The following is a 104,177-nucleotide window of genomic DNA, read 5'->3' on the forward strand; positions in this document are numbered from 1 at the left end:
CCAGAGCAATACGCTGAGCTTGACCAACAGAAAGCCCCGCAGAGCGATCATTGATCTGGTAATCCAAACCATGCTGCTCAACAAACTCTTGTGCATAAGCGGCTTGTAGTGCCTGAATGACTTGTTGATCGGCAATATTTTGTTTACCGAGCGTCACGTTATCTCGAATTGTGCCGTGCAGCAGCAGTGGATTTTGACCTACCCAACTGATGGTTTGTCGCCACTGCGCATGATCCAGTTCGCGCAGCTCAATGCCGTTAATGGTTAAGCTGCCTTGATAGGGCATAAAGCCCAAAATGGTATTGATTAAGCTGGTTTTGCCTGCGCCACTTGGTCCAACGAGCGCGGTGATTTTACCACTGTGCAAAGTGAATGACAGTGGACCTGCTAGGCGTTGGCCTTGTGGGCTGAGGACGACAAGATCATTCGCGATGATTTCAATTGGTTGGTCATCGGCCAGTGTTTGTTCGCCGCTGTGCAATGTATCCGCTTCGGTTTGTAGAAAGTCGACGATTGATTCCGCCGCACCCACCGCTAACTGTTTGGCGTGGTAGTAAGTGCCAAGGTCACGCAGTGGTTGGTAAAACTCGGGGGCGAGGATCAAAATAAACAGCCCAGCAAACAGTGTGACACCAGCACCGTAGTAGCCGAAGTTGAGTTCACCAATGTAACTAAAGCCAAAATAAACCGCGGTTAGCGCAATGGAGATCGAGGTGAAAAACTCTAATACCGCGGAAGAGAGAAACGCAATACGCAATACATCCATAGTACGATGACGGAATACTTCAGAAGCGCCGCGCATTTGATCGGTTTCCGCTGCTGCGCGATCGAAAAGGCGAATGGTCGTCAGCGCTTGTAAGCGATCATAAAAATGACCGGACAAGCGCTGTAGTGCTTTAAAGTTTTTCCGGCTGGCATCGGCAGCTTTAATACCGACTAGTGCCATAAACAGTGGTACCAGTGGTGCTGTGATAAGAAAAATCAGCCCGGCAGCCCAGTTCACAGGAAAGACCACGGCGAGAACCACAAAAGGCACCATCACGGATAGAGACATCTGCGGTAGGTAGCGAGCAAAGAAGTCGTGCATGTTTTCGACTTGCTCAAGCATCAAGGTTGCCCATGAGCCGGCAGGTTTACCTTTGATGTACGCTGGCCCTAAATCGCGAAGTTTATTGAGAATGAGTTCACGAATATAGCGACGGATCTCCTCCCCACTGCGGTATCCCGCCATTTCGCGTCCCCAAGAGCAAAGGGCGCGCAGCGTAATGAGTACGACTAAACCGATAAATTGTGGGATGAGCAGGTGTTTATCCACTTGTTCAATAATCAGTTGATGGAGAATCGATGCGAGGAGTGCGGCTTGCGCCACCAGAAATAGGCTTGATAAAACACCTAACCCAACAGCTATTGCAAGCCAGCGCTTAGCCAGTTTGCTTTGCTGCTTGAGCCAGAGATTCAAGCTACGCTGTTTTTTCTTGTCCATTTGAAAAGGCTTAATGAGAATAATAATTGTAATAGGCCGCCAGTATACAAAGAAAAGCCCGACGGTTATACCCGTCGGGCTTTGCAAAAATAAAAACTGGTGTTACGTGTAGAGTCGGTTATTTACCCTGGCTATCCAGATAACGCTCAGCATCCAATGCTGCCATACAGCCTGTTCCGGCTGAAGTAATGGCTTGGCGATAGTTGTGATCCATCACGTCACCCGCGGCAAACACACCTTCAATGCTGGTTTGTGTTGCATTACCTTCAAGGCCAGATTTTACGACAATGTAGCCGTTTTTCATTTCAAGCTGTCCTTCGAAGATTTGCGAGTTAGGCTGGTGGCCGATTGCAATGAATACACCCATTACATTCAAGTTTTCAGTCTGGTCTGATTGGGTATCTTTCAAGCGAACGCCTGTAACACCCATTTCATCTCCCAGCACTTCATCCAAAGTACGATGAGTGTGCAGAACGATGTTACCATTCGCTACTTTATCCATCAGACGATCGATCAGAATTTTTTCACTACGGAAGCTGTCACGACGGTGAATCAGGTGCACTTCTGCCGCGATATTAGATAGGTAAAGTGCCTCTTCAACCGCAGTATTACCACCACCAACAACGGCGACTTTCTGGTTGCGATAGAAGAAACCATCACAGGTTGCACAAGCAGAAACACCGCGTCCTTTAAACGCTTCTTCTGATTCTAAGCCGAGATACTTGGCTGATGCGCCTGTTGAGATGATCAACGCATCACAAGTGTACTCTTGGCTATCACCTGTCAGACGGAATGGGCGAGAAGAGAGATCAACCGCGTTGATATGGTCAAAGACGATTTCAGTATCGAAACGTTCAGCGTGTTCTTTCATGCGATCCATAAGCCCAGGACCGGTTAAGCCTTCCGCATCACCTGGCCAGTTTTCCACTTCCGTGGTGGTGGTGAGCTGGCCGCCTTGCTGCATGCCTGTGACGAGCACAGGTTTTAGGTTAGCGCGCGCTGCGTAAACTGCGGCTGTGTAACCTGCAGGGCCAGAGCCAAGGATCAGAAGTTTGCTGTGTTTCACGTTACTCATGAAGTACTCCGATAAGGAAGAAAGGGAGTTTGCTCATTGCTTGACCTAGGTGTAAGACGCAAGCGAATGAGAAGAATTAGCTTCGATTGTAGGGAATATAAGAGGTGAATAAAAGTGGTTCTCTGAGCATAAATCGTAATTGTTTATTCCCTTCCTACTCAGCCTGCAATGATGCGCGCTATTGGGAAGCTTCATCATGAGATAAAGATTTTATGCTAACTGATTGGTCATATTCCTTATTTTTAAGTGTGACAGTGAAAGCTTCTGATTTTCTAATTTTACGACTATCGCCATTGGTGTAATAAACCATCACCCGACCATTAATTAGATTGTTATTTTTAAATATTCACATAATCAGTTTATTGAGTTGAGAATTGTTGTTTTTGCCAAATAATCGATTAACCTTAAATGTAAATAAAATGTGAAAATTATTGTGGTATGACTAACCCATTAAGGAGTCGATAATGTTACGTTCTCATCCCAATACCCTACATATCACTCAGCTGAGCCATTCGGCAACCCACCAACTTGCCCCTTCCTTTGCTGAGTTACCACACACAAATCATGCGGATGGGCAGTATCGTTTACGTCGATACTCAGTAATCCGTTTTATTGATGGACAAGTAGTGGAAGTCGATAAACATGATTTCATGCAAACGGATCAGATTAATCACTTCCAAGGCAATGTCGTGCGTCGCTTTGAGGCACTTCAACCGAGTACATTAAAAAGTGAAGGCCTGCGTGAGTTGTGCTCCCTGTTTATTGAAGCCAACATGTTACCGAACGGGCAAGAGATAGAAATTCACCAAATGCGGATCGCCGCAGTGTTTGATGAAACCTTGGTTGCTCCAGAAGGGGTACATCAAGATGGTTTTGACCATATTGCGATTGTCGGGATTGACCGCCACAACATAGTGGGTGGCGAAATCATGCTCTATTTAAGCAGCCACGAAGCGCCGTTTTTCCGCAAAGTGTTAGAAAATGGTGAAGTTGCTATGCTGGCGGATGGTCAGTTATGGCACAACGCGTGTCCAATTCGTGTGGTGAATCATGATCAAGAAGGGCATATGGATGTGTTTGTACTGACGGCTAAGGATGGTCGCCATGCGCTTCACTCCTGAGTTGGTTCGTGAACAGTTTCCTGCGTTAAGCCAAAAAGTGAATGATAAGCCAGTGGTGTTTTTTGATGGGCCGGGTGGCTCGCAAGTGCCGCAATCGGTGCTGGATGCTATGGTGGCTTATCTTGGGCGTTACAATGCCAACTTGGGTGGACATTACTTTTCAAGCCACAAAACGGTCGAATTGGTACAAAGCGCGCGTGAACATGTGCAGGCGTTACTGAATGCCCCATCTCCCGAGTCGATTGTTTTTGGGCCGAACATGACTTCGCTGACTTTTCAGTTTAGCCGAGCGATCAGCCGCGACTGGCAACCCGGCGATGAAGTGATTGTCACAGCTTTGGATCACTACTCTAACGTGTCCAGTTGGCAGCAAGCAGCTCATGACAAAGGGGCTACTGTTCACCAAGCACGAGTGAATACGGCAGATTGCACATTAGATCAAGCGCATCTGCTTTCGCTTATTAATTCACGCACCCGTTTAGTAGCAGTGACTTACGCCTCTAACACAACGGGTTCATTGGTTGATTTGTCAGCTATTGTGGAAGCCGCGCATCAGGTTGGCGCTATGGTGTATGTGGATGCCGTGCACTATCTGCCACACCATCTGCCGGATGTTCAGGCGCTAGGCTGCGATTTTCTCGCTTGTTCCGCTTATAAGTTTTTTGGGCCACATGTAGGCATAGTGTATGTCGCACCACGCTGGCAAAACGTGATTATGCCGTACAAGGTTGAACCCGCTACCAACCAAGGCCCAGGACGATTTGAAACGGGAACACTGAATTTTGAAGGGCTCGCTGGCGTCATTGCCGCCGTGCAATATTTAGCGCAGTGGGGTGATCCGAAGGAAACCTTGCGAGAGCGCTTAGTCGCAAGTTACCAGCAATACCAACAGCACGAGCAGCAGCTCAGTGAGTATTTCTTACAAAAATTGGCAAAATTACCTGATATTCAATTGCATGGTTTCCACCATGCTTCCGCAGAGCTGCGTACACCGACGTTTGCTCTGACGATTAAAGATTGCACTCCACAGCGAATCGCACAAATGCTTGGTGAGCTAAACCTCTGTGTTTGGAATGGTCATTTCTATGCGCTTGGTTTGGTGCGTCAACTGGGACTTGAAGAAAGTGGAGGTGTGCTACGTATCGGTTTGATGCATTACAATACAACGGCGGAAATTGATCGGTTATTTGATGTACTGAGTGATCATTTACCAGCCTTGCTAGACAAGTGAACTTGTTGATTCGGTTGAGTGTGATGCGGGATTTATTCGCGATTAAACTATTCTTACAACCTCGCATCACACTCGAATTGCATATACTACTTTAGTGGTGCATATTCCTGTTTTAGCAAAAGGTGAAATGCCTCTGAAAATAGAGGCTTGAAGATCATTAGTCGGTGACAAAACAGCGTACGGCGATTATTTTTGGAAGCAACCTCTCTTTATTGACCTAATATAATTAAGAGAGCGCGTTTTAGTGAATGAGTTTGACGCTGGAGTAAGCTGTGAAAGTGGTGCCAAGAGTACTGTTAGGTTTAGTGTTGATTACAATTGTCACCATATTGCTTTACTGGCAGTTTGGCTCAGCTAAACGTGTGCTAGTTTCACCACAACGATTTACGTATTTTGCCACTAATGATCAGATCTCCGGTGGGGCATCAACCAGCGCACTACTGATTGAAGGTGGCGAAGCCCAAGTTCGTTGTGAATTGCTCGCGAGTAATTATCCATGGCCGTATTGCGGCATCTCTGTACACATCAATCCAGACCCGACACTTGGATTAGATCTGAGTGATATTCACACCATACGGCTGAATGTCGATTTGCAAGGCCCAACCGATAAACCTGCAGCCATGCGTTTCTATTTACGCAATTTCAATCCGATCTATTCCAAAATAGATGATGAATACACTCATAAATACAATGGGCTGGAATTCGTACCAGGAGTGGGTAAGGGCAGCATTGATATTCCAATTCGTAGCTTGCAGGTAATGACGTGGTGGCTGGTGGATAACAAAATCTCCATCGGCAACTCTGCACCTGAGTTTACCAATATCAATAAAATTGAATTCGCCACAGGCTCAGGCAGTCAACTGGGAGAATATCAGTTGACCATACGTCAAGTAGAGTTGATTGGTGATTATGTTTCGGGAGAGAAACTCTTTCTTGCCATGTTGATCATGTGGGCGGCCGCTGGGGCTTGGTTGTCTGCATTGGAAATTCGCCGTAATCGTCGTGAAGTCATACGGGCACGTATGCGTCAGGCACATTTGCAGCGTTTGAACCACTCATTGCATGAGCAGAATATGAAATATGTTGAGATGGCACACCGTGATGCTTTGACAGGGGCAATTAACCGTCATGGCATCCGAGATTGGTTGCAGGAACAAGCGCGTTTAGTCCGTTGGCAACTCAATCAGTTCAGTGTGCTGTTTATCGATATTGATTACTTCAAGCAGGTCAATGATGTTTATGGGCACGGTATTGGTGATGATCTATTGCGTGAGTTTGTACTAGTGATCAGCCGTGAAATCCGTGAGGGTGACAGATTGGTCCGCTGGGGAGGCGAAGAATTCGTCGTATTTTGTGCGCAGACGGGTATTGATCAAGCGGTTGACCTGGCTGATCGCCTACGCACACGTGTGGAAAACCATAGCTGGCTACATGGTGGTGAGCTCACATGCAGCATTGGCATTGCACAAATGGAAAATGAAAGAGTCACGGAAACGGTTTCACGTGCTGATGAAGCGTTATACCGAGCCAAACGACTTGGGCGAAACCGTATCGAAGTTCATTATGGGCTGAAAACGCAAGCAAAAACTCAGTAAAACAACGAGTTAATACTGAGCAGGAGTCTCACTGTCGCTCGGTTCTACTTCTTCAGTGCTCTCTACAATTATCGGCTCTTTGGGGCCGAGAAATTTAGGCTGAGTGTCGAACACAAACAGATCAAAAACCGCATAGGCACGGGCAAAGACTTCACGTAAACGCACCTTAAAACCCGAATGACTGCTTGGTCCTGGCACTGCCAAACAAGAAGCCTGAATATCCTGATAGTGCGCGATAAACAGGGCGCGCTCACAATGAAAACGCTGAGTAATGATCAAGAAGTTATCCGTATCAAAAATCTGCTTGGCTCGTACAATCGAATCTAAAGTACGAAATCCAGCATAATCGAGAGAAATATTCTCAGCTGGAATACCCGCGCGCAGTAAATCGCGTTTCATCGTCCACGGCTCATTGTACGAACGGTGGGCATTGTCCCCACTGAGCAGAAAATTGCGCACTTTTCCTTGCTGGTACAACACAATTGCCGCATCAATCCGGTTGGTATAGTACTCGTTTAGGGTCTTGCCTATGTACTTACTGGTACCAAGAACAACGGCGACTTGGAATGGCGGTGTGTTTTGAGTGTCGCTGATAATGTTGTTTTGCGTTTGCCAAGTCACCCAGCGATCAATCGCCAGCAGACTGGAAACTACAGCAATCACGGTTAAGAGTAAGATTTGGCCAAGTTTGCGCCAAGGAAAACAACTCAATCGAGCTGCCACAAAGGCGACTGAGCGTAGAATTAAATTTGATGGTTTCTTTGTGCCCATAGGCCTATCACAACAAAACAGCTTACGATAACGGTCAGCATCATGCCGGAATCCAGTTGCGCGAGTGTCCGAGCAAGGTAAGGGCTAGCTTTGATGATGATTAAACCGTATCCAAACGCGTTAATAAAGATAAACGCGAGAGTCCGAACCAGAAAATGTTGATTCCGTAATGCTCTACGCAAAAAGGCGTTGATTTCACCACCGAGCATGACCAAAGCACAAGCAATCAACGCGATTGAAATTTCGCTGAGGTAGGGTAATAGCGCTTGCCCGGCAGGAGCAAGAAAAGTAAATATCTGCATGTCATCAAAAAGCCCCTGATAGCAGGGGCTTCTCCGCAAAATTAAAACGCAGTGCGTTTGTAACGACGGTAAACAGGTTGCCAGAAGTGTTGTTCAATCGACGCTTCAAGTGCTTCGTCGGTGATCTCCGGAGCTACACCTTGTTCAATCGCTTTTTTCGCAACAGCAAAGGCAATCTTCTTCGATACTGAATGAATTGATTCCAATGGTGGTAGCAACGGACCATGACCATTGATGGCCAACGGCGAGCAACTTGCCAGAGCACGGCTAGATTCCATCAACATTTCATCGGTAACACGGCGCGCATTAGCTGCTAAAACACCTAAGCCAATCCCCGGGAAAATGTAGCTGTTGTTACATTGTACAATCGGGTAAGTTTTGCCATCGTGCAGTACAGGATCAAATGGGCTGCCTGTTGCAACTAAGGCTTCACCATTAGTCCAACGAATGATATCACTAGGCAGTGCTTCTACACGGCTTGTTGGGTTCGAAAGCGGGAACACGATTGGTCGAGGGCAGTGCTGATGCATCTCTTTGATGATCTCTTCACTAAATAGCCCTGGTGCACCTGAAACACCGACCAGCACTGTTGGTTTCGCATTGCGAATCACATCATGTAGTGAGTAACCGTTGTTCTCGGTTGTCCAATCCTGTGTGTTGACCTTTTTCTGAACCAAACGCTGTTGGAAATCAAGCAAGTTTGGCATGCCTTCTTCCAGCAGACCCCAGCGGTCAACCATGTAAACTTGTGAACGAGCTTGTTCATCGCTGATGCCTTCAGACACCATTTGCGCGATGATCGCCTCTGCAATACCACAGCCGGCAGATCCTGCGCCCAAGAAAGTGATACGTTGCTCAGAGAGCTGGCTACCTGCCGCTTTACATGCAGCAAGCAGTGAACCCACAGTCACTGCTGCTGTGCCTTGAATATCATCATTAAAACAGCACACGCGGTTTTTATAGCGCTCAAGCAGCGGCATCGCGTTCTTTTGTGCAAAGTCTTCAAACTGGATCAACGCGTCTGGCCAACGGCGTTGAACCGCTTGCATAAACTCTTCAACAAAGTTGTCGTAATCAGGCCCAGTGATACGAGGATGACGCCAGCCCATGTACATAGGATCAGCAAGACGTTGTGGGTTGTTGGTACCCACATCCAACACAACAGGCAGAGTATACGCTGGGCTAATGCCGCCACAGGCGGTGTAGAGCGAGAGCTTACCAATTGGAATGCCCATACCACCGATGCCTTGGTCACCAAGTCCCAGAATACGCTCACCATCTGTCACAACAATCACTTTGACGTTGTGGTTTGCAGCATTGTTGAGCAGGTCATCAATGCGATCTCGATTGGCATAAGAAATAAACAAACCACGACCTCGGCGATAGATGTTAGAGAAGTTCTCACAAGCCGCGCCAACGGTTGGGGTATAGATGATCGGCATCATCTCGGAAATATGGTTTTGCACCAAACGATAAAATAGGGTTTCGTTAGTGTCTTGAATGTTGCGCAGATAAATGTGCTTGTCCATATCGCTTTCAAAGCCACGATACTGTTGGTAAGCGCGCACAACTTGTTCCTGAATCGTTTCAGTTGCTTCGGGCAGTAAACCCTCAAGGTTAAAAGAAGCACGCTCTTCTGCACTGAAGGCGCTGCCTTTGTTAAGCAGAGGTGTACTAAGAAGAGCAGGGCCTGCGTAGGAGATATACAGCGGACGTTTATCGTTATTCATGTTCGGCCTATTGATTGGTAGGGTAGAAGTGAAACGCGAAAATGATACCGATTTGCTGGCTGGATTGTAAATAGACAAACGGATTCCATACGTTGATTATCCTGCTTCTGTGCGCAAGCCCAGTGTTTAAAACATTAAAGGGAATTTAGCTTGGGTGATTTATATGCAACTTGTCTGTTTTGCCTTCACCGGATTTCTGGAATGGAGGCTCGCTGAGGAGGTATTTACTTAAAGTAAAACGTCAAGCTTGAACATTTACGCAGGCCATTTTGTTTGAATAAGAAAATATTAATCAACAACACACATATCATTTTAAAAATGTAGGTGCAGTGTTATCAGTTTGGTTTTTATATAGCCAATGAAACCGATTGCGAGACATAACAGACTATTTTTTTATATCGTATTGCTATATACCCAAGGTTAGTCAATAGTTGCTTCACTGTGTTACCAATCGTGTCGGGGGACAGAATGGAAAAAACAAGGATTAGCGCAGTATTTGATTACACGACTTTTCTTGGTGCGTCGTGTACGAAAAAATGGACCTTCGCTGAAGCAATAAGCTCCTTTGCACCTGTTTTTGGGATTGCGTGGTTAGATGCAATCAAAGAGCAGCAAAGCCCACAAGAACGACTATGGGATGTCGCGCTAAAAAAGCTTTCAACTCGACGTAGCGATGAATCAAACTTGATCACCTTAGTCAAACTCGCTAAGCAGGAAGGGATTGATGAGTTGACGCTGGTGATGCCTTACGCACTGGACGAGCAGCAGTTAACAGCGATCCAAGTAAAGAGCGCTGCACAAATTGAGTCAACCAATCAAGAGGAATTTTTGATCAGGCTTTGATGAAATGAATCTAGTGCAGTGGGTGGAAAATAGAACAACATTAATAAAATTAAGGGGCTTTGGCCCCTTAATTCTTATCAGTCAATTTCCTACTTGTAGCGAAACTTGCTACAGTCAGTTTATTGATCAATCAGTCCGTATTCTTTATCCAGAATATCGATAATTTTTTGCTTTGGCTGGTTGCTAAGATGGATAGGCTGACCAGTAATTTTCTCCGCAATACCTAGGTAGGTACGAGAGATATCGAGTAAAGCTTCTAATGGCAAAGCATTATCGCGCGCTAATGCTTCACGTTCTGGCATACGATCTTTGTTAAGTAGAATGTCAGGGTCTGGGAAGTAGTTCAGCAAAAACTGGCGGAAGCTTCTTTCGAGTTTTCAACAATTTTACCTTGCTGGTACTGTTCCGCATCCCAAATACGAGATGAGTCAGGTGTACCTACTTCGTCCATGTAGATCAACTTTTGTTGCCCTTGGTTGTCGTTTACGTAACCAAACTCAAACTTGGTATCGACAAAAATTTGCCCCACACCTTTTAAAGCCTCACTGATCACGGCAAAACCTTGTTTAAGCAAAGTTTCGTAGTGGTCAATATCTTGCGGTTGATTGAAGTTAAATGCAGCGTAGTTAGCTTCGATATCTTGGCGAGAGATATTAACGTCATCAGCTTCCGGTACTCCGGGAATACCACGCAGAATTCCTTTGGTAGAAGGTGTCATCAGTAATTCAGGCAGTTGGCTGTCTTTCTCTAAGCCTTCCGGTAGGGTGATGCCACAAAACTCACGCTCACCTTTGGAATAGGCACGCCACATAGAACCAGTAATGTATTGTCGGCAGATTGCTTCAATTTTAATTGGACGAGCTTTTTGAACAATCCACACGAAAGGATGGGGAATATCCAAAATATGACTATCCGCCAAACCATGTTGTTGGAAGAGTTTGAACCAGTGATTAGAAATGGCATTGAGTGCCGCCCCTTTTCCCGGCACGCCATGTACTCCACCTTCAGCATGCCAAATGCAATCAAATGCGGAAATACGGTCACTGATGACCATGATGGCGAGTGGCGCATCTTCAGCAACCGAGTAACCTTTTTCTTTAATCAGGCGTCGGCTGTCTTGTTCGGTTAACCAATAAACTGAGCGAACTTTTCCGCTATGAACTGGTTGGTGAGTGCGAATGGGGAGGTCGTCATTGACGGCAAGGACTTGATCTGCAAGGCTCATTGAGACATTCCTATCTGAATTCAAACATCATATTGCGATTTTCTTCGGGAGAAAATCGCGTTCTGAGCGCATGATACCAGAACTATTTTCTGCTGCCAGACAAAAAGCAAACGTTTGCCTAAATTTATTTTCCAGATTTTAAATAGCGCTCAATGAAGTGAATAAGCCGGCTGCTTAATGAAAAATACTTCACAACAGTGTTGTTGAGCAAAGAGAGCCAGTTGCTTCTGAGTGACCAGATCTATTTCACTGGAGGCCACGATGGCACTCGCCGTATGGCAAGCAATGGCTTTTGCTACAATCTCTGCTTCTGAATGAGCCTTTGATGCCTTGAGGTGTACCACTTTGCCACAATCGATTTGATATGCAGTCAGCTGAGTTCCGTTTGGTCTTGGGCATTGTGCTGTATAGAGAATCCATTGCGGGCGCTGAGATAAATGAGCGAGTCGCTGCATTAAGTTGGCATCACTACCTAAGCCATTCTTTGAACGTAGAGTATTCAGTGTACGTGATGGTTGTAGTCCGAAATGTTTGAATTCAGTGCGTAACATAATACTGTCTCTCCATACATGCTGTATGTAAATACAGTATTATTGGTTGGCTGAGTTTGCAACTTTTTTTTGAATAAAAAAAGTACAGAATTTCTGATTTTTTTGCTCTTGTTTTTATTAATGTTTTGATTTTATAGGCTTATTTCATGTTGTGGATGATTGGGTAAATAAATGAGAGTTTGCCTCTTTTGTGAGCAATGACACGTAAGTGATGGAACGCTTACATAGGGGTGTACAGGGAAGTGGAGTTCTTGGAAACAGAAAAAGCGCCATAAAGCGCTTTTTCAAATAGTAAGGGAATGTGGCTTATTGAGCGGTTTGTTGTTTTTCTCGGAATGCCATCTCAGCTAAATTAAATTGTCGTACATCCATACGAGCAAATTCATTACAGGTCTCACATGAATGATGGGCTTTGCCATCCACATATTCATGTCTTGTCAGTAGTTTTGGTTGTTTACACCAATCACAAATGCCTTCTACGCTAAACATTGTCTTCTCTCCCACCTAAATCAGGCGCAAATTTCGCGCGGATTATTGCATGGGTTCATAAGAAAAGTTAACTCTCTGTCATTGTGGTTGAGAAGGATATCGATTGCGCAAACTCTTATTCTCCAAGTGTTAGGGAGTGGTTTTTAAGAGTTATGCTTGTTTTTGTAACGACTTGTTAACAGACTCAATCACGATTTTTACCGCTGAATTGAGTCGCTTCATTTCTTCATCGCTGCCATGCATATCAGGATGGTATATTTTGGATAATTGCTTATAGCGCAGCTTAATGGTTTTCACATCAGGTTGTTGATTTTGATGAAAACCCATCATGGCAAATGCCATCGCAATTTTATGCCCACTGAGATCGTTGGTTTGGTTTTGCTGTAGGCGTTTGCACTCTTGAAATAGATGATCAAGTTGTTGCTTCTGTCTTTTGATGATGAACTGCTGCTCTTTGATTTTGCCCTCATGATCAACATTTGCCGAAGGGACTGCCGCATGACGGTATTTACGCCATAGTATTCGTACCATGATCATCGTCAGCAATAGCAAAAGAGCGGCTAAGCTCGGAAGTAGCCAATCGGTGCTAATGGCTTGATTTTCATTTGATATTGGAAGAGTCGAAGGAACGCTGAGATCTTGGTCTATCACCTTATCTAACTGATCAATGCTGTTCAGTTGTTTCTCACGTAGCTGATTAAATTTTTGTTCCAACAAGCGAACGTAACCTTGCTCCGATTCGCTGTCATGATTGGCATTGACTCGGTACCAAAGCTCTGCCAAATCCAGCGAAGCAATTGGCGTTGGATGCTGCTCATACCATTTGGCTAAAGTTGTGCTGGCTTGAGTATTACCAGTAAGAGCCAGCTTGGTTAGCCAGTATTGGGTTTGCAACGGATCTTTTTCAATTCCTTGGCCTGTCATGAAAGCACTCGCGACTTGTGCCATCGCGGCTGGATAATCTTGTTCTGCCGCTTGCAAGAACCAATAAAAAGCTTCGTTAAGGTTTTGTGGAGTTGAAGTAGCAGCCTGATAGGCGAGGGCGAGTTGGTATTGAGCCTGTGGGTTTTGTTCTTTGGCGAGTTTGATAAGCTCTGCCATATCATCGGCTGCTGCAAGTGGAAATGAAAACAGCAAAAATAGCCATAGACTCCGCAAACGCATGGTATTTCTTTCCCTGAAAAAGATAAAAAGCCCAGTTCACACCGGGCTATCGTTTTGCTACTGGATGTTGCAGGATGATAACTGCCTCATCTAATAGTTTCGTTATATCACACTCTATTTGAGTGGCAGAATTTGAATTTCAACGCGGCGGTTACAAGCGCGTCCTTCTGCGGTGCTATTTGAGCATAGAGGGAAACGTTCACCATTACCACGAGCAATTGCACGACCTGCTGCAACTCCTTGCGAAAGAAGGAAAGCACGTACAGATTCAGCACGTTTCTCAGAGAGCACTTGGTTTGTTGTATCACTGCCTGTGCTGTCGGTATGGCCTTCAATCACTAGGCTAGTGTCAGGGTACGCCACCAGAATACGAGCAACACCACGTAAAGTTTTGTGGATATAAGAATCGAGTTGATAGGAGCTGCTGGTAAAACCAATACCGTTTTCCATACGTAACATGAGTTGGTTCTCACCCACTCGCACGACTTGTACACCTGAATCGAGTAGTGCTTTACGTAATTCGGCTTCTTGCTGATCAAAGTAATAACCAATACCGCCGCCAACGGCAGCACCACCCGCAGCACCAATTAAAGCGTGTTTGCGACGCTCTTTGGCATCATCACCCGTAGCAAGGCCAACTGCCGCACCTGCCAACGCGCCAAGTAAGGCACCTTTGGTAGTTGAGTTAGTTTCCATCTCTCCGGTGGTTGCATTTTGGCGCTGAGTAGCTTGACAGCCTGACAAAGCCACCACGGCGGCTAACAACAAAGTTGCTTTATTCAACACATTCTCTCCGTTTATTGAATGATATGTCGCGCAATAAACGAGAAATCGCGTTCAACGTCAATCTGTGGATTGCGCTTTTGACCAATCTCTTACAAATCGCTATTTGAGTAACTTAGGTGCCTGTGCACCATGAATAGGGCGATTGACCGATACACGACGACCTTTTTTAAGGCCAGTCTCGTAGTCTTCTGTCAGGTTTTTCATCGCTTCTCTAAGCTGCTGCTTGAAGGTTTCGCGGTCGATATTTTCGAATTCTTTATCAATATAGTTATTGATTTTGTTCATCGAGTCTTCGTCTGGCGTGATGATCGGAAGCTTTTCTAATGCGCCTTCAATCCAACCAGAGAGAAAAGAGTTCACACGGCGGGTGACTTCCAAGGAAGACGTGCCAGTGCCTGCAAAGCTATTGCGAAACTGCCCTGTTTGCTCGTTCATCTCACGATAGATGATGTCAAAAGCAAACGCGGCGAAGATGGCGCGATCGGCCTCACCGATAAACTCAACGCGTTTTAAACCTTTGTGATTGATGAGCACGGCTTCAACCCCAAATCGGGTGTTGATGCCACGAATCACCCGCAAGATGCCAGAGGAAATTGCAGCAGGGAGCAAATGGGAGGATTGGGTTTTCCCCATCTTGATGAACTCGATATCGTCTTTATCGAGGCCATATTTCAACATCAGGTTGTGCGCCATTTTTATCGCATTTGCGGCTTCATTGACGTTAGCAGAATTACCTAACTCAAGGCATTTAGCGATTTTTTTTAGGGCTTTTTGTTTATCCATTGGCAAGCAAAGCAGATTTGGTACGACTTAATGAAAGTCCGACATTCTATCGTTTTTACCTGCGAAGGAAAAGGGAAGCGGCCATCTCTTGAGAGATGACCGCTATGACGTTTTACTAGAGGCCACCGTGACATGGGTTATCGCCTCGAATTCTCTAGGCTAGGAGATTAGATGCCCAGTTGGTCAAGTAAATCAGCTGCTTCATTAGTGGGTGCGGAAGTAGCAGGAGTATGAGCTTTTTTCTGCTGTTGTTGAGTCGCTTCTAAAATGTCATCCGGGCTTTCATCTTCGCGAACATCAAACTCTTCAAGTTGAATAAACTCGGTTTTGTCCATCGCTAATTCAAGATAAAAAATGTTGTTATTGGCGGTAGAGAAGGTGACACGGCGCGCCTGTGGGCGATCCAGGTTCGTATCTACAGATAAGATTACCTGTTTATTTAGCGACAACATTTTTGGTTGGTTCTGGGTGATGTTGGTTTGCAGCTCTTTGCGTACTTTGTTAGTGAAATCGCCGACTAGCTGGTTCATCAATTCACCTAAAACGTCGCCAACTTCATCAGAAGTATGCAGTACAGCCAGCTCATCTTCAGGCATACCCATATTGCGCATGTAGTTGGTGTAAACTTCAAGCGCTGCTTTTGCGGTAAAATTGATCACCACCAAGCCAGTAAATCCGCCATCGAACAACACAAAACAGCCGAAATCTGGTTTTAATGATGTTTTATTGATTTTCTGCACCATCGCGGAATAGTTGATTGGCGAGTTAGTGGCGGAAGTGAGAACCGTAGAAACCGATTGGCACAGCATGAGTAGAATATCTTCAGTTGTTACTATTTGATTTTTTTTCATCGTTTTTTCCATACAGTTCTAAATAAATGAAATAACAGAATGGGTCAGCAATACACAAAGTTAAAAAATTCTGTTTCACCGCATTCTGGCACTCAGATTCTGATTTGATCACCATTTTAAATGTTGTAAAGTGACCGAATTCAAAGATTACTCTTTAAAATCCAACAATAACCCAAAGCTGATTGGATCAGCGTAGTAGGGGCAGGAAGCAAATGTTACCAAGACTTCATCACCAATCCGACGTTGATCCGGTGGTTTTAACTTTTTTACACGAGTTAAAAACCGCAGGGTTTATTGGCGATATTGAAACTCAATATTCCAGCCGTCTTGCTGTGGCAACCGACAACAGCGTTTATCAACAATTGCCCCAAGCCGTTGTGCATCCTAAATCCACAGCGGATGTGTTCTTATAGGAAAGATTAGTTCAAAACCTGAATTTGAGAGAGTGACTTTTTCACCTCGTGGCGGCGGTACTGGCACAAATGGTCAATCGCTCACCAAAGGGGTAGTGGTTGATCTCTCTCGACATATGAACCGCATCTTAGAAATTAATCCACAAGAAGGTTGGGTGCGTGTTCAAGCTGGGGTGATCAAAGATCAACTCAATGATGCCGTTCGTCCGGATGGTTTTTTCTTTTCTCCGGATCTCTCGACCAGTAATCGTGCAACCTTGGGCGGGATGATCAATACCGATGCCTCAGGGCAAGGTTCTCTGCAATATGGCAAAACCTCTGATCACGTGCTTTCTCTACAAGCAGTATTAGCTGATGGTTCATTGCTTGAATCCGATCTCTCACAAGGATTGCCTGAAGAACACAGTTTCGCGGCGCAAGCCATGCAAGTCACCGAACAGGTTTGCCGAACCAAACGTGCGCAAATTGTGGCTAAATTCCCGCCGTTAAACCGTTTTTTGACGGGATACGATTTAAAAAATGCGTTGAATGAAGTTGAAGATCGCTTCGATATCACTCGTGTATTGTGTGGTGCAGAAGGCTCTCTGGCTTTCATTACTGAGGCCAAACTCAATTTAACACCAATCCCCAAAGCGCGAACCTTGGTTAACGTTAAATACGACAGTTTTGATTCCGCACTGCGCAATGCGCCTTTGATGGTGGAAGCGAAAGCATTGTCGGTCGAAACCGTCGATTCTAAAGTCCTCAATTTAGCCAAAGAAGATATTATTTGGCACAGCGTGAAGGATTTATTGACGGATGTGCCGGGCAAAGAGATGCAAGGCATCAATATGGTCGAATACGCAGGCCAAGATATCGAGCAGATTAATGAGCAAGTCACTCAATTGACGGCTCGTCTTGATGAGATGATTGCCAACCAGCAAGCGGGGATTATCGGCTACCAAGTGTGCAGTGACTTGGCGAGCATCAACCGTATTTACAACATGCGTAAAAAAGCGGTGGGCTTGCTCGGTGCGGCGAAAGGCCGTGCTAAACCGGTTGCTTTTACCGAAGATACTTGTGTCCCACCGGAAAACTTGGCTGATTTTATTGTCGAATTTCGCGCGCTACTCGATTCAAAAAATCTGGCTTACGGCATGTTTGGGCATGTGGATGCGGGTGTATTGCATGTTCGCCCAGCGCTTGACCTGTGTGACCCAAAACAAGAACTGTTGATGCGTGAAATTTCCGATCAAGTGGTCAAGCTGGTGGCTAAATATGGCGGATTGATGTGGGGTGAGCACGGCAAAGGCTATCGTTCGGAATACGGCCCAGAATTTTTTGGTGAGGAGCTGTTCACCGAACTGCGTCGTGTGAAAGCGGCGTTTGACCCGCACAACAAAATGAATCCGGGTAAAATTTGTACTCCGCTGGATACGCCATTTGAGCTGGTGAAAGTCTCCGACACCAAACGCGGTTTTTACGATCGCCAAATCGATGTCAAAGTACGCGACAGCTTTAAGCAAGCAATGGAATGTAACGGTAACGGTTTGTGTTTTAACTACGAAACCAGTTCTCCCATGTGTCCATCAATGAAGGTGACGGCAGATCGTCGACACTCACCAAAAGGGCGTGCTGGGTTGGTGCGTGAATGGTTACGCCAACTGACCGAGCAGGGTATTGATATCCTCGATCTTGAGAAAGCCACTCTAGAATCCTCGCCAACGATTAAGTCGATGCTTGACCGTGTTCGTCACGCTTTTACCAAAGATAAACAGTATGATTTTTCTCATGAAGTTTATGAGGCGATGAATGGTTGTTTGGCCTGTAAAGCGTGTGCAAGCCAGTGCCCAATCAAAGTCGATGTACCGAGTTTCCGTTCGCGCTTTTTGAATATTTATCACAGTCGCTACCCGCGTCCGGTGAAAGATTATTTAGTGGCGAACATCGAATCTTTATTACCTGTGATGGCGAAAGCGCCGCAACTGGTTAATAGCGTTTTAGCGCAATCTACTGTGCAAAAGTTAACGGCAAAAACCGTGGGTTATGTGGATGCACCGCTCCTGTCAGTGCCGACACTGGCGCAGCGTTTGCGCCGTCACCCTGTTGTGTTGTTTGATATGCAGCGTTTAGCTTCGTTGTCTCAAGAAGAACGTGACCAACATGTGTTGATAGTACAAGACCCATTTACCAGTTACTACGATGCGGATGTGGTGGAAGATTTCGTTGCGCTGCTGCTTAAGTTGGGTAAAAAGCCGGTATTGTTACCGTTTAAGCCCAATGGCAAAGCTCAGCACATTAAAGGATTTTTGCGCCAGTTTCGTTCTACAGCAGCCAGCACTGCCGCATTTCTCACTCAAGTAGCGGATCTTAAGATTCCTCTAGTGGGCGTTGACCCAGCGTTGGTGCTCTGTTATCGCGATGAATATGTCGAAATCCTAGGGCAAGAGCGAGGTGAGTTTTCTGTGTTGACTGTACATGAATGGCTAAAGCCGCGTTTGACGCAGTTTTCGAGCCAGACTTCGGATGGGCAACCGTGGTACTTATTAGCGCACTGTACTGAGAAAACTAAGCTACCAAATGCGGAGAAAGAGTGGGTGGAAATCTTCCGCCACTTTGGTACGCAGCTGAATGCGGTGGCGGTAGGGTGCTGTGGTATGGCGGGTACCTTTGGTCATGAGGTGGATAAATTAACCATGTCTCGCGATATTTACGATTTGAGTTGGCAACCCGCATTAGCGTCGCTACCGAAAGAGCGCTGTTTGGTGACGGGGTATTCATGTCGCAGCCAAGTAAAGCGATTTGAGAGCCTTAAGCCTAAGCATCCGCTGCAAGCTTTGCTACAGTTGCTTTAATTAACAAGCCCAGTTTATCTGGGCTTGTTTCATAATCTATCGAGTAATCAATATGAGAAATCTTGAATTGAAAGTGCCGCCAGTGGCTGTGTTTTTGGTTGCATTAACCCTTGTTCATCTCGCTGCACGTTGGTTTAGCACACTTTCTCTTTCACTGCCTTTCCCGAGTTTAATGATGGTATTGTGTTTTTGTAGTTCAGGTTTCTTTGGACTGGCTGGCGTTATGGAATTTCGTCGTCATAAAACCACGGTAAATCCGTTAGCGCCTGATTTGGCGGTGACAGTGGTGGACAGTGGCGTTTTCGCTTTGAGCCGCAATCCAATGTACCTTGCACTGTTACTGTTGTTATTTGGCTTAGCTTATTGGCAGGAAAATGCATTGAGTTTGGTTATGGTGGGTGGTTTTATGATTTATATGAATCAATACCAAATCGAGCCCGAGGAACGCATTTTAGAAGCTAAGTTTGGTGAGGTCTATTTGCAGTATAAACAGTGTGTTAGACGTTGGTTTTAAACGATAACTTAAGGTGCTGCTCACAAACTGATGATAAATAACGCTTTCAATTCGTTGAAATAATATATCTTGAGCAAGCTATATTATTAGATGATTGGAAGGACTCAGTTGTGAAAAAGGCTTATACCTTGTTGGCGTGTTCTGTCGCGTCAGTATTTTTCCCTACAATGCTCTTTGCTGAATCTACAGCAAACATTTCACCACGCATTATTAATGGTTCCGATGCAACTTTAGGTGAGTGGCCCTCGATTGTGGCTTTAGTTAAAAGTGGCCAAAATGCATTTGATGGTCAGTTTTGTGGTGGCAGTTTCTTAGGCGGTCGTTATGTGTTGACTGCTGCTCACTGTGTTGAATTTATGGATCCGGCCAAGTTGGATGCGGTCATTGGAATCAATAATTTGAACAATGAAGGTAGCGAAGGGATCCGTGTCCCAGTTCGTCGTATTTATGTTCATGAAGACTACTTCAATAGCAATTTGGTAAATGATATTGCGATTCTGGAACTGGATCGTGAAGTCTCTTCTCCTGCTATAACCATAGCTGATGCGACAACTCGAACTTCTACTGCTGCGGGTTCTCGTATGAGCGTTGCAGGCTGGGGAACAACTACGCCATCTGGTAGCTCAGTGTATCCCTCAGTATTGCAGAAAGTGGATGTTAATTTACAAGACCAAAGCACTTGTTACATGGCAATGAGCGGTTTAAATCCCTCTGGTATCTCTTTCAATCCCAATTCAACTAATTTCTGTGCAGGAACAGCAAATAATGAAGATTCCTGTCGTGGTGATTCTGGTGGCCCAATTATTGTTGCGGATACTGGAGTGCAATTAGGTATTGTCAGTTGGGGTTCAGCGGTATGCGCAACGAGTGGTACTTATGGTGTTTATACCAATATCAGTCACTTCACTAACTGGATTACTCAAAAAACCAATGGTTTTAGCTATGAGCAATACGTTGATGAAAAACAGATACCCTTAGCGCCATTTACGCGCACCTTCACCTACAATAACTTTGGCAACAATCAGATGACGTATTCAGGAGTTAGGATTATCAATAATCCGTACGACCCAAGTCATCTTGTGTCAGTGGTAGCGAATAGCTGTGAAAGTCAAACGCTCAATCCTAATGAAAGTTGTGAGATTACTTTCCAATTCTCTCCACAAGCCTACCAAACGTATCAATACGAAATTGATGTTGATTTTTCGGAAAATGGTGTGAGCAGAACTGCCGATACGACGGTTAAGTTTAAAACGATGAGAAGTGCAAGTTCGGAGGTGATTAATGCACTTTCTACATTGCCTAAAACTGATGTTTTAAGCAGTGAGCAAGGTTGGAGTGTGGTTGGAAATGAGCTTCGTTCTGGTGTTATCGGCGACTCACATCGATCTGAACTGGTGATTAAAGGTATTCCTCGCGGGATAATTTCCTTCAACTATCGAATGTCATCGGAAAGTACCGACATGTTAGAAGTTTATCTGAATGGAGAATTCAGAGGCCGAGCTTCTGGTTACTCAGCTAGTACGGTGCGACTATCATTATTAAATACGGATAATATTGTTGAATTCCGTTATGTGAAGAATGGCAGTGTTTCATCAGGTGAAGATGCGGCGTTTATCTCTAATCTTCGTTATTCTTCTAGCATATTGGCGGAGAGCACATCAACAACAACTAGCTCTTCTGGCGGTGGCTCCATTGGCTGGTTTGGTTTGTTGCTATTCGCCCCGTTGTGGATGAGAAGAAAAGCTTCTTGATTATTAATTGCGAATATAAAGATAACCCGCTGTGTGCGGGTTATTTTTTGGGCGTTGGATCAGGTGTTTAACGAACTATGCCGCTTGCTCAATTTGGCTGAGAAAAGCCTCTTTGCGCTCATTGAAACGATTTACGAGATCATCAATTTCCGCTTGATCGTATGGTTTTAAACCACTGGCAACCATGCGCTTAAGCCCTTTTCCAACCACTTGCCCTTCTTCTTTGAAAGCGAAGTTGAGTGTTACTAGGCCACGTTTACCATCGACATCAAAGGTCGCACCGGTAAATTCTACTTCCGGATGAGTGAGATCAAGGCGGGTAAATTCCACTTCCATTGACTCATAAATCACTAATGGGCGCTGACAGTTGATCATCATCTGCTGTTCTTCCATCAATGGCACCATGATGTGCGGGAAGTTCATTCCAGAAAACTGCACATAGCTAGTGACCACGTGCTCAATAAAGGCAGGGTTACGGTTAACTTGGCCTTCATGCGACATATGTAGGTATTCTTTGCCATTCGCATCCACTACCGCACTTTCAAGTTCACACTTGTTTTCAATATGCAAAGCAACGCCATCGCTCACCATACCTGAGAAGTCAAAACGCATCTTCTGGCTAATGCCTTCTTTTTGCAGCAGTACGGCAAAAAGCAAATCGCCTGGTACGCAGAAACGCTTGCTGTCTTCGTCATGGATTGGGTTGAAATCGCCTGCCACCAGTTTGGCAAAGTGGCTAGCCTGTTGGCGAGTAAATTGAAATTGGTGTTGTTGGGTTGAATGGTATGCCGTCAGAAACATGGTTATCGCTATCTAAACTAAACTGCGGGCATTATAGGACAGAATCTCGCAATCATTGGTCTATCCAGTGGATATTTGAAGTTGCCACTTCAAGTCGTTTTAGTCATAAGAGCCCCGAAGGGCTCTTTAAATGGTGATTAGCCTGACACTTAATGCTGACTTGGCAGTAGCTGTTCTGGCATCAAACGGTTGTGTACTGCGAGTAGTAGTAGGGCATTGGCTTTTTCGATATCAGGCGCAAAATAGCGGTCTTTATCGTAAAACGGCACTTTTTCACGCAGTATTTGCCTTGCTTCCTCAATGCGTGGTGAGGATTTCAGTGGTGCACGAAAATCCAGCCCTTGTGCCGCAGCGAGGTATTCCACTGCCAAGATGCCACGAGTATTTTCACCCATGTCACGCAGTCTACGCGCTGCAAAAGTCGCCATCGAAACGTGATCTTCTTGGTTGGCTGAAGTCGGTAAACTGTCCACCGAAGCAGGGTGTGCCAGAGTTTTGTTCTCACTGGCCAAAGCGGCAGAAGTCACTTGCGCAATCATAAAGCCAGAGTTGACCCCACCATTGTCGACCAAAAAGGGCGGTAATTTACTCAGTGCGCTGTCAATCAGTAGTGCCATACGCCGCTCGGAGAGGCTGCCGATTTCAGCAATTGCCAGTGCCAAGTTATCCGCTGCCATGGCGACAGGTTCAGCATGGAAATTGCCACCAGAGATGATATCGCCATCATCGGCAAACACGAGAGGGTTATCAGAAACCGAGTTGGCTTCCACTTCCAACACCTCAGCTGCATTTCGAATTTGCTGCAAGCAAGCGCCCATCACTTGCGGTTGGCAGCGCAGAGAGTATGGGTCTTGTACCTTTTCACAATTGCTGTGTGATTGGCCGATTTCACTGTTGATATCCAGCAGATGACGATACGCATTCGCCGCATCCATTTGGGTGCGATGCCCACGAACGCGGTGGATACGCGGATCAAATGGGCGACGGCTGCCAAGCGCGGCTTCGACCGACATAGCACCGCAAACGGTGGCTGAGGCAAACAGATCTTCCGCGACAAACAGTCCTTCCAAAGCAAAAGCCGTTGAGGCTTGAGTGCCATTGAGTAGCGCTAGCCCTTCTTTTGGCGCGAGGGTGATTGGCTCTAGCCCTGCAATTTTCATCGCTTCCAGACCGGAGATGATCTTGCCGTTGTAACGTGCTTGGCCTTCGCCGAGCAACACAGTGCTCATGTGGGCGAGTGGCGCGAGATCGCCCGATGCACCGACCGAGCCTTTTTTCGGTACGCAAGGATAAATCTGGTTATTCACTAGCTCGATCAAAGCTTGGATGACTTCAAGGCGGATACCGGAATAGCCACGCGCCAAGCTGTTGATTTTGAGTAACATCATCAGACGAACCGTTTCATCCGACATCAGCTCGCCGATGCCCGCTGCATGAGAAAGCACGATGCTCTTTTGCAGCGTTTCCAAATCTTGCGGGGCAATTTTGGTGTTGGCGAGCAAGCCAAATCCGGTATTGATACCGTAAACGGTACGTCCTTCGCTGATCACTTGTTCCACCACTTGGGCGCTTTCGGCAATCGCAGGAATCGCTTCCGGATCGAGGGATAACACCACGGGTGAGCGGCTCACTTGACGCAACTGTTTTAAGCTGAGTTGGCCGGGTTTAATCATCAGGTGCAACATGGTTTCTTTCCTCACTTGAGTTTGGCCAGCTCGGCGTTGAGCATAGGTAAGTCGAGTTTTTGTTGTTCTGCACAGCGTTTGGCGATGTCATAGCCTGCATCAGCATGGCGCATTACGCCTGTGGCTGGGTCATTGTGCAGTACACGAGCGATACGTTCGGCGGCATCATCACTGCCATCACAGCAAATCACCATACCGGAATGCTGTGAGAACCCCATACCTACGCCACCACCGTGGTGCAGAGAAACCCAAGTTGCTCCGCCTGCGGTGTTGAGTAGGGCATTGAGCAGTGGCCAATCAGAGACGGCATCTGAACCATCGAGCATGCCTTCAGTTTCGCGGTTCGGGCTAGCGACTGAGCCTGAATCCAAGTGATCACGACCAATCACGATCGGTGCTTTAAGTTCGCCATTTTTCACCATTTCATTAAATGCCAAGCCTAAGCGAGCGCGATCTTTTAAACCCACCCAGCAAATACGAGCAGGTAAACCTTGGAAGTGGATTCGCTCACGAGCCATATCTAGCCAGTTGTGCAGATGTGGGTTGTCAGGGATCAGCTCTTTGACTTTTTGATCAGTTTTGTAAATGTCTTCCGGATCGCCAGAGAGTGCCGCCCAGCGGAAGGGGCCAATCCCTTCACAGAACAGGGGGCGAATATACGCAGGCACAAAACCGGGGAAATCGAACGCATTGGCGACACCTTCTTCCAGCGCCATTTGGCGAATGTTATTGCCATAGTCTAGCGTAGCAGCGCCGCGAGCTTGCAAATCAAGCATGGCGCGGACTTGGATCGCCATCGAGGCTTTGGCGGCTTTGACGACTTCAGCTTCATTTTGCTGACGCATTTGCGCGGCTTTTTCCATGCTCCAACTCAGTGGCAAATAGCCATTGAGTGGATCGTGTGCCGAGGTTTGGTCAGTCACTACATCGGGAGTGATGTTGCGTTTGACTAATTCGGGGAAGACGTCGGCGGCATTACCCAGTAAGCCTACAGAAATTGGGCGATCGGTATCGGCGATCATTGCTAGCGCTTCATCAAGCGTGTTTGCTTTTTTGTCGACATAACCCGTGCGCAGACGATAGTCGATGCGCGATTCATCACATTCCACCGCAATCATCGAGAATCCTGCCATAGTCGCCGCCAGAGGTTGCGCACCACCCATGCCGCCCAATCCACCAGTCAAAACCCAAACGGCCTTTGGCATCGCCATTGAAATGTTTTTTCGCAACCGCGACAAACGTTTCGTAAGTGCCTTGCACTATGCCTTGCGAGCCAATGTAAATCCAAGATCCTGCAGTCATCTGGCCGTACATCATCAAGCCTTGTTTATCGAGCTCGTTGAAATGTTCCCAGTTTGCCCAGTGAGGTACTAAGTTGGAGTTGGCAATCAACACACGTGGAGCATTTTTGTGGGTTGGGAAAACCCCAACCGGTTTGCCCGATTGCACCAGTAAAGTCTGGTCATCTTCGAGGCGCTCCAGCACTTCGACGATTTTATCAAAGCACTCCCAGTTACGGGCCGCGCGGCCAATACCACCATACACCACCAGTGCATGAGGATGTTCAGCCACATCGGGGTCGAGGTTATTCATCAGCATGCGAAGTGGGGCTTCAGTGAGCCAAGATTTTGCGCGCAACTGCGTGCCACGAGGGGCGCGAATGGTGCGCTGAGTGTCCAGTCTTTTTCCTTGTGCAGATGACTGTGTCATGTTGAGACTCCTTTTGATTCACGAGTGACTGATGGATTGCACTTGTTCGGCCATCGCGTTAGCAATGTCCCAACACAAACGAGCGGCTAAGCGCGCCGTATGTTGATCGATATCGAAACTCGGGTTGTACTCGGCGATATCGGCAATCATCAGTTTGTTTTTGTAATGAAGAATTCGGTCGAAATAGGGGGCAAGCGCTTCTATGCTCACACCACGCGCGGCAGGCGCACTCACACCGGGCGCACTGGCTGCCGGAAACACGTCCAGATCAATGGTGAGATAGAGGTAATCACAATCATCAATAAAGTGTTGTAATTGAGTAAGGTGATAGTTGAGTGATAAAGGCGAAAAGGCTTTATCTTCAACATACCAAACCCCTAGCTTATCTGCGCGTTCAAACAGCGCGGGCGTGTTGCTGGCGCGGCTCACTCCTAGGCAAGCGTAATGAAAATCCCAACCTTGCTGCTGGCAAAAATGGTGAATTTGATTAAACGGCGTGCCTGAGCTTGGGCGCACCGGAACTAACTCTGATTCAAACGCACGTAAGTCAAAATGCGCATCAAAATTGATGATGCCGATCCGAGGTTGCTTTACGCCTGTTGCCAAGAAATGTTGTGCTAAACCCTGAAAGGTTGCCCAAGCAATCTCGTGTCCGCCACCGAGCACGATGGCTCGCGCGTGAGGCAAAGCCTGTTGAATCACTTGCGCGCAATTTTGTTGAGCTTGCTCTAATCCATCACCTTCACAGCGAATGTTGCCCAAATCGTAAATGGAGGTTGGATGGTGCCACGCGAGATTAGCCAGCGCTTGCTTGATCAGGTTGGGCGCGTGTTTGGCTCCTGTGCGGCCTTTGTTGCGTTCCACGCCCGCATCACACTCAAAACCGATCAGCGCTACCCCTTGAGGCTGATTGGCTAGCTCGTCCACTTGAATTGGAGAAGCGATATGGTGCACACGACGCCCAGCTTGACCGTCTTCGGCATCATGGCGGCCTTGCCATTGGTAAGTGTACTCTGTGGTGAGGTTAGGATTCATAGCTCAGCTCTCCATTAACCATGCGTGCATGCAGGCGAGAAATACCGACTTGATAGCTCAGCTCGGCAGGGTGCTCGATATTCCAAATCGCTAAATCGGCATCGTAACCTTCAGCGATTTGTCCGCGGCTTGTGACGTAACCCAAGGCTTGCGCTGCATGGCAAGTAACACCGCGTAGCGTCTCTTCCGGTGTTAGGCCAAACAGGGTACAGCCCATATTCATCATTAATAACAGATCGGCAAACGGTGACGTACCGGGGTTCAAATCGGTGGATATTGCCATAGGTACGCGGTGTTGGCGTAGCCATTCAATTGGCGGCTTTTGGGTTTCGCGCAAAAAGTAGAATGCGCCGGGAAGTAAGGTCGCAACCGTGCTCGATTGCGCCAATGCTTTCACGCCCGCTTCATCAAGATATTCGATATGGTCAACCGAGAGTCCCCCCATGCGAGCGGTGAGTGCGCTGCCGCCTAAGTTAGAAAGTTGCTCGGTATGACCTTTGATTTGCAAACCATGCTCTTGTGCGGCATGGAACACGCGTTCAGTTTGCGCCACGTTAAAGCCAATTGATTCACAAAACACATCCACGCTGGTCGCCAGTTGTTCCTGTGCGACAAGAGGAATGATCTCTTGGCAAATATGCTCAATATAGTCATCACTATGACCTTGAAATTCAGGAGGCAGTGCGTGTGCCGCGAGTAATGTGGTGGTGATTTTTACGCGGCGATGCTGCTCCAGCGCTTTGGCGGCGCGCAGCATTTTAAGTTCATCCTTGAGTGTTAGACCGTAGCCGGATTTCACTTCAACGGATGTCACACCGCTACGCAGTAGGCCATCCAAACGCGGTAGCGCCAGTTCGATCAACTCTTCTTCACTGGCTTGACGGGTCGCGTTAACGGTAGAAAGAATGCCTCCGCCTTGAGCGGCGATGGCTTGGTAGGGCACGCCTTGTAAACGCAGTTCAAATTCATGGGCACGACTGCCTGCATAAACCAAGTGGGTGTGGCAATCAATTAATCCCGGTGTGACTAATTTACCTGCACACGAGAGAGGAAGTGCATCGCTGGGTAGGTCAATATCTTGCCCTATGTGTTGAATCCTACCCTGATTAATCACCACGGTTTGTGGTTCAGTAACTTGATAACCTAGCGACCCCGGTTGCATGGTTACTAAACGCGCTTCGGTTAACACACAATTCATCGCTTTCCATCCAGATATCGACATGTCAAATGTATATACAAATAAATAGTGGAAAGCGTGAAAGTTCGCAACTTGAATGTTGCGAAAATGTGATCATGTGGGATTATTGGTTAAAGAGGACTTTCGAGCTGAGTTTATAACGCGAACCCGGATGATAGAGCAGGGCTGAGCTAACCAGTTTGTCACCACTCCAAGTACGGCGATTGAGTAGCAAACAAGGTTCATTTGCAGCAAGCGCAAGGGCTTGTTTGACATGCGCATCTGCAACGATGGCTTCTACGGTATGCTCAATCGCGCTCAGTGGACAGTTTTGCGACAAATATTGATTAGGCGTAATTTGCGTAAAGTCTTGATCTAAATAGTGTGGTGCAGAACGGCTATTCACCCAACGCACTTCCAGTTGCATTGGGATGTCGTTAGCGTAGTGAATGATTTCACTGTAAAACACTGGGCTACCCACCATCACACCGAGCTTGATAGCAACAGCTTCATCCGCATTCAGCGCACGCTGTTCAACCACTTTGTTGTGATACTGCTTACCGCGACTGAGGATTTCATCAGCGATGTTGCGAATATCCAGCAAAGGCGATTCGGCTTTCTCTTCTGCAGCGCAAACAAAGGTGCCCAAGCGTGGACGGCGCTGTAATCTGCCTTCACTGACCAGATCGCGCAGCGCTTTGTTGACTGTCATACGGCTGACACCGAATTGCTCCGTTAACTCTAATTCGGTTGGGGTACGATAGCCGACAGGCCAACGACCCGACTCGATGTTATCGAGCATAAATTGTTTGATTTGCAGATAGCGTGGTGACAAGTTTCAACTCTTTCAAAAAATCATTTGCATAGACAAATCATTTCTTTGAAATCGGTGTTTTGCAACTTTTTGTGTTTAAGTTGCCACATTGCGCAGATTTTTTAGAGAAAGAGATGCTCACAAGCGGTAGCGATAGCTTATGTGCAGCGCAATATCAGTGCTGTTATCTGTGCTAAACACATTTTCAGTCATCGCAATCTCTAAAGCGCTGGATGGCATAACATAGCGATAGCCCAGCAGATATTCGGTTGCGAGTTTTTCGAGCTCCTTGGGACTTTCAACGGTGCCTTGATAGACATGAAAAGAGCTAAACAAATGGTGCTTGGTGTTAATTTGATATTCATAACCTACCGCAGTGGTGAGGGAGGTATTTTTCATGGGCAAGGTTCCAGTGCCCTTGTCATGATGAGTGACCCCGACCATGCCATAAATTCGATGTGAATCCTGTTGGTAGGTGTAGTTTAGTTGCAGTGCCTGTTCAAAACGGCTTAAACGCAGCAGCCCATGCTGGTTGTAGTACAAACTGCCGCCAATCGAGAAGCCATGATGTTCTGAGGCGATCAATTGATACTGGGTGTAAACAGAGAATGCGCTGCTTAAGGTCGAGCCCGAAAAGTCATCCCACGCAATACCATATTGTGGAATAGCAATGTGAAAACGGTGCTTATCCACTTTATCACGTCCGTTTTGATCTAAGCCGAACAAATTGTGAAAGCCCATAGTGAGTGAGTCGAGTTGGTTATCCCAAGCTTGACTATGCCGATAACTCAGTTCGGTTTGCCACTGTTCAGTGATCTGCCACTTTAAACCAAGACTTAACTGGTTTTGGTAGAAGTCCCCTTCATAGCCAGGACTGTCACTCCAGACGCTGGCGGCTGAAAATCCACCGAACAGCTCTTGACTATCCATGGGGAGTGAAAAGCCATCGCGAAGCTGCGGAGTGAGCGAGTGACTGGCAAGTGGTGCCTGAGCATAGTTGAGTAACGGCCCGTAACGGTATTCATTGGCCATACTGGGAATTGAAAATAGAGCACAAATAAGTGTAAGCAGTGGGAGAAATCGCATTGTCTAACTCACAGTTTGATTGCACTTGAGTTAAGTTTAGCGGATTTTTTTGTGACGGGAATTGGGCTTTTAGCTCAATCTAAGATCTTGGAAAGTAGCAAAAAGAGTAACGCCAGCTCGAAGGCTGGCGTTGCTAAGTTTAGTCACGCTTCCACAGCATATGACAAAACTTCTGATCCGGGTCACGGCTGATCAACATGCGGGCGAATACATCGTCCAGCACATCGTTCTCTTCGTTAACCAGACCAATACGAACCTCGGCGTAGATTTCCTTATCGACTTCAAAGCCCACCTGATCATCCCAGTCATCGCCGACATCAACCAGTTCAGCAGCGCCACGATCATCAAACTGTGCAGTGAACAGAATCACATCCACAGGTTCGAGGTTATCCGGCGCCATTTCCAAGAAAATGTCGTATGCGGTATCAATAGTGTCGTCGATAGAAATTAACTCAGCCATAGGATTACGCTCGGTTCATGAATTTGCGTTCAGCAGTATTGATAACGATACGATCGCCCGTTGCAATGTACTCTGGAACTTGAACCACTAATCCAGTTGGCATACGCGCTGGTTTCGTACGAGAAGACGCTGAAGCACCTTTGATTGATGGGTCAGTTTCTTCAATCACCATTTCAACTGAAGATGGCAGTTCAATGGCAACTGCTTCACCGTCAACCAATACTACGCTCATGCCTTGAATTTCTTCAGTGATGAACAGCAGTTCGTCTTCAATTTCATCTTTCTTGAAGTTGTATGGGGTGTAGTCGTCATTGTTCATGAAGACATACTCATCGCCATCAATGTAAGAGAAAGAGATCGGGCGTTTGTTCATTTCTACTGTATCGAGAACGTCATCAGACTTGTAACGCTCATCTACGCGTGCGCCAGTATTGAGGTCAGTACAACGCAGTTTGTAGATTTTTGAACCGCCGCGGCCACCAGGAGTGGTCACTTCGATGTCTTTGATCAGCAGAGTTTTACCGTTAGAAACGATGGCAAAACCTTTTTTCAGTTCACTTGCCTTTGGCATGAAATATATCCTTCGTGTAAAAAGTGGCAGCATTATAACTAAAGGAAGGGGGGAAAAGGAATATCTCTCCCTTGCGACTTGAAGTTGAAGATGTGTTGACCGATCAAAGGTTCAGCAAGTGATGCTTTGCTAAGCAATGAAACAGTGAACTATTGATTGATTGGCGCGCATCGTGGAACATAAGGCCTCTGCAAATCAAGTGAGTACGTGAACGGTATGACTCTGCCGGTGATTGATCCTAAACAGCCTTTTCAACCTGAATATCAAAGCGCGATTGCCGATTTGGTACGCTTTTGGCGTGCAGGGGCTGGGCAGGCACTGCACAGTATTTATCTTTACGGCAGCGTGGCGCGTAAAACGGCGCAGCCCAATCGTTCTAATTTGGATGTTGTGGTCGTAACTCATGGGGCTTTTGAAGAAAACCGTGCCACATTAATCAATACGATTCGCTGGCGTTTTCAGAAAAGCTATCCGTGGATCACCGATGTATCGATCAAAATGGCGACTGTTGAAGAGATCGCGACCTTAGAGGCGATTTTCTCTTGGGGCTTTATGCTGCGTCACTGCTGTGTTTGTGTGTATGGTGACAATTTGGCTGAGTGTTTTGGTCATTACGAACCGAGTTGGGAAATCGCCAAACATTGGAATATGGATGTGGGTGATTGGTTAACTTACTACCGAGATAAAATTGCCAAAGCCTCTAGTGAGCAAGAGCAGATTTCGGCTCAGCAGATGGTGGCAAAAAAACTGCTGCGCGCCAGCTACTCACTCATTATGTACCGAGATAAACAGTGGTTTGATGATCCGATTGAGTGTGGAACCCGCTTCTTGCGTTACCACCCGGAAAAGCAACTTGAAATTGAACGCCTTGGCTTGTTGCTAAAACAGCGTGCGATTCCCAAACGTTCCGTAATTGGACTACTGGATAGCTTTGGCCCATGGTTAGTGGCGCAATATAAGAAAACCGAGTTTCGTATCGGGTAGTCTCTTCAGTGCTATCAATAAATCTCCGTTTCACTCCCCCAGATATTTAATAACAAAGAAATTAGTGTGCTAACTTTTTAGATATGAGCCTGACGAGAGGCCGGTGAGCATGCTGAGTTTTGATAAACGTTTACGAGCGATAAAAAAGGTCGAGTTAACCAAGGTTTCTCAATACCTTGTTTCGGCAATGCATTCGATTCGAGAGGGGATGGTGTGGTTGATCCCTTGTCTGATGATCTCTTCATTCATTCTATTTATTGCCAGTATGGGAGAGTTATTCAGCGGATGGCGACCTGAATGGGTAGTCATGCTCTATCGCGCAAACCAACTGATTGCCGAAACCTTCCCTTACTTGATGACGGCCACCATTTCCTATCTGTTAGCGATGCATTGGCATTTACCACGCCCACCTATTGCGTTGCTCAGCATTGTGTTTTTGGTTGTCTCCTCCGCAGCCGTGAGTGCGGATCATAATTTGCCTACCTTTCAGATTGTTACGGCACTGGTGACCCCAATTTATGCGATTCCTCTTATCGCTTGGCTGACGCGTTACCCCGTATTGCATCTGACACAGTCCAACAGTGCGGGAACGATTGTGCGTGAATCACTCAATCTCGTTATGCCAGCAGCGTTGACTGCAATTGTTGTGGTGTGTGTGAACTTAACTCTGTTTGGCCCCGTTACGCGGCAAATTTTTAGCAGCCTCATCCACTTTGATTACGCCAATGACCCTTATGCATTCGGCTTAACTTTCGCCAGCCTTAACTCGCTGCTCTGGTTTTTTGGTATTCACGGTTATTACGCTTTATTGCCGTTGGTGGAGTTACTGCAGGAAGCCAGTCGGTTATCAGAAGCTTATCTATTGATAGGAGAAAGCGCTCCGTACCCGATGAATTTATCCTTTATGGGGACGTTTGTGTTTATTGGTGGTAGTGGGGCGACGTTCTCTTTAGCGGTGGCGATTCTCTTGTTTGGTAAGCAGAAAACGATTCGATTACTGGCTATCGCCAGTATTCCTATCGGCATCATCAACGTTAATGAGATTTTTCTATTCGGCTTACCGCTGATTCTAAACCCCAGATTGTTTTTGCCTTTCTTACTTACCCCTATGGTGAATGTCGTGGTGTCACTTTGGGCAGTGAATTCAGGTTGGGTCGCTTATCCCATGGTTTCTGTGCCGTTTAATAGCCCCATTTTTCTGAATGCTTGGATAGCAACCAATGGTGACTGGCATGCTTTATGGCTACAACTGCTGAACATCTGCTTAGGTTGTATCTTATATTTACCATCCGTATTGAGGATGAATGAACAATATGGCCACCAGACCATACGCATTCCTTCGTTGGACACCATGTATACCCGCCGTGAAGAAGAAGCTATTCATCTTCAAGATGATCCGATTGCATTGGCACACAAACGAGAGCGTGAACAACTCAAGGTTGAACAACAACTGCAAATGATGAGCAGTAAGGAGTTCTGTCTAGAATATCAACCCCAAGTTTGTCACCGTTCAGGACGTGTTATCGGGTGTGAAGCTTTGATTCGGGCTAAGGATTTGCAAGGCAACACCCTATATCCGGGTTCCTTTTTACCCTCGTTGGCGAAAGCTGGATTGATGAAAGAACTGGATTTATGGGTTGTAAAGCGAGTGGTGTATGACTTGCTCAAATTGCATGACCAAGGGTTTCGAATTCCGGTGAGCATCAATCTCACGGCTGATACGTTAATGGATGAACATATGATGTCCCAGATTGATGAAATTATCCGTCCTGTAGCGGGGCTCATTCATGTTGAATTGACCGAAGAGAGTTTGTTAGCGGACGAGCAGCGACTGACTTTTGTGTTCAATCAACTGCATCAGCTCGGTGTGAAAATTTATATTGATGATTTTGGCACTGGGTATTCTTCGCTCAGCTATTTGCACCGCTTCGATGTAGATGGGATCAAGATTGATCGCTCTTTTGTTTTGGCATTAGCGAATGAGAAAGGGCGCAAAGTGTTTGTGAATTTGCAGACGGTAGCGCAGTCCTTAGATTTAGAAACCATAGTCGAAGGGGTTGAAACCCAAGCACAACTTGATGCGATGGGGGATAACTATCCTTTTGCAGTACAAGGTTGGTTTTACAGTAAATCGCTCACTCGCCAGAAGTTAGTCGAGTTTGTGCAGGGCAGGAACGATCTCAAAACAGTCCAAGTTGTGGAGCAATAAGTTCATCAAACTGTTTGCCAATAAAAGGCAAAATGGCGTCCGCCACGGGTTTGAGTTGCTTATCAATGTAGTGCTGATAATCAATGGCGCTTTTTGAATACTCTTTAGGTTCTGGGCCATTCACTGTGATCAAATATTCTATACTGCCGCGATATTGATATTGCAAAGGTCGCCCTAGTTTTGCGTTGATCTCGTCGGCCATTCTGGCCGCGCGAACTTGTGGCGGTACATTCTTTTGATACTCGTGTAAGCGGCGACGCAGGCGTTTTTGATACACCAATTGTTCATCAAGCTGGCCTGCGAGGGTTTGCTCAACCGTCGTTCGAATATAGGCATCCGGATCCTGCCCGTGGAAAATCAGTTGATAAAGCTGATTCTGAAAACGTTGGGCAAGCGGTGTCCAGTCAGTGCGTGCACTTTCCAAGCCTTTAAAAATGATCTGCTCTTTATCGCCATCGCCTTTTAAACCCGCATAACGTTTTTTCGAACCAGTTTCCGCACCGCGAATGGTGGGCATAAGGAAGCGGCGATAGTGCGTTTCGTATTCGAGTTCAAGAATCGAAGTAAGGGCATATTCTTGCTTTAAATGCTCCGTCCACCATTGGTTGATTTCACTCACCAGAGCATTACCAATTGCATCAGCTTCCGGTTGAGTGTACTGACCACCCAGCGCAACGAAGGTCGAGTCAGTGTCGCCATAAATCACCTGATAGCCGCGTGCTTCAATCAACTGTTTGGTTTGGATCATGATCTCATGGCCGCGCATAGTGATGCTTGAGGCCAGTCGAGTATCAAAGAAGCGACAACCAGAAGAACCCAGCACACCATAAAACGAGTTCATGATGATTTTAATCGCTTGTGAAAACGCCTTTTCCTGATTGCGTTTCGCTTCATCCCGCGCCGCCCATAGCTTTTCAATCATATCGGGCAGAAAATGCCGGCTGCGATGGAATTGACCTCCGCGAAAACCGGGGACGGCTTGATCGACTTCTTTCCCAATCGGGAGTTTTAAACCTTCGACAAGGCCAAGCGGGTCAATCAAAAATGAGCGAATAATCGAGGGGTAAAGGCTTTTAAAATCCAGTACGAGTACTGAGTCATAGAGCCCCGGGATTGAATCCATGACATAACCACCGGGACTGGCTACCCAATTTTCTGGATGTAAGTTCGGGGCAACATAACCCGCGCGATGCAATTGGGGGAGATACAGATTGGTGAATGCTGCGACCGAGCCGCCAATGCGATCCAACTCAACACCCGTCAAACGTGAGCGCTGGATGGCAAAATCGAGTAAATGCGTAGCAGCAAAAATCTTGTTCACAAGAACGCAATCTTGCAAGTTGTAACGCGCTAAAGAGGGCTTATCGTGACGAAACATCTGGTTAATTTCGTCCATACGATCATGCACGTTATGAATGGCCTTGCCTTCACCAAGCAACTCCTGCGATACCGACTCCAATGACCATGAACGGAAATGGTAAGTCGCGGTTTTTAAGGTATCAATACCATCAAGCACTACACGGCCGGGGATGCTGATAAAACCTTGTTGGGTTTGATTGGCAGAGCGAAAGAAACTCGCTTGTTGGCCACGACCGATAGTGAGCTTGAGTTTGTGGTATTCCGCGCGCTTATGCAGCAGCCGGAAATCGAAATCGACCACACTCCAGCCAATGATGACATCAGGGTCAAATTGCTCGAACCAAGCCATCAGTGCCTTGAGCAATTGATATTCGTCTTCCACCCATTCAATCGCGGTTTCAGCAGGTTCTGGCTGACCTATCATGATCACCCGACTGTCCATCGGGCTATCCAAACCAATCGAATAAAGCAGCCCTTTTTCTGAGCATTCAATATCCAGTGACACCATGCTCAGATGAGGTAAGTAATCACCTTGCCGGCATTTGGCTTGCTGAACTTGGCGGTGAGTTCCTAAATCGTTGATCGAGCCTGTAAATTCGATGCTGCCTTGGATAAAGCGCTCCATTAGGTAGCGGTCAGCCAGTCGAATATCCGCTTCTAATGTCAGTATGCCCGCTTGGGAGAGTTTTTCGGCTAAAGCTTGGCAGTCACGAATGGTGTTGGTGTAGCAAGCCGCAAGAGCTTGGCCGTTAAAACCCCTCAGGGGAAGAGGTGATAGAGATGGCTTCAGTGAAAGCTGAGCCGCAATAAGTTCGATATCTGAGCAAGCCGACTGTTCAACAAAAAACACTGGGCGCTCACCGCGAATGATCAGTTGAGTTGGGCCTGAAGGAGTCGCGAGCCATAGCTCAATTTGGGTTTGTCCTGCCACATCACGGGCGTGGCGAGTTAATACAAACCCTTGCTCAATCTTCAATGTTGCCCACCTTTCATCTCATTCATCCTATTCTGTGCTGGCACATTATACTGATAGTAGAATCCATTACACGGCATAGTGTGTCATCCTTGATTACTCGAGCGAAAATCGTCCAAAGCTAATCGAGTTAAACGGTAGAAAACAACGGGTTATATTCACCAAACCTTTCAATTGGTCGAGTATGATTTTCATTAACTTATTGATTTTTATGTGCCACATGTGCGATTCGACACTTTGGAAAATAAGTGCTTGCTAAAGTGTAGGTTTCAGATCATATTCACGTGAGAAAAGTTGCCCATATTGGTAGAGGGTAACTTCGCTGTAATCCACTGTCTCGGTGGGTGCAGAGCCAATAGATAAGTGTGGAGATACAAGTTTGATTAGTGTTTTCCTTGTAGATGATCACGAGCTGGTTCGCACAGGGATACGACGTATTATTGAAGACGTCCGTGGAATGAAAGTAGCAGGGGAAGCTGACAGCGGTGAAGAAGCAGTAAAATGGTGCCGCACCAACCATGCGGATGTCGTTTTAATGGATATGAACATGCCGGGTATTGGTGGCTTGGAAGCAACCAAAAAACTGTTGCGTGTGAATCCAGATATAAAAATTATTGTATTGACGGTGCATACCGAAAATCCGTTCCCAACTAAGGTGATGCAAGCGGGTGCCGCGGGTTATCTCACTAAAGGTGCGGCTCCGGATGAAATGGTCAATGCGATTCGTATCGTCCACAGTGGTCAGCGTTATATTTCGCCAGAAATTGCGCAGCAAATGGCATTAAGCCAATTTTCGCCAGCTTCTGAAAACCCTTTTGCCGATCTCTCTGAGCGCGAATTGCAGATCATGTTAATGATCACTAAAGGTCAGAAAGTTACAGAAATTTCTGAGCAGCTCAGTTTGAGTCCAAAGACAGTCAACAGTTATCGCTATCGTCTGTTTGCTAAGCTGAACATTAACGGTGATGTGGAATTGACCCACTTAGCTATCCGACACGGGATCTTAGATACTGAGAAGTTATAGTGTCTGCACAGTTTGATTCTGCCCCTTTTCTAAAGACAGTCACCAACCAGCCCGGCGTGTACCGCATGTACAACGCTGAGGCTGAAGTGATTTATGTCGGTAAAGCCAAAGATCTCAAAAAGCGTCTTACCAGTTATTTTCGCAAGAACTTGGACAGCGAAAAGACCAAAGCATTGGTGAGCAATATCGCTAAGATTGACGTGACGGTGACCCACACCGAAACGGAAGCGCTGATCCTTGAACACAACTACATCAAGCAGTATTTACCCAAATACAACGTTTTGCTGCGTGATGATAAGTCTTATCCCTACATCTTCTTAAGTGCGCACAAACACCCGCGACTTTCATCGCATCGTGGTGCCAAGAAACGCCGTGGTGAATATTTCGGGCCTTATCCTGATTCGGGAGCAGTGCGTGAAACATTACATCTAATCCAGAAGATATTCCCGGTTCGCCAGTGCGAAGATACGGTATACAGCAACCGTACCAGACCTTGTTTGATGTATCAGATTGGGCGTTGTGCAGGGCCTTGTGTAAAAGGTTTGATTTCTGATGATGGCTACCAAGAAATCGTCAATTATTTGCGCCTTTTTTTGCAAGGCAAAGACAATCAAGTCTTGTCCATTCTTGTCGAGAAAATGGAACTGGCAAGTCGAGAATTACGCTTTGAAGACGCCGCAAAAGCGCGTGACCAAATTCAAGCCATTCGCCGTGTGCAAGAGCAGCAGTTTGTTTCTGACGATAGTTTGGAAGATCAAGATGTGCTTGGTTTTGCACAAGAGAATGGCATAGCCTGCATTCATATTTTGATGATTCGCCAAGGGAAAGTGCTGGGAAGTCGTAGCCATTTCCCGAAAATTCCCGCTGAAACATCACAAATCGAAGTGTTTGAGAGCTTCCTGAGCCAGTATTACTTAAGCCACAGTGAGGCGCGCAGTATTCCGACCCGGATCATTCTTAATCAAGGTCTCACGGAAGAAACGGAAGCATTACAAATGGCGATCAGTGAGCTAGCGGGCCATAAAGTGACTTTTCATGTCAATCCGACCGGGACGCGTGGACGTTATTTGAGACTCGCCAATACCAACGCGCTAACTGCGATTACGACCAAGATCAATCATAAGATGACGATTGGTCAACGTTTTAAAGCCCTGCAAGAAGAGCTGGGGATGGATGCGATTACGCGCATGGAGTGTTTTGATATTTCACATACCATGGGCGAGAGTACTATCGCTTCTTGCGTGGTCTTCAACCAAGAAGGGCCAGTGAAGCAAGAGTATCGTCGTTACAACATCACTGACATTACTGGCGGAGATGATTATGCGGCGATGGCACAGGTATTGGAGCGCCGTTACAGCAAGCAGCTCGATAGCAGCAAAATTCCCGACATTATTTTTATTGATGGTGGGAAAGGGCAGCTTAATCGTGCGTACGAAATTATCTCCTCATGTTGGCAGGATTGGCCGAAGTACCCGAAGATCATCGGTATCGCCAAAGGGGTGACACGTAAACCCGGTTTAGAAACGCTGATCACTATTGATGGCGATGAATTCCATTTGCCCAGTGATGCTCCCGCGTTACATTTGATTCAACACATCCGTGATGAAAGCCATAACCACGCGATTGCCGGGCATCGTGCTCAGCGCGGGAAAACACGCCGCACGAGTACCCTTGAAGGAATTGAAGGCGTGGGGCCAAAACGCCGTCAAGCGCTACTCAAATATTTGGGTGGCATGCAAGAGCTTAAACGTGCTTCTGTTGAAGAAATCGCCAAAGTGCCGGGCATAAGCCACGCATTGGCAGAAAACATTTATCAAGCATTGAAACAATAAGAAAAATACAGCAACATTAACGCGCCATCGAAAAGAGCCTATAAATTATGCGTTTCAACATTCCCAACATTCTCTCCTTGCTCAGATTATTTCTGATCCCTGTTTTTGTGGTGACCTTTTATCTCCCTTTTGAATGGGCTCCCTTTGTTGCCGCTATGGTGTTTTGGGTGGCTGGATTCACCGATTGGTTAGATGGAATGTTGGCGCGTAAATTAGGTCAAACATCGCGCTTTGGTGCATTTATTGACCCAGTGGCCGATAAAGTGCTGGTTGCCACGGCGCTGATCTTGATCACTGAGCATTACCACAGTATCTGGATAACCATTCCTGCGGTGACCATGATTGCTCGTGAAATTATTATTTCTGCACTGCGTGAATGGATGGCAGAAATCGGTAAACGTGCAAGTGTGGCGGTATCTTGGGTGGGAAAAGTCAAGACACTGACTCAAATGTTTGCACTGTGGGTACTGATCTGGCGTTATGACGACTGGATGATTTGGCTTGGCTACATTTCTATCTATGTGGCGACTGTACTGACTTATTGGTCTATGGTGCAGTATTTGGCTGCCGCCAAAGACGATTTACTTAACGAAGAACACCACTAGAAAACGGGCGAAAGCCCGTTTTTTTTGTCTCCGCAATATGGATGAGTAGTCTTCGAGATTGAGCTTACGATCCATTTATCTCTATAAAAATCCGACTTTTTTTGCCACTAAAGTGAGCAAATACCGCGTTTTTGCACGTTAAATAGTCAAACGATTAGAAATGCAAAAAAATTGTGTTGACTCAATAACTCGAATGCGTAGAATGCATTCCCGTAGTCAGGCAGTCATCGAAACAAGTGAGGGTCTGAAGTTACAGAGGCGCGTTGGCAGAGTGGCCATGCAGCGGATTGCAAATCCGTGGACCTCGGTTCGACTCCGGGACGCGCCTCCATTGCGACACTAGCTCAGTTGGTAGAGCGCAACCTTGCCAAGGTTGAGGTCACGAGTTCGAACCTCGTGTGTCGCTCCAAATTTAATGATATGGCGTTAAGCGGTATCAAAAGATGGTGTCTTCCATCGCAAAGATTTTGCGTGCCCTGGTGGTGAAATCGGTAGACACAAGGGATTTAAAATCCCTCGACTTTCGAGTCGTGCCGGTTCAAGTCCGGCCCGGGGCACCATCTCCATTTCGCGACACTAGCTCAGTTGGTAGAGCGCAACCTTGCCAAGGTTGAGGTCACGAGTTCGAACCTCGTGTGTCGCTCCAAATAAGAAACCCTGCTCATTGAGCAGGGTTTTTCTTTATCTATCTACAATAGTTTTATCATTCTTAATCTGAGTTCTAATGCACGTATTTGCATTAGCATCTGCTCAATGATCCTGATTTTTGTGCTACACGTCACGCGAATTCCTCTCTTTGCATGTACAATTTCCACAGTATTAATATGGAAAATGGTTGATTTGAAATCATCCATTAAGGGTATGGTCGAGATAATGGAATCTTTTCAATGGGACAAATTTTTTGAAACAGGGATTGATGAGGTTGATGAGCAGCATCAGTATCTAGTGAATATCGTCAACCGCTATAGCTCTTTATTGGCTGAGAACCATGTGTCGCTGGATGAGATACGTTTAGCACTGTTCGAGTTATCTCGTTATTCTGAATACCATTTTAAAGAAGAAGAAAAACTGATGCGCGAAGTCGGTATTTCGCCGCTGCATCTAGAACAACATATCCAAGTACATCGTTCCTTTATGTCAGAAGTTTTTAGCATGCAAGCCTTCATTCATGATGTTGATGACCGATCCGCTGTCCAATTACTGGAGTTTCTTACTCACTGGTTGGCTTACCACATTCTTGGCATGGATCAGAATATGGCGCGGCAGGTGATGGCTATTCGTTCGGGGATGAGCGCGAAAGAAGCCTATGCGAAAGAAGAACGTGAAAAAAATGCCGCGACAGAGCCGTTACTGAACGCTTTGAATGCGCTTTTTGATCAAGTTTCTGAGCGAAACCGTGAGTTGGTGAAGTTGAACCAATCGCTTGAGGAAAAGGTGATTGAGCGTACAAAACAGCTCTATCAAGCCAACCGACAGCTGGAAGCGCTTTCGCTAACGGATAGCCTGACTGGGTTGCCAAATCGCCGCAAAGCGATGCATCAATTAGCACTACATTGGAACCTTGCCAGAGAACAAAAAAAACCTTTTGTTTGTGTCATGATCGATGTGGATGGTTTCAAAGAAGTGAACGATAGCTATGGGCATGACATCGGCGATAAGGTACTCACTATCATTGCTCATGCGTTGAAAGATCATTTTCGCAATGATGATCTTGTATGCCGATTAGGGGGGGATGAGTTTCTAGCCATTTGCCCTAATACGGATGCTGTTAGCGGGGTACATATTGCTGAACATGTTTGCGATGAAGTTGAATTATTGGAGATACCAGTCGAAGGGATCCATTGGCAAGGCAGCGTCAGTATGGGGGTCGCAGAATTCGACCCGAACATGAAGGATCACCATGAATTATTGCGAGCGGCCGATCAGGCAGTTTACCTTGCCAAAAATAATGGGAAAAATCGTGTCTGTGCTTTTAATCCTCCAGCCTAGACAAGCGATTTGAGCATCCACACATCACAACCGTTATGTTCAGTTCCGGGCATGGGGTGAGGTAGGTGCTCAAAACCAAGCTGCTGATAGAGTTTAATGGCTTGAGTCATGTTAGTGAGTGTATCCAAATAACATCCTGAATAGCCTTGCTGCTTTGCAAAAGTTAAACAACGTTCACTGAGGGCTTTGCCCACACCATGCCCACGGCTTGTAGGGAGTAGAAATAGTTTTTTCAGTTCACACAAATCCGCATGGTGAGCAAAAGGTGCAATACCGCCACCGCCAACCACTTCGCCGTCCAAAATTGCAACAAAATACGCGCTGCGATCTTGTTCTCGATAATGCTGACTCATGGCAAGCACTTCGGCATCCGAAGGGCCAAAACCTTCACCAATGGCACCAAACTCAGCGCCAACGGTTTGGATAATCTGGCAAATAGCAGCATCAAATTCAGGTTGAATGGGGACAATTTCCAGTGTCATTGAGATTCCTTGTGATTGGTTTTATGACGACGATGGCTGTTTTTTAACACGCCCAAATGAGTTGTCAATCAATGCGCCTTGGCTAAGTGCTTTTCAAGTGCATGAATAATGCACCAATAATGCATACACGGTGGATTTCAATTTGGCTTTAATCCTGGCTTTCGGTACTATGTACAGCTATTTGAAAACCCCAAGAATCCCTTACGGTGACACTATTGGCGGTCTTGCGACTCCCAAAGAAACCTACTCGGGCTCCTAAAGGAAACTGCTGATTGGCAGACGAGGAAACGATGCAACATCTACAAGAGATTATTGCTAATGCGACCGCGGCGATTAACGCTGCAGAGTCGCTGGTCGCACTGGATGAAGTGCGTGTTCAGTATCTGGGCAAAAAAGGTGAACTGACGGTTCAACTGCAAAGCTTAGGTAAGCTACCGCCGGAAGAGCGCCGTGCTGCTGGCCAAGAAATTAACGTTGCGAAAGAAGCGGTGCAAAAAGCGCTGGCTGAGCGCAAAGATGCGCTGCAAAGCGCTGAGCTGGAAGCCAAGTTGGCTGCAGAAACTATCGACGTGACTCTACCTGGTCGTCGCATCGAAAATGGTGGCTTGCACCCAGTGACCCGTACTATCGAACGTATTGAAAGCTTCTTTGGTGAGCTTGGCTTTACTGTAGAGTCTGGCCCTGAAATCGAAGATGATTTCCATAACTTCGATGCTCTGAACATTGCAGCGGATCACCCTGCGCGTACTGATCACGATACTTTCTTCTTCAATCCGAAGCTGATGTTGCGTACTCACACCTCTGGCGTGCAAATCCGTACTATGGAAGAGCGTCAGCCGCCACTGCGTTTCATCGCGCCGGGCCGTGTTTACCGTAACGACTACGACCAAACGCATACTCCAATGTTCCACCAAGTGGAAGGTATGCTGGTTGATGAAAACGTTAACTTCGCACAGCTGAAAGGCATTCTGCATGACTTCCTGTGTAACTTCTTCGAAGAAGATCTTGAAGTGCGTTTCCGTCCTTCTTACTTCCCGTTCACTGAGCCTTCAGCAGAAGTGGATGTAAAAGGCAAAAACGGCAAATGGCTAGAAGTGCTAGGCTGCGGTATGGTGCACCCAAATGTTCTGCGCAGCGTAGGTATTGACCCTGAGAAATACTCAGGCTTCGCGTTTGGTATGGGCGTTGAGCGTTTAACCATGCTCCGCTACGGCGTGAATGACCTGCGTGCATTCTTCGAAAACGATCTGCGTTTCCTAAAACAGTTCAAGTAATTCAGGGTCCCAAAGAGGTATATACAATGAAATTCAGCGAATCATGGCTTCGTGAGTGGGTTAACCCGGCAATTACCACTGACGAATTAACTCACCAAATTACAATGGCGGGTCTGGAAGTGGATGACGTACTGGCAGTAGCTGGTGTGTTCGACGGCGTAAAAGTGGGTCACGTGGTTGAGTGTGCTCAACACCCTGATGCCGACAAACTGCGCGTTACCAAAGTCGATGTGGGCGAAGAAGAGCTTCTGGACATCGTGTGTGGTGCAGCCAACTGTCGTCAAGGTCTGAAAGTTGCGGTTGCAACCGTAGGCGCGACGCTGCCAGGCGATTTCAAAATTAAGAAAGCCAAACTGCGTGGCCAGCCTTCACACGGCATGCTTTGTTCGTTCTCTGAGCTGGGTATCGATGTTGAATCGAACGGCATTATGGAACTGGCTGAAAACGCACCGATTGGTATGGATTTCCGCGATTTTCTGTCACTGAACGATGTGACTATCGATGTGGATTTGACGTCTAACCGCGCGGACTGTTTCAGCATCCGTGGTCTGGCTCGTGAAGTGGGCGTACTGAACCGTGCGGACGTGACAGCGCCTGCGGTGAATGCGATTGCAGCAACCATCAATGATACGATTTCAATTGACGTGAAAGCGCCAGCGGCGTGTCCACGTTACCTTGGTCGTATCGTGAAGAACGTGAACGTTCAAGCGCAAACTCCATTGTGGATGCAAGAAAAACTGCGTCGTTGTGGTATCCGCTCTATCGATCCGGTGGTTGATATCACTAACTTCGTGATGCTGGAACAAGGTCAGCCGATGCACGCGTTTGATCTGGCGAAGATTGAAGGCGGAATCGTCGTTCGTCTGGCTGAGCAAGATGAAAAACTGACTCTACTTGATGGTTCAGAAGCAAAACTGAACGCAGATACGCTAGTGATTGCGGATCAACAAAAAGCGCTGGCGATTGCCGGTGTGTTTGGTGGTGAACATTCTGGTGTAAGCACTGACACTAAAGATGTATTGCTAGAGTGTGCTTTCTTCGCGCCAGACCACATTCGTGGTCGTGCACGTAGCTACGGCCTGCATACGGATTCTTCAATGCGTTTTGAGCGTGGTGTGGACTATGCTCTGCAACACGCAGCTATGGAGCGCGCGACACAGCTACTGGTTGAGATCTGTGGTGGTGAAGTTGCACCAGTGGTAGCAGCAGAATCAGCCGCCGATTTACCAAAACCAAACCAAGTGGTGCTGCGTCGTAGCAAACTCGACAAGTTGCTGGGTCATGCGATTCCTGATGCGGATGTGGTAGAAATTCTTGAGCGTCTGGGCATGCAAGTGGCGACTACCGCAGAAGGCTGGCAAGCGACTGCGCCAACATGGCGTTTTGATATTGCTATCGAGCAAGATTTGGTGGAAGAAGTAGGCCGCATCTACGGTTACAACAACATTCCTAACCAAGCGCCAGTGGCAGCGTTGAACATGAATCTGCATAACGAAGCGAAACTACCACTGAAGCGTGTTCGCGATCTGCTGGTTGACCGTGGTTACCATGAAGCGATTACTTACAGCTTCGTTGAGCCTGAGCAGCAAAAACTGGTTGTACCGGGCGTTGATGCGCTAATCCTGCCAAACCCAATTTCAGCTGAAATGTCGGCGATGCGTTTGAGCTTGATCCAAGGTCTGCTGAACACTGTAGTTCACAACCAAAAGCGTCAGCAACCTCGTGTTCGTTTGTTTGAATACGGTCTGCGCTTCATCCCTGATGCAGCAGCAGAAAACGGTATGCGCCAAGAGCCAATGTTGGCGGGTGTGATTTCTGGCGCTCGTGGTGAAGAGCACTGGAACATGGAAACCGCGACGGTTGATTTCTTCGATATGAAGGGCGATCTGGAAGCGGTTCTTGAACTGACAGCAAAAGGCAAAGCCTATAGCTTCGCAGCAACTAAGCATCCAGCACTGCATCCAGGTCAAGCCGCAGCGATTATTGTTGATGGCAAAGAGATTGGTGTGATCGGTACTGTTCACCCTGAACTCGAGCGTAAGTTTGGCCTCAATGGCCGCACTATCGTGTTCGAGATCGAGTGGAATGCGATCAATACTCGTGTGATCCCTGAAGCAGCAGCGATTTCTAAGTTCCCAGCAAACCGTCGTGATATCGCGTTAGTGGTTGATGGCAACATCGCTTCTGGCGAAATCGTTGAGGCATGCCGTGTTGCGGGCGGTGAGTTGTTGAAAGACGCGAAACTGTTCGACGTTTACGTGGGTAAAGGCGTTGAAGAAGGTAAGAAGAGCCTAGCTATTGCGCTGACTCTTCAATCGGTTGAACGCACTCTTGAAGAAGCTGATATCGCTGCTGCGGTAGAGGCGATTGTTCAAGCTGTGTCTGCCCAGTATGGTGCGGCTCTGCGCGACTAAGCCTGAGGCAAGTTCGCTTCAAGCAAGATGATAACAGGCTCCTTGGAGCCTGTTCTTTTATCGCTACAATGTGGAACTAGGCCAACAACTCTCTGATTTTTAGATGAAACTAAGAAAAAAATTTTTGGCGTATCGAAAAAAATTATCTACGCTAAATAGTGATGAGGGTCTGAAATTCATTTTAGTGACAATGATGTAAATAACTAAAATTTCAGATTTTTTTCCTCTTGTGATTCAAGAGAGAGCAAGTGATTTTTTGAAAGAGATGTAAATCGTAACGTTTTGAATCGCTTAGTGAGTAATAAAAAAGTTGGCGAAAATCAGAAGGTTGGCATACACTTTCACTGTTCGGCGGTTAGGTTATTGATTGGTCGAACAAAAATTGCTTTGGCGCTGCCAACCAGCAGCAAGGTTTAACTTAGCTTTGAGGGAAGTTTTATGGCGCTCACAAAGGCCGAATTGGCTGAAGCCCTGTTCGAAAGGCTCGGCATGAGCAAGCGGGATGCCAAGGATACGGTTGAAGTGTTTTTTGAAGAAATTCGTAAAGCACTGGAAAGTGGCGAACAGGTAAAACTCTCCGGTTTTGGTAACTTTGACCTACGAGATAAAAATGAACGTCCGGGTCGAAACCCAAAAACTGGTGAGGATATTCCTATTACCGCTCGACGTGTCGTAACGTTCCGCCCAGGGCAAAAATTGAAAGCCCGTGTCGAGAACATCAAAGTCGAAAAATAAGACCGAGCAATAGACCACGCCCGAAAGCGTGGTCTTTTTGCTTTTGTCTCTTCATTTTAATGAGGAAGCGCAACCTGAAACTTCGAGAGGCTGCGCCTATATCTTTTATGCCGCTTGAATATGCGTGGTGATGTATGGCTGCCAAGCCTGCTGGTAGAGATCACGTGAGGTTGAGCGCATCTTTGCAATCTGGGCATGTTCCCATTCTGTTAAATCACGCTGCTCTTGGTGAGCGGTGCGCTCAATGTTTTGAATCTGTTCGTATAGCTCATGCTCTGCGCCACTTTTTACTTCTGCAATAGCCGCTAAATGAAACTGAACTTCGGCGATGATTTTCGTTTTAGGGAGTTGAACCAAAACGTTGAGATCGCGATAACCCGATTCAGCCGGATTCTTAAAGCGATTTTTGACTTTAACAATCGTCGCTTCTCGGTTCAGCGTCTCGTAGGCGGTCACAAGGCTTGCTACATCATTCGCTACGATAGTCGCTCGCGCTAAATCCGTAATGCGTTCTGCTTGCCCATCTAATTCCAAAGCCACTTTTTCTAATGCACGTTGGTGTGATTTGGCTCCAGCGAAATAAGCTTGAGTATCTGTAAGTAGGGCAGTGCTCTTACACAAAGTCTCTAATTCGATCTGAGCTTGATGCGCTTTGCTGTACAGCACATCAAAATCTTGGTAAGGCTGGGTGACGGGATAATTCTGGCTAGAGATGCCGTACAAACCACTTAAGCTATGGCGAAATAGCTTAGAGCTGACTTCATTTTGTTGGGACTCTTCGCGGTTATCTTCAGTTGAGTTTGAGGTTAATGGTATAGCCGCCAAAACGGGAGCACGGCTCAACAGCAATAGCATTAGTGCCGTTGTACGTAGCAATAGACTCATTCACTCTCCTTAGCTTGCGCTGTTGGGTCAAAAAGTGGACCTAGAAGGCGTTTCCTGACAGTGCAATTAAAGTTTGTTCAATGTGTTCAATTTCCGCTCACTATGATCAATTGGGTCGATGAGTACCGTTTCCAATCGAATTCCCACTTCCATTTGTAAGAATTTGTTATCCATCACATAACATAGGCATAGATTCAGACTGTCCCTTTTAGGCAGAGTTCCATCACTAGGAGTAAACAAATGTAACAACGTTGACTAGAACGATGGGGCTAAATTCGTGCTACCGCAACTCAGGCAGATCCGTTACTCTTGGCGATAACAAAAAGAGAGGAGTAAGAGATGCGAGATCCTGAGTTCTGGCATAACAAATGGGCGGCTAACCAGATTGGTTTTCATCTGGAAGATGTGAATCCGTTACTGATTCGTTTTTGGTCTGAAACAGCACCTAAACGTGATGATAAAGTGCTAGTGCCTTTGTGTGGTAAGAGTGAAGATCTAGTATGGCTTGCTAATCAGCATGACAGTGTTCAAGGGGTTGAGCTGAGCCAAATTGCGGTACGTTCTTTCTTTGCCGAGCATTTTTATACCCCGACGGTGACCCGACTCAACGCGCAACATGAGTTGTATCAGTTTGATGAGCTGGCGATTTTTACCGGCGATTTTTTCACGGCTCCCGTTGAATCTGTAGATTTGATTTATGATCGCGCAGCGCTAGTGGCATTACCCAAAGAAATGCGTTCAGACTACGCGCAGCGTTTACTGCAACTGCTTAAACCGGGTGGACGGGTTCTACTGGTCAGTATGGACTACGTGCAAACTGAGCTGCCGGGGCCACCATTCTCGGTTCCTGAATCGGAAATTCGTATGTTGTTTGCTCATTGCGAGGTACGACGGGTTTATCAAGATACGACTATCGATCCACATCTGAATAAGCGAACTACAGCGGGTTTGAGTCGTTTGCGGAAGAGGTTTGGGTGATTGAGAAAGGCGAGTGACTTTTACTCCATGACCGTCACTAAGTAGAAATGAAAAAAGCGCGCTGAAATAGCGCGCTTTTTGATGGTGCTGATAACGATAGGGGGCTGAATTAGTAATGGATCTTCACTGCTTTCGCACATTCAATCGCACGATCAGTGGCTTCCTGTGTGGTTTTGCCACGGCTTAGCGCAACACCCAAACGGCGACGACCAGCGATGTCCGGTTTTCCAAACAAACGCACTTGCGTGTGAGGAATGCTTAATGCGTCGTCCAACCCACTAAATTGAATGTTTTGAGACTGGCCTTGGCCAAGAATCGCGGCTGAGGCTGATGGTCCATATTGCACAATTTGGCCAATAGGCAGACCAGTAAACGCGCGCACATGCAGGGCGAACTCAGACAGTTCTTGGGAAATCAGCGTGACCATTCCGGTATCGTGTGGGCGAGGAGAGACTTCGTTGAAGATGACTTTATCGCCTTTCACAAACAGTTCAACGCCAAACAAGCCATAACCACCGAGAGCATTGACGACTTGTTCTGCTACGTATTCAGCGGCTTTGATGGCATTTTCCGACATCACTTGTGGTTGCCATGACTCACGGTAGTCTCCATCTTCTTGACGATGACCGATAGGTGCACAGAAATGAACACCATCTACGGCACGCACTGTCAGCAGCGTGATCTCGTAATCAAAGTCGACAAAGCCTTCAACAATCACACGGCCTGCGCCACTGCGCCCGCCTTGCTGAGCGTACTGCCACGCTGCTTCAATTTGTTCTGGGGTGCGAATAACACTTTGTCCTTTGCCTGATGAGCTCATGACTGGCTTACAAACACAAGGTAGACCAATGGTTTCTACTGCTGCGGCAAAGCTTTCGTAGCTATCCGCGAATTGATAATGGGAAGTCGGCAGACCCAACTCTTCCGCCGCGAGTCGACGAATGCCTTCACGGTTCATAGTCAGGCGAGTGGCATTCGCGGTAGGAACGACATTTAAGCCTTGTGCTTCTAACTCGACCAATTTGCTCGTGGCAATCGCTTCAATTTCGGGTACGACAAAATGAGGTTTTTCTAAATCAATGACTTGTTGTAATGCATCGGCATCAAGCATATCAAATACATGGCTGCGATGGGCGACCTGCATGGCAGGTGCATCGGCGTAACGATCACAGGCGATCACTTCAAGGCCAAGGCGTTGGCATTCAATCGCCACTTCTTTACCGAGTTCACCAGAGCCAAGCAAAAGTACTCGTGTTGCGTTATCCCGAGTTGCTGTCCCAAACATAGACAATCCTTATAGTAAATCAGTCAACATTAGCAAAAAACAGCGGCCATGATACTGGAACAAAGCAGAAAAGAAAACGTTTGCTTCCCGCTGTAACCAGTCAGATTAGCTCATGTTTGGGTCAAGTTGATGACAGTTTTGTGGAGAATGTCCATCACAGAGAGAGGGCGATAAAGAGCAAAATGGGTAGGCTCAATAAGCTGAAGAAATTCCCAAATAGCACCATAGCGGCAACCTGAGCCGGTTCTATGTGGTAGCGTTCGGCAAAGAGGTAGTTCATCACCGCAGGTGGCAGCATGGTAAACAGCACCATCATTTGCAGTTGTAGAGGTGGCAGTGGAATGAAAAAGTAAATCACTGCAAATGCACAAGCGCCAGTAAGCAAAGATTGCACAGTAGAAATGATGCCCACTTTCAGGCCATCTAAGCGCAGATTAATCATCTGCGAGCCGAGTGAAAGCAACATTACAGGGACGGCGGCTTGTCCGAGTAAAGAGGTGGCGTTATACAGTGGTGACCAGACGGATATACCGCTGAGATTAAGAATCATGGCAAGTAACGACGCCAGAAAAACAGGTGCACTCAGCACGGTTTTTAACACGTTACCTTTGCTCAGCATGGCGACGCCTAAGCTAATGTGCAGACACATTGAGACCACAAACAGCAAGACGGCTGAGGGGAGTGCGCTTTCGCCAAAAGCATAGGTAAAAAGGGGAATCGCTAAATTGCCACTGTTGCGAAACATGTGTAGCGGAGCCCATGTTTTAAATGACCATCCGCCGAAACGACACACTCCTAGCATCAATACGCCAGGCAACAATACGGCAACGAGAGCTGAGATTAGCAGGGGTGTCTGCTGTGTATCCAGCGGCATGTTGACTAGTGAGGAAAACACCAACGCGGGAACGAAAGCATCCATATTGATGCGATTGATCGGGCGAAAATCGGGCTTTAGCCAGAGACCAATCAGGTAGCCAATCAGCACCAAGCTGATGACAGGAAAAAGAATCGCGATAATTTGTTCGAACATAGCCCGATAGAGATGTGTGTAAAACCATCAAATTATCAGGCTTTGTTTAGCGCGTCATGGCAGGCAATGGAAAAGTGTGCGCGCGACATCTTTAGCAAGATAGTGGCTATACAAAAAATTAAGAGGCCGATGGCCTCTTAATTCGATTTACAGTGATAGATAGGAGAGCGGGATATCTGGGTTAATCACTTCCAGTGTCGCTTGTGTATCGGCGAGATGGCTGATTTTGCCTGTAGATGTTTCTACTAGCGCGGCAGCTTCAATTTCCTCAAACGATTCACTCATCATCATGGCTTGTGCAAGGGCAACTTGTAGCGGTGGCAAGCTTGGGTTAAACGCAGCATTTTCTGCATACGCCCCAAGGTAGACTGCGCCACTGTGCATTTTCAGTGCTACACCACTGAAGTTTTGAGTGTAAGGGGAGTAGCTGATGTTCATGGCTCGCAGTGCTTGTTGAATCAACTCTTCGTCATCGCTACTGGTTTTGCCATGATCCATTGGGCTCATTAGGCCCGAATCAATACCAAGATCGGCAGGTCCAAATGATTCTGGTAAATACTCTTGCAAGCTTTTTGCTGCACGTTTTGGAAGCTGGATTTTTAGCGAAGAGGCAGTAGTCAGTTCATTCATAAACTGGCGGCAGTGCCCGCAAGGGCTGAAGTTGATGGTAATGTCTGCAACGCCTTTCTCACCTTTCATCCAAGCGTGGCTAATGGCGCACTGTTCTGCATGAACGGTTTGACCTAACTGTGCACCAGTGAATTCCATATTCGCGCCCAGATAGAGGCGGCCAGATACACCACGTACAATGGCGCCTACATAAAATTCGGAAATAGGCGCAAAAGAGTAAGCGGCGGCAATCGGTAAAAGCGCAACGCGCAGGTCTGCATCTTCAAGTCCGGAAAGGGTCAATAATTGCTGGTACTGCTCGGCAGAGAAAGTAGCATCGAAATTCTTGGCCAACACCAATTCGCGTAAGTAAGGGGCAAAAGAGGCGGGCATTTGTTGTAATGCTTGCTCAACACGGTTTCTCATAGTGATTCCTTTTCGTGGCATGGAATCCTATTTTAGGTAATGCGAGATTTTATAGGGTGATCAACATCACGTTAAATGGTGCAATTTATTTTTGTGTTTCATTATTAGAGTGACGTCACACATGATATCGATTGCAAGCCAGTGAGATGTGACATCACTCGAAGTGGATTAATGCAGCCAAAGAGCGAGCGCGAACAAACTCGGTGCTAAAACAGAAGTAATAACCCCGCACACGACCAGTGCAAGTGAGCTAAAGGCCGCATCACGCGGATCTTTCTCAGCGCAAGTTGCAGTGCCAAGAGCGTGAGAGACAGTTCCCATCGTCAAGCCACGAGCAATCGGGTGGGTAATGTTGAGTAGTTTGTAGATGGGGTAAGCGAGTATTGCACCGAAGAGCCCCACCAATAGAACTAAAATGGCAGCAATGGCGGGTTCTCCACCCAGTTGACGCGCCACTTCCATCGCGATAGGTGTCGTCACCGATTTTCCCATTAATGCCGCGACCAATGGAATATCTGCGCCCATCCCTACCGCAATTAGACTCGCGGTGATCATCGACATTACGCTACCAACGCCACAAGCTAAGGCGATAATGCGCCAGTTAGCGCGAATTTGTGGAAGTTGCTCATAAAGAGGATAAGCAAGAGCGACCACCGCAGGTTGCAGCAAATAACTCAGCCATTCATTATCGGCGTAGTAGGTTTCAAAAGGCACTTTCAGGTAGGTCAGCAAAGGAATCAAGATGCCAATGCTGATTAACAATGGGTTGGCTAAAGGCGTATTGCATTTTTGAGCAACCCAACGCGCCATGAAAAACACCAGAAGAGTAATGATCAGCCACATGATTTTTCCCCTTCTTCAGCATGCGATCCAGTATCAGACCAAGTGTGATCATGACAATCAAGGTGCCACCGATAGCACTGGCTAAAATCGGTGCGAGGTTAGCCAGTAGAGTATCGAAGTGCACCATCAAGCCCACACTGATGGGAACGAACAGTAAAATCATGTAGCGGATAAAGAGGGTGGCGCTGGGCTTAACCCATTCCACAGGAACCAAACCACTGGCCATCAGACCAAACAAGATCAGTAACCCTATGATGCTGCCGGGAATGGCAATGCCTAGCCAAGTTTGTAAATTGATGCCAGCCAAAAGACAGAGAAAAATCAGTCCCATGGAGACGCAGTATTGAGCTATTTTTTTGATCATTAATGAAGTCAGCAAGTAAAAAATAAACGTTAGTGAGTGAGCTTTTCAACGTAATGGTAAACGGATTTTAAAATCGCCATTTTCTTTTCGTCAGTCTGATGTTCATGAACTAAGTTTTCCAAATTCAGCATATAGCTTTCAAGGTTACGTTCAAAATAGTCACGACAATGCGCTGCCCAGCGGCGCTGCTCGGCATCGGTTAAGGTATGTGGGTAATGGCGAGCACGGTAACGGAACAACAGAGGTTCGATACGTTTATCCGCCACTTTAATCTCTAGGCTGCCAAGATTATCCGGTGACGTGGTGCGAATGATCTCCATCGCCGCACGATCGGCAGGCGAAAAGAACCCTTCATACAATTGGCTATCCACATTGTTTTCTTTGGCAAACTCGCGCTCTTGACTGAATACCGTCACCAGCTTTTCACGAATTTCTGGATGCTGACGAATCACATTTAAGTGAGCAAGACACTGCTCGCGATCAATACCAATCTTTTCAGCATTCTCTGCGGTCAGGGTCTTGGCGGGAGCAAGAATAGGGCATTTGTTGAGATGCACTAACTTCACCGGAACCGGTAGTTCATCGGGGGCTAAATCTTCATAACGAGTATAGAGACGCGCTTGCAACGCTTCTGCATCAAGATCAAACAGAGGCTGAGGGTCTTTACCCAAATCCACCACAATGACCGCATTTTGGTTGGTAGGATGCCAAGCAATCGGCACAATCCAACTGGTGTACTGACGTTCGCGGCCAAGCATACCAGAAACATGCATCAGCGGGGTTTGGTTAACGATATCAATCAGCTCAGTCAGCTTGCGTTTGTGGCGCATGTTGAAGAAATAGTCGAACAACTTAGGCTGCGCGGCTTTGATCTTTTTCGCCAATTCAATGGTAGCAATCACGTCAGCCATCGCATCGTGTGCGTTACTGTGTTCAATGCCGTTGGCGACAGAAAGGTGTTCTAACTTAAAGCTAGTAAAGCCTTCATCATTCTCTGGCCATTCGATGCCTTCAGGGCGCAGAGCATGGCAAGCACGAATCACATCCAGCAGATCCCATCGAGAATTGCCGTGTTGCCAGCTCCATGCATACGGATCGATAAAGTTTCGATAGCAGGTGTAGCGTGTCACTTCATCATCAAAACGAATGCTGTTGTAGCCTAAGCTGGTGGTGTTTGGCGTGGAGAGTTCAGCGTGAATACGGGCGATAAATTCTGGCTCTGGTAAGCCTAAACTATTCGCTTTCTGTGGAGTAATTCCGGTGATCAGCGCGGCTTCAGGAGCGGGTAAGTAATCATTTGGTAATTGGCAGTAAATCACCAGTGGTTCACCAATGATGTTGAAATCCATATCGGTACGAACACCCGCAAATTGACTAGGACGATCCTTGGCGGGATTCACTCCCCAAGTCTCGTAGTCAAAGAAGAAAAATGTTGGCTGGTGTTCTTGCTGCATGTGGCCTTACCAAATCGCTGAAAGTTGCCGTTATTAGACCATCCTGCCCCTGACATAGCAATTGCTGCTCTTTCGGTAATCCGTTATTTGTTCAGCCTTTCAACAAAAAAGCCGATGCGTGGCATCGGCTTTGAAAAGAAAGGAAGATTAAGCTTGCTGAGTTTTATGCTCAACCTCTTCACTTGTTTGTTTGAGTAAGCGGCTGGTCATAGTTCCGGCAGTCATTGAACCGGATACGTTGAGTGCAGTACGCGCCATATCAATCAGTGGCTCGATAGAAATCAGCAGTGCCGCAATCGTCACTGGTAAGCCCATAGCAGGCAGAACAATCAGAGCTGCGAAGGTCGCGCCACCGCCAACACCTGCGATACCAAATGAGCTGATGGTGATCATGGCAATCAAGGACACAATAAAGTGGATATCCAGGGGACTAATACCCACTGTTGGTGCAACCATCACTGCCAACATCGCAGGGTAAATACCCGCACAGCCGTTTTGACCAATCGTTGCACCGAATGACGCAGATAGGTTAGCAATCGCAGGTGGCACATTCAGTTTGGTGATTTGCGCTTCTACATTCAGCGGAATCGTTGCGGCTGAACTGCGCGAAGTAAAGGCAAAGGTCAGTACCGGCCAGATGTTTTTAAAGTAGGTGGTTGGGTTCACACCCACCATAGCCACGAGCAGACCATGAACCACAAACATCAGTGCAATCGCAACATAGGACGCAACAATGAAACCCAGTAAGCTCAGAATGTCGGAAGCGCTTGAAGTCGCGACCACTTTAGCCATTAGGCTGCAATGCCGTAAGGCGTCAGCGCCATGATCATTTTGACAAGTCGCATCACAATCGCTTGTGCGGCTTCAACAAAAGTACGGATTGGCGTTTCTAATTCTTGCTTATCAGCCATCACTTTGCGTGCGGCAATACCAGTAAGCACACCGAAAATTACTACCGCGATGATTGAAGTCGAACGTGCGCCCGTTAAATCAGCAAATGGGTTAGTTGGAATAAAGCTTACTAAAAGCTGTGGGATGGTTAGATCAGCGACGCTTGAAGCTCTGCTTTCCAGCACTGCGATGCGTGCGGTTTCACGTGCGCCTTCTACTAAACCTTCCGCCGTCAAACCAAACGCTTGAGTGATCAGGATACCGATCAGCGCTGAAATCGCGGTTGTTACCAGCAAAATACCTATGGTCAGGCCAGAGATTTTGCCCAGTGAGCCGTTTTTATCCAGTCGTACAACCGCTGAAATCATGGAAACCAGTACCAGTGGCATGATCACCATTTTTAGTAAACCAACATAGCCGTTACCGACAATGCCAATCCAAGAAAGAGTTTCTTTAATTGCTGGGTGGCCTTCGCCCAGAACGACTTGCAGCGCTAAACCAAATGCACTACCAAGAACTAAACCAAACAAAACCTGACGAGAAAGGGTGGATGCTTTTTTCTGTAGTCCGAAGAGATACAACAATAAGCCCGCGAAAATCACAAGTGCTGCGATGGTAACCACTGACATAATGAAATCCTTAAAAGGGGTTTGAAATCTAACCGTGACGGCACTTTTAAAGTGGCAGAGGTAACGTGTTAGAACATCAAATGAGAATGATTTTCTGGGAATATAGCGATCGCTATCACGAAAATAAACTCAGAAAAATACATGTTTTATAACTAATAGTTATCAAAAACAGGAAGTTGGTTAATCTAAAATCAGTTTGTGGAAACTTTAAGCAAAGAAAGTCTTTTTTATGGCATTAACCTCTAATCAAAGAAATGAAATAAGAAGGGTAAATCCACGGTCTGCTGTTTGGTAAAGCAAGAGGAGATAATTATGTTGAATTGGCAACAAGTGTTGGACTTTGCAAATCAAGGTAATCCGGCACCGGATCGTGAGGTGATCCGCAGCGATGCTGAGTGGCGTGAAATACTCAATGAACAGCAGTATTACGTGATGCGCCAACATGGAACGGAAAGAGCATTTTCTAATGCGATGTGTGAGTTGTTTGAACCCGGCTTATACCAATGCGCTGGATGCCAAACTCTGCTGTTTGATTCAGCAACGAAGTTTGACTCTGGCACTGGGTGGCCTTCGTTTTCACAGCCTGTGAAATCTAATGCAATCTCGTACCATATGGATCACAGCTTAGCGCGTGCCCGAGTGGAAGTGCGTTGCAACACTTGTGCATCGCATTTAGGGCATGTGTTTCCAGATGGCCCACCACCCAGTGGTTTGCGTTACTGCATCAATTCAGTCGCTGTCGACAAGCTCAACTCACATTAAGCCACATTCATCAGGTCTGGTTATGCCCAGACCTGATGCTTATCACACACAATTTCTTCATTCGATCTTTCTTAGACAACGTAACCGAAGCGTATAGCATTAGGTCAGCGCGAGTGGGATGCGTTTGCCTTTTTTACCCGCGGGTTTGTTGGGTTTCTGTTTGGGTGATCTTTGGTTGGCAATCATGGTACAACTCCTTGTTGTGTCTCCATTTAGAGACAACTACGGGAAAGGGAAGCCAAACTGAAGCGTCAAAGATAGAAGCACTATTCATACCAAGAGTATAGAACATCTAATTTCAACTGCTTATACGAAGGAAAATGTCAGTAAGTTTGCTTTGCGGCAGGCTAAGCAAAATGCGTGAAGGTTTTTGCTTTGTTGCCCAGAGCGAGTAGACTGTGCCGACTCATTTCCAAGCCCAAAAAAAGAAGTAAGGATGCCTGCATGTTAGATCGCTCGTTCAGCGCCGAAATCCAACAACGAATTGACCAAAAAACTAAGCCACTAGGGGCGCTTGGTCAGCTTGAGCGCGTTGCGCACCATTTAGCGCTGATCCAAAGTCAATCCAAGCAAAGTGCGATGACTCAACTTGAAATTCATCAGCCAACAGTATTGGTGTTTGCTGCCGATCATGGCATTGCCGCACAAGGCGTTAGCATTGCTCCAAGTGCCGTAACCGAGCAAATGGTGAGAAATTTTCTAGCTGGTGGGGCGGCCATTAACTGTTTTTGCCGCAGTGAGCAAGCAGCGATGCGAGTGATCGATTGTGGCATCCTTCGCGCACAACCCGCGCATAGTGATTTGATTGAGCAGCGACTCGGTGCGGGAACACAAAACTTTGCACAGCAAGCCGCCATGACCCAAGAACAAGTACAAACAGGTATTGAGTTGGGCAAAGCACTGATTCATCGTGAAGTTGATGCGGGATGCAACCTAATGATGTTTGGTGAAATGGGCATCGGCAATACCAGCAGCGCCGCAGCGCTATTGGCAGCACTTTCAGGTCTTCCGATTGAAGTATGCGTAGGGCGTGGAACTGGCATCAGCGATGAACAGTACCAGCGGAAAATTGAGTTAGTGACACAAGGTGTAGAGCGTTGCTTAGGTGCTGCACCACAAGAAGTATTGATGCAGGTTGGCGGCTTTGAAATTGTTCAGATGGTCGGAGCTTTCCTTGGCGCATACGAAAAACAAACGCCAGTACTGGTGGATGGTTTTATTGTTACGGTTGCCGCTTACATCGCAACTTTAATCGAACCAGATGTACGTGACTATTTGCTGTTTGCTCACCGCTCACAAGAAACTGGGCATCGCGCCGTATTAGGTCTGCTTGCCGCAGATCCTCTCCTCGATTTAGGGCTTCGTTTAGGTGAAGGAACCGGGGCGGTATTGGCACTAGGTATCGTGCGTGCGGCAGTCGAGTTCTACAACAACATGGCCAGTTTTGCCGATGCAGGGGTGACCGTGTAATGGCGGCAATTTTGCGTTATCAATTAGAACTTTTTCTGCTTGCCGTCAGTTTCTTCTCACGTCTCCCTGTTCCCGTTAACCTGCCTTATAGCAGTGAGCGGATGAATCAGGCGGGGCGCTATTTCGCGTTAGTCGGTTTGCTATTAGGTGGGATTTGCGCGCTGGTTTATTCATTGGCGACTCAACTCTTTTCAACCAATATCAGCGTTTTTCTGACCATGGTACTTAGCCTGTTACTGACGGGAGCATTCCACGAGGATGGGTTAGCTGATATGGCCGATGGCGTCGGTGGAGGTATGACCGCGGAGCGCCGTTTAGCCATTATGAAAGACAGCCGTATTGGAACGTATGGTGCCAGTGCTCTGTTAATGGCACTGTTTGGTAAATACTTACTTTTGACTGAGCTGGCTGATCTCACATCATTGGTGCCAATTTGGTTGATGGCTTATACGCTGAGCCGCGCAGTTGCTGCTTCACTAATTCATAACACCCCATATGTTTCAGATGCCGATAGCAGCAAAAGCAAACCTCTTGCTCAACAGCAGTCGAGCAGCGATTTGGCGATTTTAGCGCTCACGGCGTTGATGACATTACTTTGCTTTTCATGGCAGCTAATGGCAGTGATGATTGTAGCCAGCCTGATTTTTAGACAAACCTTCCGTCGATGGCTAATCAAACGTTTGGGGGATTTACGGGGATTGCTTGGGGGCTGCTCAACAACTAATGGAACTGCTGATCTATCTGATCTTGCTGGCGTTTTTACAGCATGAGCTGATGATTTAGGAGGCAAAGTGAGCGTACATTTAATTTTAGGTGGTGCACGCAGCGGTAAATCCAGCCACGCCGAATCTTTTGCGAAGCAGGCCGCGCAAGAACATTCTGCTTCTCTACATTATGTTGCGACAGCCGCTGCTTTGGATGATGAGATGCGGGCACGAATTGCACATCATCAAGCAAGACGCACTGCCGAGTGGATTGAGCATGAAGTCCCTCTCGCGCTGGCGGACTATTTAGCTCGCTTTCAAAAAAACGATGTGGTGTTGGTGGATTGCCTGACCTTGTGGTTGAACAACCTGCTTTTTGAACATGAACAATCGTTTTCTTCCTCGTTGATTGATGAGTATGTAGAGCAATTGCTGACTGCATTAGCACAGACCCAAGCCACAGTAATTTTAGTGAGTAATGAAGTTGGGATGGGAGTAGTTCCTATGGGTGAACTGACTCGCTTCTTTGTTGACCATGCGGGTTGGATGAACCAGAAAATCGCTGCTTTAGCCGATTCCGTTACCCTAGTAGTAGCTGGGCTGCCACAGCGCTTAAAAGGTGAGTGAGTCAACACGCTATGATCACGATTTGGTTACTGCGTCACGGTAAAACGCAAGGCCCAGCAGCACTAAATGGCATTACGGATGTTGCGGTTGATGCTGACATCCAGCAAGCGATAACAAGTCAATTGGTTGGCTTGCCGTTCTCGCGTGTGATTAGCTCGCCTTTGCGTCGCTGTGCCGATCTGGCGCAGCAAATTCGAACGGTACGTCCAGAGATAACGCTTGATTACGATACCAATTTTCAAGAACTGAACTTTGGTCAGTTTGATGGGCAAAGTTTTTCTGAGCTAGAAAGTGAGTGGCCATTATTGGAGGCCTTTTGGCAAGATCCCGCTAAACATACCTTGCCGCAAGCAGAACCGTTAGCTGATGCTTATCAAAGAGTTAGTCAAGCATGGCAGCAATGGTTGCCTAGGTTAGAGAGTAATACGCTTATCATCTGCCATGCTGGAACAATTCGCCTGATTCTGGCGGAAGTGTTGGGTGTGGATTGGCGTAATCCTAATTGGTATAGCCGCTTAAATATTCCTTATCAATCACTGACCCAACTCAACCTCTATCCCGGTGAGCCACCTTTTGTGAGCGTGAGCAGCATCGGAAATGCGCTTGGAGATTATCCATAAAGCGATTTCGATATAGAGCATCTTATTGAATTAATGATAGAATCCGCGGCTATATCGTCGCCATCTGGCTGGGTATGGAAAGAAAGTGTCATTTTCCTCTGCCACAGAGATCGTATGGGTCGTCATAAGTGCGATCTTCTTGGCATAAATTGTTCGTACAATTTCTTAACATACCGCTGTGCAATAAAGGAGTAGCGCATGACGAAGTCTCTCTTCCGCCAATCTTTTCTTTTCGACAGCTTAGACCTCGACCACTCAATGGTCACTCAATCCCTACGTACAGTACAGGGTGTGACTTTAAAGCTGCATCAACGTGGTGTGCTGGAAGTCATCCCAGCGCAGTATGATGCAACAAGTAAAAATGTGGTGATTTCTTGTGGTATCCACGGCGATGAAACTGCGCCAATGGAGCTAATGGATAAGTGGGTTGAAGATATTGTCAGCGGATTTCAACCTGTTGCTGAGCGCTGTTTGTTTATTCTTGCTCATCCTGAGGCGACTCAACGTCATTCCCGTTTTATTGAACAGAATCTCAATCGTTTGTTTGATGACAAACCGCACGCGCCGAGCGCTGAGTTAGCCATCGCTGATAATTTGAAGTTGCTGCTCGATCAGTTTTTCGCCAATACCGAAGAAAACTCACGTTGGCATCTGGATTTGCACTGCGCAATCCGTGCCTCGAAGCATTATTCGTTTGCTGTGAGCCCTAAATCTCGTCATCTTGTGCGTAGCCGAAGCCTGATGCAGTTTGTCGAACAAGCGCATATTGAAGCTGTAATGCTTTCTAATGCTCCTTCCAGTACTTTCAGTTGGTACTCGGCAGAGCATTTCGCCGCCCAAGCTCTAACCTTAGAACTTGGTCAAGTTGCCCGTTTAGGAGAAAACCAATTGGATCGCTTGGTTGCCTTCGATTTGGCAATGCGCGATCTCATTTCACGTCATAAACCGGAACATTTACCAAGAAAAACGGTGATGTACCGAGTGAGCCGTACCATAGTGCGCCTACACGATGACTTTGATTTTCGCTTCAGTGATGATGTGGAAAACTTCACCGCGTTTATGCATGGCGAAGTCTTTGGCCACGATGGTGATAAACCTTTGATGGCAAAGAATGAAGGTGAAGCCATTGTGTTCCCGAATCGAAACGTCGCAATAGGGCAGCGGGCTGCCTTGATGGTGTGTAAAGTCAATACTCGTTATGAAGATGACCAATTGGTGTACGACTGATTGTGCATTCGCATGAACCGCTTTCTATTTGAATGGCTTAACGGTAAGGTTAGGCCATTCTTTTTTCTATGAATGACAAGATGGATTTTCATCGACTGCTTCAACACAAGCAAAGACGCTGGCGCCACAGTAGTTACCTGCTGTGCGGGCTATTTCTGATCCTAAGCTGCGTTTATTTGTTGGTGGGGGAAGTGTGGCTATCACCTTTTTCCACATGGTCTTCGCTTGAACAGCAATTGGTTTGGGACTTGCGTTTACCTCGACTTCTTGCCGCTGCGGTGATTGGTGCTTCCTTGGCGATTGCAGGCGCAACTTTACAAGTTCTGCTCGGTAACGTGCTCGCTGAACCCGGTGTGGTTGGGGTATCCGGTGGGGCGAGTGTCGCCATGGTCATCTTGCTGTTGTTTTTCCCAAGCTTAAATTCGCCCGTTGCTTTTATGGTTGCTGCTGTACTGGGCGCTTTGCTGTTCACTCTGCTCTTGGTGATGATGGCGCGCAAATTACGCTTAACCACGGCTAGGTTGCTGTTGGTCGGTGTTGCGTTAGGTATCTTGTCAGGCGCAGTGGTCACTTGGGCTTTCTATTTCAGTGATGATTTAGGCTTACGTCAATTGATGTACTGGCTGATGGGCAGTGTTGCAGGAGTCAGCTGGTATCAGCACACACTCTCTTTGGTCGCGATTCCGGTGGTGTTTTGGCTTGCGTTACAAGGCGGAGTGTTGGATAAGCTCATGCTCGGAGAAGGTCACGCAAAACAATTGGGTGTCGATATTCATCGTGTCCGCTGGCGTTTGATCCTGGCTATTGCGTTATTGGTTGGTTCCTCTGTGGCATTGGGGGGCGTGATTGGTTTCGTTGGTTTGGTCGTTCCTCATTTACTGCGTTTAATCCTAGGTTCTGAAAATCGATTGCTGTTGCCTATGTCGGCACTTTGTGGATCTTTGTTGCTGGTAAGTGCTGATCTGATTGCGCGTATGGCACTAGGCAGTGGCGAGCTACCGCTTGGTGTAGTGACAACCACTTTGGGCGCGCCAATCTTTATCTGGATGTTGGTGAGAAACCATGATTCGTGTTAATAGCTTACAGGTGGATTCGCGTCTGCTACCTCTCTCACTCAGTGCCAACGTTGGCGAAGTTTGGCATGTGATTGGTCCCAATGGCAGTGGTAAGAGTACCTTTCTGGCGGCATTGGCGGGGTTGACGTCATTTTCAGGCTCTATCCAGATTGATGAGTTGGAAGTGGGGGAGGCGAGTCTTTCTGAGTTAGCCCTGCATCGTGCCTATCTTGCCCAAAATGATAAACCCAGTTTTCAATTGCAGGTTTTCCAATACTTAGCGCTCTCCATCCCTGCCGGTATTGCTATTGATAGCCCAGAAGTTGCCAGTGAAATTGATGAGATCAGCCGTCTGCTGAATATTGATGACAAGCTGCATCGTTCGATCCATCAGCTTTCTGGTGGCGAATGGCAACGCGTACGCTTGGCTGGCAGTTGCTTGCAAGTTTCTCCGGCGTTAAATCCATCTGCCCGTTTGCTGATTTGGGATGAACCCGCCGCACCGCTCGACATTGCTCAAGAAAGTTTGCTGTACCGCCTGATTGAGCGCATGGCCGGACAAGGACTGACCATCATTATGGCTAACCATGACCTCAATCGGACTTTGCGACATGCAGATAAGGTTCTGATGCTCAAAAATGGGGTGTTGTATCACGCAGGCTGTGCTGAAGAGGTGCTTACTCAAGAGGCATTACAAGATGTATTCGGCACTTCCATTCGCAGAGTGGAGCTTGAAGGCCATTATCATCTCTTGTTCGACTGAGCTTCTCGTATACGGTTAGACCCTCAATCAGATATAACAAGCCACCTTAGGATTAAGGTGGCTTGTTACTTTTCCTAGCTTGGGCTTAAAAACGAAAACGCCAAGTTATTGCGAGATCCGCTTATTGAGTCAGTGCTGCCAAGTTAGCTGGACGATAGTAAACGGATTTGAGCACTTTACCCTGACGAATGGTTTTTGACTCAGAGATAAAATCTTCGGCACATTTTGCAATGATGTACTGACCTTGGTGAACCGCCATCAGTTTGATGCCTTGTTCTGCATAGAACTTCTCAGTATCTAAATACTCTTGCTCGTTACGGCACACTTTGCTCATGTTGGAGCTATGCACTTCATCCCAGCAAGGTAGGAATTCGATGTTTAAGTTATTGGCGACATGCAGAAGAAGATCAATTAGATAGCTGATGGCGAGATTGTCTTCTATTTTAGATTGCCCCAAATGCACCAGTCGTCCCATAAGGACGTATACGGTATCCACAATTGCATCCGCTTGTTCGGTTTTATTATCGGCTTGTGCAAGTTCCGTCAGTTCTTCGATCGCCAAAGAGGTGTGTAAGGTGTCTGCCTGCTCGTTTAAGGTTTGTGGTGCGGCGACGGGCAGATCAAAGGTTTGACGAAATTCACTGATATCACGATATAAGTGGTCGAAGATCTCTTGCGTCAGCTTAGTTAATTGCATGCTTGTGTTCCGGATGGTGTTTAACAGGAGGGCAAGTGTAACAAAGCTTGCTAAGTGGGGCTATTGCCGAGAATAGATTGGGGAGATAAAATTCATGTGGAAAAACAAAAGGCGCGAAAACGCGCCTTATCGGTAGGGAGAACCGAAATACCAATTAACCTACATAGGGAATAGGTTATAGGTAGAGTTTGGCCAGTTGTGATGGCTCTAATTCTTTACCTTCAAGACTCGCGTTCCAGTTTGGTCCAACTAAAACACCATCTTCATCGAGCGTGATTAACCAATCTTCTACAAACACATCAAGCGGGATTTCAACGACTTCAAAGTCAGCCCACTCTTCAACATTATGAATTTGCGCATCTTCTTTAGATGACCAGAAAGGCATCACTTCACTTTCTTCAAATTCAGTCGATTCACAAGAGAGCCAACCTTCTTCGTTACGTAAACCCCAAACAAGTTGGTTTTCTTGGGTTTCTTGAATAAACAGCGCTAGATTCGCGTCGATATCTGCCGTTAATTTGCTCATTTTGTTCTCTCGCAGTAGATAATGCCGTAAGGGTAGCACTTTCATCGAAGAATGCCCACGACGATCTCTGCCTGCCGATGAAAAGAGTAATCCCTTCCTACTTGAAGTTACAGCGTGATTAGCGAAGTTCTCACATCAATCACAGAGTTTCTATGCTGATGAGATTCACCGCCCAGCTGTAACTCCAGTCGTTTAGGCCATTTTCACAATTTAAACGTCGTCAATTTCTGGTCGAGCTGGCGAGATAAATCAGCGAGCTTCTCACTCTCTTCGGCCAGATAAGTGGCTGCTTGCGACATTTCAAGCGCCGCATCATTAATGCCACTCACATTGCGGTTCATCTCTTCAGCCACCGCGCTTTGTTCTTCAGCAGCTGTGGCAATTTGTGTGGCTTTGTCACTGACATGCTGAATATGGTTAACGATGAGTGATAAGTCACTGCCCGCATTTTCAGCGGTTGAAACACTGTTTGCCGCCAAATCCTGACTTTTCTGCATGGCACTTGCGGTGCTCACCGCGAGTTGCTGTAAACGGTTAATCATAGTTTGGATTTCGTCAGTGGAGTGGTGAGTCCGGCTGGCCAAATTACGCACTTCGTCCGCAACCACCGCAAAGCCGCGGCCTTGATCGCCCGCTCGCGCCGCTTCTATCGCTGCATTCAAGGCGAGTAGGTTGGTTTGCTCTGAAATCCCGCTAATCACCGAGGTGACTTCACTAATCTGCATTACGCCTTCTTTGAGTTTGTTGACTTGGTCTGTGGCGATTCCAAGCTCAACAGACAAGGCACGAATGCTATCAACACTGGAATGGACGTCTTTATCGCCCAAATTCGCTTCTTTACTGGCATCAAGCGTATCGCGGGCGGTATCTTCTGCATGCCCAGCCACATCGGCTACGGTGGCCGTCATTTGGTTCATTGCTGTGGCGAGCTGGCTTAATTGATCACGCTGAGACACGACGGCTTGGCTTGTTTCTTCTGCGGAGGAAGCAATGCGAATGGCGGCCTCTGCGACGGAGGAGGCCGATTGCACCGACTCGACTAAAGCAACACGCACGGATGAGATACTGTCGTTAATACGTCGAGCAACGATACCAAGTTCATCGGTTCCCGTAACAGGGATTTGGGCTGTAAGATCGCCTTGTGCGACTTTCTTCATGGCATCTTTGATGGTGTCGAGTGGTTGAATAATAGCTCGACTGATGACCACTCCAAGGCCGACCATGATGAGAGTGACCACCAAAGTGGCTAACCCCATATTAAGGAACTGTTGGTAGACTGCGTGTTCAATATCATCCAGCAGCATACCTGAACCTAAAATCCACCCCCAAGGTGCAAATCCACTAACGTAAGAAAGCTTATCGGCAGGCTTGCCTTGCTGATTTTTCCAAGGGTAGATGAGTGAACCTTGCTGACCATTACGAGCAAGCTCAACCATGGTGAACCAGAATTGCCCTTCTGTGTCTGCACCCGCAGTGCCCATCTGCTTGCCAACTAAATCCTGTCGAATCGGATGTACAACCGTAAAACGAGATTCATCGATCACGAACATGTAGTTGTTGCCATCAAATCGCAGTGCATTGATTAGGGCTCTGGATTGCTCTTGAGCTTGCTCTTTAGGCAAGGTTTGATTGAGGTAAGCAATTTGAGAAAGCGTACTTTCGATGACGGCTTTCAAACGAGCTTCCCGTTCAGCAACGAGATTTTCTTGTAAGGCATTCGCGGAAATGAGTAGTAAGCTCAAAAATCCGACAATACCGACGATAACAATTGCGGCCAGTTTATAACTGACCTTGATATTCTCTAGCTTCAACATGACGTTACCACCTGACTGAGCATTGTAATGATCGGGTGTCTTATTTGGCTGCGTTATTGTTTGTATGGGATGGCCGATAAGATCTAATAAAAGAATGGATGACAACGTGTGATTTGCCAGTTGTAGGGTGTGATTTGTTAACTGGCTCAACTATCTGGTGAGAATGAGTGTAATTGCTTAAGTTTGAGAAGGGAGGCGTACCTCCCTCTTTGGGTGGGAGTGATTTAAGCTTCGAGTGTGACGCGAGTATCTTCACTCAATGCTTCGAGCTCTTTAACTACATCATCGATTTCAGTATTAACAGGTAAACGCATCGCGACATTGGCAGTAAACAGGCTTGAACTGATGCCTCCGCCGCCAGCAATAAATACGCGTTGGCAATCCATATCAAGAATGCTGATCCCTTGACCATCTAATAGATGAGTAATTTCGTTGACAATACCCGCACGGTCATTGGCATCAAGCCGTATTTGGTAAACCGTATCACTCTTGTGAACGTGCGGATCTGAATCGGTAATTTCAACTAACAGTCCAGGGAATGATTGGAAAGCTTCTTTAACGGTGCCTGCGTTTCCCTTAGGTAACTCTATCTTGATTACAGCAGCAACGCTGTCTTCGATGAAATTCACCTTACTGATGAGCCATTTTCCACCATTTTCGTGAGTAACGGCAGCCAGTTGTTTTATTGTGGCTGGTGTCGCTTTTCCGACAAAGTTAACAATGAATGTGCTGTTCATGTTGGCCTCCTGACAAGGAATTCACGTTGCTCGCTCTTTGAGTGTAGGAGCTTAACTCAGTTAAGAATTGACCAAGGTCAATTTTCAAGCAGGCAGTGTCAACAGAGAGACAATAATTCTACTTGCACCACAGATTTGTTGATGAAGCAGAATCTTAGAGAGATGGCGGCTGATAAATGTGAAAACAAAACAGGCTACACCTTTGTGTAGCCTGCTTAAAAAATTAGAACGTGATCTTAAGATTCATTCCATAGTATTGAGAATCGTATGGCGCGCCAGCATCCAAGGCGAATCTTGCCGCATCAGGGTTATTAGCCCAAGTACTGCTTTGGAAAGAGACATCAGCAGAGCCTCCCCACGCATTGCTAACCCAACCATGAATATGACCAATCGGATTGAGGAAGAATAAAGTTACACCACCGACGGTATCTGAACCCATCACTTCACCACCGTTGGCTACAATGTTTTGTTCCGCTTCAAACATCAGCTCACCGACAACGGCTCCGAAGAATGGCGTGATGAAGATATCTTGCCATGAAGGAACTTCAGCGAAAGCTTCGACTCCATATTCCCAGAAGAAAGTCGACATGGTGGCAGAGTAAAGGAAAGACTCAAATTCATTAAATCCAGCATGACGTGCCGCAGTGTAATAAACACCACCGAAGTACGGATGCATGATGTAGTTGAGGAAGTGTTCGTCGCGATCCCAAGTTGGGCCTGAACTGACATTATCTTTCCACTTTTTGCCAAGACCACTGAGTTTGCGATCTTCTGCATCCCATTTAGTGATGGATTCAGGGAGCAAAGTCATCAATCCAGCAGTCATAACACTCAAACCGAGGATGGTATAAGTTTGGCCTTTTAGGTAATCCCAATCGCGGGTGTCTTGCACCATTAAATATTTGGGAAGTGGCTCATCGACTTCGAGTGTCGGAGCATCGTTCAGGCTCATAGAAAAAGGATCACCGAGAGAGTCGGTATAATAATTGCTTGAATAGCAGCCGGTCTGCTCACAGCCTAATTGGTAGGCAAAATCAGATTGGAAGTTCACATCTTGTTGTGCGTTTACGCAGGCAGAAAATGTCAACAACATCATGGAGGTGATGTTTTTCTTGAGCACAGATGTCTCCAGTTAAAGGTAATATGTCGATCAGGTTCACAATTATCCATAAAACCCATCAACAAGAAAACTGCTAATTCAAGGTTGTTTGAAATTGCTTAATGGATAAAACGTTCTTTTCTAATCGCCTATTGTAGGTCAATATGGCAACAGCATTAACATCAGGATGGCAAATATGTTGAAAATAGCAATGCTTAGTACCGGCGAAGAAGTTTTGCACGGTGATATTGTGGACTCTAACGCAGCTTGGTTAGCGCGGGAGTTTTATCAGCATGGCTTTTCACTTTCCAAACGTTCCACGGTCGGAGACAGCCAACCCGCACTGGTTGAAGAATTGATGATGCTGAGTTTTAACTCAGATGTGGTGATTGTTAATGGTGGATTAGGGCCAACCAGTGACGATATGACTGCCGAAGCCGCTGCTCAAGCTGCTGAACAACCTCTGGTACTGAATGCGCAATGGCTAAGCCAATTGGAAGCCTTCTTTGCTGGACGCGGCCGTGTTATGCCTGAAAGTAACCGCAAACAAGCGATGTTGCCTGCTAATGCAGAGTTTATTGATAACCCGATTGGTACCGCTTGTGGTTTTAAAATGCAGATCAACGATTGCTGGTTTTATTTCACTCCGGGCGTTCCCAAAGAATTTTATAAAATGGTCAGCGAGCAAATCTTGCCGGATTTGCAGCGGCAATTTCCTTCCGTATTAGGGCATCAATGTAGCCGCCTTTATACCTTTGGTACTTCCGAATCTTCAATTTCCGATAAGTTGGATAAAATGCATCTGCCAGAAGGTTACACCTTGGGCTACCGATCTTATCTGCCTTTTATTGAAGTTAAGCTATTTGGCCCAGACCAAGATCAAGAGCGTCGTTTGAGTTTACTCAAAATCATTCATGCGCATCTGGAGCAATACGTAGTCAGTATAGATGAACCCATGTTGGCGTATTTGGGACATACGATGACGGAGAAAGGATTGTCACTGTCGTTTGCCGAGCAATCTACCCACGGTTGGCTCTCGAGCTGGCTGCTGAGTGATCCACAAATTGAAGCGTTGGCTGGGCATTCATGGATTTTGAGCCACAGAGTGTCGTCAGAATTAGCTCATCAAGACCCCTTAGCGGCGGCATTTGCATTGGCAGGTGCAACCAAAGATAAGTGTGGTACTCAAATGGCTTTGGTGACGGGAGCGCTGAAAGACGAGCAAGTTTCGGTAGCCCTTTCAACACCGAACGGAGAGTGGGGACAAACGGTGAAGTTTGTACGTCGTTTTACGGCTCAAGAGCAGAAAGAATGGATCTCGACGCTTGCGGCTGACATGTTGCTTCGTTACCTCACGGGTCGCCCAATGTTTGTCGGTTACAATGTTGTTGAGCGAGTTAAAGAGATGCATTTGCCAAAGAGTGCACTCAATTAAAATCAGAACCTTACTTTAATACACTGAATAGAAAGACATTTTTTTATCGTCTTTCATTCGGTGTTAACTGAATGAATCTGCTGCTTATTCTGCTTCTTTAGTGTTTGGTTTTCGTTATGCGTATTTTGTCTAATGATTAAGCAGATGATTTATTTAAAGAGCTTCTTTTGTCTCAAAAGTGAGGCTTTAAACCCAGTATTGGATCAGTACACTGTCATCTCCCCCGAAAGTGGCGGCAGGAGGCTGACATGTTTCATCATTCGAAAATCTTGGTTTGGTATAAAATCGCCAGTCAAAAAGTGGTTTTAGGAGAAGCACATAGTAACGGAACTGAGGATATGGTTTCGCTGTGGTTACATGCTCCAACTCAATTCGATCATGCCAGTAACCAAGGTTATTGGTTATCTCTGTTTGATGATGGCGGACGCGAAATTGGCAATAAGTGGGTATCGATGAGAACCGCTGATGCGATTTTGTGTGGTATGAATAGAGCCAGAGCTTAAGCTCTGGCTACATCTTTTCCCCATGTGAAGTGGTAGCCGTGATGACTACTACTTCAATTAGATGGGGCTCAACATCAACTAAGCGCGTTTGGCTTTAAGCTGATAAGTGACTTGTTCGATTTCAAGTGCCGTTTTTGCACGGCAAATGCACGGTAAAATCTCGTTACCTTGAGTGTAAGCCATCGCAAAACCAACATATTCGACCTCACCAGAGACTAACTGGCAACGACAGGCACCACAGTGCCCATCGCGACAGTTGTATTCCGGCTCTAACCCAGCTTGTTCCATGCTCTCAAGCAGAGTATGGCTAGGGTTAGATTCAATGGTCAGCAGTTTGTTGATCTTGATAGCAGCCATTACAGTTCAAAGCCCTCGAAGTCATCTGCACTCACTTCGTTGTCGATTTGACCAACCAAGTAAGAGCTGATTTCCGCTTCTTGAGGTGCGACTTGCACGTTATCCGAAGAAAGCCATGCATTGATCCATGGAATCGGGTTGTTCACGGCCGCTGGGTAAGCAGGCTCAAGACCTACAGCTTGCATGCGGATATTTGTAATGTATTCCACATACTGGCACAGAATGTCTTTGTTCAGACCGATCATAGAACCGTCTTTGAACAAGTAGGAAGCCCACTCTTTTTCTTGCTCAGCGGCTTGTTTAAACAGGTCAAAGCTCTCTTGCTTACACTCTTCTGCAACTTGCAGGAAGGTGAAATCATCCATACCGTTGCGCAGTATGTTGATCATGTGCTGAGTGCCAGTTAAGTGAAGTGCTTCGTCACGAGCAATCAATTTGATGATTTTCGCATTGCCTTCCATCAGTTCACGCTCAGCAAAGGCAAATGAACAAGCAAAGCTCACGTAGAAGCGGATCGCTTCCAGCGCATTCACTGACATCAAGCACAGGTAAAGTTTCTTCTTCAGATCTCTCATTGATACGTTGACGGTTTCGCCGTTGATCTGATGTTGGCCTTCACCAAAACGGTGATAGTCATTGGTCAGTTGAATTAAATCATCGTAGTAGTGGGCGATGTCTTTCGCTCGCTTGATGATGTGTTCATTTTCAACGATATCGTCAAACACGACCGCAGGATCATTCACGATGTTACGGATGATGTGCGTGTATGAACGTGAGTGAATCGTTTCAGAGAAAGACCAAGTCTCAATCCAAGTTTCCAGTTCAGGCAGTGAAACCAGCGGTAGCAGTGCTACGTTCGGGCTACGGCCTTGGATTGAATCGAGCAGAGTTTGGTATTTCAGGTTGGAAATGAAAATGTGCTTCTCATGATCAGGCAGTTTGCCGTAATCAATACGGTCGCTCGAGACATCCACTTCTTCCGGACGCCAGAAGAAGGAGAGTTGCTTTTCAATCAGCTTCTCGAAGATTTCATATTTTTGTTGGTCGTAACGTGCGACGTTGACAGGCTGACCAAGAAACATAGGTTCTTTTAGTTGGTCATTCTTTTTTTGGGTAAAAGTACTGTAAGCCATTGTTGCCTTCATCCGTTTGGCCTCTTGCCGGAGCAAGAGGCATGCAAATCAAAGAGTTAAACTATTATCTCGTGGTTTAGCTTGAATAAGCTTAGATCTTACAAGCACCGCTTGCACAATCGTCTTCTTGCACTTTGACAGCATCAGTCTGCTCGTCTTTCGCGCCATCACGAGTGTTATGGTAATACAGCGTTTTTACACCAAACTTGTACGCTGTTAGCAGATCTTGCAGTAGCTTCTTCATCGGCACTTTGCCTGAGTCGAAATTACTTGGATCGTAGTTAGTATTGGCAGAGATCGCTTGGTCAACGAACTTTTGCATGATACCCACTAAGTGCAGATAGCCATCGTTCGAACCGATGTTCCACAGCAGTTCATAGTTCTCTTTAAAGCGAGTGAATTCAGGAACCACTTGCTTCAAGATGCCGTCTTTTGACGCTTTGACCGAGACATAACCACGTGGTGGCTCAATGCCGTTGGTTGCGTTAGAGATTTGCGATGAAGTCTCTGATGGCATCAATGCAGTCAGGGTAGAGTTACGCAGACCGTGTTCCATGATCTCATGGCGTAGCTTGTCCCAGTCATAATGCAGAGGTTCTGCACATACGAGATCGATATCTTTCTTGTAAGTATCGATAGGCATCAAGCCTTTAGCGTAGTTAGTCTCATGGAACAGTGGGCAACGGCCTTGTTCTTTCGCCAGCTTCATTGAAGCACGTAGCAGGTGATACTGCATTGCTTCAAACGTGCGATGAGTCAGACCATTTGCGCTGCCGTCAGAATATTTCACGCCATTTTTCGCTAGGTAGTAAGCGTAGTTAATCACACCCACACCCAAGGTACGGCGGTTCATTGAAGAACGACGAGCCGCTGGCAGTGGGTAGTCTTGGTAATCCAACAGTGCATCCAGAGCACGAACTACAAGGTCAGACAGCTCTTCAAAATCATCCAGTGACTGAATTGCACCTAAGTTAAATGCAGAAAGTGTACACAGTGCAATTTCGCCGCTTTCATCTTCCACGTTTTCCAGTGGAGAAGTCGGCAGAGCGATTTCCAGACACAGGTTAGATTGACGCACAGGCGCAACAGCCGCATCAAATGGGCTGTGCGTGTTACAGTGGTCAACGTTCTGGATGTAGATACGGCCAGTTGAAGCACGTTCTTGCATCAGCAGAGTGAAGATTTCTAACGCTTTAACGGTTTTCTTCTTAATTGAAGGATCGTTTTCGTACTTCACATACAGACGTTCGAACTCATCTTGGTCTTGGAAGAAAGCGTCGTACAATCCCGGAACATCAGAAGGAGAGAACAGGGTAATGTTGCCACCTTCAACCAGACGCTTGTACATCAGTTTGTTAAGCTGAACACCGTAATCCATATGACGAACACGGTTCTCTTCAACACCACGGTTGTTTTTCAGAACCAGCAGAGATTCTGCTTCACCGTGCCATAGAGGGTAGAAAACAGTTGCTGCACCACCACGAACACCGCCTTGAGAGCAGCATTTCACTGCAGTTTGGAAGTACTTATAAAATGGGATACAGCCGGTGTGGAATGCTTCGCCGCCACGGATTTCAGAACCCAGCGCACGAATGCGACCCGCGTTGATACCAATACCTGCACGTTGAGAAACATAGCGAACAATGGAGCTCGCAGTCGCATTGATAGAATCTAGACTGTCACCACATTCAATCAGTACGCAAGAGCTAAACTGACGGGTTGGAGTACGCACACCGGACATGATCGGTGTTGGCAGCGAGATCTTAAAAGTAGAAGTCGCATCATAGAAACGCTTGACGTAATCAAGGCGTGTCTCTTTTGGATACTTAGCAAATAGGCAAGCAGCTACCAAAATGTACAGGAACTGAGCACTTTCGTAGATTTGACCCGTCACACGGTTCTGTACGAAGTATTTGCCTTCAAGCTGTTTAACTGCGGCGTAAGAGAAATCCAGATCACGACGGTGGTCAATGAATTGATCCATCAGCTCCAGTTCTTCACGGGTATAGTCTTCCAGCAAATGCTTATCGTATTTGCCTTTCTCGACCATTTTGCTCACGTGGTTGAACAGTGTTGGTGGCTCATACTGACCGTAAGCCTTTTTGCGCAGGTGGAAAACCGCAAGACGCGCAGCAAGGTATTGGTAGTCGGGAGTCTCTTCAGAAATCAGATCCGCGGCTGACTTGATGATGGTCTCATGGATATCCGAGGTTGTAATGCCATCATAGAACTGAATGTGAGCGCGCAGTTCTACCTGTGATACAGAGACATTTTGTAAACCTTCAGCGGCCCAAGTGATCACTCGGTGGATCTTATCCAGATCAATGTTTTCTTTGCGGCCATCACGCTTAGTGACAGTAAGTTGTTGGTTCATTCTGCTTCTTTTCCCTAACAAAACTGATTAAAGCCGTATTTTTGTCTAATTCTTGTAAAATGAATCGCGGCTTTGTGATCAAGTTCGCCCTACATATAGTGTCACAAACACTATATGTAGGGGTGCTTAAGTGGTCGGGTTACAAGATAGTGCTATAGAGCCACTATTGCAAGTTACAGCTTTGGGACAGTTTGTGGATAACTAGCAAAATTAAAAAAATCAGTTAGTACCCACTTACTGATGATCAAAGGGCAGAGTTGATTGTAAAAAATCGCCTTTTCCACATCGCTTTATTAGTAACCACAAACGAAAAAAAATTTTCTTGATCTTTAAGGAAAAATTCACGTTGAAAACTGATCGTTCAAAATGGAATCAAACGCACGAAAAATAGACTAAAAAAGTGCGGTAACCTGTGCTACCGCAGCGATTTTTTAGCGTTGTCTATGCGTTAAAAAAGGCGGGTATGAACGATGTAATTCACATCGACATTTGAACCTAAACGGTAGGTATCGGTAAGTGGGTTGTAATGTAGACCTGTGATGCCTTGTTCTTGCAACGCTGTTTGGTCAATCATCTTCAATAATTCGGATGGACGAATGAATTTATTGTGGTCATGAGTGCCTTCCGGAACGATTTTCAGTAGCTTTTCTGCACCTACAATCGCAAACAGGTAGGACTTAAAGTTGCGGTTAAGCGTAGAGAAGAACACATGGCCGCCGGGCTTAACCAGTTTGGCGCAAGACTTAATCACTGAAAGTGGGTCTGGAACGTGCTCCAGCATTTCCATGCAAGTCACCACATCATACGTTTGCGGGTTGGCAGCCGCATGATCTTCAACTGTGCTTTGGATGTAGGTCAGTTTCGTGCCAGTTTCGAGAGCATGCAAACGTGCCACTTCTAACGGTTCTTTACCCATATCAAGGCCAGTCACTTGTGCGCCTTCACGCGCCATGCTTTCCGCTAAAATGCCGCCACCACAGCCTACATCCAACACTTTTTTGCCAAATAGACCGTTGGCTTTCTCTAGCACATAGTTGAGACGGAGAGGATTGATCTGGTGTAGGGGTTTAAATTCGCCTTCAAGATCCCACCAACGAGAAGCCATATCCTCGAATTTTTTGATTTCGTTGGGATCGACGTTTTGTGCTGAAGCCTGCTGAGTAGAAGCCAAGTGTGTTGAAGCCATCTTGTATCGCCTGTATTACGCATCCGTGAAGAATGGGCATTATAGCGCGCTGAGTAAATCGCACCAGTTGAGATGCCAGATTTGGCGATGAGCGTTTAAAAAACAACCATCTAACTTTGCCAACTGCAAGGAATGTGTAAATTCTCGGCATTTAAGACGCAACCAAGGTCACAACCTGATAAAAGGTCAGGGAAAGTAATGCCGAAGCGTAGAAACATGTGTTATATTTTTTCACCTTATAAGTATCAAGAATATCCAGTTCTCGACTGACTTGGCGCTCAATCTTGTAGTGAGCCCCGTTTCAGTAAGAATTTGGGTATACCGATCAAACTATAGAGGGATAATGGCTCTATGAGCGATCTAGCTAAAGAGATCACGCCCGTAAACATCGAAGACGAGCTACGCAACTCGTATTTGGACTACGCGATGTCGGTTATCGTGGGTCGTGCTCTTCCTGATGTGCGTGATGGCCTTAAACCAGTACACCGACGCGTACTGTTCGCGATGAATGTGCTGGGCAACGACTGGAACAAAGCCTATAAAAAATCTGCCCGTGTGGTAGGTGACGTAATTGGTAAATATCACCCTCATGGTGATAGTGCGGTTTACGACACCATCGTGCGTATGGCGCAGCCTTTCTCATTACGTTACATGTTGGTCGATGGCCAAGGTAACTTTGGCTCGATCGACGGCGACTCCGCGGCGGCAATGCGTTATACCGAAGTTCGTATGTCGAAAATCGCGCACGAACTCTTGGCAGACCTAGACAAAGAAACCGTTGACTACGTTCCGAACTATGACGGCACCGAGCAGATCCCTGCGGTATTGCCGACGAAGATTCCGAACCTGCTGATCAACGGTGCATCCGGTATTGCGGTGGGTATGGCAACCAACATTCCTCCGCACAACTTAGGTGAAGTGATCGATGGCTGTTTAGCCTACATCGATAATGAAGCTATCACCATTGATGAGTTGATGGACTACATTCCTGGTCCAGATTTCCCAACCGCAGCGCTGATCAGTGGCCGTAAAGGCATCATTGACGCGTACAAAACCGGCCGTGGCAAGGTTTACATGCGCTCGAAAGCGGAAATCGAAACCGATAAGAACGGCAAAGAAACCATCATCGTCAGCGAAATCCCTTATCAAGTGAACAAAGCTCGCTTGATCGAAAAAATCGCTGAGTTGGTGAAAGAGAAAAAAGTCGAAGGTATCAGCGCACTGCGTGACGAGTCTGATAAAGACGGTATGCGCATCGTGATTGAGTGTAAGCGTGATGCGGTTGGCGAAGTGGTTCTGAACAACCTGTATGCCAACACTCAGCTGCAAACCACTTTCGGTATCAACATGGTGGCACTCGATAACGGTCAGCCTAAGCTGTTTAACCTGAAAGAGATGCTGAAGTGTTTCGTCGACCACCGCCGTGAAGTGGTGACTCGTCGTACTATTTTTGAACTGCGCAAAGCGCGCGAGCGTGCCCATATCCTTGAAGGTTTGGCACTGGCTCTGGCGAACATTGATGAGATCATCGAATTGATCCGTCATGCCGCAACGCCTGCAGAAGCAAAAGAAGGCTTAATTGCCCGAGGTTGGGATCTTGGCAACGTTGCTGCGATGCTTGAGCGTGCAGGTACTGATGTTGCGCGTCCTGAGTGGCTTGAGCCACAATACGGCATCCGCGATGGCAAGTATTTCCTGACTGAGCAACAAGCGCAAGCGATTCTGGATCTGCGTCTGCACAAGCTGACTGGTCTAGAGCACGAGAAGATCCTCGATGAGTACAAGCAGCTTCTCGAAGAAATTGCTGCGTTGATGCACATTCTGGCGAGCACAGAGCGCTTGATGGAAGTAATCCGTGAAGAACTCGAAGCGATTCGCGCAGGCTTTAGCGATGCGCGTCGCACTGAAATTACTGCAGCAACTCACGACATCGACATGGAAGAGCTGATCGCCCGTGAAGATGTGGTTGTGACTCTGTCACACGAAGGTTATGTGAAGTATCAATTACTGAGCGACTACGAAGCACAGCGTCGTGGTGGTAAAGGTAAGAGCGCAACCAAAATGAAAGAAGAGGACTACATTGAACGTCTTCTGGTTGCCAATACTCACGATAACATTCTGCTGTTCTCAACTCGCGGCAAAACTTACCGTATGAAGGTTTACCAACTGCCGTTGGCAAGCCGTACTGCACGTGGTAAGCCAATCGTGAACCTGCTTCCTTTGGAAGAAAATGAACGCATCACAGCGATTCTGCCAGTGACTGAGTTTAGCGAAGATAAATTCATCTTCATGGCAACCGGTGACGGTACTGTGAAGAAAACATCGCTGGATCAATTTGCTAACGTACGTTCTAACGGTCTGATTGCGTTGAACCTGCGTGACGAAGACTCGCTGATTGGTGTTGATATCACCGATGGCGAAAGCGAAATTATGCTGTTCTCTAAATTCGGTAAAGTTGTTCGTTTTAAAGAGTCTGAAGAAACCGCTGTTGTGGATGAAAATGGTCAACCTGTTCTGGATGAAAATGGCCAGCCAGAGATCAAGTTCAAAGGCGTAAGACCAATGGGTCGTACCGCTGCGGGTGTTCGCGGCATGAAACTGGCTGACGGTGACCAAGTAGTATCGCTTATCGTACCGAAGGCCGAAGGTGACGTGCTCACCGTAACCGAAAATGGTTACGGTAAGCGTACCAGCCTGTCTGAATACCCAACCAAAGGTCGTGGTACTCAGGGTGTGGTTTCGATCAAAGTCTCTGAGCGTAACGGCAGCGTAGTGGGTGCAGTACAAGTGGCCGAGGGTGATGAGTTCATGATGATCACCAATGCCGGCACACTGGTACGTACTCGCGTGGCGGAAGTAAGCCAAGTGGGCCGTAATACTCAAGGCGTTACCCTGATCCGTACTTCGGAAGGTGAAAGTGTGGTGGGTCTGCAGCGTATCGATGAAATCGAAGAGTCGGAATTGCCAGAAGGCGAGGAAGCACTTGTTGAGAACGATGCACCTGTTGCACAAGATGATGATGGTGAACAAGAGTAATCTGCTCTGTCATATCCCTGCCTAATCACAATTAGTTAGGGAAATTCATAAAGTGCCTAATCAAAGCCGGACAATCGTCCGGCTTTTTTGATCCCGCCTACAGCCTATAAGCCCCACTCAGTTTTCTCACAAACACTTAGTTATACTGGCTGGGCAAATGGTTAAGGAGTCAATATGGATGGGATGACGCTGATACTGGGTGTCGTTGTGGTAGTGGCAATGGCGATTTATCTATTGATTCGAACCCCGCGCCGAGTCGCAGTTGGGTTTGTTGGAATTGTGACTATGGTGAGCGTGGGTCTTTTTTTATGGATGCAGCAGCCAGAGCCTAAAGCCCAAGTTAAGGCCGAAACAAAATCACTGACTCAGACAATGAGTGATTTACAGGAAGCGTTACGTAAAGATCCCAATCAAGCCGATTTATGGTTCTCTTTAGGGCAGGGGTACTTATTGGAGAGTGATTTTCTTGCTGCCACACAATGCTTTGATTACGCGATTCGATTGACTGAGTTTCCGACCGCCAACCAATATGCCGCGAAAGCGACAGCGATTTACTATCAACATAAGCAAAACATGAATGATGAAGTGACTCAGCTTTTGAATACGGCTTTAGAAATTGAACCATTTAATGAAACGGCACTGACATTGATTGCTCAAGACCACATGATCAGCTTTCGTTATCAGCAGGCAGTGGAAACTTGGCTGCATTTATTGGACTCACCTGATCTTGCTCTCGATAGAGCCAAAATCATTCAACAATTGGAGCTGGCAAAATCACGAGTGGTTAAAGCCAGCTAAATCGTCACCAAGCACTAACTACCTTCGACTCGAAGCCGTTATTTTGTTTGAACTTATCTTGTTTAAATAGAAGAAAAGCCAACGCACTGTTGGCTTTTCGTTGAAGGCACTCCATGTCACGAGAGTGCAGAATCGAGGTTTAAACGCTGACTTCTAGCGTCTACTGACTTTTCGTCTAATAGTTCGCTTCGCGTTGCTCTGCTTTCTTATCCCATTCAGGAACAACAGTATCGAGGAAGTGCTGTTTCTCTGCTTTCATCTTCTCCATATCCATGCCTAAGGCAGCTTGGGCTTTCTCTTTGCTTGAAATATCAGGCTGCTTAATTGGGTCAGTAATGCCTTTAGTGGCTAATAGACGAGCCAGTTTAGTACGCGCATCCGCCGCGCGATCCACCGCAGTTCCCAACACTTCCAAAGCGACTTCAGGCGCATGCATGTGCACGCCATGTGAAGCGATGGAGTAGTCCCAACGCCATTGCGCATGACGGATATCTTGCAAGATCGATTGCATTTCTTGTTCCGTTGCACCGGCTTTCCACGCAGCTGCTGCTTCAAAGTGTGCTGCAACGATCTGTTTTTCAGCCGTCAGCTTCATTTTCAGCACTTGCGCTTTACGAGTTGCGACAATGTTTTTCAACTCATCTTTGCTTTGGGTATGGCAATTGGCACAGGTATTTTCAAAGCGATCAAATGGGTTACCGATTTTATGGTCGGTATACACCGTTCCATCTTCGTTTTTCACCTTAGGCATGTGGCAATCCGCACACACCACATTATTTTTGCCATGGATACCAGCACGCCACGTTTCATACTCAGGGTGCTGCGCTTTAATCATAGGAGCCTTGGAGAGTTGGTGTGTCCAGTCACTGAAATTCAGTGCATCGTAATAACGTTCCATAGAATCCACATCAGTACCCATATCCCAAGGGAATTTCACGGCCTTGGTGGGGCCTGCGAAATAGTATTCCACGTGGCACTGACCACACACACCCGCTTGTTGATCGAGGCGTGACATTTGATCAAAGGGCTTGCCAATCGCCTGATATGCACGCTCGACATAAGGACGGGTGATTTTCAGTGCCGGTTCACCATTTTTGAACGCTTCACTGCGCGTGTCATGGCAGTCAGCACAACCAATCGGGTTAGAAATTTCTTCACCCAAACGCGCCCATTTGCCTTCGAAATAGCCGTCCTCACCGCGTTCTTCGATCACTCTTGCCACATCCGGTGATTTACAGCTCCAACAGGCCATTGGCATTGGGCCTGAATTAGCATCGGTTGGGCCGCCAGTACGCAAGGTTTGGCGAACATCATCTAATGCGTAAAAGTGCCCACGAGCCTTGTTGTAGTCTTTGGCAAAGCCGTAGCCTGCCCATAACACAACCATGTTGGGATCTTCGGCCAAAGCATCTTCGATAGGTTTACTCTCTGACGTCTCTTTCCATGTTTTGTATTGATCAGGGTGTTGTGCCTGATAAGTCTCGTTACGCGGGTCTGCAAGTTTGTTTTCTGTTTCTGCAGACACGCCAAAACTCGCTACTCCCAAGGAAGTTGCGCTCATGAGTAACAATGCTGCTGATTGTTTTATCCAGTGCTTTTTCACAATGGCTTCTCCATATTCCGTGTTGGTTTCTGCGTTGTGGGGCTGAATATCCAAATTAAGAAAGGAGAATGCACAAACTATTATCGTTTATATTTTTAAAAACAAAATTAGGCATATTAATAATCATTGTTTTGGATCAATTTACCACTGTGACCAAGCTTCAAAAAAAATCCACATACCCCTAAAGTGGTATGAAATCTCTAAATAAATAGAGAAAAGGCTAATGCTTGAAATTAAATAATTTCCAATGATTTAGGTGATGTATCTCACTAATTCTTGCTTGTGAAATACCCATAAAGGAGAAGGGGGGATATTCTATTTATATAGCGTTGTGGCTTATCCAAAATAAGAATTGATTGCATTTGGTGAATAATCGAAACCAAGAGTAATTATTTTTCTGATTTTGATAACAATCCTTATCAGAAATAAGGACAGGATAATATGGGCAAAGTTCAATTTGCCATAGCCATAATGCTGAAGTCCCTTTTTGCATTTTGTCTCTATGGATATTCTATTTATGCCGTTGCGGAATCTTCTGATAAAAAATCGGAGGCATCTCCACAACGCCATGAAGTCACTTTCATCCGTGATGCTGATTACAAATGTGTTCAGTGCCATAAGGATGCCAAAAATACACTGCTTGAATCACACAGTGAGCAAGCGCTGCAACAAGAAGGGCGTGAGCTGAACTGTACCAATTGCCACAGCAATATTGGCCCTGAACACCGTAATGGTGCTGAGGACGTGACCAAGTATTTCAGTGCACAATCGCAACCAGGCACAGAAAAGGTTTATCTGGATCCAGAGCAGATCTTGCAAGCCAACAGCGTTTGTATGGACTGCCATCAACCGGAAAAACTCCGTGAGAAAAGTTGGACGCACGATGTACACGCGAAAAACCTCACCTGTTCTAACTGCCACACGGTTCATGCCATGGATGCCAAAGTGCTGAGCTTTGATCACAAGCAGAAGATAAAGCTATGTGTCGATTGCCATTCCGATTTCAAAGTGAAGGAAGAGGAGAAATAACATGAGCTGTTCAAGACGTCATTTTCTCGCGGGTTCCGGAGCTTTAATCATGACCACGGGCATTGCGGGTACGGCAGTGATCAATAGTCGCTATGTGCTTGCAGCCGTGCAGGAAGAGGACAATAAACGTTACGCCATGGTGCATGATGAAACCGCTTGTATTGGCTGTACCGCGTGTACCGAAGCGTGTCGTGAAGTGAACAAAGTGCCTGAGGGAGTCTCCCGTTTGGAGATTATTCGCAGTGCTCCGCAAGGTGAGTTTCCGAATGTGGATTACCGTTTTACTCGCAAATCTTGCCAACATTGTGAGAATCCGCCTTGCGTGTATGTTTGCCCAACGGGTGCTGCTTACAAAGATGAAGCGACAGGCATTGTTGATGTATATAAGGAGCGCTGTGTGGGTTGCGGTTACTGTATTGCTGCTTGCCCTTATCAAGTGCGTTTTTTCCATCCGGTCACTCATTCGGCGGATTAAAGTGTAACTTCTGCCGTGATACCAATCTGGCACAGGGCAAACTGCCTGCGTGTGTGGAATCTTGCCCCACTAAGGCGCTGACATTTGGCGATTTAAACGATCCGACCAGTGCAGTCAATCAACTGCTGGCGACCCGCACGGTGTACCGAGATAAAGTGCAGCTAGGTACCAGCCCTAAACTGTATAAGATCCCGCATCAGAAAGGGGAGGTGTAATATGAACACTTTACAAACCGCTTTTCATTTTGATTCTTTAGTGTGGGATTGGATTATTGCCATCTATTTATTTTTGGCAGGGATGTCCGCCGGTGCCGTCATGATTTCGCTCTATTTGAAACGCAACGTAATACAAGGCGATGCGGCAGAAAATGGGATTATTAAAGCGACCGCTTGGCTGGCACCGTTCGGAATTATTGCGGGCCTGACGATTTTGATTTTCCACCTCACTAAGCCACTCGAGTTTTGGAAGATCATGATTTATTACAACCCCACCTCAGTGATGTCGATGGGGGTGATTTTGTTTCAAGTGTATATGGCGGTGCTGTTCGTTTGGATCGGAATTATTTTCAGACCTGTGATCATGCGACTCTTGAAGGGCAAATTCACCTTTGTGGATGGTTTGCTGTTGAAAGCCAAGCAATTTGAAAATGGGATTGAAATTTTCCTCGCCATTTTAGCCATTACTCTTGCGGCTTATACGGGCTTCCTGCTTTCAGCATTAAAAACTTATCCGATGCTGAATAATCCTGTGTTGCCAATTCTGTTCTTATTCTCCAGTCTTTCATCTGGTTTCGCGGCCTGTTTGATGGTTGGGGTGTGGATCTTTAAAGAGCCGATGAACAGCCCAAGCGTTGCATGGCTGCACAGATTTGAGCGCCCGACGGTACTGTTTGAGTTGTTTGTGTTAGTGACTTTCTTTACTGGGCTGATTTTCAGTGGTGGTCAAGCACAGGCTTCCGCGTGGAATGCCATTTCAGGCGGCTTTTGGGCTAATTGGTTTTGGTATGGTGTGATCGCACTTGGCATGGTGTTGCCTTTGGTGCTGAATGCGCTATCTCCCAAATCCATCAAACATTCGCTCGGCTTTGTACTGTTTGTCACCTCGCTTAGTTTACTTGGGGTATTAATGTTGCGTACCTTTGTGTTGTACGCCGGACAGATGACCGTCATTTAAGCGTGATAGGAAAAGCTAATGAGTGACTTAGGGCTGTTTTTACTCATTCTGGTCGCCGTGTTAAGCACGGCGATGAGCCTTTGGGGGCTAAGTCGCTTTCGCAATTTTTCCTCATTTCAATCTAGTTCTGAGCCACAACAAATACTACTCGCCAAAACCTGCCGACTGGTGTTCCTTTGCGTTTTCTCGGCCTTGGTGCTGTTAGCGTATGCGTTCATCAGTGACAATTTTGCGCTGCATTATGTTTCATCCCACTCCAATTCTGCTCTGCCCGTGTTTTACAAAGTGGCAGCCGTATGGGGAGGGCATGAAGGATCGATGCTGTTTTGGGTGATGACGCTAGCAGGATGGTCTGCAGTGATCTCCTATCAGCGTTGTTACCCGCAATCGTATCAATTTAAAGTACTGACCTTGATGAATGCGCTGGTTGCCATGTTCGCGTGGTTTACCTTGTTCACCTCCAACCCCTTTGAGTTGAATGCGGTTTTGTCCCAGCGAGGGGAGAGATTTAAACCCGATGCTGCAAGATGTCGCGCTGATTTTTCATCCTCCTTTGCTGTATCTCGGCTATGTGGGTTACTCCACAGTGTTGGCGTTTGCTCTGGCCGCGTTATTGGAAAAAGATATCCCAAGTCAGTGGGTGGAATGGTGTCAGCCGTGGGCGATGGGTGCGTGGCTGTTTTTAACCTTAGGCATAGGGCTAGGTTCATGGTGGGCGTATTACGAACTGGGCTGGGGCGGTTGGTGGTTCTGGGATCCGGTTGAAAACGCCTCTTTACTGCCTTGGCTGAGCGGAACGGCGCTGTGTCACACCTTATTGGCTAACCGATACCACGGTGTATTGCAGCGTTGGTGTTATGTGTTGGCGCTGATGACGTTCAGTTTAAGCATCATAGGCACGTTTATTGTGCGCTCTGGTGTACTGACTTCCGTACATGCGTTTGCGGTTGATCCCGACAAAGGCATCGCCTTACTCGGCATTCTTGCTTTGGTGCTGCTTGTGGGCTTGGGTAGTTTTGTCCTGCGTTTAGACGAGATTCGCTCAGCACCTCTTACTCACTGGTGGAGTGCGCCATTTTTAATGTTGATCGCGACAGGGTTATTGGCCATCGCCGCATTTACCGTGGGCATGGGTACCTTTTACCCCATGCTGTACACCTTGTTCGGGTTTGGCAGCATTTCAGTGGGTGCGCCGTATTTCAATGCCATGATTTTGCCTTTTGTCCTCTTGGGCATGCTGGCACTAGGTGCAGTTCCGCTAGTCAAACACAAAAACCGACGACCAATCGCGTTAGGGCTAGTGCTTCTTTCAACACTGCTGGGAACCACGCTGTATCGCCTGCAAGTCGATAACCCTGTGTTGTGGGTTCAACTATTCTGGATTTTGGGATGCTGGGTTGCCAGCACACACTTGCTCTGTTTATTGGAGAAAAAAACGCGAGCGATCCCTATGCTGATGGCGCATTTGGGGTTGGCATTTTTGGCTGTGGGCGCGGCGATGAATGCTGAACACTCTCAGGAAATTGCGAAAAAAATGGCACCGGGAGACACACTGACATTTATGCAGTGGCAGGTGACTTATCAGGAAATGAACTGGGCGATAGGGCCGAATTACACGCTAGAGAAAGCGCGATTTACATGGCAAAAAGAGGGCGCGAGTTCTTTTATCATGGAACCTGAACGCCGCCATTATCCGGTACGGGTAATGAACATGAGCGAACCTGCTTTGCATGGACTGTGGAATGGGGATTTGTACGTTACGCTTGGTAGCAAGTTTAGCGAGCAGAGTCATTCCGCAAAAAGCTATGCCGTAAAGAGTTACGCTGTGAAGTTACAATTCAAAGCTTATATAGGCTGGATATGGTTAGCGGCACTGATGTTTGTAATGGGCAGCGTGCTGGCATTAGTGAGTCGCTGGAAAGAGAGGATAGTGCAGAGTGTTGAAAGCCAACGTTATACGCTTGCTTAGTGTGGTCTTAGTGATTGGTGGTGTGCTCGCCGCAATTGGCTTGGGTTTGGAAAATAAAAATACCAACAAGGCAGAAGCGAGTGCGGTCAAACAGTTACCGGCGTTTGATGCCCCAGATTTACTTAATGCAAACTTACGCGTAACACAGCAAGATTTTCTCATTTCGGATTACAAACTTCTCAATGTGTGGGCTTCATGGTGTGGTATTTGTTTAAGTGAGCATGAATTTTTAAACACCTTAGCTCAGCAAGGCGTCCCCATTTACGGCTTAAATTATCGGGATGAACCCCGTGCGGCGACACGTTATTTGCAGCAGCACGGCAACCCGTTTGTCAAAGTGGCTCAAGATCCACAAGGTTCAGTGGCGCTAGATCTTGGCGTGATAGGCACACCGGAGACGTATTTGATTAACTCGGCAGGGGAGATTGTTTTCAAATATTCAGGGCAATTGACCCAAGAAAAATGGCAACGCTATTTTCAGGCATACTTTAAACAGGAGGGTTAATTGTTACTCCGGCTGGCTTTCTTTCTATTTTTCATCGTATCGCCACTGCAAAGTTGGGCGAGTGATCCGCTTTCAAGCACAGAAGGTGTCAACGCCGTCGAATTTTTTGAGTTTGATTCTACTGAGCAGCAGCGCATGGCAACTGAGTTGGCGAAATCATTACGTTGCCCACAATGCCAAAACCAGAATTTGATTGAATCAAATTCACCGATCGCCAAAGACTTGCGCTTTAAAGTGTTTGTGATGGTGAAAGAGGGGAAAAACGAGCAAGAGATTGTCGATTACATGGTTGAACGCTTCGGTGATTTTGTGTTGTACCAACCGCCATTTAAAGCTCAAACCTGGCTGCTATGGTTGACTCCTGTAATAATTCTGGGCCTATTTTTGATCTACGCCGCCCGGTCGGTACGGCGTAAATAGCTACCAGTCAGACAAAACACGGCACAGTCTGGATATAAGACGTATTTCTGGCCGTATTTTTAAATAGATAAATATGGATCAAATCAGAGGCTAAAATAAAAATTGCACGGATGTTTTTCATATTGATCTACTTGCAGGGGTGGTTTATATCAAATTTATTAAAAATACGAATAATTAGGTGGCAGTGTGCCAAGTATTAGTGATATTTGAGCTTGAATTGATATGAAACAGAAGTGGTTGACCGCAGACTGTTAATTTCTATTGATATACCGTTCGGCATTGGAAAATAGTTTTTCACATATTTTTTTCTGGTTCATATACTCTGGTGTGCCTTGTTCCATAGAGTCTAGAACTTCTTTCGCTGCTTGATATTCTGTGACCATAACAGAGAATTGCTCTTCAAAGTTGTTTCTTTGTGTTTTTTTATTTGATTTTCTTACTGGTTTTCGCATGTTTTTTGTACCTTACAGATCCCAAAGTTTCTTTTGTTCTCGTTCTAATAAAATGTCTTCAATTTTTTTCTTATCTTGTGAATGTTATCTGGACTTTCATCTGCATTAAGAGCTTTTACTTTGGAAATTTTGGATTTAGAACCTGTTAGTGGCTTTTTCAAATTTCGATCTCCTTCTATAACATAGAAATAAATAGACCATCGAACATCACATCTTGCGAATGTTTAATTTCGAAAGAAATTTCACCCTAGAAAATTAAAATGATCATTAGGTGATATGAAATGAAAGTGGATAAGATTAAAAAACGACTTGTCTGATTTACAGTAGGAAGACAAACTCTAACATTGTTACTGTAAGATTGATGAACAAAGAACGATGTTTTCTTTATTTGATGAATTTTGAATGACTAGATCTCATCATCTAAACAAGATCTAGTCATAAATATTTATAGCACAGTAACGTTAGCAGCTTGTGGGCCTTTATTACCTTGCTCTACGTTGAAAGCAACTTTTTGGCCTTCAGCTAATGTTTTAAAACCGTCGCTAACAATTGATTTGAAATGAACGAATAGATCAGCACCGCCGTTGTCAGGAGTGATAAATCCAAAACCTTTAGTTTCGTTAAACCATTTTACTAGACCAGTTGTTTTATTAGACATATATATCTCGATAGATTAATTACATTGAAAGAGAAACTACTAAATATGGAATGAAGAAAAAGTTATCGCAGGATATATATGACAAACTGAATCAAAAAACTGAGAAGATCTTAAACTAAATTTTATATCAATAGCTCACTGTTAGAACTGGCGCTACTATACACGATGTACACACAATAGATACGCATTTCTTTGTTTTAAATTTTTATCCATTTAAATCAGTGTGTTAGAGTTTAGTTTTTGAGGGTGCTAAGGTTGGAGCTAAGCTATACCCCCAAAAACACTCCGTATTTGTCATCGGTTTGCTTGGGTATAATGCCCGCCCAATTTCCAAGTGTCGTATTTAAAAGGTCATACCATGAGTCAATATGTTGTCTGTGCGCTCTACAAGTTTGTTGAGCTCAATCATTACCAAGAGCTGAGAGCGCCACTACTGGCACTGATGGAAGAGAACCACATTCGCGGCACATTGTTGTTGGCGCAAGAAGGCATTAATGGCACCGTCGCTTCTTCTCGCCAAGGAATTGATGCGCTGCTGGCGTGGCTAGACAATGAGCCCAGTTTAAAAGGCACTGTGTATAAAGAGTCTTTGGCGAGTGAGCCGCCGTTTAACCGCACTAAGGTCAAACTCAAGAAAGAGATTGTGACTATGGGTGTAGAGGGCATCGATCCGCGTCATGTGGTGGGTACTTATGTGAAACCGCAAGATTGGAACGAGCTGATCTCTGATCCCGAAGTGTTGGTGGTGGATACGCGTAACGACTATGAAGTGCAGCTCGGTACCTTTAAAAACGCACTCAACCCAAAAACTGAGACGTTCCGCGAGTTTCCGCACTATGTGCAGGAAAACCTTGATCCGCAAAAACACAAAAAAGTCGCCATGTTCTGTACTGGCGGGATTCGCTGTGAAAAATCCACCGCGTATTTGAAAGAGCAAGGCTTTGATGAGGTGTATCACCTTGAAGGTGGTATTTTGAAATACCTTGAAGAAGTGCCTCAAGAGAAAAGCTTGTGGGAAGGGGATTGTTATGTGTTCGACGGACGCGTTGCGGTAGGGCATGGCCTTGAGGAAAGTGACTATCAAATTTGTAATGCTTGTCGCCTACCTATTACGGAGGAAGACAAACAGAGCGAGCAATACGAACAAGGCGTCAGCTGTCCGCGTTGCTTTGGGTCACACACGGAAGAGCAGCTAGAGCGTTTCCGTGAACGTGAGAAGCAAGTTCAATTGGCGAAATTGCGCGGTGAAAGACATATCGGCGAAGAGAGTGCACACGTAATTGAAGCTCGCCGCGCTGAAAAATTGGCACGTAAAGCCGCGCAGCGTGGCCAGAAAGGTTAGCGAGTCGTGAGTGGGGGGCATTTCTCTACCCACTCACTGCTTGAAATCGCTGACGAAATTCCCTCGGAGTCATGGCTTTGAGGGTTTTAAATTGGCGGTTGAAGTTCGACAAATTTCCAAACCCAGTTCGCTCGGCAATTAACGCAATCGGCAGCGCAGAACTGGCTAAAAGCTCACACGCTTTACCGATCCGAAACTGCTTCAAATGCTCCGAAAAACTCATCCCATAATGCTTTTCAAATAAGCGATACGCCGAGCTTTCACTCAAATGTAAGTGATGACATAAGTCGGTGATTTTGATCGCTTGTGCGTAGTGCTGCTCCACATACTGTTTCGCCAGCTGAATTTTCTTGTGAATGTCGCTGTTACTGGCGAGTGGTGTCATCAAATACGGCGCAACGGATAGGCGCTGTGCTTGCGGATCGTCCGCCATCAACAGCAGAGATTCAATCACGCGCAAGCTCTGGTAACTGTGAGCTTGCTGCTCAAGATTTTCCAGTAAATGGGCGACTTGAATTGCGGTCTGCTCGCTCAGGTGTAAGCCATAAGCGGCATTTTTCTGTAAGCGTTTTAAGGCTTGAGCCTGCGGTAACACGCTTTGTAGTTTATCCAGCCACTCTTGCTTAAACCAGATAATCGTAGAGTGCAGGGTTTTGGATTGATTCAAGTGCTGTCGGCCTGCAATCATATGCGGCAAACCGGGGCCGTAGAGCAAGAGTGTATTGTGCTCAACCCCACCAATTGCATCACCAGCAAAATAGTTACCGACAAAACGGTGATCGGGGTTCTGGTAGAGCACCAGTTCATACTCAGTGTGATAGTGCCAAGGACAGGAAAACTCTTCTTTATGAGTGTTACTGTGGAACTCACGCAGTACCCAATCCTGACTGATGCCATTCATCACATTTTCAATTAAAGGCCGCATAAATACCTAAGCTAATTTTTACCTGTCAGTTTGATGGGCCTAAACTAGGGGAGTGGCTCAATTTCTGTCAAATGGTTGGAGTGTTTTGCCGGAATAGTATTAGAACTGGCTCGAATAACATCAATAACGAATATGTAGATTCAGTACACTAGCCGCCTTATCTATCCCATGAAATTTCATCTTCAGTTTTGCTACGGAGTTACTGCATGTATCGAGACAAAACCGCCTTACTGTTTATTATGTCGACACTGGTAACAGGTCTGTGCGGGGCTTTTTTCTATCCACTCTCTAGCTTGTTTATTGTTGAGGCGCTCGATGCCTCACCGATGCAGTTGAGCTTATATATGGTGATGGCGGTGGTCAGTTCGGTCATCGTATCGCAGTGGTTGGCGCGTCAATCTGATCGCCACTGGCAGCGCAAAACCATTTTATTAGTCTCATTAAGCTGCTATTTCATTACTGTGGTGAGTTTTATCTTCATCCGCAGTTATCCCTTGGCGATCATGGTGGTGGTGCTGTTTGCCAGTATAAGTGGGGCATCATTTGGTCAGCTTTTTGCGCTTGGCCGCGAATACGCCGATCGGCATTTAACCGACAAAACCACGTTTCTCTCCACCATGCGTGCCGGAATTGCGATTGCTTGGGTATTTGGCCCACCGGCGGCGTTTATGCTCAAAGCCAGTTTTGGCTTTAGTGCTGCCTTTGCGGTTTCTACGGCGATTGTTTCTTTAGCCATTGTGTTGATTGCCCGCTATTTGCCTGCAGGGGAAAAAACAGCAGCGGTTCAACCTGATGGTACACAAGTCGATTTAAGAAAATACTCGACGCGTAAGCGTGCGCTGATTGTGCTGTATTGCGTTACCTTGGTATGTACGTTTGGTGCGAATAACCTCTACATAACCAGTATGCCGCTCTATTTGTCTCGTGAATTGATGGTGCCTGAGCACTGGTTAGGCTTACTGTTTGGTACAGCGGCACTGTGTGAGATTCCCGTAATGTTAATGGCAGGAAAACTGGCACAGCGCTGGGGAACGAACAAATTACTCATGCTTGGGATCGCCAGTGGCATGCTGTTTTACGGTGTCATGCTCACCCACACCGGGTTTATCGCCATGATAGCAGCACAAGTTCTCAATGGTTTCTTTATTGGTGTGTGTGCAACGTTAGGTATGGTCGTTCTACAAGACATGATGCAAGACCGATTGGGCACCGCATCAACCCTGTTTTCGAGCATGCTCAGCATCAGCACGTTGGTGGCGAGCTTGTCGGTGGGTGTGGTGGGCGAGTTTTATAACTATTTCAGTACCTTATATGTTTCTTTGACGGGGGCCTTCAGTGCACTGATTTTATTAACGCTGTTTAGTCAATTGCAGCGCAAAACGGTGCAGGTGGAATCTTCTCAAAGTGAGGTTTCAGTCGGTTAAAGGCTGGTTATGACGGAGTGGAACTGAAAGCGGTCATTACTTATTCAAGGTGCCTAGTGCGTAATTATTCTGGAATGCGTAAAAATTATGTGACAATACTTCCATATCTTATTGCGTGATAAGAAATAATTATGAAAGAAGGTATTATTTTTAAGAAATGAATGTGATTGTGGAGAGGGTCGGTGGACAATTCGGTTGTTACCCAGTTGAAGAAAGAGTTCCACGCGCAATTGAGCGCGTTGCAAGCTCATTCTGCCCCACAATCAAAACCGACATTATCGGTGTTAACCGATGAAGAGTTGCGCCAATTAGAACAAATGTGGATTGAGCTGTGCGTCTGGAAGAAGTCGCAAAACTGATTTTTCTCTCCTCATTTTGATGACTGAATGAACCCAACCCGCAATGGTTGGGTTTTTTGTTGCTCAAAAAGACATTTGTTATAACATAACAATTTAAGCGTCCGAGTGATCTTTTCTTTGAAAAATGGGGTATCAGCCTCATAGTTAGGTCACTAGTAGAGACAAGTTATGCAAATGTTGAGAAACGTGCATCCCGTTACAAAGATTCAAGTGAGTGCAAATATGGCGGAAGTAAGAGCCAGAGTCGATTTCAAAGTCGGAGCCAAAAGCAATATTGACGCAGAAATCCTGTCATTTCATGGACTGCAATCTGATAAAGAGCATGTTGCGGTCATTTTCAAATCAGCCGATACCGCCCAAGAAGCCCCTTTAGTGCGTATGCACTCTGAGTGTTTAACGGGCGATGTTTTCCATTCTTCTCGTTGTGATTGTGGTGAACAGCTGGAAGAAACCATTACCAGAATGGGTGAGTCAGGCGGCATCATCCTGTATCTGCGTCAAGAAGGGCGTGGCATTGGTTTATACAACAAGATTGATGCTTATCGTCTACAAAGTCAGGGTATGAACACCTATGAAGCCAATAATCATCTTGGTTTTGGTGATGATTTGCGTGATTTTACCGAAGCAGCACAGATGTTGAAGGCATTGGGAGTGCATAAGATCCGCCTTGTGACCAACAACCCTAAAAAAATCCGTGAGTTGAAAGAACACGGTATTGAAATTGTTGAGGTTGTGCATACCTCAGCTCACATCAAAGCTGGTAATGAAAGTTACTTGAAAGCCAAAGTTTCCCACGGCAAACATCAATTAAAGCTGTAAATTTCTGTTTTATATAGACTTTGAGCCATCTGGTGAAAAATTCAGAATGTTATTAAACCCCACGCTTGTGGGGTTTTTTGTATGTGTGCTTGAAAAAAAATTGTAAATTTGTATTATCTGCAACGAAATAACAAATGATAATAATTTGCAATACATATTAAGCCATACAAGGATGACACATGAAAGTTAAGTCTATTCTCACTTCTGCCATCTTAGCTTCGCTGACGTTGAGTGCTTCAGCCAGCTTTGCAGCAGCACCAACTCAAGCTCAAGTGGTTGAACATTACGCCAACATTGCACATGCCGTTTATGCGGATTCTCGTCTTACCGCTCAGCAGCTGCAAAAATCGATTGATCGTTTCTTGCAAACGCCAACAGCGAAAGGCCTAGACGAGGTAAAACAAGCGTGGTTGGCTGCTCGTGTTCCTTATCAACAATCTGAAGTTTTCCGTTTTGGTAACACGATCGTCGATGACTGGGAAGGTCAATTGAATGCTTGGCCATTGGATGAAGGTTTGATTGATTATGTATCAGGTAGTTATCAGCATGAGCTGGGCAATGAAGGCGCGAATGCCAACATTGTTGCCAATACTTCACTGACGATTGGCGCTAACAAACTCGATGTAAAAGAAATTACCCCTGAACTTCTGGCGAGCCTGAATGAAATCGGTGGTTCTGAGGCGAATGTGGCGTCAGGCTATCATGCGATTGAATTCTTGCTGTGGGGGCAAGATTTGAATGGCACTAAGGCGGGAGCGGGTGCGCGTTCTTATACCGACTATCTGCAAGGTAAAGAGTGTACCAACGGCAATTGTGATCGCCGAGCGCAATACCTCAAAGCGGCCGCTCAACTATTGGTGACTGACCTTGAATGGATGGAAAAACAGTGGGCAAACGGGGAGAAAGGTAACTACCGTCAGCAACTGTTGAACGAATCCACAGAGAATGGCTTGCGTAAGATGCTGTTTGGTATGGGTTCTCTTTCTCTGGGTGAGCTAGCGGGTGAGCGCATGAAAGTCGCGCTGGAAGCGAATTCAACCGAAGATGAGCACGACTGTTTTTCGGACAACACGCATAACTCGCACTACTACAACGAGCAGGGCATCTACAATATCTTCACTGGCACCTACACTCGTGCGGATGGTTCTGAGCTGAAAGGCCCAAGTCTGTATGAGTTAGTCGCAGAAAAAGATGCCAGTGCGGCAAAAGAGATCCTGCAACAGTTTGAAACTGCCAGAACCCAAGTCGGTGAGTTAGTCACATCAGCAGAGAAGAATAATCAACATTTCGATCAGCTCATCGCAGCCGATAACACTGCAGGTCACGCCATCATCAATCAAGCCATCATGGCACTTGTGGTTCAAACAGGCTCTATTGAGCGTGCTGCAGGCATTATTGGCATTGATAACCTAAACCCAGATACGGCGGATCACGAGTTTTAATCTGTCACTCTAGTTATCCTTTCCCTCTGTAACACAGAGTAGGAAAGGGGTTGATCGATTTTGCAATAAAACCCAATCCCGCTTTGCGCGAATTAATATACCCAAACGACTTGGAGTTGCAGGTAACCAATACCGCTGCAGCTTCAAGTAGGAAGGGGATAAAAAGGGATTGGGTTGTTTTTACAGGAACAATGTCATGAAGTCCTCTTTATCTCTGCTGCTGTTGGGTGCCGTATTGAGCAGTTCTGCCTTGGCTGCGGAGATTAAATCGGGTGGTGATACCAGTACCACCAAGGAAGGGGTGAACGCCTTTTCTATGCCAGCGACCAATTTACCGATTACCAAGCGCCTTGATTTTAGTGTGGGGAACAGTTTTTTCCGTAACCCTTGGGTACCTGCACCCGCTTCAACGGATGCTCGTGATGGTTTAGGGCCTTTGTTTAACACCAATGGCTGTCAAAACTGCCACATCAAAGATGGGCGCGGTCATCCGCCGGAACCTAATGATACACACGCGGTTTCCATGCTAGTGCGTTTGAGTATTCCGGCCGTGACTGAGCAACAGAAAGCGACTTATGCCCTCAATGGCGTTGTGCCTGAACCCACTTATGGTGGTCAGCTACAAGATTTTGCGCTGCCAGATCAAAAGCCCGAAGGGCGTATTCATATCACTTATGATGAAGTGGTGGTCACTTTTGCGGATGGTACTCCTGTTGCTTTGCGTAAACCGAATTTGAAAATCTTGGATCTCGCTTATGGCGAAATGCATCCGGATGTGCAAATGTCGGCGCGGGTAGCGCCGCCAATGATTGGACTTGGGCTTTTGGAAGGGATTGCAGACCAAACCTTACTGAAGTGGGCAGATCCAGAAGATCGCGATGGTGATGGCATTTCCGGACGAGTCAATCAAGTCCGAGATGTACGAACGGGTGAAACTGCGATTGGCCGTTTTGGTTGGAAAGCAGGGCAGCCCAACATCATGCAGCAAAATGCGGCCGCCTTTAATGGTGATTTGGGTTTAACCAGCCACCTGTTTCCACAAGAAAACTGCACGGAAAAACAGACGCTATGCCGCGAGCTACCGAGTGGTGGTTCACCAGAGGTCAGCGACAACATTTTGGATTTCGTGGAGTTTTATGCTCAGCACTTAGCGGTTCCCGTGCGTCGCAACGTGCAAGATCCTCAGGTGCAATTGGGTGAAAAACTGTTTGCCCAAGCGGGCTGCCAGTCTTGCCATAAAACAGAAGTCGTAACTCAGGAAAATGCCGATCGTCCTGCCCTCTCAAAGCAGCGTATCCAGCCTTACACGGATCTGCTGTTGCACGATATGGGCGAAGGCTTGAGTGATGGTCGCCCGGAAGCGTTAGCATCCGCACGTGAGTGGCGTACCGCACCTTTGTGGGGGATCGGTTATACCCAAGAGGTGAATGGACACACCTATTTCTTGCATGATGGTCGAGCACGCAACGTGATGGAAGCGGTACTGTGGCACGGTGGTGAAGCGCAAGCGAGCCGCGACAAGGTACTGCAATTTGACAAAGCACAGCGTGAAGCGCTGATTGCCTTTTTGAATTCGCTGTAGGAGATGAGGATGAAAAAAACGCTGACTCTTTTGGTTCTGTCGTTACTGACCGCATGTCAGAGTGCCTCAAATCCTGACCATTCCAGCCAAGCGGTGTTCGAGTTAGAACGTGAATATGCAGAAACTCTCGCTGAGCAGACCGGACAGTTGCAGCAGAGTGTGACTCAATATTGCCAAGCGCCGAATGGAGACACCACATTACTTAAACAGCAGTGGCAAGCCAGTATGCAAGCGTGGATGCGTTTGCAAGGCCAGCAGCGTGGCCCGAGTGCGGCGCTGGATCTAAGTTGGAATATGCAGTTTTGGCCTGATAAAAAAGACACGACTGGGCATAAGATGAAGCAGTTACTGGCTCAGCCTCAAGCATGGACGGCGGATGACATTGCGAAACAGAGTGTCGCGGTACAAGGTCTTGGTGCATTGGAATGGCTGATCTTCGATAGCAAATCCGTTCTATTGACTGAGCCACAACAGGCATGTCCTACCGCGATGGCGATTAGCCACCATGTGCAGCGTAATGCGCAAAATATTGCACAGGCTTGGCAAGATAACCCGTGGCAAACGCTGGATGAACAAGCGTGGCGAGCCGAGTACATCGCTCTGCTTTCTAATCAACTTGAGTTTGCTCTCTCTAAACTTAATCGACCACTGGCGAACATTGGTCAGCCACGGCCGTATTTTTCCGAATCATGGCGTTCTAAAACCTCGCTCAGTAATATGCGCTATAACTTGCTAGCGATTCAGGCGTTGTATCATGCCGATGGACAAGGGCTGGATGCCATGCTGCGCGAGCAAGGTATGGTAACGACGGCAGATCGCGTCTCCGATCAGCTCGCGGGGATTATCGAAACATGGCCGCAACAAGCTAGCCTGTTTGACATGCTGCAAACCAAAGCAGGGTATCGAGAGGTGTTAGTACTGCGTGATAAGTTCGAACAACTGAACTATTTGCTGCACGATGAAGTGGCGGTAGGGCTTGGCGTGGTGATTGGGTTTAATGCAACCGATGGTGACTGATGCAACTCGCCGCAATTTGCTGAAAGCGGCACTGTTTGGTGGCTGTACACCTTGGTTGGTCAATGCTTGTAGCTCCACACCATCATCGCGTGTGCCTTAGTTGGCTGCGCGATTGAGGGGCGAGAGCGTTTCAGTGTGGTAATGGCCGATAGCGCGGGACAAAAAATTGGCCAATTGCCTCTGCCAGCCAGAGGGCATGGGATTGCCATTCACCCTCATTTGCCACAGGCCGTTGCGTTTGCACGGCGACCGGGACAGTTTATGTCGGTGTTTGATTACCAAACGGCGCAGCAAATTGTGCTGCGTCCTGCCGATGCACAGCGTTACTACTACGGGCATGGTGTGTTTTCGGCAGATGGCCGCTTTTTGTATGCCACGGAGGGGGAGCAAAAAAACAGCCGTGGCGTGATCGGCGTTTATGAGGTTGCTGAACGCTATCAGAAAGTCGCTGAATTCAGCGGCTTTGGTGTTGGCCCACACGAAGTGATCTTGATGGCAGATGGTCGCTTGGTGGTGGGGGTTGGTGGTGTGCATACCTTTGGACGTGAGCCACTGAATCTGGACACCATGCAGCCGAATTTGACCTACCTCTCTGCACAAGGTGAGGTATTAGAGCAAATCACGCTTGCCGATCGTCATTTGAGCATTCGTCACCTGGCGCATGATGGTGCGCAAACCGTCTTGTGTGGTCAGCAGTATCGCGGCCAGCCGGATGATTATCCGTCGTTGGTCGCCATGCACAAAGGTTCAGGGCCACTCATTCCATTGCAAGCAGAGCCCGAACAGTGGGCGCGTTTCAATCACTACATTGCGAGTATTGCTGCGACGGAGGAGTGGATTCTTGCGACTTCACCCCCGGGAAATTGCTATGGAATTTGGTCTAAAGCCACGGGCGAACTGGTGGAGCTTGCCGCTCTGTCAGATGCTTCTGGCGTCGTGGTTCGCCATGGTGCATTTCAGGTGAGTTCGGGTTCTGGGAAAATCATTTTGCAATCGGCACCAGAGCACGCTCAAACTCACATGAGTAATGTGATGTGGGATAACCATTGGTCGGCGATTGGATAAACGACAAGTTTTCTGCTTTCCTGCGTTGCAGGTTGCAACTCTCCCAAGCATGGAGTCTCATCTTGGGAGATAACTAACCAAAAGAACGATGTCCTATTTTTGAATCATTCCATGCTGAACGGTAGACGATAAAATCGAGACATCATTAAAAAATTATCGATAGATCGCTTAAATTAGCGGCTTTCCTTTGCCATACTTACATCATCGTAGGCCAGTAGGGCGTTTTGATGAAAAGCAGAGTTGTCGTTGCTATCGCGTTATTATTCTTTGTTATTCCGTGTTCTGCTGCTCAGCGCTTTGTTGAGCTAGGTTGGATTGATTCCGCTTCTTCCATCTATGAGCAAATGGCTAATTCCGAACTGGTAGAACAGATCTACCAAAACAATAATGACCAATTATTGTGGAGTGATTTAGCCACAGCGAACCATTTTGAAGCCCAGCTAGAAGTGATTCATCGTGCGGGTTTTAGCCCGTTTTTTAATCGTCAATTGTCACTTATGCGTACCTACCGCCAGCAAAATCAGTGGTATGAGTATGATCTTTTAGCAACCGATACCTTATTGCAGTATCTAAGTTATGCAGAGCTGGCTCCGAAAGTAGGTATTCCGTGGTTTTTTGAAGCGGCGCTAGCAAAGCCGCTTGAGGCACCCAGTGAAGAAGGATTGCTTGCTTTACATATGGCGGTGGGCTCGAAAACCCTCGACCAGTTGGTTGATGAATATACGCCGAGAGATCCTGCTTATCAGCAGTTATTGAACACCTATCAATTCTTATTAGCGACTGAATCTCATGATATCCCTCTCTATGAGCAGACAGGGTTAAAACGTCCCGGTGATCCGTTAACGCATCGTGATGCGTTATTGCGTCGCCTGTCTCTGGTCAATCTTGATGTGACTGACGTTCGTGACGATATTACGTTTTACGATCAGACCTTAGTGAAACCGATAAAGCAGTTTCAGAACATGCATGGGTTAAAACCTGATGGTGTGATAGGGCCAGAAACCATGAAATGGCTGAATAAGTCAGTGACTGAAAGGCTGGCTTTGTTAGCGCTTAACGCTGAACGTATTCGATTGTGGTCGACGCAGCAAGGTACGGTGATTGTCGTGAATGTCCCCGGTTTTGAAATGAAATATTGGGACTCGGGTCGGGAAGTGTTTGGAGCAAAAGTGGTGGTTGGCCGGGTAACTCGCCCCACACCGGTGATGAACACTAAACTTGACTCATTGATCATCAACCCGATGTGGAATGTGCCTCGGAAAATCATGGTGGAAGATATTCTGCCAATGGTTAAACGCGATAGTGAATACCTTGCCCGACATCAGATAGAGATAATTCGTAGCTGGAGTGATCCCGAAGTGTTAGATCCACAGCTCATTGATTGGTCAAACATCAACCCAGAGACTTTCCCTTACCGTATGCGTCAGCAGGCTGGAGTGCAAAATGCACTCGGCATGTACAAATTCAATACCCCGAATTCACGCGCCATTTATCTGCATGACACTCCAAGTAAGCATCTGTTTAACAACGTATCGCGCGCGTTTAGTTCTGGCTGTATTCGTGTTGAAAATGCACAAAAATTTGCGCAAACCTTATTGGAGCAGCAAGGTATAGTGCTGAACGAGTTGCCTGCATACACTCAAGCGATTGCGCTTAAGAAACGGATCCCAGTACAAATCATCTACCAAACCGTTTGGTATGAAGGCGGAGCGCTGCAGTATCGAGATGATATTTATCGTTATGATTCCTCCTCAATCAGCAATGGTGATGCGTATCCAAATTTGACCAAAATTTGACAGCGGAAAATTTCCTTTATTGCTCAATGAATAAGCGGATTAGTCATTTGAATTAGTGATACCTAGCACGTTTTATGCATTTGATATCGAACCCAGAGTCCGGTACTTTCCGTACCCAGAGAGCCAAGTTCAGTAGGTAAAAAGTGCAGACAACACGACGAGATTTCTTAAAACTGACCGCGGGTGGATTGATTTTAGCCGCCTGTACGCCAAGCATCGCGTTCGCGAGTTATGCCGCTAAGCCAAGAGAATTGGCATTAAGCAATTTGCACACAGGCGAGAGTATTGAAACGCGCTATTTCAATGGCAAAGACTATGTACGTTCCGAATTGAAGCGACTGAATCACTTGTGTCGTGATTTTCGCCGTGATGAAGTTCATGCCATGGACAGAGTTCTGTTTGATCAACTGTGTCAGATTCAACAATTGCTAGGGACACAAGCCGAAGTGCATATTGTCTCTGGTTATCGTTCTCCGGCGACCAACAAACAGCTACGCAGTAAGTCAAAAGGCGTAGCGAAAAAAAGCTACCACATGTCCGGCCAAGCCATCGATTTTCGTTTAGATGGTGTTTCGTTGAAGAAAATCCGTGAAGCGGCAATCAGCTTGCAAGCGGGTGGTGTTGGTTACTATCCGAAAAGCCGATTTATTCACATCGATACTGGGCCTGTCCGTCAATGGGTTGGTGCCTAACTTGTCAAAGGCAGGCGTTAGTGACATAGTGCCTGCCAGTTAAGAACCAGACAGGATAGGTTTATGTCTTTACAATATCAGGTGGTGCCGGTTACGGCTTTTTCTCAAAACTGTTCTATCGTGTGGTGCGATGAAACCATGGAAGGCGTAGTGGTGGATCCGGGCGGTGATGTGAAACAACTGGCTATGTTGATCGCCGAACTCGGCGTGAAAGTCACCCAACTGGTACTAACTCATGGTCATCTTGATCATGTTGGAGGCACAGAGCCACTGGCTGAAGCCTTAGGTGGTGCACGCATTGTTGGCCCACATAAAGCAGATAACTTCTGGCTGCAAGGCTTAGAAGGCCAAAGCAAAATGTTTGGTTTCCCTCTTACTGAAGCATTTGAACCGCATCAATGGCTGAATGACGGTGACGTGGTCACGTTTGGTAAGCAAACCCTGCAAGTTCTTCACACTCCGGGTCATACACCTGGCCATGTCGTGTTGTTTAGTGATTCAGCTCGACTGGCGTTTGTGGGCGATGTGCTATTCAACGGCAGCATTGGCCGTACTGATTTCCCACAAGGTGATTTCAATACTCTGATCGCTTCGATTAAGAATAAGCTGTGGCCATTGGGTAATGATGTGACTTTTATTCCCGGCCATGGGCCTAAATCGACGTTTGGCCGTGAACGTGCCAATAACCCGTACGTAGCGGACGAAATGCCTCTTTATTAAATCCCTTTCTACGGATTACGCTCTGGCTCGGCGGCGGCAAGATAGCGCCGAGCCAATCCGACAAATTCTTCCGCGCTTCGATCTAAATCCTGTTCTGCAATAAACACGTCATACCCAAAGAATTCCCGTTGATACTGCATTCGATTGGCAAGCATGGCTTGTAACCCGGTGTATTGGTTGCCTTTTGCATCCATGTAAGGGGTTGAGTCTAAAACCAAATCTTCAAATTGATCCTGCTTGGCTAGTTGCTGAGCACCAAGGTAGAGCAGGGCGCGTTGGCTAAGTAGTACTTGGGTCGAGAGGCGAGGACAAATGCTGCTAAGGTAAGGCGAATAATCTTTCAGACGAATCCCCACCCACGGCAATGGCTGATGCCACCCTTCGCGCTCATAGCTGCATACGCCGATTTGGCTGATGTTATTCCATTTCACAACCCATCCACCTTGATAAAAATGCTGCTGAAAATGGGTTGCGGTCAGCGTGTAAGCGACTTGCCCTTTTAGAATCAACCAATAGGCAAGCCCTCCCCATGTGAAAAGCGCCAGTATGCCAATTAAGGCTTGCATGGCAGATTGCGCAATCCAGAGCACTAAAATGATGAGTGCAGTGGCGAGTAAAACTAACCCCTTGATGATTCTCGGAGTGAAATGGAACTGATGATTGTATAGTTGCAAAGTGGTCATGCGTTCCCCGTTTTCGAAACACTCCGCACAAATTATAACCATGCGATCGGCTAGAAGATCAATTGTCGCGGAGAACTTGACCTCATCCCTACAAACGGCGGGCGTAATTTGTTATAAAGCGCGCTTCAAAATTTTATGGTTGCCTTAGGGCAATGAAATGGAGACCGACCCGATGAGACTAGCTCATAAGCGTAAAGTGCAGGCTAAACTGCAAAAGCGCATTAAAGCGATCGTTGCAAACCTTGCTACGGTAAAAGCGACGGTGAAACCGAGCACATCTGTGCAACAGAAAGCGCAACCCGTGCACTCAAAGGCCCCTTCGGCACACAAAGTAGAGCAAGCGGCAGCACCCACTGTGATTTGCCAACTGACTCCGAAACAACAACAAGTTCTTGAAATCGTGCGTGATGCCGTTGAAGGCATTAACCCAAAAGCGATCGGTTTGATCGCAGGTCAAGACGAAGCGAAAGCCTCAGCATGGGCCGCAGGCGCACTGAAGAAGCTGCTTGATGAAAAGCTGGTCGAGAAAAACCAAGCCGGTAATAAAGTGACTTACACTCTGGCGGTGTAAGCCAGCCACAAAGCTCCGCCTCTAGGAGCTTTGTTTCCTTTTATCCAAACCTCAAGCTGTTTGACCATACCTTTGTCACAGTTTTTACTCTTTTCTTTAAAATCCTATCCCGCAGAAATTACTACGTACTAATTAGTCTATTTAATTTAAAAATATAGTTTATCTTACTGATTCTATTGATAATATGTTTTTGTTCTACGTATTTTTACTTACAACGAATGGCTAAGTAGCGATTGACAGTTGTTACTAGGCTGCGTGGTCTCGCCGATTTTTTCTGCAGTGAAAATCAACCACATTGTTGACGAGCCTGTCGCAGGGTGCGCAGGTATTGATAACCAAGGACGTCAAACAATGAGTCTTATCCATCAATCTGTATCACGAGTCATTAAACGGAGCGTGCTGGTCATTGCAGCAGGTGTTTCGCTGCTGGCGACTTCCGCGTTTGCTGAAGAAAAAGTTTATCGCTTAACGCTGGCTGAAACTTGGGGGCCGAACTTCCCGATTTTTGGTGACACCACAAAGAACATGGCGGCAATGGCAGAGAAAATGTCCAATGGCCGTTTGCAGATCCGTATTGATTCTGCCAACAAACATAAAGCGCCGCTGGGTGTGTTTGATATGGTGAAATCAGGCCAATACGATATGGGACATTCAGCTTCCTATTATTGGAAAGGCAAAGTGCCGAACACGCTGTACTTTACTTCTATGCCCTTCGGTATGACTACAGCGGAGCAATACGCGTGGTTTTATCACGGTGGTGGTATGGAGTTGATGGATAAAGTTTACTCGCCACACAACATGCTTTCTTTCCCAGGTGGTAATACCGATGTGCAGATGGGTGGCTGGTTTCAAAAAGAGATCAACACTGTTGAAGATCTTCAAGGTCTGAAAATGCGTATCCCTGGTTTTGCGGGAGAAGTGCTAGCAGAGCTTGGTGCTAAGCCAACCAATATTGCTCCGGGAGAGCTGTATACCTCATTAGAGCGCCGCACGATTGATGCGTTGGAATGGGTAGGCCCATCGCTCGATTTACGTATGGGTTTCCACAAAATTGCCCCTTATTACTACACAGGTTGGCATGAGCCAGCAACGGAGCTGCAATTCTTAGTCAACAAGCGTACATGGGAGAAATTGCCAGAAGATCTGCGTGAAATCTTGCGTGTCGCAATGCGCACCGCAGCTTATGACATGTATGTACAGTCTGTGCATGAAAGTGGCAAAAACTGGGCTTCTATCACCCAAGAGTATCCAGATGTCAAAGTCAAAACTTTCCCAGCACCTGTTATCAAAGCGTTGCGTGAAGCGAATGACCGTCTGTTAGCAAAACATGCTGCGGAAGATCCTCTTGCTAAAGAAATCCAAGAATCGCAAGCCAATTATCTAAATCAAACACGCAGTTGGACAGACATCTCATTACGCGCTTATCTCAACAGTGAATCGCAATGATATGTTGAACTACGTCTAGGAAGCCCAAGAAAAGTACATAACAATAAAGCTCCGTGCACATTGGTGACACGGAGCAATTTGATTCGACAGGGAGTTGAGAATGAGAAGTCTGATTTATGTTGAGCGGATATTTAACCGCCTCAGCGATCTGCTGGGGTGGATCTCCAGCGTTTTGTTTATCTTGTTGGTGGCGAATGTGGTGTATGACGTTGTGATGCGTTACGCCTTCAATGATGTTTCTATCGCATTTCAAGAATTAGAGTGGCATCTGTTTGCCACCGTTTTTTTGCTCGGTATTCCTTACGCGATTAAAGCGGGCGGTCATGTACGAGTCGACTTGTTCTATGAACGTTTATCCATGAAAGCGCAAGCCGTCATTGATGTGCTTGGCACGCTGTTTTTCCTCCTGCCATTTTGTCTGTTGGTGGTCTATTACGGGATCGATTTTGCCAAGGAAAGCTATGAGCTTGGCGAAACCTCCGGTGATCCGGGTGGCCTACCTTACCGCTGGATTATCAAAGCCATGATTCCCGTCGCCTTTACATTTATGGCGGTGAGTGGTGTTGGCCTTGTTATCCACTCGCTTAATAAAGTGTTTAACCCCCGTTTGATCCATGCAGACCTCAACCAAACGAAGTAAGGGAAACGTATGATTGGTATTGTGATGTTTTTCGTTGCCCTGTTTGCGCTTTTAATCGGTTTTCCTGTGGCGTTTACCTTTGGCGGTATTGCACTAATTTTTGGTGTTTGGGCAGAAGGCATAGAGATGTTTGCGTTTATGCCTTACCGCATTCAATCGATTATGGAAAACACGGTATTGATGGCAGTGCCGCTGTTCGTGTTTATGGGGCTAGTGCTGCAAAAAACTAAGCTGGCGGAACAGTTACTCGAATCAATGGGGCGTCTGTTTGGTGGCATTCATGGCGGGGTTGCGATTTCCACCGTGTTAGTCGGTACATTAT

At 46.6% G+C, this 104,177-nt stretch carries 86 protein-coding genes, 4 tRNA genes and 9 pseudogenes (1 of these 99 only partly in view); 54 read left to right on the forward strand and 45 right to left on the reverse strand.

The window, feature by feature from the left end:
• Together cydD and trxB are read right to left on the reverse strand one after the other, a co-directional pair.
• Positions 1-1,483 carry the 5' portion of a heme ABC transporter permease/ATP-binding protein CydD gene (cydD, locus tag D908_RS09790; protein ID WP_005524465.1) on the reverse strand. Its footprint begins 305 nt before the window's first position, so the window shows 1,483 of its 1,788 coding nt (coding positions 1-1,483); its start codon is at positions 1,481-1,483; its stop codon lies off the left edge, out of view.
• A 118-nt stretch (positions 1,484-1,601) separates the two neighbouring features.
• Positions 1,602-2,558 carry a thioredoxin-disulfide reductase gene (gene trxB, locus D908_RS09785; protein WP_000073140.1) on the reverse strand — a complete coding sequence of 319 codons (957 nt, stop codon included), beginning with the start codon at positions 2,556-2,558 and terminating at the stop codon, positions 1,602-1,604.
• Between the two features lie 464 nt (positions 2,559-3,022).
• Here trxB and D908_RS09780 point away from each other — a divergent pair, with 464 nt between their 5' ends.
• The 3 genes from D908_RS09780 (at position 3,023) to D908_RS09770 (ending at position 6,505) form a co-directional block, all read left to right on the forward strand.
• The gene (locus D908_RS09780; RefSeq protein ID WP_005524466.1) at positions 3,023-3,679 is read left to right on the forward strand and encodes a 2OG-Fe dioxygenase family protein; all 657 of its coding nucleotides are present in this window, start codon (positions 3,023-3,025) and stop codon (positions 3,677-3,679) included.
• Positions 3,663-4,910, forward strand: coding sequence for a cysteine desulfurase-like protein (locus D908_RS09775; protein ID WP_005524467.1), 1,248 nt, complete (start codon positions 3,663-3,665; stop codon positions 4,908-4,910). Before D908_RS09780 ends, D908_RS09775 begins: the two co-directional genes overlap by 17 nt.
• 272 nt (positions 4,911-5,182) lie before the next feature.
• Positions 5,183-6,505, forward strand: coding sequence for a GGDEF domain-containing protein (locus D908_RS09770; protein ID WP_005524468.1), 1,323 nt, complete (start codon positions 5,183-5,185; stop codon positions 6,503-6,505).
• A gap of 9 nt (positions 6,506-6,514) precedes the next feature.
• On the opposite strand, the gene D908_RS09765 is transcribed toward D908_RS09770, so the two are convergent.
• The 3 genes from D908_RS09765 to D908_RS09755 are packed head-to-tail and all read right to left on the reverse strand — an operon-like array spanning position 6,515 to position 9,308.
• On the reverse strand, positions 6,515-7,276 hold the full coding sequence (locus D908_RS09765) for a SanA/YdcF family protein (RefSeq protein WP_005524475.1): 762 nt from the start codon (positions 7,274-7,276) through the stop codon (positions 6,515-6,517).
• Entirely contained in the window at positions 7,249-7,578 is a 330-nt protein-coding gene (locus D908_RS09760) for a DUF3392 domain-containing protein (protein WP_001165435.1), read from the reverse strand. Before D908_RS09760 ends, D908_RS09765 begins: the two co-directional genes overlap by 28 nt.
• A 41-nt stretch (positions 7,579-7,619) precedes the next feature.
• Complete coding sequence (locus D908_RS09755) at positions 7,620-9,308, reverse strand: NAD-dependent malic enzyme (RefSeq protein ID WP_001058121.1); 1,689 nt, start codon at positions 9,306-9,308, stop codon at positions 7,620-7,622.
• A 468-nt stretch (positions 9,309-9,776) separates the two neighbouring features.
• On the opposite strand from D908_RS09755, the gene D908_RS09750 reads away from it, so the two are divergent.
• Positions 9,777-10,151, forward strand: coding sequence for a hypothetical protein (locus D908_RS09750; RefSeq protein ID WP_000416147.1), 375 nt, complete (start codon positions 9,777-9,779; stop codon positions 10,149-10,151).
• A 119-nt stretch (positions 10,152-10,270) separates the two neighbouring features.
• Here the strand turns inward: D908_RS09750 and D908_RS0119360 are convergent.
• The 7 genes and pseudogenes from D908_RS0119360 to D908_RS09720 all read right to left on the reverse strand — a co-directional run bounded on the left by D908_RS0119360 (position 10,271) and on the right by D908_RS09720 (position 16,000).
• Positions 10,271-11,376: pseudogene (locus tag D908_RS0119360) on the reverse strand (phosphoribosylaminoimidazolesuccinocarboxamide synthase).
• A gap of 149 nt (positions 11,377-11,525) precedes the next feature.
• On the reverse strand, positions 11,526-11,927 hold the full coding sequence (locus D908_RS09745) for a hypothetical protein (RefSeq protein ID WP_000946524.1): 402 nt from the start codon (positions 11,925-11,927) through the stop codon (positions 11,526-11,528).
• 306 nt (positions 11,928-12,233) lie between these two features.
• Complete coding sequence (locus D908_RS09740) at positions 12,234-12,416, reverse strand: hypothetical protein (RefSeq protein WP_000493166.1); 183 nt, start codon at positions 12,414-12,416, stop codon at positions 12,234-12,236.
• A 150-nt stretch (positions 12,417-12,566) separates the two neighbouring features.
• Positions 12,567-13,580 carry a tetratricopeptide repeat protein gene (locus D908_RS09735; RefSeq protein ID WP_005524477.1) on the reverse strand — a complete coding sequence of 338 codons (1,014 nt, stop codon included), beginning with the start codon at positions 13,578-13,580 and terminating at the stop codon, positions 12,567-12,569.
• A gap of 114 nt (positions 13,581-13,694) precedes the next feature.
• On the reverse strand, positions 13,695-14,363 hold the full coding sequence (locus D908_RS09730) for a YiaD family glycine zipper/OmpA-like lipoprotein (RefSeq protein WP_005524479.1): 669 nt from the start codon (positions 14,361-14,363) through the stop codon (positions 13,695-13,697).
• A 102-nt stretch (positions 14,364-14,465) separates the two neighbouring features.
• Positions 14,466-15,149, reverse strand: coding sequence for a DUF2786 domain-containing protein (locus D908_RS09725; protein ID WP_000360772.1), 684 nt, complete (start codon positions 15,147-15,149; stop codon positions 14,466-14,468).
• Between the two features lie 167 nt (positions 15,150-15,316).
• Complete coding sequence (locus D908_RS09720) at positions 15,317-16,000, reverse strand: DUF3334 family protein (RefSeq protein ID WP_000742116.1); 684 nt, start codon at positions 15,998-16,000, stop codon at positions 15,317-15,319.
• 212 nt (positions 16,001-16,212) lie between these two features.
• Between D908_RS09720 and ydiJ the strand changes: the two are divergent.
• The 3 genes and pseudogenes from ydiJ to D908_RS09705 all read left to right on the forward strand — a co-directional run bounded on the left by ydiJ (position 16,213) and on the right by D908_RS09705 (position 21,512).
• A pseudogene (ydiJ, locus tag D908_RS09715) lies at positions 16,213-19,247 on the forward strand (D-2-hydroxyglutarate dehydrogenase YdiJ).
• Between the two features lie 52 nt (positions 19,248-19,299).
• A complete protein-coding gene (locus D908_RS09710; RefSeq protein WP_005524492.1) occupies positions 19,300-19,761 on the forward strand; it encodes a methyltransferase family protein in 462 nt (153 codons plus the stop codon).
• A 110-nt stretch (positions 19,762-19,871) separates the two neighbouring features.
• Positions 19,872-21,512: a S1 family peptidase gene (locus D908_RS09705; protein ID WP_005524493.1), complete on the forward strand. Its 1,641-nt coding sequence runs from the start codon at positions 19,872-19,874 to the stop codon at positions 21,510-21,512.
• 75 nt (positions 21,513-21,587) lie between these two features.
• Here the strand turns inward: D908_RS09705 and D908_RS09700 are convergent, their stop codons facing one another.
• From D908_RS09700 to yeiP, 9 genes and pseudogenes are all read right to left on the reverse strand, one after another.
• Positions 21,588-22,313: a DUF3581 domain-containing protein gene (locus D908_RS09700; protein WP_005524494.1), complete on the reverse strand. Its 726-nt coding sequence runs from the start codon at positions 22,311-22,313 to the stop codon at positions 21,588-21,590.
• Between the two features lie 149 nt (positions 22,314-22,462).
• On the reverse strand, positions 22,463-23,998 hold the full coding sequence (gene hutH, locus D908_RS09695) for a histidine ammonia-lyase (protein ID WP_005524495.1): 1,536 nt from the start codon (positions 23,996-23,998) through the stop codon (positions 22,463-22,465).
• 11 nt (positions 23,999-24,009) lie between these two features.
• Positions 24,010-25,708, reverse strand: a pseudogene (gene hutU / locus D908_RS0119365) (urocanate hydratase).
• Between the two features lie 18 nt (positions 25,709-25,726).
• Positions 25,727-26,743: a formimidoylglutamase gene (gene hutG / locus D908_RS09690; RefSeq protein ID WP_005524496.1), complete on the reverse strand. Its 1,017-nt coding sequence runs from the start codon at positions 26,741-26,743 to the stop codon at positions 25,727-25,729.
• Entirely contained in the window at positions 26,733-27,941 is a 1,209-nt protein-coding gene (gene hutI, locus D908_RS09685) for an imidazolonepropionase (protein WP_005524498.1), read from the reverse strand. The genes hutG and hutI overlap by 11 nt, the downstream gene beginning before the upstream one ends.
• 103 nt (positions 27,942-28,044) lie before the next feature.
• On the reverse strand, positions 28,045-28,755 hold the full coding sequence (gene hutC, locus D908_RS09680) for a histidine utilization repressor (protein WP_005524499.1): 711 nt from the start codon (positions 28,753-28,755) through the stop codon (positions 28,045-28,047).
• 117 nt (positions 28,756-28,872) lie between these two features.
• On the reverse strand, positions 28,873-29,820 hold the full coding sequence (locus D908_RS09675) for a DUF3187 family protein (protein WP_005524501.1): 948 nt from the start codon (positions 29,818-29,820) through the stop codon (positions 28,873-28,875).
• A 139-nt stretch (positions 29,821-29,959) separates the two neighbouring features.
• Positions 29,960-30,280 carry an HI1450 family dsDNA-mimic protein gene (locus tag D908_RS09670; RefSeq protein ID WP_000818872.1) on the reverse strand — a complete coding sequence of 107 codons (321 nt, stop codon included), beginning with the start codon at positions 30,278-30,280 and terminating at the stop codon, positions 29,960-29,962.
• A gap of 4 nt (positions 30,281-30,284) precedes the next feature.
• Positions 30,285-30,851: an elongation factor P-like protein YeiP gene (gene yeiP / locus D908_RS09665; RefSeq protein WP_001123593.1), complete on the reverse strand. Its 567-nt coding sequence runs from the start codon at positions 30,849-30,851 to the stop codon at positions 30,285-30,287.
• Between the two features lie 216 nt (positions 30,852-31,067).
• Here yeiP and D908_RS09660 point away from each other — a divergent pair, with 216 nt between their 5' ends.
• Positions 31,068-31,835 (forward strand): nucleotidyltransferase domain-containing protein, encoded by a 768-nt coding sequence (locus tag D908_RS09660; protein ID WP_005524502.1) that lies wholly within the window; start codon positions 31,068-31,070, stop codon positions 31,833-31,835.
• A 109-nt stretch (positions 31,836-31,944) separates the two neighbouring features.
• Positions 31,945-34,044, forward strand: coding sequence for a PTS sugar transporter subunit IIC/EAL domain-containing protein (locus D908_RS09655; protein ID WP_005524503.1), 2,100 nt, complete (start codon positions 31,945-31,947; stop codon positions 34,042-34,044).
• On the opposite strand, the gene D908_RS09650 is transcribed toward D908_RS09655, so the two are convergent.
• Positions 34,016-36,379, reverse strand: coding sequence for a DNA polymerase II (locus tag D908_RS09650; protein WP_005524504.1), 2,364 nt, complete (start codon positions 36,377-36,379; stop codon positions 34,016-34,018). The two genes, D908_RS09655 and D908_RS09650, sit on opposite strands and share 29 nt — an antisense overlap.
• A gap of 376 nt (positions 36,380-36,755) precedes the next feature.
• Between D908_RS09650 and uvrY the strand changes: the two genes are divergently transcribed.
• The 8 genes from uvrY (at position 36,756) to D908_RS09610 (ending at position 41,826) form a co-directional block, all read left to right on the forward strand.
• Positions 36,756-37,400, forward strand: a complete 645-nt coding sequence (uvrY, locus tag D908_RS09645) for a UvrY/SirA/GacA family response regulator transcription factor (protein ID WP_005510411.1) — start codon at positions 36,756-36,758, stop codon at positions 37,398-37,400.
• Positions 37,400-39,232 carry an excinuclease ABC subunit UvrC gene (uvrC, locus tag D908_RS09640; protein ID WP_005524505.1) on the forward strand — a complete coding sequence of 611 codons (1,833 nt, stop codon included), beginning with the start codon at positions 37,400-37,402 and terminating at the stop codon, positions 39,230-39,232. The genes uvrY and uvrC overlap by 1 nt, the downstream gene beginning before the upstream one ends.
• A gap of 47 nt (positions 39,233-39,279) precedes the next feature.
• Positions 39,280-39,837: a CDP-diacylglycerol--glycerol-3-phosphate 3-phosphatidyltransferase gene (pgsA, locus tag D908_RS09635; RefSeq protein ID WP_001211973.1), complete on the forward strand. Its 558-nt coding sequence runs from the start codon at positions 39,280-39,282 to the stop codon at positions 39,835-39,837.
• Positions 39,838-40,094: 257 nt separating this feature from the next.
• Positions 40,095-40,168: transfer RNA gene (locus D908_RS09630), tRNA-Cys, on the forward strand.
• Between the two features lie 2 nt (positions 40,169-40,170).
• A tRNA-Gly gene (locus D908_RS09625) sits at positions 40,171-40,246 on the forward strand.
• 64 nt (positions 40,247-40,310) lie between these two features.
• Positions 40,311-40,397: transfer RNA gene (locus D908_RS09620), tRNA-Leu, on the forward strand.
• A gap of 10 nt (positions 40,398-40,407) precedes the next feature.
• Positions 40,408-40,483 (forward strand) — tRNA-Gly (locus tag D908_RS09615).
• Positions 40,484-40,710: 227 nt separating this feature from the next.
• The gene (locus D908_RS09610; RefSeq protein WP_005524506.1) at positions 40,711-41,826 is read left to right on the forward strand and encodes a GGDEF domain-containing protein; all 1,116 of its coding nucleotides are present in this window, start codon (positions 40,711-40,713) and stop codon (positions 41,824-41,826) included.
• Here D908_RS09610 and D908_RS09605 read toward each other — a convergent pair.
• Positions 41,823-42,308 (reverse strand): GNAT family N-acetyltransferase, encoded by a 486-nt coding sequence (locus tag D908_RS09605; protein ID WP_005524507.1) that lies wholly within the window; start codon positions 42,306-42,308, stop codon positions 41,823-41,825. The two genes, D908_RS09610 and D908_RS09605, sit on opposite strands and share 4 nt — an antisense overlap.
• A gap of 290 nt (positions 42,309-42,598) precedes the next feature.
• On the opposite strand from D908_RS09605, the gene pheS reads away from it, so the two are divergent.
• The 3 genes from pheS to ihfA all read left to right on the forward strand — a co-directional run bounded on the left by pheS (position 42,599) and on the right by ihfA (position 46,731).
• Positions 42,599-43,582: a phenylalanine--tRNA ligase subunit alpha gene (pheS, locus tag D908_RS09600; protein ID WP_001164213.1), complete on the forward strand. Its 984-nt coding sequence runs from the start codon at positions 42,599-42,601 to the stop codon at positions 43,580-43,582.
• Between the two features lie 26 nt (positions 43,583-43,608).
• The gene (gene pheT, locus D908_RS09595) at positions 43,609-45,996 is read left to right on the forward strand and encodes a phenylalanine--tRNA ligase subunit beta (RefSeq protein WP_005524519.1); all 2,388 of its coding nucleotides are present in this window, start codon (positions 43,609-43,611) and stop codon (positions 45,994-45,996) included.
• A gap of 438 nt (positions 45,997-46,434) precedes the next feature.
• Positions 46,435-46,731, forward strand: a complete 297-nt coding sequence (gene ihfA, locus D908_RS09590; RefSeq protein ID WP_005524520.1) for an integration host factor subunit alpha — start codon at positions 46,435-46,437, stop codon at positions 46,729-46,731.
• 105 nt (positions 46,732-46,836) lie between these two features.
• Here ihfA and D908_RS09585 read toward each other — a convergent pair whose 3' ends face one another.
• Positions 46,837-47,616, reverse strand: a complete 780-nt coding sequence (locus D908_RS09585) for a nucleotidyltransferase family protein (protein WP_000054947.1) — start codon at positions 47,614-47,616, stop codon at positions 46,837-46,839.
• Between the two features lie 339 nt (positions 47,617-47,955).
• Between D908_RS09585 and D908_RS09580 the strand changes: the two genes are divergently transcribed.
• A complete protein-coding gene (locus tag D908_RS09580; RefSeq protein ID WP_005524529.1) occupies positions 47,956-48,594 on the forward strand; it encodes a thiopurine S-methyltransferase in 639 nt (212 codons plus the stop codon).
• A 109-nt stretch (positions 48,595-48,703) separates the two neighbouring features.
• Here the strand turns inward: D908_RS09580 and purT are convergent, their stop codons facing one another.
• The 7 genes and pseudogenes from purT to D908_RS0119390 all read right to left on the reverse strand — a co-directional run bounded on the left by purT (position 48,704) and on the right by D908_RS0119390 (position 56,125).
• On the reverse strand, positions 48,704-49,879 hold the full coding sequence (purT, locus tag D908_RS09575) for a phosphoribosylglycinamide formyltransferase 2 (RefSeq protein WP_000468089.1): 1,176 nt from the start codon (positions 49,877-49,879) through the stop codon (positions 48,704-48,706).
• Positions 49,880-50,033: 154 nt separating this feature from the next.
• Positions 50,034-50,909: an AEC family transporter gene (locus tag D908_RS09570; protein WP_000462863.1), complete on the reverse strand. Its 876-nt coding sequence runs from the start codon at positions 50,907-50,909 to the stop codon at positions 50,034-50,036.
• A gap of 147 nt (positions 50,910-51,056) precedes the next feature.
• Positions 51,057-51,944, reverse strand: coding sequence for a cytidine deaminase (gene cdd / locus D908_RS09565; protein WP_001246050.1), 888 nt, complete (start codon positions 51,942-51,944; stop codon positions 51,057-51,059).
• A 168-nt stretch (positions 51,945-52,112) separates the two neighbouring features.
• Positions 52,113-52,787 (reverse strand): LrgB family protein, encoded by a 675-nt coding sequence (locus D908_RS09560; RefSeq protein ID WP_000266248.1) that lies wholly within the window; start codon positions 52,785-52,787, stop codon positions 52,113-52,115.
• A 4-nt stretch (positions 52,788-52,791) separates the two neighbouring features.
• A pseudogene (locus tag D908_RS0119385) lies at positions 52,792-53,151 on the reverse strand (CidA/LrgA family protein); the annotation flags it as partial.
• A 29-nt stretch (positions 53,152-53,180) separates the two neighbouring features.
• Positions 53,181-54,605: an exodeoxyribonuclease I gene (sbcB, locus tag D908_RS09555; protein WP_005524544.1), complete on the reverse strand. Its 1,425-nt coding sequence runs from the start codon at positions 54,603-54,605 to the stop codon at positions 53,181-53,183.
• A 147-nt stretch (positions 54,606-54,752) separates the two neighbouring features.
• A pseudogene (locus D908_RS0119390) lies at positions 54,753-56,125 on the reverse strand (L-cystine transporter).
• Positions 56,126-56,437: 312 nt separating this feature from the next.
• On the opposite strand from D908_RS0119390, the gene msrB reads away from it, so the two are divergent.
• From msrB to btuD, 8 genes and pseudogenes are all read left to right on the forward strand, one after another.
• Positions 56,438-56,887, forward strand: a complete 450-nt coding sequence (gene msrB / locus D908_RS09550; RefSeq protein ID WP_000935878.1) for a peptide-methionine (R)-S-oxide reductase MsrB — start codon at positions 56,438-56,440, stop codon at positions 56,885-56,887.
• Positions 56,888-57,331: 444 nt separating this feature from the next.
• Positions 57,332-58,357, forward strand: coding sequence for a nicotinate-nucleotide--dimethylbenzimidazole phosphoribosyltransferase (gene cobT, locus D908_RS09545; RefSeq protein ID WP_005524555.1), 1,026 nt, complete (start codon positions 57,332-57,334; stop codon positions 58,355-58,357).
• A pseudogene (locus D908_RS09540) lies at positions 58,357-59,140 on the forward strand (adenosylcobinamide-GDP ribazoletransferase). The gene cobT and the pseudogene D908_RS09540 overlap by 1 nt, the downstream one beginning before the upstream one ends.
• Positions 59,141-59,148: 8 nt before the next feature.
• A complete protein-coding gene (gene cobU / locus D908_RS09535) occupies positions 59,149-59,688 on the forward strand; it encodes a bifunctional adenosylcobinamide kinase/adenosylcobinamide-phosphate guanylyltransferase (protein WP_005524557.1) in 540 nt (179 codons plus the stop codon).
• 11 nt (positions 59,689-59,699) lie between these two features.
• Positions 59,700-60,308, forward strand: coding sequence for a histidine phosphatase family protein (locus tag D908_RS09530; protein WP_005524558.1), 609 nt, complete (start codon positions 59,700-59,702; stop codon positions 60,306-60,308).
• A 198-nt stretch (positions 60,309-60,506) separates the two neighbouring features.
• Complete coding sequence (locus tag D908_RS09525) at positions 60,507-61,535, forward strand: succinylglutamate desuccinylase (protein ID WP_005524559.1); 1,029 nt, start codon at positions 60,507-60,509, stop codon at positions 61,533-61,535.
• An 80-nt stretch (positions 61,536-61,615) separates the two neighbouring features.
• Entirely contained in the window at positions 61,616-62,611 is a 996-nt protein-coding gene (btuC, locus tag D908_RS09520) for a vitamin B12 ABC transporter permease BtuC (RefSeq protein WP_005524561.1), read from the forward strand.
• On the forward strand, positions 62,598-63,353 hold the full coding sequence (gene btuD, locus D908_RS09515; protein ID WP_000621854.1) for a vitamin B12 ABC transporter ATP-binding protein BtuD: 756 nt from the start codon (positions 62,598-62,600) through the stop codon (positions 63,351-63,353). Before btuC ends, btuD begins: the two co-directional genes overlap by 14 nt.
• 121 nt (positions 63,354-63,474) lie before the next feature.
• Here the strand turns inward: btuD and D908_RS09510 are convergent, their stop codons facing one another.
• The 5 genes from D908_RS09510 to D908_RS09490 all read right to left on the reverse strand — a co-directional run bounded on the left by D908_RS09510 (position 63,475) and on the right by D908_RS09490 (position 68,247).
• Positions 63,475-64,050, reverse strand: coding sequence for a nucleoside triphosphate pyrophosphohydrolase family protein (locus tag D908_RS09510; protein ID WP_005524563.1), 576 nt, complete (start codon positions 64,048-64,050; stop codon positions 63,475-63,477).
• Between the two features lie 175 nt (positions 64,051-64,225).
• Positions 64,226-64,576, reverse strand: coding sequence for a DUF2750 domain-containing protein (locus D908_RS09505; protein ID WP_000041072.1), 351 nt, complete (start codon positions 64,574-64,576; stop codon positions 64,226-64,228).
• Positions 64,577-64,779: 203 nt separating this feature from the next.
• Positions 64,780-66,390 (reverse strand): methyl-accepting chemotaxis protein, encoded by a 1,611-nt coding sequence (locus D908_RS09500; RefSeq protein WP_005524564.1) that lies wholly within the window; start codon positions 66,388-66,390, stop codon positions 64,780-64,782.
• Positions 66,391-66,614: 224 nt separating this feature from the next.
• Positions 66,615-67,127 carry a glycine cleavage system transcriptional repressor gene (locus D908_RS09495; RefSeq protein WP_001089205.1) on the reverse strand — a complete coding sequence of 171 codons (513 nt, stop codon included), beginning with the start codon at positions 67,125-67,127 and terminating at the stop codon, positions 66,615-66,617.
• Positions 67,128-67,350: 223 nt separating this feature from the next.
• Positions 67,351-68,247 (reverse strand): DUF3943 domain-containing protein, encoded by an 897-nt coding sequence (locus D908_RS09490; protein WP_005524565.1) that lies wholly within the window; start codon positions 68,245-68,247, stop codon positions 67,351-67,353.
• A 175-nt stretch (positions 68,248-68,422) separates the two neighbouring features.
• Here D908_RS09490 and D908_RS09485 point away from each other — a divergent pair, with 175 nt between their 5' ends.
• Entirely contained in the window at positions 68,423-69,661 is a 1,239-nt protein-coding gene (locus D908_RS09485; RefSeq protein WP_032467597.1) for a CinA family nicotinamide mononucleotide deamidase-related protein, read from the forward strand.
• 248 nt (positions 69,662-69,909) lie between these two features.
• Complete coding sequence (locus D908_RS22295; protein WP_000468396.1) at positions 69,910-70,164, forward strand: hypothetical protein; 255 nt, start codon at positions 69,910-69,912, stop codon at positions 70,162-70,164.
• A 78-nt stretch (positions 70,165-70,242) separates the two neighbouring features.
• On the opposite strand, the gene yfaE is transcribed toward D908_RS22295, so the two are convergent.
• The 4 genes from yfaE to ubiG form a co-directional block, all read right to left on the reverse strand.
• On the reverse strand, positions 70,243-70,521 hold the full coding sequence (gene yfaE, locus D908_RS09475) for a class I ribonucleotide reductase maintenance protein YfaE (protein WP_000718940.1): 279 nt from the start codon (positions 70,519-70,521) through the stop codon (positions 70,243-70,245).
• Positions 70,521-71,654 carry a class Ia ribonucleoside-diphosphate reductase subunit beta gene (gene nrdB, locus D908_RS09470; protein WP_000331863.1) on the reverse strand — a complete coding sequence of 378 codons (1,134 nt, stop codon included), beginning with the start codon at positions 71,652-71,654 and terminating at the stop codon, positions 70,521-70,523. The genes yfaE and nrdB overlap by 1 nt, the downstream gene beginning before the upstream one ends.
• Before the next feature lie 91 nt (positions 71,655-71,745).
• The gene (gene nrdA / locus D908_RS09465) at positions 71,746-74,028 is read right to left on the reverse strand and encodes a class 1a ribonucleoside-diphosphate reductase subunit alpha (RefSeq protein ID WP_001075911.1); all 2,283 of its coding nucleotides are present in this window, start codon (positions 74,026-74,028) and stop codon (positions 71,746-71,748) included.
• A gap of 448 nt (positions 74,029-74,476) precedes the next feature.
• Positions 74,477-75,214: a bifunctional 2-polyprenyl-6-hydroxyphenol methylase/3-demethylubiquinol 3-O-methyltransferase UbiG gene (ubiG, locus tag D908_RS09460; RefSeq protein WP_050557229.1), complete on the reverse strand. Its 738-nt coding sequence runs from the start codon at positions 75,212-75,214 to the stop codon at positions 74,477-74,479.
• 351 nt (positions 75,215-75,565) lie between these two features.
• Here ubiG and gyrA point away from each other — a divergent pair, with 351 nt between their 5' ends.
• Together gyrA and D908_RS09450 are read left to right on the forward strand one after the other, a co-directional pair.
• Positions 75,566-78,250 carry a DNA topoisomerase (ATP-hydrolyzing) subunit A gene (gyrA, locus tag D908_RS09455; RefSeq protein ID WP_005524568.1) on the forward strand — a complete coding sequence of 895 codons (2,685 nt, stop codon included), beginning with the start codon at positions 75,566-75,568 and terminating at the stop codon, positions 78,248-78,250.
• A gap of 174 nt (positions 78,251-78,424) precedes the next feature.
• Positions 78,425-79,048, forward strand: a complete 624-nt coding sequence (locus tag D908_RS09450; RefSeq protein ID WP_005524569.1) for a tetratricopeptide repeat protein — start codon at positions 78,425-78,427, stop codon at positions 79,046-79,048.
• A gap of 175 nt (positions 79,049-79,223) precedes the next feature.
• Here D908_RS09450 and nrfA read toward each other — a convergent pair whose 3' ends face one another.
• Complete coding sequence (gene nrfA, locus D908_RS09445; RefSeq protein ID WP_000716707.1) at positions 79,224-80,651, reverse strand: ammonia-forming nitrite reductase cytochrome c552 subunit; 1,428 nt, start codon at positions 80,649-80,651, stop codon at positions 79,224-79,226.
• Positions 80,652-81,092: 441 nt separating this feature from the next.
• Here nrfA and nrfB point away from each other — a divergent pair, with 441 nt between their 5' ends.
• From nrfB to nrfF, 6 genes and pseudogenes are all read left to right on the forward strand, one after another.
• On the forward strand, positions 81,093-81,680 hold the full coding sequence (nrfB, locus tag D908_RS09440; RefSeq protein ID WP_005524570.1) for a cytochrome c nitrite reductase pentaheme subunit: 588 nt from the start codon (positions 81,093-81,095) through the stop codon (positions 81,678-81,680).
• Position 81,681: 1 nt separating this feature from the next.
• A pseudogene (nrfC, locus tag D908_RS0119395) lies at positions 81,682-82,370 on the forward strand (cytochrome c nitrite reductase Fe-S protein).
• A gap of 1 nt (position 82,371) precedes the next feature.
• Positions 82,372-83,328: a cytochrome c nitrite reductase subunit NrfD gene (nrfD, locus tag D908_RS09435; protein WP_005524571.1), complete on the forward strand. Its 957-nt coding sequence runs from the start codon at positions 82,372-82,374 to the stop codon at positions 83,326-83,328.
• A gap of 18 nt (positions 83,329-83,346) precedes the next feature.
• Positions 83,347-85,297: pseudogene (locus D908_RS0119400) on the forward strand (heme lyase CcmF/NrfE family subunit).
• Positions 85,266-85,802 carry a DsbE family thiol:disulfide interchange protein gene (locus tag D908_RS09430; RefSeq protein ID WP_082320956.1) on the forward strand — a complete coding sequence of 179 codons (537 nt, stop codon included), beginning with the start codon at positions 85,266-85,268 and terminating at the stop codon, positions 85,800-85,802. The pseudogene D908_RS0119400 and the gene D908_RS09430 overlap by 32 nt, the downstream one beginning before the upstream one ends.
• Entirely contained in the window at positions 85,803-86,222 is a 420-nt protein-coding gene (nrfF, locus tag D908_RS09425; protein ID WP_005524576.1) for a heme lyase NrfEFG subunit NrfF, read from the forward strand. It begins immediately after the preceding gene.
• Between the two features lie 251 nt (positions 86,223-86,473).
• Here the strand turns inward: nrfF and D908_RS09420 are convergent, their stop codons facing one another.
• Both D908_RS09420 and cspE read right to left on the reverse strand, forming a co-directional pair.
• A complete protein-coding gene (locus tag D908_RS09420; RefSeq protein ID WP_001231167.1) occupies positions 86,474-86,674 on the reverse strand; it encodes a hypothetical protein in 201 nt (66 codons plus the stop codon).
• Between the two features lie 445 nt (positions 86,675-87,119).
• Complete coding sequence (gene cspE, locus D908_RS09415) at positions 87,120-87,332, reverse strand: transcription antiterminator/RNA stability regulator CspE (protein ID WP_000066842.1); 213 nt, start codon at positions 87,330-87,332, stop codon at positions 87,120-87,122.
• Positions 87,333-87,690: 358 nt separating this feature from the next.
• Here cspE and trhO point away from each other — a divergent pair, with 358 nt between their 5' ends.
• Complete coding sequence (gene trhO, locus D908_RS09410) at positions 87,691-88,674, forward strand: oxygen-dependent tRNA uridine(34) hydroxylase TrhO (RefSeq protein WP_005524577.1); 984 nt, start codon at positions 87,691-87,693, stop codon at positions 88,672-88,674.
• 25 nt (positions 88,675-88,699) lie between these two features.
• On the opposite strand, the gene D908_RS09405 is transcribed toward trhO, so the two are convergent.
• A complete protein-coding gene (locus D908_RS09405; RefSeq protein ID WP_005518462.1) occupies positions 88,700-89,599 on the reverse strand; it encodes a helix-turn-helix domain-containing protein in 900 nt (299 codons plus the stop codon).
• Positions 89,600-89,805: 206 nt separating this feature from the next.
• On the opposite strand from D908_RS09405, the gene D908_RS09400 reads away from it, so the two are divergent.
• The 10 genes and pseudogenes from D908_RS09400 (at position 89,806) to D908_RS09360 (ending at position 100,515) form a co-directional block, all read left to right on the forward strand.
• Complete coding sequence (locus D908_RS09400; protein WP_005524578.1) at positions 89,806-91,023, forward strand: sugar efflux transporter; 1,218 nt, start codon at positions 89,806-89,808, stop codon at positions 91,021-91,023.
• A 182-nt stretch (positions 91,024-91,205) separates the two neighbouring features.
• Positions 91,206-91,382 carry a hypothetical protein gene (locus tag D908_RS09395; protein ID WP_000370566.1) on the forward strand — a complete coding sequence of 59 codons (177 nt, stop codon included), beginning with the start codon at positions 91,206-91,208 and terminating at the stop codon, positions 91,380-91,382.
• A 222-nt stretch (positions 91,383-91,604) separates the two neighbouring features.
• On the forward strand, positions 91,605-92,201 hold the full coding sequence (locus tag D908_RS09390; RefSeq protein ID WP_000852638.1) for a GTP cyclohydrolase II: 597 nt from the start codon (positions 91,605-91,607) through the stop codon (positions 92,199-92,201).
• Between the two features lie 179 nt (positions 92,202-92,380).
• Complete coding sequence (locus D908_RS09385; RefSeq protein ID WP_005524579.1) at positions 92,381-93,643, forward strand: imelysin family protein; 1,263 nt, start codon at positions 92,381-92,383, stop codon at positions 93,641-93,643.
• A gap of 196 nt (positions 93,644-93,839) precedes the next feature.
• Positions 93,840-95,225: a di-heme oxidoreductase family protein gene (locus D908_RS09380; protein ID WP_005524580.1), complete on the forward strand. Its 1,386-nt coding sequence runs from the start codon at positions 93,840-93,842 to the stop codon at positions 95,223-95,225.
• Between the two features lie 9 nt (positions 95,226-95,234).
• Positions 95,235-96,242: an imelysin family protein gene (locus tag D908_RS09375; protein ID WP_005524581.1), complete on the forward strand. Its 1,008-nt coding sequence runs from the start codon at positions 95,235-95,237 to the stop codon at positions 96,240-96,242.
• Positions 96,232-97,307 (forward strand): annotated as a pseudogene (locus D908_RS0119405) (DUF1513 domain-containing protein). The gene D908_RS09375 and the pseudogene D908_RS0119405 overlap by 11 nt, the downstream one beginning before the upstream one ends.
• A 227-nt stretch (positions 97,308-97,534) precedes the next feature.
• The gene (locus D908_RS09370) at positions 97,535-99,103 is read left to right on the forward strand and encodes a L,D-transpeptidase family protein (RefSeq protein ID WP_005524582.1); all 1,569 of its coding nucleotides are present in this window, start codon (positions 97,535-97,537) and stop codon (positions 99,101-99,103) included.
• 143 nt (positions 99,104-99,246) lie between these two features.
• Positions 99,247-99,795 carry a peptidoglycan L,D-endopeptidase MepK gene (mepK, locus tag D908_RS09365; protein WP_001195149.1) on the forward strand — a complete coding sequence of 183 codons (549 nt, stop codon included), beginning with the start codon at positions 99,247-99,249 and terminating at the stop codon, positions 99,793-99,795.
• A gap of 63 nt (positions 99,796-99,858) precedes the next feature.
• A complete protein-coding gene (locus D908_RS09360; RefSeq protein WP_005524583.1) occupies positions 99,859-100,515 on the forward strand; it encodes an MBL fold metallo-hydrolase in 657 nt (218 codons plus the stop codon).
• An 8-nt stretch (positions 100,516-100,523) separates the two neighbouring features.
• Here D908_RS09360 and D908_RS09355 read toward each other — a convergent pair whose 3' ends face one another.
• Positions 100,524-101,198, reverse strand: a complete 675-nt coding sequence (locus D908_RS09355; protein ID WP_005524584.1) for a DUF2982 domain-containing protein — start codon at positions 101,196-101,198, stop codon at positions 100,524-100,526.
• 172 nt (positions 101,199-101,370) lie between these two features.
• Between D908_RS09355 and D908_RS09350 the strand changes: the two genes are divergently transcribed.
• From D908_RS09350 to D908_RS09335, 4 genes are all read left to right on the forward strand, one after another.
• Positions 101,371-101,769: a hypothetical protein gene (locus D908_RS09350; RefSeq protein ID WP_005524586.1), complete on the forward strand. Its 399-nt coding sequence runs from the start codon at positions 101,371-101,373 to the stop codon at positions 101,767-101,769.
• Positions 101,770-102,120: 351 nt separating this feature from the next.
• Positions 102,121-103,215, forward strand: coding sequence for a TRAP transporter substrate-binding protein (locus tag D908_RS09345; protein ID WP_005524588.1), 1,095 nt, complete (start codon positions 102,121-102,123; stop codon positions 103,213-103,215).
• Between the two features lie 100 nt (positions 103,216-103,315).
• On the forward strand, positions 103,316-103,855 hold the full coding sequence (locus D908_RS09340; RefSeq protein ID WP_001257142.1) for a TRAP transporter small permease subunit: 540 nt from the start codon (positions 103,316-103,318) through the stop codon (positions 103,853-103,855).
• Between the two features lie 9 nt (positions 103,856-103,864).
• Positions 103,865-104,177 (forward strand): TRAP transporter large permease subunit (locus D908_RS09335; RefSeq protein ID WP_005524590.1); only part of this gene is annotated, 313 nt, incomplete at its 3' end.

The organism is Vibrio mimicus CAIM 602 (assembly GCF_000338875.1).
GTDB lineage: Bacteria > Pseudomonadota > Gammaproteobacteria > Enterobacterales > Vibrionaceae > Vibrio > Vibrio mimicus.

What these genes read in the sequence shown, in the direction of transcription:
- trxB (WP_000073140.1), bottom strand. Translation starts at nt 2,558, where the DNA reads ATGAGTAACGTGAAACACAGCAAACTTCTGATCCTTGGCTCTGGCCCT.
- D908_RS09780 (WP_005524466.1), top strand. Translation starts at nt 3,023, where the DNA reads ATGTTACGTTCTCATCCCAATACCCTACATATCACTCAGCTGAGCCAT.
- D908_RS09775 (WP_005524467.1), top strand. Translation starts at nt 3,663, where the DNA reads ATGCGCTTCACTCCTGAGTTGGTTCGTGAACAGTTTCCTGCGTTAAGC.
- D908_RS09765 (WP_005524475.1), bottom strand. Translation starts at nt 7,276, where the DNA reads ATGGGCACAAAGAAACCATCAAATTTAATTCTACGCTCAGTCGCCTTT.
- D908_RS09760 (WP_001165435.1), bottom strand. Translation starts at nt 7,578, where the DNA reads ATGCAGATATTTACTTTTCTTGCTCCTGCCGGGCAAGCGCTATTACCC.
- D908_RS09755 (WP_001058121.1), bottom strand. Translation starts at nt 9,308, where the DNA reads ATGAATAACGATAAACGTCCGCTGTATATCTCCTACGCAGGCCCTGCT.
- D908_RS09750 (WP_000416147.1), top strand. Translation starts at nt 9,777, where the DNA reads ATGGAAAAAACAAGGATTAGCGCAGTATTTGATTACACGACTTTTCTT.
- D908_RS09745 (WP_000946524.1), bottom strand. Translation starts at nt 11,927, where the DNA reads ATGTTACGCACTGAATTCAAACATTTCGGACTACAACCATCACGTACA.
- D908_RS09740 (WP_000493166.1), bottom strand. Translation starts at nt 12,416, where the DNA reads ATGTTTAGCGTAGAAGGCATTTGTGATTGGTGTAAACAACCAAAACTA.
- D908_RS09735 (WP_005524477.1), bottom strand. Translation starts at nt 13,580, where the DNA reads ATGCGTTTGCGGAGTCTATGGCTATTTTTGCTGTTTTCATTTCCACTT.
- D908_RS09725 (WP_000360772.1), bottom strand. Translation starts at nt 15,149, where the DNA reads ATGGATAAACAAAAAGCCCTAAAAAAAATCGCTAAATGCCTTGAGTTA.
- D908_RS09720 (WP_000742116.1), bottom strand. Translation starts at nt 16,000, where the DNA reads ATGAAAAAAAATCAAATAGTAACAACTGAAGATATTCTACTCATGCTG.
- D908_RS09710 (WP_005524492.1), top strand. Translation starts at nt 19,300, where the DNA reads ATGAGAAATCTTGAATTGAAAGTGCCGCCAGTGGCTGTGTTTTTGGTT.
- D908_RS09700 (WP_005524494.1), bottom strand. Translation starts at nt 22,313, where the DNA reads ATGTTTCTGACGGCATACCATTCAACCCAACAACACCAATTTCAATTT.
- hutH (WP_005524495.1), bottom strand. Translation starts at nt 23,998, where the DNA reads ATGTTGCACCTGATGATTAAACCCGGCCAACTCAGCTTAAAACAGTTG.
- hutG (WP_005524496.1), bottom strand. Translation starts at nt 26,743, where the DNA reads ATGAATCCTAACCTCACCACAGAGTACACTTACCAATGGCAAGGCCGC.
- hutI (WP_005524498.1), bottom strand. Translation starts at nt 27,941, where the DNA reads ATGAATTGTGTGTTAACCGAAGCGCGTTTAGTAACCATGCAACCGGGG.
- D908_RS09675 (WP_005524501.1), bottom strand. Translation starts at nt 29,820, where the DNA reads ATGCGATTTCTCCCACTGCTTACACTTATTTGTGCTCTATTTTCAATT.
- D908_RS09670 (WP_000818872.1), bottom strand. Translation starts at nt 30,280, where the DNA reads ATGGCTGAGTTAATTTCTATCGACGACACTATTGATACCGCATACGAC.
- yeiP (WP_001123593.1), bottom strand. Translation starts at nt 30,851, where the DNA reads ATGCCAAAGGCAAGTGAACTGAAAAAAGGTTTTGCCATCGTTTCTAAC.
- D908_RS09660 (WP_005524502.1), top strand. Translation starts at nt 31,068, where the DNA reads ATGACTCTGCCGGTGATTGATCCTAAACAGCCTTTTCAACCTGAATAT.
- D908_RS09655 (WP_005524503.1), top strand. Translation starts at nt 31,945, where the DNA reads ATGCTGAGTTTTGATAAACGTTTACGAGCGATAAAAAAGGTCGAGTTA.
- pgsA (WP_001211973.1), top strand. Translation starts at nt 39,280, where the DNA reads ATGCGTTTCAACATTCCCAACATTCTCTCCTTGCTCAGATTATTTCTG.
- D908_RS09610 (WP_005524506.1), top strand. Translation starts at nt 40,711, where the DNA reads ATGGAATCTTTTCAATGGGACAAATTTTTTGAAACAGGGATTGATGAG.
- D908_RS09605 (WP_005524507.1), bottom strand. Translation starts at nt 42,308, where the DNA reads ATGACACTGGAAATTGTCCCCATTCAACCTGAATTTGATGCTGCTATT.
- pheS (WP_001164213.1), top strand. Translation starts at nt 42,599, where the DNA reads ATGCAACATCTACAAGAGATTATTGCTAATGCGACCGCGGCGATTAAC.
- pheT (WP_005524519.1), top strand. Translation starts at nt 43,609, where the DNA reads ATGAAATTCAGCGAATCATGGCTTCGTGAGTGGGTTAACCCGGCAATT.
- ihfA (WP_005524520.1), top strand. Translation starts at nt 46,435, where the DNA reads ATGGCGCTCACAAAGGCCGAATTGGCTGAAGCCCTGTTCGAAAGGCTC.
- D908_RS09585 (WP_000054947.1), bottom strand. Translation starts at nt 47,616, where the DNA reads ATGAGTCTATTGCTACGTACAACGGCACTAATGCTATTGCTGTTGAGC.
- D908_RS09580 (WP_005524529.1), top strand. Translation starts at nt 47,956, where the DNA reads ATGCGAGATCCTGAGTTCTGGCATAACAAATGGGCGGCTAACCAGATT.
- purT (WP_000468089.1), bottom strand. Translation starts at nt 49,879, where the DNA reads ATGTTTGGGACAGCAACTCGGGATAACGCAACACGAGTACTTTTGCTT.
- D908_RS09570 (WP_000462863.1), bottom strand. Translation starts at nt 50,909, where the DNA reads ATGTTCGAACAAATTATCGCGATTCTTTTTCCTGTCATCAGCTTGGTG.
- cdd (WP_001246050.1), bottom strand. Translation starts at nt 51,944, where the DNA reads ATGAGAAACCGTGTTGAGCAAGCATTACAACAAATGCCCGCCTCTTTT.
- D908_RS09560 (WP_000266248.1), bottom strand. Translation starts at nt 52,787, where the DNA reads ATGTGGCTGATCATTACTCTTCTGGTGTTTTTCATGGCGCGTTGGGTT.
- sbcB (WP_005524544.1), bottom strand. Translation starts at nt 54,605, where the DNA reads ATGCAGCAAGAACACCAGCCAACATTTTTCTTCTTTGACTACGAGACT.
- msrB (WP_000935878.1), top strand. Translation starts at nt 56,438, where the DNA reads ATGTTGAATTGGCAACAAGTGTTGGACTTTGCAAATCAAGGTAATCCG.
- cobT (WP_005524555.1), top strand. Translation starts at nt 57,332, where the DNA reads ATGTTAGATCGCTCGTTCAGCGCCGAAATCCAACAACGAATTGACCAA.
- D908_RS09530 (WP_005524558.1), top strand. Translation starts at nt 59,700, where the DNA reads ATGATCACGATTTGGTTACTGCGTCACGGTAAAACGCAAGGCCCAGCA.
- D908_RS09525 (WP_005524559.1), top strand. Translation starts at nt 60,507, where the DNA reads ATGACGAAGTCTCTCTTCCGCCAATCTTTTCTTTTCGACAGCTTAGAC.
- btuC (WP_005524561.1), top strand. Translation starts at nt 61,616, where the DNA reads ATGGATTTTCATCGACTGCTTCAACACAAGCAAAGACGCTGGCGCCAC.
- btuD (WP_000621854.1), top strand. Translation starts at nt 62,598, where the DNA reads ATGATTCGTGTTAATAGCTTACAGGTGGATTCGCGTCTGCTACCTCTC.
- D908_RS09510 (WP_005524563.1), bottom strand. Translation starts at nt 64,050, where the DNA reads ATGCAATTAACTAAGCTGACGCAAGAGATCTTCGACCACTTATATCGT.
- D908_RS09505 (WP_000041072.1), bottom strand. Translation starts at nt 64,576, where the DNA reads ATGAGCAAATTAACGGCAGATATCGACGCGAATCTAGCGCTGTTTATT.
- D908_RS09500 (WP_005524564.1), bottom strand. Translation starts at nt 66,390, where the DNA reads ATGTTGAAGCTAGAGAATATCAAGGTCAGTTATAAACTGGCCGCAATT.
- D908_RS09495 (WP_001089205.1), bottom strand. Translation starts at nt 67,127, where the DNA reads ATGAACAGCACATTCATTGTTAACTTTGTCGGAAAAGCGACACCAGCC.
- D908_RS09485 (WP_032467597.1), top strand. Translation starts at nt 68,423, where the DNA reads ATGTTGAAAATAGCAATGCTTAGTACCGGCGAAGAAGTTTTGCACGGT.
- D908_RS22295 (WP_000468396.1), top strand. Translation starts at nt 69,910, where the DNA reads ATGTTTCATCATTCGAAAATCTTGGTTTGGTATAAAATCGCCAGTCAA.
- yfaE (WP_000718940.1), bottom strand. Translation starts at nt 70,521, where the DNA reads ATGGCTGCTATCAAGATCAACAAACTGCTGACCATTGAATCTAACCCT.
- nrdB (WP_000331863.1), bottom strand. Translation starts at nt 71,654, where the DNA reads ATGGCTTACAGTACTTTTACCCAAAAAAAGAATGACCAACTAAAAGAA.
- nrdA (WP_001075911.1), bottom strand. Translation starts at nt 74,028, where the DNA reads ATGAACCAACAACTTACTGTCACTAAGCGTGATGGCCGCAAAGAAAAC.
- ubiG (WP_050557229.1), bottom strand. Translation starts at nt 75,214, where the DNA reads ATGGCTTCAACACACTTGGCTTCTACTCAGCAGGCTTCAGCACAAAAC.
- gyrA (WP_005524568.1), top strand. Translation starts at nt 75,566, where the DNA reads ATGAGCGATCTAGCTAAAGAGATCACGCCCGTAAACATCGAAGACGAG.
- D908_RS09450 (WP_005524569.1), top strand. Translation starts at nt 78,425, where the DNA reads ATGGATGGGATGACGCTGATACTGGGTGTCGTTGTGGTAGTGGCAATG.
- nrfB (WP_005524570.1), top strand. Translation starts at nt 81,093, where the DNA reads ATGGGCAAAGTTCAATTTGCCATAGCCATAATGCTGAAGTCCCTTTTT.
- nrfD (WP_005524571.1), top strand. Translation starts at nt 82,372, where the DNA reads ATGAACACTTTACAAACCGCTTTTCATTTTGATTCTTTAGTGTGGGAT.
- D908_RS09420 (WP_001231167.1), bottom strand. Translation starts at nt 86,674, where the DNA reads ATGCGAAAACCAGTAAGAAAATCAAATAAAAAAACACAAAGAAACAAC.
- cspE (WP_000066842.1), bottom strand. Translation starts at nt 87,332, where the DNA reads ATGTCTAATAAAACAACTGGTCTAGTAAAATGGTTTAACGAAACTAAA.
- trhO (WP_005524577.1), top strand. Translation starts at nt 87,691, where the DNA reads ATGAGTCAATATGTTGTCTGTGCGCTCTACAAGTTTGTTGAGCTCAAT.
- D908_RS09405 (WP_005518462.1), bottom strand. Translation starts at nt 89,599, where the DNA reads ATGCGGCCTTTAATTGAAAATGTGATGAATGGCATCAGTCAGGATTGG.
- D908_RS09400 (WP_005524578.1), top strand. Translation starts at nt 89,806, where the DNA reads ATGTATCGAGACAAAACCGCCTTACTGTTTATTATGTCGACACTGGTA.
- D908_RS09390 (WP_000852638.1), top strand. Translation starts at nt 91,605, where the DNA reads ATGGCGGAAGTAAGAGCCAGAGTCGATTTCAAAGTCGGAGCCAAAAGC.
- D908_RS09385 (WP_005524579.1), top strand. Translation starts at nt 92,381, where the DNA reads ATGAAAGTTAAGTCTATTCTCACTTCTGCCATCTTAGCTTCGCTGACG.
- D908_RS09380 (WP_005524580.1), top strand. Translation starts at nt 93,840, where the DNA reads ATGAAGTCCTCTTTATCTCTGCTGCTGTTGGGTGCCGTATTGAGCAGT.
- D908_RS09375 (WP_005524581.1), top strand. Translation starts at nt 95,235, where the DNA reads ATGAAAAAAACGCTGACTCTTTTGGTTCTGTCGTTACTGACCGCATGT.
- D908_RS09370 (WP_005524582.1), top strand. Translation starts at nt 97,535, where the DNA reads ATGAAAAGCAGAGTTGTCGTTGCTATCGCGTTATTATTCTTTGTTATT.
- D908_RS09360 (WP_005524583.1), top strand. Translation starts at nt 99,859, where the DNA reads ATGTCTTTACAATATCAGGTGGTGCCGGTTACGGCTTTTTCTCAAAAC.
- D908_RS09355 (WP_005524584.1), bottom strand. Translation starts at nt 101,198, where the DNA reads ATGACCACTTTGCAACTATACAATCATCAGTTCCATTTCACTCCGAGA.
- D908_RS09350 (WP_005524586.1), top strand. Translation starts at nt 101,371, where the DNA reads ATGAGACTAGCTCATAAGCGTAAAGTGCAGGCTAAACTGCAAAAGCGC.
- D908_RS09345 (WP_005524588.1), top strand. Translation starts at nt 102,121, where the DNA reads ATGAGTCTTATCCATCAATCTGTATCACGAGTCATTAAACGGAGCGTG.
- D908_RS09340 (WP_001257142.1), top strand. Translation starts at nt 103,316, where the DNA reads ATGAGAAGTCTGATTTATGTTGAGCGGATATTTAACCGCCTCAGCGAT.